The 115,343-nt window shown below is 47.7% G+C and carries 121 protein-coding genes (2 of these 121 cut by a window edge); 93 read left to right on the top strand and 28 right to left on the bottom strand.

What is annotated here, in order from left to right:
* A protein-coding gene (locus tag DFQ00_RS02765) for a LacI family DNA-binding transcriptional regulator (RefSeq protein ID WP_110893887.1) crosses the window boundary here: on the top strand, positions 1-726 show its 3' portion. It extends 291 nt beyond the left edge of the window; 726 of the gene's 1,017 nt are visible here — the last part of the coding sequence; the start codon falls outside the window, past its left edge; its stop codon occupies positions 724-726.
* 336 nt (positions 727-1,062) lie between these two features.
* On the opposite strand, the gene DFQ00_RS02760 is transcribed toward DFQ00_RS02765, so the two are convergent.
* Together DFQ00_RS02760 and DFQ00_RS02755 are read right to left on the bottom strand one after the other, a co-directional pair.
* Positions 1,063-2,127 carry a phosphodiester glycosidase family protein gene (locus DFQ00_RS02760; protein WP_110893885.1) on the bottom strand — a complete coding sequence of 355 codons (1,065 nt, stop codon included), beginning with the start codon at positions 2,125-2,127 and terminating at the stop codon, positions 1,063-1,065.
* Positions 2,124-2,534, bottom strand: coding sequence for a hypothetical protein (locus DFQ00_RS02755; RefSeq protein WP_110893883.1), 411 nt, complete (start codon positions 2,532-2,534; stop codon positions 2,124-2,126). The genes DFQ00_RS02760 and DFQ00_RS02755 overlap by 4 nt, the downstream gene beginning before the upstream one ends.
* 442 nt (positions 2,535-2,976) lie before the next feature.
* Between DFQ00_RS02755 and DFQ00_RS02750 the strand changes: the two genes are divergently transcribed.
* The 3 genes from DFQ00_RS02750 to DFQ00_RS02740 all read left to right on the top strand — a co-directional run bounded on the left by DFQ00_RS02750 (position 2,977) and on the right by DFQ00_RS02740 (position 5,787).
* Positions 2,977-3,633 carry a response regulator transcription factor gene (locus DFQ00_RS02750; protein ID WP_110893881.1) on the top strand — a complete coding sequence of 219 codons (657 nt, stop codon included), beginning with the start codon at positions 2,977-2,979 and terminating at the stop codon, positions 3,631-3,633.
* A 116-nt stretch (positions 3,634-3,749) separates the two neighbouring features.
* Positions 3,750-4,973: an aminotransferase-like domain-containing protein gene (locus tag DFQ00_RS02745; RefSeq protein ID WP_110893879.1), complete on the top strand. Its 1,224-nt coding sequence runs from the start codon at positions 3,750-3,752 to the stop codon at positions 4,971-4,973.
* 187 nt (positions 4,974-5,160) lie between these two features.
* Entirely contained in the window at positions 5,161-5,787 is a 627-nt protein-coding gene (locus tag DFQ00_RS02740; protein ID WP_110893877.1) for an FMN-dependent NADH-azoreductase, read from the top strand.
* A 145-nt stretch (positions 5,788-5,932) separates the two neighbouring features.
* Here DFQ00_RS02740 and DFQ00_RS02735 read toward each other — a convergent pair whose 3' ends face one another.
* Positions 5,933-6,808 (bottom strand): DUF2161 domain-containing phosphodiesterase, encoded by an 876-nt coding sequence (locus tag DFQ00_RS02735; RefSeq protein WP_110893876.1) that lies wholly within the window; start codon positions 6,806-6,808, stop codon positions 5,933-5,935.
* Positions 6,809-7,168: 360 nt separating this feature from the next.
* On the opposite strand from DFQ00_RS02735, the gene DFQ00_RS02730 reads away from it, so the two are divergent.
* The 5 genes from DFQ00_RS02730 (at position 7,169) to DFQ00_RS02710 (ending at position 17,898) form a co-directional block, all read left to right on the top strand.
* Positions 7,169-9,064 carry a PrkA family serine protein kinase gene (locus tag DFQ00_RS02730; protein WP_110893874.1) on the top strand — a complete coding sequence of 632 codons (1,896 nt, stop codon included), beginning with the start codon at positions 7,169-7,171 and terminating at the stop codon, positions 9,062-9,064.
* A 237-nt stretch (positions 9,065-9,301) separates the two neighbouring features.
* Positions 9,302-10,303, top strand: coding sequence for a globin-coupled sensor protein (locus DFQ00_RS02725; RefSeq protein ID WP_110893873.1), 1,002 nt, complete (start codon positions 9,302-9,304; stop codon positions 10,301-10,303).
* 142 nt (positions 10,304-10,445) lie between these two features.
* Complete coding sequence (locus DFQ00_RS02720) at positions 10,446-11,477, top strand: LacI family DNA-binding transcriptional regulator (RefSeq protein ID WP_110893871.1); 1,032 nt, start codon at positions 10,446-10,448, stop codon at positions 11,475-11,477.
* Positions 11,478-11,860: 383 nt separating this feature from the next.
* Positions 11,861-15,121 (top strand): endo-1,4-beta-xylanase, encoded by a 3,261-nt coding sequence (locus DFQ00_RS02715; protein WP_110893869.1) that lies wholly within the window; start codon positions 11,861-11,863, stop codon positions 15,119-15,121.
* A gap of 293 nt (positions 15,122-15,414) precedes the next feature.
* The gene (locus DFQ00_RS02710; protein ID WP_110893867.1) at positions 15,415-17,898 is read left to right on the top strand and encodes a bifunctional diguanylate cyclase/phosphodiesterase; all 2,484 of its coding nucleotides are present in this window, start codon (positions 15,415-15,417) and stop codon (positions 17,896-17,898) included.
* A gap of 98 nt (positions 17,899-17,996) precedes the next feature.
* Here the strand turns inward: DFQ00_RS02710 and DFQ00_RS02705 are convergent, their stop codons facing one another.
* Together DFQ00_RS02705 and yhbH are read right to left on the bottom strand one after the other, a co-directional pair.
* Positions 17,997-19,433: a SpoVR family protein gene (locus tag DFQ00_RS02705; RefSeq protein WP_110893865.1), complete on the bottom strand. Its 1,437-nt coding sequence runs from the start codon at positions 19,431-19,433 to the stop codon at positions 17,997-17,999.
* A complete protein-coding gene (gene yhbH / locus DFQ00_RS02700) occupies positions 19,430-20,596 on the bottom strand; it encodes a sporulation protein YhbH (protein ID WP_110893863.1) in 1,167 nt (388 codons plus the stop codon). The genes DFQ00_RS02705 and yhbH overlap by 4 nt, the downstream gene beginning before the upstream one ends.
* Positions 20,597-20,853: 257 nt before the next feature.
* Here yhbH and DFQ00_RS02695 point away from each other — a divergent pair, with 257 nt between their 5' ends.
* The 9 genes from DFQ00_RS02695 to DFQ00_RS02655 all read left to right on the top strand — a co-directional run bounded on the left by DFQ00_RS02695 (position 20,854) and on the right by DFQ00_RS02655 (position 30,766).
* A complete protein-coding gene (locus DFQ00_RS02695; protein ID WP_110893861.1) occupies positions 20,854-22,194 on the top strand; it encodes an MFS transporter in 1,341 nt (446 codons plus the stop codon).
* A gap of 309 nt (positions 22,195-22,503) precedes the next feature.
* Positions 22,504-23,772, top strand: coding sequence for a sulfotransferase family protein (locus tag DFQ00_RS02690; RefSeq protein WP_244213664.1), 1,269 nt, complete (start codon positions 22,504-22,506; stop codon positions 23,770-23,772).
* Positions 23,769-25,709: an asparagine synthase-related protein gene (locus DFQ00_RS02685; RefSeq protein WP_110893857.1), complete on the top strand. Its 1,941-nt coding sequence runs from the start codon at positions 23,769-23,771 to the stop codon at positions 25,707-25,709. The genes DFQ00_RS02690 and DFQ00_RS02685 overlap by 4 nt, the downstream gene beginning before the upstream one ends.
* A gap of 35 nt (positions 25,710-25,744) precedes the next feature.
* Entirely contained in the window at positions 25,745-25,885 is a 141-nt protein-coding gene (locus tag DFQ00_RS02680) for a paeninodin family lasso peptide (protein WP_110893854.1), read from the top strand.
* A 135-nt stretch (positions 25,886-26,020) separates the two neighbouring features.
* Entirely contained in the window at positions 26,021-26,965 is a 945-nt protein-coding gene (locus tag DFQ00_RS02675) for an HPr kinase/phosphorylase (protein ID WP_110893852.1), read from the top strand.
* Entirely contained in the window at positions 26,962-27,267 is a 306-nt protein-coding gene (locus DFQ00_RS02670; protein ID WP_110893851.1) for a lasso peptide biosynthesis PqqD family chaperone, read from the top strand. Before DFQ00_RS02675 ends, DFQ00_RS02670 begins: the two co-directional genes overlap by 4 nt.
* A gap of 4 nt (positions 27,268-27,271) precedes the next feature.
* The gene (locus DFQ00_RS02665; protein WP_110893849.1) at positions 27,272-27,754 is read left to right on the top strand and encodes a lasso peptide biosynthesis B2 protein; all 483 of its coding nucleotides are present in this window, start codon (positions 27,272-27,274) and stop codon (positions 27,752-27,754) included.
* Positions 27,744-28,940 (top strand): nucleotidyltransferase domain-containing protein, encoded by a 1,197-nt coding sequence (locus DFQ00_RS02660; RefSeq protein WP_110893847.1) that lies wholly within the window; start codon positions 27,744-27,746, stop codon positions 28,938-28,940. The genes DFQ00_RS02665 and DFQ00_RS02660 overlap by 11 nt, the downstream gene beginning before the upstream one ends.
* Positions 28,937-30,766, top strand: a complete 1,830-nt coding sequence (locus DFQ00_RS02655) for an ABC transporter ATP-binding protein (protein ID WP_110893846.1) — start codon at positions 28,937-28,939, stop codon at positions 30,764-30,766. The genes DFQ00_RS02660 and DFQ00_RS02655 overlap by 4 nt, the downstream gene beginning before the upstream one ends.
* 128 nt (positions 30,767-30,894) lie before the next feature.
* On the opposite strand, the gene cysC is transcribed toward DFQ00_RS02655, so the two are convergent.
* Positions 30,895-31,533: an adenylyl-sulfate kinase gene (gene cysC, locus DFQ00_RS02650; protein WP_110893844.1), complete on the bottom strand. Its 639-nt coding sequence runs from the start codon at positions 31,531-31,533 to the stop codon at positions 30,895-30,897.
* A 145-nt stretch (positions 31,534-31,678) separates the two neighbouring features.
* Between cysC and DFQ00_RS02645 the strand changes: the two genes are divergently transcribed.
* Positions 31,679-32,077: a hypothetical protein gene (locus DFQ00_RS02645; RefSeq protein WP_110893842.1), complete on the top strand. Its 399-nt coding sequence runs from the start codon at positions 31,679-31,681 to the stop codon at positions 32,075-32,077.
* A 109-nt stretch (positions 32,078-32,186) separates the two neighbouring features.
* Positions 32,187-32,966, top strand: coding sequence for a delta-lactam-biosynthetic de-N-acetylase (gene pdaA, locus DFQ00_RS02640; RefSeq protein ID WP_110893840.1), 780 nt, complete (start codon positions 32,187-32,189; stop codon positions 32,964-32,966).
* 155 nt (positions 32,967-33,121) lie between these two features.
* On the opposite strand, the gene DFQ00_RS02635 is transcribed toward pdaA, so the two are convergent.
* Positions 33,122-33,970, bottom strand: coding sequence for a DegV family protein (locus DFQ00_RS02635; protein WP_110893838.1), 849 nt, complete (start codon positions 33,968-33,970; stop codon positions 33,122-33,124).
* 126 nt (positions 33,971-34,096) lie between these two features.
* Complete coding sequence (locus DFQ00_RS02630) at positions 34,097-34,573, bottom strand: hypothetical protein (protein WP_110893836.1); 477 nt, start codon at positions 34,571-34,573, stop codon at positions 34,097-34,099.
* Between the two features lie 296 nt (positions 34,574-34,869).
* On the opposite strand from DFQ00_RS02630, the gene DFQ00_RS02625 reads away from it, so the two are divergent.
* On the top strand, positions 34,870-35,262 hold the full coding sequence (locus tag DFQ00_RS02625) for a DUF423 domain-containing protein (protein ID WP_110894080.1): 393 nt from the start codon (positions 34,870-34,872) through the stop codon (positions 35,260-35,262).
* 131 nt (positions 35,263-35,393) lie between these two features.
* On the opposite strand, the gene DFQ00_RS02620 is transcribed toward DFQ00_RS02625, so the two are convergent.
* Positions 35,394-35,987 carry a hypothetical protein gene (locus DFQ00_RS02620; RefSeq protein WP_110893833.1) on the bottom strand — a complete coding sequence of 198 codons (594 nt, stop codon included), beginning with the start codon at positions 35,985-35,987 and terminating at the stop codon, positions 35,394-35,396.
* A gap of 318 nt (positions 35,988-36,305) precedes the next feature.
* On the opposite strand from DFQ00_RS02620, the gene DFQ00_RS02615 reads away from it, so the two are divergent.
* On the top strand, positions 36,306-36,608 hold the full coding sequence (locus DFQ00_RS02615) for a YunC family protein (RefSeq protein WP_110893831.1): 303 nt from the start codon (positions 36,306-36,308) through the stop codon (positions 36,606-36,608).
* A gap of 257 nt (positions 36,609-36,865) precedes the next feature.
* On the opposite strand, the gene mtnA is transcribed toward DFQ00_RS02615, so the two are convergent.
* Positions 36,866-37,954, bottom strand: a complete 1,089-nt coding sequence (mtnA, locus tag DFQ00_RS02610) for an S-methyl-5-thioribose-1-phosphate isomerase (protein ID WP_110893829.1) — start codon at positions 37,952-37,954, stop codon at positions 36,866-36,868.
* 4 nt (positions 37,955-37,958) lie between these two features.
* Positions 37,959-39,176 (bottom strand): S-methyl-5-thioribose kinase, encoded by a 1,218-nt coding sequence (gene mtnK / locus DFQ00_RS02605; protein WP_110893827.1) that lies wholly within the window; start codon positions 39,174-39,176, stop codon positions 37,959-37,961.
* A gap of 343 nt (positions 39,177-39,519) precedes the next feature.
* On the opposite strand from mtnK, the gene DFQ00_RS02600 reads away from it, so the two are divergent.
* The 11 genes from DFQ00_RS02600 to DFQ00_RS02550 all read left to right on the top strand — a co-directional run bounded on the left by DFQ00_RS02600 (position 39,520) and on the right by DFQ00_RS02550 (position 48,618).
* The gene (locus DFQ00_RS02600; RefSeq protein ID WP_110893825.1) at positions 39,520-39,981 is read left to right on the top strand and encodes a Dps family protein; all 462 of its coding nucleotides are present in this window, start codon (positions 39,520-39,522) and stop codon (positions 39,979-39,981) included.
* A 65-nt stretch (positions 39,982-40,046) separates the two neighbouring features.
* On the top strand, positions 40,047-40,625 hold the full coding sequence (locus DFQ00_RS02595) for a DUF1802 family protein (protein ID WP_110893823.1): 579 nt from the start codon (positions 40,047-40,049) through the stop codon (positions 40,623-40,625).
* Between the two features lie 436 nt (positions 40,626-41,061).
* The gene (gene sufC, locus DFQ00_RS02590; RefSeq protein ID WP_110893821.1) at positions 41,062-41,844 is read left to right on the top strand and encodes a Fe-S cluster assembly ATPase SufC; all 783 of its coding nucleotides are present in this window, start codon (positions 41,062-41,064) and stop codon (positions 41,842-41,844) included.
* Between the two features lie 24 nt (positions 41,845-41,868).
* The gene (sufD, locus tag DFQ00_RS02585; protein WP_110893819.1) at positions 41,869-43,173 is read left to right on the top strand and encodes a Fe-S cluster assembly protein SufD; all 1,305 of its coding nucleotides are present in this window, start codon (positions 41,869-41,871) and stop codon (positions 43,171-43,173) included.
* The gene (locus DFQ00_RS02580; protein WP_110893816.1) at positions 43,170-44,390 is read left to right on the top strand and encodes a cysteine desulfurase; all 1,221 of its coding nucleotides are present in this window, start codon (positions 43,170-43,172) and stop codon (positions 44,388-44,390) included. The genes sufD and DFQ00_RS02580 overlap by 4 nt, the downstream gene beginning before the upstream one ends.
* Entirely contained in the window at positions 44,380-44,811 is a 432-nt protein-coding gene (gene sufU, locus DFQ00_RS02575) for a Fe-S cluster assembly sulfur transfer protein SufU (RefSeq protein WP_110893814.1), read from the top strand. Before DFQ00_RS02580 ends, sufU begins: the two co-directional genes overlap by 11 nt.
* Before the next feature lie 20 nt (positions 44,812-44,831).
* Complete coding sequence (gene sufB, locus DFQ00_RS02570; RefSeq protein WP_110893812.1) at positions 44,832-46,229, top strand: Fe-S cluster assembly protein SufB; 1,398 nt, start codon at positions 44,832-44,834, stop codon at positions 46,227-46,229.
* Positions 46,230-46,367: 138 nt separating this feature from the next.
* The gene (locus DFQ00_RS02565) at positions 46,368-46,937 is read left to right on the top strand and encodes a Crp/Fnr family transcriptional regulator (RefSeq protein WP_110893810.1); all 570 of its coding nucleotides are present in this window, start codon (positions 46,368-46,370) and stop codon (positions 46,935-46,937) included.
* A 124-nt stretch (positions 46,938-47,061) separates the two neighbouring features.
* The gene (locus DFQ00_RS02560) at positions 47,062-47,403 is read left to right on the top strand and encodes a darcynin family protein (RefSeq protein ID WP_110893808.1); all 342 of its coding nucleotides are present in this window, start codon (positions 47,062-47,064) and stop codon (positions 47,401-47,403) included.
* Between the two features lie 171 nt (positions 47,404-47,574).
* A complete protein-coding gene (locus DFQ00_RS02555; protein WP_208643740.1) occupies positions 47,575-48,285 on the top strand; it encodes a M23 family metallopeptidase in 711 nt (236 codons plus the stop codon).
* A gap of 198 nt (positions 48,286-48,483) precedes the next feature.
* A complete protein-coding gene (locus DFQ00_RS02550; protein ID WP_110893804.1) occupies positions 48,484-48,618 on the top strand; it encodes a YjcZ family sporulation protein in 135 nt (44 codons plus the stop codon).
* Positions 48,619-48,682: 64 nt separating this feature from the next.
* Here the strand turns inward: DFQ00_RS02550 and DFQ00_RS02545 are convergent, their stop codons facing one another.
* Positions 48,683-49,729: an HD-GYP domain-containing protein gene (locus DFQ00_RS02545; RefSeq protein ID WP_110893802.1), complete on the bottom strand. Its 1,047-nt coding sequence runs from the start codon at positions 49,727-49,729 to the stop codon at positions 48,683-48,685.
* A gap of 127 nt (positions 49,730-49,856) precedes the next feature.
* Positions 49,857-50,606 carry a molybdenum cofactor biosynthesis protein gene (locus DFQ00_RS02540; protein ID WP_110893800.1) on the bottom strand — a complete coding sequence of 250 codons (750 nt, stop codon included), beginning with the start codon at positions 50,604-50,606 and terminating at the stop codon, positions 49,857-49,859.
* Positions 50,607-50,726: 120 nt separating this feature from the next.
* Between DFQ00_RS02540 and DFQ00_RS02535 the strand changes: the two genes are divergently transcribed.
* The 7 genes from DFQ00_RS02535 (at position 50,727) to DFQ00_RS02505 (ending at position 57,415) form a co-directional block, all read left to right on the top strand.
* Complete coding sequence (locus tag DFQ00_RS02535) at positions 50,727-52,157, top strand: bifunctional metallophosphatase/5'-nucleotidase (protein ID WP_110893798.1); 1,431 nt, start codon at positions 50,727-50,729, stop codon at positions 52,155-52,157.
* A 107-nt stretch (positions 52,158-52,264) separates the two neighbouring features.
* Positions 52,265-53,350, top strand: a complete 1,086-nt coding sequence (locus tag DFQ00_RS02530) for an HD-GYP domain-containing protein (RefSeq protein WP_244213663.1) — start codon at positions 52,265-52,267, stop codon at positions 53,348-53,350.
* Between the two features lie 216 nt (positions 53,351-53,566).
* Positions 53,567-54,703: a radical SAM/CxCxxxxC motif protein YfkAB gene (gene yfkAB / locus DFQ00_RS02525; protein WP_110893794.1), complete on the top strand. Its 1,137-nt coding sequence runs from the start codon at positions 53,567-53,569 to the stop codon at positions 54,701-54,703.
* Positions 54,704-54,749: 46 nt separating this feature from the next.
* A complete protein-coding gene (locus DFQ00_RS02520) occupies positions 54,750-56,126 on the top strand; it encodes a hemolysin family protein (protein ID WP_110893792.1) in 1,377 nt (458 codons plus the stop codon).
* A 190-nt stretch (positions 56,127-56,316) separates the two neighbouring features.
* Positions 56,317-56,574 (top strand): spore coat associated protein CotJA, encoded by a 258-nt coding sequence (locus DFQ00_RS02515; protein WP_110893790.1) that lies wholly within the window; start codon positions 56,317-56,319, stop codon positions 56,572-56,574.
* Positions 56,546-56,821 carry a spore coat protein CotJB gene (locus DFQ00_RS02510; protein WP_110893788.1) on the top strand — a complete coding sequence of 92 codons (276 nt, stop codon included), beginning with the start codon at positions 56,546-56,548 and terminating at the stop codon, positions 56,819-56,821. Before DFQ00_RS02515 ends, DFQ00_RS02510 begins: the two co-directional genes overlap by 29 nt.
* A gap of 24 nt (positions 56,822-56,845) precedes the next feature.
* Positions 56,846-57,415 carry a manganese catalase family protein gene (locus tag DFQ00_RS02505; RefSeq protein ID WP_110893786.1) on the top strand — a complete coding sequence of 190 codons (570 nt, stop codon included), beginning with the start codon at positions 56,846-56,848 and terminating at the stop codon, positions 57,413-57,415.
* Positions 57,416-57,570: 155 nt separating this feature from the next.
* Here the strand turns inward: DFQ00_RS02505 and DFQ00_RS02500 are convergent, their stop codons facing one another.
* The 4 genes from DFQ00_RS02500 to DFQ00_RS02485 form a co-directional block, all read right to left on the bottom strand.
* A complete protein-coding gene (locus DFQ00_RS02500; protein WP_110893784.1) occupies positions 57,571-58,563 on the bottom strand; it encodes a 3-oxoacyl-[acyl-carrier-protein] synthase III C-terminal domain-containing protein in 993 nt (330 codons plus the stop codon).
* Positions 58,564-58,637: 74 nt separating this feature from the next.
* On the bottom strand, positions 58,638-58,979 hold the full coding sequence (locus DFQ00_RS02495) for a hypothetical protein (RefSeq protein ID WP_110893782.1): 342 nt from the start codon (positions 58,977-58,979) through the stop codon (positions 58,638-58,640).
* 264 nt (positions 58,980-59,243) lie between these two features.
* Entirely contained in the window at positions 59,244-59,612 is a 369-nt protein-coding gene (locus DFQ00_RS02490) for a carboxymuconolactone decarboxylase family protein (RefSeq protein ID WP_110893780.1), read from the bottom strand.
* Positions 59,613-59,624: 12 nt separating this feature from the next.
* Complete coding sequence (locus tag DFQ00_RS02485) at positions 59,625-61,262, bottom strand: thiamine pyrophosphate-binding protein (RefSeq protein WP_110893778.1); 1,638 nt, start codon at positions 61,260-61,262, stop codon at positions 59,625-59,627.
* 346 nt (positions 61,263-61,608) lie between these two features.
* Between DFQ00_RS02485 and DFQ00_RS02480 the strand changes: the two genes are divergently transcribed.
* From DFQ00_RS02480 to DFQ00_RS02440, 9 genes are all read left to right on the top strand, one after another.
* Entirely contained in the window at positions 61,609-62,589 is a 981-nt protein-coding gene (locus tag DFQ00_RS02480; RefSeq protein WP_110893776.1) for a Gfo/Idh/MocA family protein, read from the top strand.
* Positions 62,590-62,637: 48 nt separating this feature from the next.
* Positions 62,638-63,324 (top strand): HAD family hydrolase, encoded by a 687-nt coding sequence (locus tag DFQ00_RS02475; protein WP_110893774.1) that lies wholly within the window; start codon positions 62,638-62,640, stop codon positions 63,322-63,324.
* 185 nt (positions 63,325-63,509) lie between these two features.
* Positions 63,510-64,400: a carbohydrate ABC transporter permease gene (locus DFQ00_RS02470; RefSeq protein ID WP_110893772.1), complete on the top strand. Its 891-nt coding sequence runs from the start codon at positions 63,510-63,512 to the stop codon at positions 64,398-64,400.
* Positions 64,401-64,424: 24 nt separating this feature from the next.
* Positions 64,425-65,309: a carbohydrate ABC transporter permease gene (locus DFQ00_RS02465; RefSeq protein ID WP_110893768.1), complete on the top strand. Its 885-nt coding sequence runs from the start codon at positions 64,425-64,427 to the stop codon at positions 65,307-65,309.
* A 67-nt stretch (positions 65,310-65,376) separates the two neighbouring features.
* A complete protein-coding gene (locus DFQ00_RS02460; protein ID WP_244213662.1) occupies positions 65,377-67,173 on the top strand; it encodes a cache domain-containing sensor histidine kinase in 1,797 nt (598 codons plus the stop codon).
* A 14-nt stretch (positions 67,174-67,187) separates the two neighbouring features.
* Positions 67,188-68,795, top strand: coding sequence for a helix-turn-helix domain-containing protein (locus tag DFQ00_RS02455; RefSeq protein WP_110893764.1), 1,608 nt, complete (start codon positions 67,188-67,190; stop codon positions 68,793-68,795).
* A gap of 130 nt (positions 68,796-68,925) precedes the next feature.
* A complete protein-coding gene (locus tag DFQ00_RS02450; protein ID WP_110893762.1) occupies positions 68,926-70,326 on the top strand; it encodes an ABC transporter substrate-binding protein in 1,401 nt (466 codons plus the stop codon).
* 90 nt (positions 70,327-70,416) lie between these two features.
* A complete protein-coding gene (locus tag DFQ00_RS02445) occupies positions 70,417-70,752 on the top strand; it encodes a cupin domain-containing protein (protein ID WP_110893760.1) in 336 nt (111 codons plus the stop codon).
* Positions 70,749-72,659, top strand: coding sequence for an alginate lyase family protein (locus DFQ00_RS02440; protein WP_110893758.1), 1,911 nt, complete (start codon positions 70,749-70,751; stop codon positions 72,657-72,659). Before DFQ00_RS02445 ends, DFQ00_RS02440 begins: the two co-directional genes overlap by 4 nt.
* Positions 72,660-72,836: 177 nt before the next feature.
* On the opposite strand, the gene DFQ00_RS02435 is transcribed toward DFQ00_RS02440, so the two are convergent.
* From DFQ00_RS02435 to DFQ00_RS02415, 5 genes are read right to left on the bottom strand one after another with little or no spacing between them, the layout of a single operon-like run.
* Positions 72,837-74,012, bottom strand: a complete 1,176-nt coding sequence (locus DFQ00_RS02435; protein WP_110893755.1) for a YheC/YheD family endospore coat-associated protein — start codon at positions 74,010-74,012, stop codon at positions 72,837-72,839.
* A gap of 36 nt (positions 74,013-74,048) precedes the next feature.
* Complete coding sequence (locus tag DFQ00_RS02430) at positions 74,049-75,155, bottom strand: YheC/YheD family endospore coat-associated protein (protein WP_110893753.1); 1,107 nt, start codon at positions 75,153-75,155, stop codon at positions 74,049-74,051.
* Positions 75,155-76,528, bottom strand: a complete 1,374-nt coding sequence (locus DFQ00_RS02425; RefSeq protein WP_110893751.1) for a YheC/YheD family endospore coat-associated protein — start codon at positions 76,526-76,528, stop codon at positions 75,155-75,157. Before DFQ00_RS02425 ends, DFQ00_RS02430 begins: the two co-directional genes overlap by 1 nt.
* 52 nt (positions 76,529-76,580) lie before the next feature.
* Entirely contained in the window at positions 76,581-77,789 is a 1,209-nt protein-coding gene (locus DFQ00_RS02420; RefSeq protein ID WP_110893749.1) for a YheC/YheD family endospore coat-associated protein, read from the bottom strand.
* Positions 77,790-77,819: 30 nt separating this feature from the next.
* Positions 77,820-79,187: a YheC/YheD family endospore coat-associated protein gene (locus tag DFQ00_RS02415; protein ID WP_110893747.1), complete on the bottom strand. Its 1,368-nt coding sequence runs from the start codon at positions 79,185-79,187 to the stop codon at positions 77,820-77,822.
* Between the two features lie 230 nt (positions 79,188-79,417).
* On the opposite strand from DFQ00_RS02415, the gene DFQ00_RS02410 reads away from it, so the two are divergent.
* The 3 genes from DFQ00_RS02410 to DFQ00_RS02400 all read left to right on the top strand — a co-directional run bounded on the left by DFQ00_RS02410 (position 79,418) and on the right by DFQ00_RS02400 (position 81,728).
* Positions 79,418-79,765 (top strand): YlbF/YmcA family competence regulator, encoded by a 348-nt coding sequence (locus DFQ00_RS02410; protein WP_110893745.1) that lies wholly within the window; start codon positions 79,418-79,420, stop codon positions 79,763-79,765.
* 111 nt (positions 79,766-79,876) lie between these two features.
* Positions 79,877-80,164: a hypothetical protein gene (locus tag DFQ00_RS02405; RefSeq protein ID WP_425270999.1), complete on the top strand. Its 288-nt coding sequence runs from the start codon at positions 79,877-79,879 to the stop codon at positions 80,162-80,164.
* 229 nt (positions 80,165-80,393) lie between these two features.
* The gene (locus DFQ00_RS02400) at positions 80,394-81,728 is read left to right on the top strand and encodes a DRTGG domain-containing protein (protein ID WP_110893743.1); all 1,335 of its coding nucleotides are present in this window, start codon (positions 80,394-80,396) and stop codon (positions 81,726-81,728) included.
* A gap of 158 nt (positions 81,729-81,886) precedes the next feature.
* On the opposite strand, the gene DFQ00_RS02395 is transcribed toward DFQ00_RS02400, so the two are convergent.
* The 3 genes from DFQ00_RS02395 to DFQ00_RS02385 form a co-directional block, all read right to left on the bottom strand.
* Positions 81,887-82,207, bottom strand: a complete 321-nt coding sequence (locus DFQ00_RS02395; RefSeq protein WP_174812265.1) for a YtpI family protein — start codon at positions 82,205-82,207, stop codon at positions 81,887-81,889.
* 92 nt (positions 82,208-82,299) lie between these two features.
* Positions 82,300-82,788 (bottom strand): sporulation membrane protein YtrI, encoded by a 489-nt coding sequence (locus tag DFQ00_RS02390; protein WP_110893741.1) that lies wholly within the window; start codon positions 82,786-82,788, stop codon positions 82,300-82,302.
* 20 nt (positions 82,789-82,808) lie between these two features.
* Positions 82,809-83,138 carry a YtrH family sporulation protein gene (locus DFQ00_RS02385; protein ID WP_110894075.1) on the bottom strand — a complete coding sequence of 110 codons (330 nt, stop codon included), beginning with the start codon at positions 83,136-83,138 and terminating at the stop codon, positions 82,809-82,811.
* A gap of 286 nt (positions 83,139-83,424) precedes the next feature.
* Between DFQ00_RS02385 and DFQ00_RS29715 the strand changes: the two genes are divergently transcribed.
* From DFQ00_RS29715 to DFQ00_RS02345, 8 genes are all read left to right on the top strand, one after another.
* The gene (locus tag DFQ00_RS29715) at positions 83,425-87,648 is read left to right on the top strand and encodes a DNA polymerase III subunit alpha (protein WP_244213661.1); all 4,224 of its coding nucleotides are present in this window, start codon (positions 83,425-83,427) and stop codon (positions 87,646-87,648) included.
* A gap of 731 nt (positions 87,649-88,379) precedes the next feature.
* On the top strand, positions 88,380-88,871 hold the full coding sequence (locus DFQ00_RS02375; protein ID WP_110893739.1) for a phosphatidylglycerophosphatase A family protein: 492 nt from the start codon (positions 88,380-88,382) through the stop codon (positions 88,869-88,871).
* A gap of 283 nt (positions 88,872-89,154) precedes the next feature.
* Positions 89,155-89,343 (top strand): glutamate decarboxylase, encoded by a 189-nt coding sequence (locus DFQ00_RS02370; protein WP_090920220.1) that lies wholly within the window; start codon positions 89,155-89,157, stop codon positions 89,341-89,343.
* Positions 89,344-89,748: 405 nt separating this feature from the next.
* Positions 89,749-90,642 (top strand): acetyl-CoA carboxylase, carboxyltransferase subunit beta, encoded by an 894-nt coding sequence (gene accD / locus DFQ00_RS02365; RefSeq protein ID WP_110893738.1) that lies wholly within the window; start codon positions 89,749-89,751, stop codon positions 90,640-90,642.
* Positions 90,643-91,731, top strand: coding sequence for an acetyl-CoA carboxylase carboxyltransferase subunit alpha (locus DFQ00_RS02360; RefSeq protein WP_110893736.1), 1,089 nt, complete (start codon positions 90,643-90,645; stop codon positions 91,729-91,731).
* Positions 91,732-91,838: 107 nt separating this feature from the next.
* Complete coding sequence (gene pyk / locus DFQ00_RS02355) at positions 91,839-93,266, top strand: pyruvate kinase (RefSeq protein ID WP_110893735.1); 1,428 nt, start codon at positions 91,839-91,841, stop codon at positions 93,264-93,266.
* Positions 93,267-93,341: 75 nt separating this feature from the next.
* Complete coding sequence (locus DFQ00_RS02350; RefSeq protein ID WP_244213660.1) at positions 93,342-93,905, top strand: acyl-CoA thioesterase; 564 nt, start codon at positions 93,342-93,344, stop codon at positions 93,903-93,905.
* Positions 93,906-93,912: 7 nt separating this feature from the next.
* Positions 93,913-94,311: an FxsA family protein gene (locus DFQ00_RS02345; protein WP_110893733.1), complete on the top strand. Its 399-nt coding sequence runs from the start codon at positions 93,913-93,915 to the stop codon at positions 94,309-94,311.
* An 83-nt stretch (positions 94,312-94,394) separates the two neighbouring features.
* Here the strand turns inward: DFQ00_RS02345 and ytvI are convergent, their stop codons facing one another.
* From ytvI to DFQ00_RS02330, 3 genes are all read right to left on the bottom strand, one after another.
* Positions 94,395-95,513 (bottom strand): sporulation integral membrane protein YtvI, encoded by a 1,119-nt coding sequence (gene ytvI / locus DFQ00_RS02340; RefSeq protein WP_110893731.1) that lies wholly within the window; start codon positions 95,511-95,513, stop codon positions 94,395-94,397.
* 325 nt (positions 95,514-95,838) lie between these two features.
* A complete protein-coding gene (locus DFQ00_RS02335; RefSeq protein WP_110893729.1) occupies positions 95,839-97,026 on the bottom strand; it encodes a tyrosine-type recombinase/integrase in 1,188 nt (395 codons plus the stop codon).
* An 18-nt stretch (positions 97,027-97,044) separates the two neighbouring features.
* Positions 97,045-97,398: a helix-turn-helix transcriptional regulator gene (locus DFQ00_RS02330; protein ID WP_167433577.1), complete on the bottom strand. Its 354-nt coding sequence runs from the start codon at positions 97,396-97,398 to the stop codon at positions 97,045-97,047.
* A gap of 155 nt (positions 97,399-97,553) precedes the next feature.
* Here DFQ00_RS02330 and DFQ00_RS02325 point away from each other — a divergent pair, with 155 nt between their 5' ends.
* The 33 genes from DFQ00_RS02325 to DFQ00_RS02165 form a co-directional block, all read left to right on the top strand.
* The gene (locus DFQ00_RS02325) at positions 97,554-97,787 is read left to right on the top strand and encodes a helix-turn-helix transcriptional regulator (protein ID WP_110893725.1); all 234 of its coding nucleotides are present in this window, start codon (positions 97,554-97,556) and stop codon (positions 97,785-97,787) included.
* Between the two features lie 45 nt (positions 97,788-97,832).
* A complete protein-coding gene (locus DFQ00_RS30295) occupies positions 97,833-98,012 on the top strand; it encodes a helix-turn-helix domain-containing protein (protein ID WP_146236094.1) in 180 nt (59 codons plus the stop codon).
* Positions 97,996-98,715 (top strand): ORF6C domain-containing protein, encoded by a 720-nt coding sequence (locus DFQ00_RS02315; RefSeq protein ID WP_110893721.1) that lies wholly within the window; start codon positions 97,996-97,998, stop codon positions 98,713-98,715. The genes DFQ00_RS30295 and DFQ00_RS02315 overlap by 17 nt, the downstream gene beginning before the upstream one ends.
* A gap of 269 nt (positions 98,716-98,984) precedes the next feature.
* Complete coding sequence (locus DFQ00_RS28965; RefSeq protein WP_167433576.1) at positions 98,985-99,143, top strand: hypothetical protein; 159 nt, start codon at positions 98,985-98,987, stop codon at positions 99,141-99,143.
* Positions 99,140-99,562, top strand: coding sequence for a hypothetical protein (locus DFQ00_RS02305; RefSeq protein WP_110893717.1), 423 nt, complete (start codon positions 99,140-99,142; stop codon positions 99,560-99,562). Before DFQ00_RS28965 ends, DFQ00_RS02305 begins: the two co-directional genes overlap by 4 nt.
* A 15-nt stretch (positions 99,563-99,577) precedes the next feature.
* Complete coding sequence (locus DFQ00_RS02300) at positions 99,578-99,952, top strand: hypothetical protein (RefSeq protein WP_110893715.1); 375 nt, start codon at positions 99,578-99,580, stop codon at positions 99,950-99,952.
* Positions 99,945-100,898 carry a DnaD domain-containing protein gene (locus DFQ00_RS02295; RefSeq protein ID WP_110893713.1) on the top strand — a complete coding sequence of 318 codons (954 nt, stop codon included), beginning with the start codon at positions 99,945-99,947 and terminating at the stop codon, positions 100,896-100,898. Before DFQ00_RS02300 ends, DFQ00_RS02295 begins: the two co-directional genes overlap by 8 nt.
* Positions 100,895-101,419: a Holliday junction resolvase RecU gene (locus DFQ00_RS02290; RefSeq protein ID WP_244213658.1), complete on the top strand. Its 525-nt coding sequence runs from the start codon at positions 100,895-100,897 to the stop codon at positions 101,417-101,419. The genes DFQ00_RS02295 and DFQ00_RS02290 overlap by 4 nt, the downstream gene beginning before the upstream one ends.
* Positions 101,420-101,448: 29 nt before the next feature.
* Positions 101,449-101,814, top strand: coding sequence for a hypothetical protein (locus DFQ00_RS28960; protein ID WP_167433575.1), 366 nt, complete (start codon positions 101,449-101,451; stop codon positions 101,812-101,814).
* The gene (locus tag DFQ00_RS02285) at positions 101,811-102,209 is read left to right on the top strand and encodes a zinc-finger domain-containing protein (RefSeq protein ID WP_167433574.1); all 399 of its coding nucleotides are present in this window, start codon (positions 101,811-101,813) and stop codon (positions 102,207-102,209) included. Before DFQ00_RS28960 ends, DFQ00_RS02285 begins: the two co-directional genes overlap by 4 nt.
* Before the next feature lie 5 nt (positions 102,210-102,214).
* Positions 102,215-102,427: a hypothetical protein gene (locus DFQ00_RS02280; protein WP_110893707.1), complete on the top strand. Its 213-nt coding sequence runs from the start codon at positions 102,215-102,217 to the stop codon at positions 102,425-102,427.
* An 89-nt stretch (positions 102,428-102,516) separates the two neighbouring features.
* A complete protein-coding gene (locus DFQ00_RS02275) occupies positions 102,517-102,804 on the top strand; it encodes a hypothetical protein (RefSeq protein ID WP_244213657.1) in 288 nt (95 codons plus the stop codon).
* Positions 102,805-103,029: 225 nt separating this feature from the next.
* Complete coding sequence (locus DFQ00_RS02265) at positions 103,030-103,272, top strand: hypothetical protein (RefSeq protein WP_110893703.1); 243 nt, start codon at positions 103,030-103,032, stop codon at positions 103,270-103,272.
* The gene (locus DFQ00_RS02260) at positions 103,273-103,638 is read left to right on the top strand and encodes a hypothetical protein (protein ID WP_110893701.1); all 366 of its coding nucleotides are present in this window, start codon (positions 103,273-103,275) and stop codon (positions 103,636-103,638) included. It abuts the gene before it with no gap.
* 93 nt (positions 103,639-103,731) lie between these two features.
* Positions 103,732-104,127: a beta-sandwich lipoprotein gene (locus DFQ00_RS02255; RefSeq protein ID WP_110893699.1), complete on the top strand. Its 396-nt coding sequence runs from the start codon at positions 103,732-103,734 to the stop codon at positions 104,125-104,127.
* Between the two features lie 11 nt (positions 104,128-104,138).
* The gene (locus DFQ00_RS02250) at positions 104,139-104,378 is read left to right on the top strand and encodes a hypothetical protein (RefSeq protein WP_110893697.1); all 240 of its coding nucleotides are present in this window, start codon (positions 104,139-104,141) and stop codon (positions 104,376-104,378) included.
* Positions 104,375-104,605, top strand: a complete 231-nt coding sequence (locus tag DFQ00_RS02245) for a hypothetical protein (protein ID WP_110893695.1) — start codon at positions 104,375-104,377, stop codon at positions 104,603-104,605. The genes DFQ00_RS02250 and DFQ00_RS02245 overlap by 4 nt, the downstream gene beginning before the upstream one ends.
* The gene (locus tag DFQ00_RS02240) at positions 104,602-104,805 is read left to right on the top strand and encodes a hypothetical protein (protein ID WP_110893693.1); all 204 of its coding nucleotides are present in this window, start codon (positions 104,602-104,604) and stop codon (positions 104,803-104,805) included. The genes DFQ00_RS02245 and DFQ00_RS02240 overlap by 4 nt, the downstream gene beginning before the upstream one ends.
* Positions 104,806-104,840: 35 nt before the next feature.
* Positions 104,841-105,221 carry a hypothetical protein gene (locus DFQ00_RS02235; RefSeq protein ID WP_208643739.1) on the top strand — a complete coding sequence of 127 codons (381 nt, stop codon included), beginning with the start codon at positions 104,841-104,843 and terminating at the stop codon, positions 105,219-105,221.
* A 379-nt stretch (positions 105,222-105,600) separates the two neighbouring features.
* Complete coding sequence (locus DFQ00_RS02230) at positions 105,601-106,146, top strand: site-specific integrase (RefSeq protein ID WP_110893689.1); 546 nt, start codon at positions 105,601-105,603, stop codon at positions 106,144-106,146.
* A gap of 364 nt (positions 106,147-106,510) precedes the next feature.
* A complete protein-coding gene (locus tag DFQ00_RS28710) occupies positions 106,511-106,864 on the top strand; it encodes a hypothetical protein (protein ID WP_146236093.1) in 354 nt (117 codons plus the stop codon).
* Positions 106,865-106,867: 3 nt separating this feature from the next.
* Positions 106,868-107,224 carry an HNH endonuclease signature motif containing protein gene (locus DFQ00_RS02220; protein ID WP_110893685.1) on the top strand — a complete coding sequence of 119 codons (357 nt, stop codon included), beginning with the start codon at positions 106,868-106,870 and terminating at the stop codon, positions 107,222-107,224.
* 105 nt (positions 107,225-107,329) lie between these two features.
* Complete coding sequence (locus tag DFQ00_RS02215; RefSeq protein WP_110893683.1) at positions 107,330-107,917, top strand: P27 family phage terminase small subunit; 588 nt, start codon at positions 107,330-107,332, stop codon at positions 107,915-107,917.
* Complete coding sequence (locus tag DFQ00_RS02210) at positions 107,910-109,673, top strand: terminase large subunit (protein ID WP_110894070.1); 1,764 nt, start codon at positions 107,910-107,912, stop codon at positions 109,671-109,673. Before DFQ00_RS02215 ends, DFQ00_RS02210 begins: the two co-directional genes overlap by 8 nt.
* Before the next feature lie 111 nt (positions 109,674-109,784).
* Entirely contained in the window at positions 109,785-111,041 is a 1,257-nt protein-coding gene (locus DFQ00_RS02205; protein WP_279630384.1) for a phage portal protein, read from the top strand.
* Positions 110,971-111,591 carry an HK97 family phage prohead protease gene (locus DFQ00_RS02200; RefSeq protein WP_167433573.1) on the top strand — a complete coding sequence of 207 codons (621 nt, stop codon included), beginning with the start codon at positions 110,971-110,973 and terminating at the stop codon, positions 111,589-111,591. The genes DFQ00_RS02205 and DFQ00_RS02200 overlap by 71 nt, the downstream gene beginning before the upstream one ends.
* A gap of 14 nt (positions 111,592-111,605) precedes the next feature.
* A complete protein-coding gene (locus DFQ00_RS02195) occupies positions 111,606-112,835 on the top strand; it encodes a phage major capsid protein (protein ID WP_167433572.1) in 1,230 nt (409 codons plus the stop codon).
* Positions 112,836-112,888: 53 nt separating this feature from the next.
* Entirely contained in the window at positions 112,889-113,140 is a 252-nt protein-coding gene (locus DFQ00_RS02190) for a hypothetical protein (protein ID WP_110893674.1), read from the top strand.
* Positions 113,115-113,657, top strand: a complete 543-nt coding sequence (locus DFQ00_RS02185) for a phage head-tail connector protein (protein WP_110894068.1) — start codon at positions 113,115-113,117, stop codon at positions 113,655-113,657. The genes DFQ00_RS02190 and DFQ00_RS02185 overlap by 26 nt, the downstream gene beginning before the upstream one ends.
* 9 nt (positions 113,658-113,666) lie before the next feature.
* Positions 113,667-114,134: a phage virion morphogenesis protein gene (locus tag DFQ00_RS02180; protein WP_110893672.1), complete on the top strand. Its 468-nt coding sequence runs from the start codon at positions 113,667-113,669 to the stop codon at positions 114,132-114,134.
* 2 nt (positions 114,135-114,136) lie between these two features.
* Positions 114,137-114,484, top strand: coding sequence for a hypothetical protein (locus tag DFQ00_RS02175; protein ID WP_110893670.1), 348 nt, complete (start codon positions 114,137-114,139; stop codon positions 114,482-114,484).
* Positions 114,471-114,959, top strand: a complete 489-nt coding sequence (locus DFQ00_RS02170) for a phage neck terminator protein (RefSeq protein WP_110893668.1) — start codon at positions 114,471-114,473, stop codon at positions 114,957-114,959. Before DFQ00_RS02175 ends, DFQ00_RS02170 begins: the two co-directional genes overlap by 14 nt.
* On the top strand, positions 114,952-115,343 hold the 5' end (the start) of the coding sequence (locus DFQ00_RS02165; RefSeq protein WP_110893666.1) for a DUF3383 family protein. It continues 613 nt past the right edge of the window; 392 of the gene's 1,005 nt are visible here — the first part of the coding sequence; its start codon is at positions 114,952-114,954; its stop codon lies beyond the right edge, outside the window. Before DFQ00_RS02170 ends, DFQ00_RS02165 begins: the two co-directional genes overlap by 8 nt.

The following is a 115,343-nucleotide window of genomic DNA, read 5'->3' as shown; positions in this document are numbered from 1 at the left end:
AAGCAATCTCATCGGATGCTGCCCGAAAGAATGATTGATGGTGCGATCATTTTGGATCATACGTTTGCAAGTGAGGAGCTTATGCAATATGCCGATCGAGGGCATAAGATCGTTGTGCTTGACCGCGAGCTGGAGCATGCCAACATTAATCAGGTGCTGCTGGATAACAAGGCTGGAGCTACGCTGGCGATGGAATATTTGATAGAAAAGGGGCATACCAAGATCTATGTCGTGACTGGCCCTGAAGGTTCATTTGACTCGGTACAGCGCTTGAAGGCCGTCAGACAGGTGGCAGAGCGTGAAGCAGATGTAGAGTGGATCGAGATTGTTGGTGATTTCGAGAAAAGCGGAGGAGAACGAGCTGCGGATCAGATTGTGCAGACGTACACGGAACCGGCCGCTGTATTTTGTCTTAACGATGAGATGGCGATTGGCTTATGTGACCGTCTTGCCGAAAGTGAATTAGAGGTGGGCAGGCAGATTGATGTCATTGGCTTTGACCACATTGAGCTCAGCAATTACATTCAGCCTAGGCTTGCAAGCATTGATTATTCAAAACGCAAGTGGGGCGCGCTTGCGGCGGAGCAGTTAATTAAAATCATTGCTGGAGAGCCTGTAGATCACGAGCGAATCTATGTCACCTTGGTAGAAGGAGAGTCTGTAACGGGGCCGACAGAGGTCGATTCCCTGTTGTCTATGCCAGGTGAACGTGCAGTAATCTATTAAGATCATCAGATAAGGCGTACTACCTGGTACTGACTGTCAACATCAAAAGGATATAGCAAGAGACAAGCTTTGGAGGAATGACATTCTTCTTTTGAAACTTGTCTTTTGCTGTATGCGGAGACATGAAAAAAGCCTCTCCGGGGAGAGGCTTGGCCTTAGAGGCCTTTTGTTTTGTCTTGGTTGTAGGATGCAGTGAGAATGCCTGTGATAAATAGCGTTAGTACAACTGCAATAATCCAGAATGTCAGTGAAAACGACATACACTTTGCACCTCCTGCACAAGCTCATTTACTTCTATTATAACCATAATAGGTAGAAAAGGAATGCTTTACCCTATCATTTGTAAAATAAAAAGTGAGTAGGTACCGGTCTCAGATTGCCATCTGAAGGTTTGTTAATGACCTGGTCATTCAGAATCAGGGACGAGGAGCCACCCCCATCCAGATTGTAGGCGTCTATTACACCGAGCTTGGCCAATCTGCCCTGCATCTCTTCCAGTGTCGCACCCGAGCTTCCGTTTTCATTATATCCATCAACCACAATAATTAACAGCTGATCATCCTTGTAGTTGCCAATGACGGTTCGAGGTGCACGCTTGGGCGATACCTTCCATTTGTCTGGAATAATCGTTTTCTGCCCATTTTTCATAAGCACAGGGACAAAGGTTGCTCCGAATTGAGGCCGCAAGCGGTCCAGGGAGCTTTGATCAAAAAATTTGCCACCGACAAGCTTGCCGGCATCGTTAAGTCCTACGAAGAACAAGTCTTTAAAACTGGCTTGAAAACCGTTCACATACTTGCCGTTCTGTACAGTTGTACTTAGAGGGTAACGTTTGCCGCCACTGTCTGCGAATCCGCCAGCGTTAATACCCGCCACGGCTCCGCTTTGCTTCACGGCCTGCATCGTTGTTTCGGATCGTCCAGGCTCACTGTTCAAAGCCATCTGCATCGCGCTATGATCCTTCAGTTTGACCTTCATTGCATATCCGGTATAGGTGCCGGGATTCACTCGATACATCTCAATTGTAATCCGGTCGCTGTCTACTCGTTTAAATGGCACACCAAGTTTGGAGGTAATCCGCTTGTTGTAGATCATTTCCGGCCTAGATGCCTGAGCGGAAGCTTTTTGAACGATAGTGGACATGGTGCTGGTCGTTTGGTTATAAAGCTGTGTTGTTCTTTTAATAGAAGAAGAAGTTTGAATCGCAGCATCTTTTGCCCCTGCCAGCTCCTTGCTGATGGTTTGAGTTTGAGCAGTTACTTGCTCTTCAGGCAAGTTGGAAGGAAGCAAAGTGCCGGGATCAAGTTCAGGACGTAACAGCAACATACAGAGAATCAACCCGATGAAAGGAGCAAGTGCAAGCATAAAAAAACGATTAACCTGTTTGACGGGTGTAATCATTTGAGCAGGTCCATCTTTTTCTGGAGTGCCTCCAGTTGTTTTTTCACTTCGCTCAGTTGGGTATACAATTTGTTGCTGTTATCCGTTTTGCTGCTTGCATTATCCTTCGTAAATGTGAGCAACTCATTAAAAGATTGAACCTGCCCCTGCAAGGTGGCAACTTCGGAGGATAGGGTAGAGAGCTGCTTTTCATAATCGGCTTTTAATGTGTCGATCTGCTGCTGTGTATGGACCTGAAGCTTGCTGATCATCTGTTGCTGGAGGTGGTTGCTATAATAGTAGGTGCCTACAACTCCTAAAGCAATGAGAACGATCCACATGACCAGAAACAATCTGACGGATGATCCAGTCTTGCCTTTGGCGCTCCGGGTGTGATGGATGTCAGAAGACGGATCGGATAATTTCATAACATCACTCCTGGTTCTATTATTAAGGTTAAAAAATTTCCAATTCTCATTCTACCATGCGGCTATTCATTACGCAAAAATGAAATTCATTAATAATAGAATAAAAAAGAGATTGCATCGGAAGGAAGTCCTAGGATACAATTTCTTATAGATGCAATAAGTAGGAACTTTGGGCGGGGTTTTCGACTTTTTTAGATAGAAATGCAGGAAAATTATACTAGGTTTTGATCATTTCAGGCATGGAAGAGTATCTATCTGAGCGTTTTCGTAGTGAGATGCAGTCAGAAAACAGAGCTTTTGAGCGTCTGAAGCCTGTATTTTCTTATTATTCGACAAAATCCGACCCCTGCTTCATCTATACTCGGACTGTCGCATAAATTGCGAAAAGGATATGGATGGATAACAGAAGTCAATTGTCCAATACATAACAGGAGGAACCACAATGAAAAAAGTATGGCAGGTGGTCATCGTAGATATCCACCCCACCAGCATGCTGGGTACAAAATTAATTTTGGAAGAGCAACAGGATTTGAGCGTACGGGGTATGACTTCGACCGGAACAGAAGGTCTTGAACTGGTGAGTCTGCACAAGCCAGATCTTATTCTTATGGATTACCGTCTTCCAGAGGGGCAGGCAGATCAATACATCTCCCGGATCAAAGAGCTTTCAAAGGATACACATATCATCATTCTGACGGATGAAGACAATGTGAAGCTGTTTCGCCATCTGATGAGCCTTGGGGCCAGTGGCATGTTATCCAAACAGGCTTCACCGAGTCAACTTATTCATCTGATCTCCGGCCTCAGGGAAGGGTATGTTTCCATTCCTTTGTCATGGCTCGATAGTGCAGACTGGGGTCAGCCTTCCGAGCCTCCTTCGGAACAATACACCGTTGAGTTAACAGAAACGGAAACTTTTATCATGGAAAGGATTGTTCAAGGGGTAACCTATGATAAAATAGCGAGTGAAATCAATGTGAGCAGACGCTCGATTGATAATTATTTGCGTAAAATCTATGTGAAACTGGAAGTCAGCAGCAGAGCACAGGCTATCGAACGTTATGCCTTGCATGCAAGGCAGTCCAAGACGGTTTCCTGATGATCACCTGCAAGGTGATTCATCATGCATCGTTCGGTATATTTGGTGTCTGGCTGGAATAGGTTGTAGGGCGGCTGCGAGAACAGTTTCGGAATAGAATGAAGGGGGATCTATCCATGAAATATTTCTTTGCTTCCCGTACCAACAGGCTTTTGTCATCACCTCTGAGGGATATACGCGAAATGTCAGGCAAGGAGTATTTCATTTCACTCGCTGAAGAACTGCCCGCGGAGGAATTGTTTCCATTTAAGCTTCTGGAGCAAGCGGCATTGTCTGTATTCAGTTCAGGCCCTTCTGCTTTACAGTATGGAGAGCAGGCAGGTTATTCCCCACTAAGAGAATGGCTGAACAATGATTGGAATGTACGTAAAGGGATACGAACTGTATCGGATCAGATTCTGTTGACGACAGGCACGCAGCAAGCAATCGACCTGGTGATGCGTCTGTTACTTGAACCGGGAGACTCCGTGCTTGTAGAGCATCCGACATCCCCCGGCTGTCTTGAGGTATTGGAAATGCAAGGCGCAGCCATTGTGCCTGTCTTTGGCGATCAGGATGGCATACTGCCAGATGTATTGGAACAGCACATGCAGCGTGTTAGACCAAAGCTGCTTTTTGCTGCACCCAGCTTTTCCAATCCTACGGGCATTCTGTGGAGTATGGAGCGACGGGAAGCTGTACTTGATCTGTGCGCACGTTATGGTGTTCTGCTGGTTGAGGATGATTCTTATGGCGAGCTACATTTTGACGGCTTGGAGCCGGCTGCGTTCTATCACAAGTATCCTTCGCTCTTTGCGCTTGATACTGCCGATCAGGGTGGACATGTTCTTTACATTGGCTCCTTCAGCAAAACGGTGGCACCTGCACTCCGTACAGGATGGGCTGCCGGGCATCCGGCCTTGATTGAGGCTATGACATCCGTGAAACGAATTGCAGACGGACAATCCAGTCCTATGAATCAACGGCTGCTGTATGAGTTGCTTGCGCAATCTCCTTTTCGATGGGGGGATCACCTATCCATGCTGAACCGGGAATACAAAACAAGGCTTAAACTGATGCTTGAACTATTGAAGCGACCTGGATGGAAAGGGTGCAGTTATAACATACCTCAGGGTGGAATGTATCTATGGGTACAACTTCCAGAAGGGCTGAATAGTGAAGCGTTGCTCAAGGCGGCTTTGTTGAAGGGGGTTTCGTTTCTGCCTGGAACCTTATGCTCTACAGGCACGCTGGATCAACGGTATATCCGCTTGAATTTCAGCCGTCCTGGACGTGATGAGCTGTTACTTGGCATGAATCTAATTAGTGAAGCCATCTTGGAATTTACGGCTCGGAGCTAGCGATGTAGCCAGTATTACACACCCTAGTCCAATTTGTATCAACATTCATGAGATTACGTTATTGCATCCACTAACATTTTTATATATAATATTAATTAATGAGTTGTTAATTTCTTTATACTAGGCAGCAACGGTTGCAAGTTCAGAATACGCACTCATATATTTTAACTAACGGGGGAAAATCAAAATGTCTACTGTTCTTTTTATCAAAGCTAATGACCGTCCTGCAGATCAAGCAGTTAGTGTTCAATTGTACGATGCATTCCTGAATTCATACAAAGAGTCCCACCCAGGTGATACAATCACTGAGCTGGATCTTTACAATACAGATCTTCCTTACTACGGTAACACTGTAATCACTGGTGGTTACAAAGCGGCTAACGGTATCGAAGCAACTCCAGAAGAGCAAAAAGCGGCTGCACTGGCAGCACAACTGCAAGATCAATTCCTGGCAGCAGACAAAGTGGTATTTGCGTTCCCACTGTGGAACTTCACTGTTCCAGCACCACTGGTGAACTATATCTCTTACCTGAGCCAAGCAGGTAAAATGTTCAAATACACAGCTGAAGGCCCTGTAGGTCTGGTAGGCGACAAAAAAGTAGCTTTGCTGAACGCTCGTGGTAGCGTATATTCTACAGAGCCTATGGCATCTGCTGAGATGTCTGTTCGTTATGTAACGAACGTACTTGGCTTCTGGGGTATTCAAAACCCTGAGGTTGTTGTGGTTGAAGGTCACAATGCTGCTCCAGATCGTTCCCAAGAGATCGTTGAAGCTGGTTTGAAATTGGCTAAAGAAGTGGCAGCAAGCTTCTAATCCATTTTAATATCGGTTTAAAGAAAACGCCTGTTGTCTCCTAAAGAGATGACAGGCGTTTTTTTGTGTTGCTTGGCAGTGAAATGACAAGATAACCGACATACACGGGGATGCGCTTCTTATGTTAGTAGTACGGGCGCAGGTATCACTCCTTGGTGCGGGTCATGAGATAATGCTCGGAAACCTCGGCAATCCGGGCAAGCTCATCCAGCGAATGCTCCGCTGCAGCATCTGGCTCAGCATAGGTTATGTCGGTATGAACGTTCGATATACTTTCGTCTTCGGCCTGCTGTCCCTGATTGTGCAGCATCTGTGTATGCTCCGTCAATGCCTCTACGCCTTTGATCGTCAGTATGTATTTGCCGCGAGAAAGACGTTCGAACCAGCCATAATAATTTTTCTGCATAATGGCTGCCGCTGAGCCTACACCGGTCTGACGGGCAAGTGTCGCAGGTGAGGCTTCGCCACTGGATCGCAATGCGGCCGCGACACGTATCGCTTTTTCCCGATAAGCTGTCATCAGCTGCCGGCCTGAGCTGCCGCCTGTATTATAATCACCGCTCCGCTCATCAAATTCCTTGAGCAGCCGCTGGCGGCGTATGCCGCTTCTCCGAGCTGATGAAACAGTTCTGCCTGAGGCGGGTATAATCGCAGCCGCAGGTTCACATAAGACATCAATCAGCGGGGCTTTCGTTTTGTAGAAGGTAACTGTGATCAGCCCGAGGCCTAGCTGGCTACAGAGTGCTGTCAGCTCACCCCAGCGCTGATTGACCGCTCCGCGTTTGCTTCGGTTACGCTCTACTGCCAAATATACGAGCGGGCTCAGCTTGAGACGCTGCATGCCCTGTAGAAGCAAAGACAGGTTAAATGTTTTTTTCATCTCCACAATTAATGGTTCCGCCTGATCCGCTCTTACTCCGACCAGGTCGCAATGTTTAACCTCTGCCTTGACCTCGAATCCGCGCTGCTCAAAAAACGCTTTGACGGGGGAGTACAGCTCGGTTTCATATTGTACAGCCATTCGTTCTGCTCCTTCCCTGCAAGGATGTGTATGTCCTGATGACATTGTCCGCTTTCCTTCATTAGAACCTTTATTATAGCATATTGATGCTTTTTTTTCTGAGGTCACAAGATGTCTGATAGAACAGTGCATACATAAAATTCAAAGACGCGGTTTGAAAAAAAGAGGTCAACTTATCCAAGTTGCCGCATAGGTATGTAATACACTTTTCACATCCTTAAAAGACGTTTGGATCAAGAACAGCGGGACTAAGCCGGACCGCAGAAGGGTATTCAAGCAGGAGTTGCAACTCTATTGATTTCTTCATACCATTCGGAATGGTTGACAATCACACTAAAGGAGCCATGGGAGGTACCAAGCATGAATATTTTTGAACGCGTTGCGGAATATCGGGCAGAGAGTGACCGTTTAACATGGAACGGAACATTTGAAGATTATATTGCACTGCTGAAGGAGGACCCGACTCCGGCAATGACGGCTCACGCACGAGTGTATCAGATGATTGAATCGTATGGCGTAGAAGAGGTCGGGGGACATAAGCGCTACAAATTTTTCGAGCAGGAGATCTTTGGACTGGATCGTTCCATCGAGAAGCTGGTGGAGGAGTATTTTCATTCCGCTGCACGTCGTCTGGATGTAAGAAAACGGATTTTGCTTCTGATGGGGCCGGTAAGTGGAGGTAAGTCTACACTGGTAACGCTGTTGAAACGGGGACTGGAGCAATTTTCACGCACGGAAAAAGGAGCGGTCTACGCGATTGAAGGATGTCCAATGCACGAGGAGCCGCTGCACCTCATTCCGCTGGAGCTTCGCCCTGAGGTGGAGAAGGAGATTGGCGTACGCATTGAGGGTAATCTGTGCCCATCCTGCCAGATGAGATTACGGACTGAGTACGGCGGGGATATTAGCAAGGTGAGGGTGGAGCGTGTCCTTATTTCGGAGGATAACCGGGTAGGGATCGGTACCTTCAGTCCTTCAGATCCGAAATCACAGGATATCGCGGATCTTACAGGCAGTATCGACTTCTCCACGATTACTGAATTTGGATCAGAATCCGATCCGCGGGCGTACCGTTTTGACGGCGAGCTGAACAAGGCCAATCGGGGACTGATGGAGTTTCAGGAGATGCTGAAGTGTGATGAAAAGTTTCTCTGGAACCTGCTTTCCCTGACGCAGGAGGGTAACTTTAAAGCGGGCCGTTTTGCATTAATCAGCGCGGATGAGATGATCGTGGCACACACTAACGAGTCTGAGTATAAATCGTTTATTTCCAACAAGAAAAATGAGGCGTTGCAGTCCCGGATGATCGTTATGCCGATTCCGTACAATTTGAAGGTATCGGAAGAAGAGAAAATTTACGCAAAGCTGATTCAGCAAAGCGATATGAAACATGTGCATATTGCACCGCATGCGCTGCGCACGGCAGCTATTTTCTCCATACTTACCCGATTGAAGGAAACGAAAAAACAAGGCATGGACCTTGTCAAAAAAATGCGGATGTACGACGGTGAAGAAGTTGAAGGTTACAAGGAAGCTGATCTGCGAGAGATGCAAAACGAATATTTGGACGAGGGCATGTCCGGTATTGATCCACGTTACGTCATTAACCGGATATCCAGCGCTTTGATCAAGCAAAATCTTCAGTGCATTAACGCGCTGGATATCCTGCGTGCCATCAAGGACGGGCTGGACCAGCACGCTTCCATTACGAAGGAAGAGCGTGAGCGTTACTTGAACTTTATCGCCCTGGCGCGTAAAGAGTATGATGAGCTGGCGAAGAAGGAAGTGCAGAAGGCTTTTGTTTATTCATTTGAGGAATCTGCCAAAACATTATTCGAAAATTATCTGGATAACATTGAAGCTTTCTGCAACTGGTCGAAAATCCGTGATCCGCTGACGGACGAAGAGATGGACCCGGATGAGCGTCTGATGAGATCCATTGAGGAACAGATCGGCATTTCGGAGAATGCCAAAAAAGCGTTCCGCGAGGAAATTCTGATTCGTATCTCGGCGTATTCCCGTAAGGAGCGCAAGTTCGAATACAGCAGTCATGATCGTTTGCGGGAGGCCATCGAGAAGAAGCTGTTCGCTGATCTGAAGGACATTGTGAAGATTACAACGTCCACGAAGACACCGGATGCCACACAATTGAAACGTATGAATGAAGTGATCAAACGCCTTATTGAAGAGCATGGTTATACGGCTGCCAGCGCTAATGAACTATTACGATACGTGGGGAGTCTGCTGAACCGCTAAACCGCTGCACCATTCCGAACTAGGTCCTGTAAATTTGTTGCGAGGCTCCTTCGCATCAAATACAGGGCCTTTTTATATTAGAAATGGCTAAAAACAAATAACATTTAACAAAAAATATTTTAATTTCCAAGTGAATTAGTTCTTATGGTATATGAATGTTTAGGTATTTTAGTCTATAATCAATTAACATATTTACAATTTGGAATAAAAAACGATAAGGAGTTGATCTAATCAGATATGGGAAGCATTTCAGCAGATAGGCAGAAGCAATTGGATTATATGGGTTTAGGTGAGCGGGACTTGAAGCTGCTTGCGGATCATCGGCCAGTCTTTGAGAAGGTCGTTGAGGAAGTGGTGGATCATTTCTACAATCATGTAGGGGATTACCCTGAACTGATGCAACTGATTGCACGCTTCTCAAATATCGACCGGTTGAAGGAAACGCAGCGAATGTACTGGTTATCTATGACGGACGGCATTGTGGATGATGCATATATTGAACAACGCATTGCAATTGGATTGGTGCATTCCCGAATCGGCTTGTCTGAAGATTATTATCTAGGTACATATATGGTTTATTTGGACATTGCTACAAGTATATTTCAGCAGGTTATTCCCGATTCATGGCATCTGGTTATACAGGCATTAAGTAAAATGTTTAATCTGGATTCACAGCTCGTGCTGGAAGCATATGAGAAAAAAGAGAAAGAGAAGCTTCATCAGCTTGCTGCGGATCAGAGTAATACACTGCTGGCGATTACACAGATTACCCAACAGCTTACCGGCATGATCAGTGAATTAAACGAAAATGCAATGTCCATCTCCAGTGTAGCGAATGAAACGGCTGTATCTCAGGAGCAGGCACATGCGTTGCTGGAGGAATTGACCGGAGAGATTCATCAGATCGGCAAGATGGGTGAGCTGATTCGTGAGATTTCGGATCAAAGTCATCTTGTCGGCTTGAATGCTGCAATTGAAGCAGCGCGTGCAGGAGAGTTCGGCCGCGGCTTTGAAGTGGTCGCAAGTGAGGTACGCAAGCTGGCCGCCAGTTCCCGTGAGGCACAAGGTAAGATTCAGGCCAATCTGCAGGAAATTATGAGAAAGCTGAGCAGTGTGCAGCAGGAGTCTGATCGTACGTCCAAGGGCGCAAGAAGTCAGGCTTCACGTTCCTCCGAACTTGCGGTATTTGCAACAACGATGGAGAAGCTGGCGCTGGACTTGAAAAAACTGGAACAGTAGCATAGATCGGTAAGGATTCATTTTCATGGCGCATTCATTACCGTTTCGGCATGTAATAAGCTATAATGGGTAGACAAACCTGCCGATGTTATAGATACTATAGCCGGATACAGGCGATTTAAAAAGAGGTTGAGGTGATTAGATGGCTTCTATCCACGATGTGGCCAAAGAAGCGGGTGTGTCCGTTGCAACCGTTTCCAAAGTAATAAATGACTACCCGGATGTTAGCGAAAAAACACGTAAAAAAGTGAATTCAGCCATCGAATTATTAAAATATCAACCCAATGTGGTCGCACGTGGACTGGTTAAGCGCCGGTCCTGGACAGTGGGTGTGCTGCTTACCGTTCCATTTACGAATCCGTTTGTTGCCGAATTACTTGAAGGTATCAAAACAGCTTTGGAAAACAGCGGGTATGATCTCGTTCGCTTATCCACAAGATTTGATGATCCTACATATTCATTCATCAAGCACTGCCGTAGCCGAAACGTGGATGGTGTCGTTGTGTTCGGGGAAGGCCGAGAAAATACAAGCATTCAGGAACTGGTTACAGCCGAGATTCCGACCATGTTTATTGACACAGATTTGTTTGGCAAACGTGCAGGGTACATCACAACGGACAATGTTAACGGGGTTGCCATGGCGGTTAAACATCTCTATGAGCTGGGGCATCGTAAAATTGCTTACATTTCAGGCACGCTGGGACCTGCAGTAGCTAATCTGCGTCTGGATGGGTACAAGGAAGGGCTTCGTTTATGTGGCATTCCGTATGCGACAATTTATCTGGAGGTATGTGACTACTCCTTTGATGGCGGTGCGAAGGCAGCACGACGTTTATTGGCTCTTCGCGAACAGCCTACAGGTATCATCTGTGCGTCCGATATGTCTGCATTTGGAGCTATTCATGAGATCGAGAAGCATGGTTTCCGCGTGCCTGAGGATATTTCAGTCGTTGGCTTTGATAATACGTATTACGCAGAAGTGTTCAAACCAAGCTTGACCACGGTGAATCAGAACATTTATACGATTGGCATCCGGGCGATCGAATATCTGATTGCCATGATTGAAAATCCATCGTATACACCGCCGGTGGTTACGGAGCCTTCGAATTTGATTGTTCGTCAAACGACAGCACCTGTTAATGAAATGTATTCTGAAGTACCTGCACAGCCATAAGGGCTGTGCTTTTTTATGGTTTTTATATGAGGCAGGTCAGGTAATTTTTCGTTTAGAGACATAGGAAAGTAATCAGAAATATAAAAAGAGGGGGGTGGACATTAAATTTCCATATTTACAGTAAAAGGTACAATCGCATAAATTTGATTATGTAACCGCTTACTTTTGTTGAGGGGCAGGTTCCCCAGGGCGTTATCGGGCTCACTTGAGGAGGCTTAGGACCGTGCATTGAATGTTCCTGATACCCATCCGCGCAATCGTGTTACTGGTTGCCAGCGAACAGACCAGCAGAGGATGTGCATGCATGCAGAAGTGTGTCGTGAAAAGCCTGATGTTTGACCGCGTTACAGGATGGATGAAGAAATTCATAAGGAGGAATTTACGTGCGGGGAAAATGGTTGAGGTTATGCTTGGCAGCAGTTTTGATTGTTAGCTTGCTGCCAGGTCTCGGAGCAGGAGAATGGAAGGCAAGCGCAGCGAAGGCGGGGGATATTCTGTTATCTCATTCGTTTGAAGAGGGTACAACGCAGGGCTGGACAGCACGAGGTGGAGTAAAGGTCGATGTGACAGCTGAACAGGCGTATCAAGGCAAACAATCCCTTCAAACAACGGGACGCACGGAGGCTTGGAATGGCCCTTCGTTATCCCTGACCGATGTTGTTCATAAAAATGAAGTTGTGGAAATCTCGGGATACGTGAAGCTGGTTGCCGGCTCAGCTCCGGCTGATCTGAAATTCACTGTGGAGCGTCGAGATGGTAATGGGGATACGCAATATGATCAGGTTAACGCAGCCGAGCAAGTGACGGATCAGAAGTGGGTAAAGCTGCAGGGTCAGTACAGCTATGAGCAAGGCAGCAGCCTGCTTCTCTATCTGGAGAGCACAGATGCTAAGGCCGCTTACCTGTTAGATGAATTCCAGATTCGTCTCGTTAAAGCTGCGCCTGAGAATCCGGGTGAGCCGGGAGAAGCAGGACAAGCATTGTTTAAGGCCGATTTTGAAGATGGCAATATCGGAAATTGGCGTGCCCGGGGCACGGAGAAGCTGGAGGTTGTCAGTGGCATTGGACATAACAGCAACCGCAGCTTGAAAACCTCATCCCGTAGCGAGACCTATCACGGTCCGCTTGTAGAGGTGCTGCCTTATCTGCAAAAGGGAAGCACAGTTCATATCTCCTTTTGGGCAATGTATGATGAAGGACCTGCAACTCAGGTTATTAACGGCTCCTTGGAGAAGGAGTTTAATCGTGACACAGCGAACCTGGAGTATGCTATGTTTGCCTCCACAACGCTGAACAAAGGCCAGTGGAAGAAAATTGAGGCAGATATTATAGTCCCAGCCGAAAGTACAGGGATCAGCGGGTTGCGTATGTATGCCGAGACACCGTGGAAGCAGTCTTCCGAAGTGACGGAGACAGACACAATTCCGTTTTATGTTGATGATGTACAGATCACGGCAACCGAAGCGATTGCTATTGAAAAAAATATTCCGGACTTGGCCAAGAAGCTAGGTTCGTCGTATGCGCTTGGTGCGGCCATTGATCAGACGGCACTGGACCCTAAGGACCCGCACTCTGAACTGCTGACCAAACATTTTAACAGTATTACGGCAGGGAACTTTATGAAAATGGATGCCATGCAGCCTACAGAGGGCAAGTTTGTCTGGTCTGAGGCGGATAAGCTCGTTAACTTTGCTGCAGCGAACAACATGCAGGTGAGAGGTCATACGCTGCTCTGGCACAGCCAGGTGCCGGATTGGTTCTTTACCGATCCTAATGATCCATCGAAGCCAGCTACACGTGAACAACTGATGCAGCGCATGAAAACACATATTCAAACGATTGTGAGCCGTTACAAAGGCAAAGTGCACACATGGGATGTTGTAAATGAAGTCATCTCGGACGGAGGCGGTCTGCGTAATCAGGCGAGCGGTTCGAAGTGGCGTGATATCATTGGTGATGTGGACGGTGACGGAGATGACAGTGACTACATTGAACTGGCATTCCGCTATGCGCGTGAAGCTGATCCAGATGCGGTATTGGTCATCAATGATTATGGAATTGAAGGTAGTGTCAGCAAGATGAATGACATGGTTAAACTTGTGGAGAAGCTGCTGGCTAAAGGAACACCGATTGATGCCATTGGTTTCCAAATGCACGTATCCATGTATGGACCAGACATCAAGCAGATTCGCGAAGCGTTTAACCGTGCAGCGGCTCTGGGGGTTCACATTCAAGTAACGGAGCTGGATATGTCTATCTATTCCGGGAACTCCGAGCAGGAGAAGCCGGTCACAGACGAGATGATGCTGGAACAGGCGTATCGTTATCGTGCGCTGTTTGATCTGTTCAAGGAGTTTGATGATCGTGGTGTAATGGATAGTGTAACGTTATGGGGACTTGCCGACGACGGCACATGGCTGGATGATTTCCCTGTCAAAGGCAGAAAAGATGCACCATTACTGTTTGATCGCAAGCTGAAAGCCAAGCCGGCTTACTGGGCATTGGTTGATCCTTCAACGTTACCCGTATATCGAAATGAGTGGACGGCATCCCAAGCAAAGGTATCCTTGCCTGATCGTAAAGGACAGGAGGATATTATCTGGGGCGCGGTGAGAGCCCTGCCATTCTCGCATGTAATTGAAGGTGCAGTGGGCACGACAGGAGAAGTAAAGACGTTATGGGATGGAAAACAACTGAACCTGCGCATTGAAGTGAAGGATGCTACACGTCTTAAAGGTGATCAGGTGGAGGTTTTTGTAAGTCCGGAGGATATGACCGCCGGCAAGAAAAACAGCACACCGAAGGACGGACAATACATTTTTAACCGGGATGGCGGGAAAGGCAAGGATCAGAAGCTGTATCAAGTGAAGGAGAACAAATCGGGATATGTGGTCTATGCATCCCTGCCATTATCCTCTGCTGATCTGGCGGCAGGCAAGGTACTGTCTCTTGATTTCCGAATTACAGATAAACAGCCTAATGGCAAAACCTCGATCGTGGTGTGGAATGACGTGAACAATCAACAACCACAGAAAACAGAAAATCGGGGCAAGCTCAAACTGGGCTTTGACTTAAAGCATGCCAAGGTTATGTACGGAACACCAACAGTGGATGGGAAGGAAGACAAGCTGTGGAAAAAAGCAGTGACGATTACAACTGATGTTAAGGTTACAGGCAATTCCGGTGCCAAAGCCAAAGCGAAGCTGCTGTGGGATGAGAAGTATCTGTATGTACTCGCTGAGGTCAAAGATCCGCTGCTTAGCAAAAAAAGTGCAAATGCACATGAGCAGGATTCCATTGAGCTGTTTATTGATCTGAACAAAAATCAGACGAACAGTTATGAGGAGGATGATGCCCAGTACCGGGTTAATTTTGACAATGAAACTTCCTTTGGCGGCAGCCCGCGCAAAGAGCTGTTCAAATCAGCTACCCGCCTGACGAAGGAAGGGTATATCGTTGAAGCGGCAATTCCACTCGAAAATGTTCGTACCAAGGAAAGCAAATGGATTGGCTTTGATCTGCAGGTGAATGATGATGGTGCAGGAGACGGAAAACGCAGCAGTGTGTTCATGTGGAGTGACCCATCAGGCAATTCATACCGGGATACATCAGGCTTCGGTAGTTTGCTGCTGATGAAGAAATAAAATTGTGGTGTTCAAGCTCTGAACGGCCATGTTGAGACTACTTCAAGATACCGTAAATGAGGGATAAACAGGCTCATCTTCTGGAAATAAGTGTTGATTTTCAGAGCTGGGACGTTTAGACTATAGACATTCAACATATGCGGGTTTCAGATGTATGCGAACGGTTTATGACTAAGTCGATGGTCGCAAAGTCAAATGATGCGGAGGGAGTGCCTGTCATCCGGCAGCGCACTCGCTTCTTTTTTACATTGAACATACATATGAGGTATCGCCCGGCTGAAAGGACAGAGTGAGTGGAGCACATACATGGCACGTACAATCTACAACTTGTTGTTTTATCCTATATTATTGCGTCGTTAGCCTCTTATGCAGCACTTGATCTTGCAGGCCGTGTATCTCTGACGAGCGGAAAGGCACGTCACTGGTGGATTGCTTGTGGTGCCATCTCTATGGGATTGGGCATCTGGTCCATGCACTTTGTGGGCATGCTTGCGTTTGTTCTGCCTATGCACGTTTCGTATTCAATGGATAAAGTTATTTTATCGGTGCTGCTAGCTATTGCTGCATCGGGAGTCGCGCTGGATTTTGCAGGACGGAAGTCTAATAAAATCAGCAGGCTGGTGATAGCAGGGGTGCTCATGACCACGGGCATTACCTCTATGCATTATGTGGGGATGGCGGCGATGTCTGTTCCCGTGACGTACAAGCCGCTCCTTGTGGCTTTATCGGTTGTCATTGCAGCCGTGGCTTCCTTTGCTGCGCTATGGCTCATGTTTTATTTTAACCGGAGCGATTCGAAGCATGACTGGGTCTACAAAATTGGTAGTGGGCTCATTATGGGTCTGGGCATAACGGGGATGCATTACACCGGGATGGCAGCAGCTCATTTTCATCAAAGCACGATAGTTCCTGAAAACTTGACCAGACAGATCGAGTCGGAGGTTCTTGCATATCTGATTGCTGCGGGTACTATTGTTGCGATTGGGCTTACGTTGTTCGGTAACTTCATCAATCAACGGCTGTCTCAGAAGGATCAGCGTATTCGTGAGAATGAACAGTGGTATCAGGCTCTGTATCATAATCATTCAGATGCCATCATTTCAGTAGACAGGGAAGGTATCATTAAAGGCATTAATGCAGCGGTAAGCACAATCACAGGCTACCCTGAGAGAAAGGTGATTGATCGCCCGATTCATCAGATCGTAGAGCAAATCGAGGTAGAGTGTACGAGTAGTGATAACATGTACACATGGGATAGTCAGGGTATGGAACAGAAGCATTATACGGCAAAAATGAGAAATAGACAAAATGAACTGCTCGACTTGAGTATTGCCGTCATTCCAGTCATTATTGATGATACTCATGTGGGTAGCCACATTTTAATTAAAGATATTACGGAGGAAACGCAGGCCCAGGAGAATATTCGACATCAGGCTCTCCACGACCCGCTTACAGGGCTGCCCAACCGGCGCAAGCTGGATGAGGTACTGGCTAACACGATTAGCGTCTGCGGGGGGAAACAAGCCATATTCGCTGTTATGGTCATGGATATTGACCGCTTCAAGATGATTAACGATTCTCTGGGTCATTCCATCGGCGACGTATTTCTGAAGGAAGTCAGCAGCCGGATTGTAAGCACGATTGAAGCTTCTCATCCTCAAGCAATGTCCAATGTTACCCTCGCCCGCATGGGTGGAGATGAATTTACGATGGTGGTTACAGGGGAGCAGGCGAATGAGCAGCAGATTATACGGCTTGCAGAAGCGATTGTTGAGTCGATCCAGCAGCCATATCGTTTGAAGGAAAATGATTTTTATGTTACAGCCAGCATCGGAATTGCGATGTATCCTGAGCACGGGGCAGGAACGGATGCGCTAATTAAACATGCGGACTCCGCGATGTATGAAGTGAAGAAAAATGGCAAGAACGGTTATCAGTTCTACACGGCCCAGCTCGACTCGGAACTGTATGAGCGGATTGAGCTGGAAGGGTATCTGCGGAAAGCGCTGGAGCGAAACGAGATGGTGCTGTACTATCAACCCCAGATTCGTACCCGGGATAGCCAGATGATTGGGGTTGAGGCTCTGATTCGCTGGCAGCATCCGATAAAAGGTTTGCTTGCACCGAGTGTATTTATCCCGCTGGCCGAGGAGACAGGTATGATCTATGATATCGGCAACTGGACGCTTCGTGAAGCGTGCAGGCAGATGAAGCTGTGGCATGCCAGCGGTGGACCGCTCATTCCGGTGTCTGTGAACTTGTCCAGCCAGCAGTTTCACCAGTCCAATCTGGTGGAACAGGTGAAAAATGCTTTGAACGAGACAGGTTTGGAGGCCAGGTATCTGGAACTGGAGATTACGGAGAGCATGATGATGGACGCTGCCGTATCCACCGCGATTCTAAACGAGCTTAATGGATTAGGTGTGAAGATCAGTCTGGATGATTTTGGTACCGGGTACAGCTCCCTGAGCTATCTGAAGCATTTCCCGATCCACAAGCTCAAGATTGATCGCTCCTTTGTTACCGACATCACGGAAAGCCATAGCGATCAGGCCATTGTAGCCACAATTATTTCCATGGCTCAGAACCTCAAGATGGAGGTCATCGCCGAGGGCATTGAGACCAAAGGACAGCTGGACATCCTGATGCAAAATGACTGCAGAGAAATCCAGGGGTATTACTTCAGCCGCCCATTACCAGCAAGCGAAGTAGAAGACAGCTTCTTTGTACCGCTGCGAATGCTGGGAAATGGCAGTGAGGCACTTCATTCTGTATAACATCGAAAGCGGCAATTTCCCAATCTTCATGGGGAACTTGCCGCTTTTGGGTTACCGTGATATCTATATCAGTGTTCATAAAAGCTTAACTTCAGTGCTCACAAAAACTTGCGGTGGTGCTTTTTGCCGTCATAGGTGAACCAGATCGGCTTTTCCTCCACTCGGGTCTCGACATGCACTGTACGTCCCCAGAGGCGGTACAGATACGGAAGTGTTCGCTCCATGTATTTCAGGTCCAGCTCAATGCCCTCATACTGGTGTTTCAGCACCAGCTCGCCAGTGCGCAGGTAGTCTGCGTCCTGTACGACCAGATACGGCGAACCGCCGTTAATACGGGAGAATACAAGCTGGTCGCGGATGTTCTCCCAGGATTTGTCGGTGATCTTCCAATCCGGGCCTTTTTTCTCGAACACGTAGAGATCCAGGTCTTCCGTTAACTTCTTGGTCATGTAGTTGCGGATAAAGGAGGTGTCCGAGTCGAACTCGCGTACCTCGAACATTTTGGCTCGGCCCTGGCCTGGCTGTCGGCCCCAACGCTCCTGTTCCTCGCGTGTAGGATGGTCCCAGCGGTGCTCAATGTCCTCGAAGATCTTCAGTCCCAGATAGTATGGATTCAGACTCTGCTTGGAAGGCTGCACGACAGAAGAATTCAGCTTGGCAAATTCAATCGTATCCTCACTGCTCAGGTCGAGCTCGCGTATAATACGTTGATGCCAGTACGAAGCCCAGCCTTCGTTCATGATCTTGGTTTCCATCTGCGGCCAGAAATAGAGCATTTCCTCCCGCATCATACTCATAATATCCCGTTGCCAATCGGTAAGCACCTCGGAGAACTCCTGAATAAACCACATAATGTCCTTCTCCGGCTCGGGCGGGAAATGATGCACCTGCACGCTGTCTGCAGGCTTTTCTTCGACCTGCAGGTTGTCGAGTGACCATAGATCGTCATATTGTCCTTCCGGTTTCGGAGCTTTCTCACCCCGCTGCTCACGGATTTTCATCTCCATGTACCGCTGCTTATCCAAATGTCGCGGTTTGATGAGCTGTGGGTCTACATGCTCCTGAATGGCGATCACGGCATCAATAAAGGATTCAACGGCCTCTGTACCGTATTCCATCTCGTAGTTGCTGATCCGGTCGGCTGTGGCGGCCATGCTTTCGACCATGTTACGGTTGGACTTGGAGAAGCGCGCATTGTTCTTGAAAAAGTCGCAGTGGGCCAGCACATGGGCTACAATCAGCTTGTTCTGGATCAAGGAGTTGCCATCGAGCAAAAAGGCATAACAAGGGTTGGAGTTGATCACAAGCTCATAGATTTTACTGAGTCCAAAATCGTACTGCATCTTCATCTTGTGAAAGGTTTTGCCAAAGCTCCAGTGACTGAATCTTGTCGGCATGCCGTACGCACCAAAGGTGTAGATGATATCCGACGGGCAGATTTCGTAGCGCATCGGGTAATAGTCAAGGCCGAATCCATCGGCAATCTCCATAATTTCAGCAATGGCGTATTCCAGTTCACGGATTTCATCGGTCATCCCAGGCTGCCTCCTTCTCTTTTTTGAAAAAAGCTGCGCAACGCTTTGTATACTTCACCTTTTTCCTTGATGACGTAATACATAAATTGATCCATCTTGATATGACGGTAAGCGGACATCAGTGTGCTGCTGCGGTTATACTGGTTCACCTCGCCGTAACCGAACATGTTGCTGCGTTTCATCAGCTCTCCGATCAGCTTCACACAGCGTTCATTGTCCGAGGTCAGGTTGTCGCCATCCGAGAAATGGAACGGGTATATATTATAGCTGGAGGGCGGATAACGTCGATCAATAATATCCAGTGCCTTCATATAAACAGAGGAGCAGATCGTGCCGCCGCTTTCGCCGCGAGTGAAAAATTCTTCTTCGGTCACTTCCTTGGCTTCCGTATGGTGGGCCAGAAACACAATTTCAACTTTCTCGTACTGCCGGCGCAGGAACCGGGTCATCCAGAAGAAAAAGCTGCGCGCGCAATATTTCTCAAACGATCCCATCGACCCGGAGGTATCCATCATGGCGATAATGACCGCATTGGATTGAGGAATGATCTTGTCTTCCCACGTTTTGTAACGAAGATCGTCGGGACTAATATGGTGAATACCTGGATTGCCCGTGGTTGCGTTGCGGCGCAGGTTCTCCAGTATCGTACGTTTCTTGTCGATGTTGGACTGCATGCCCTTCTTGCGAATATCGTTGAAAACGACGGTATGTGTCTCGATCAGATCTTTATCTTTCTGTTTCAGGTCCGGCAGCTCCAGCTCGGCAAACAAAATGTCCTCCAATTCCTCGATGCTGACCTCGGCTTCCACAATGTCGTGGCCCGGTTGATCGCCAGCCTTTTCGCCCTTGCCTGGCTTCTGCGATGCAGGATCACGGCCAATGACATCGCCCACCTGGCTGTCTCCATCCCCTTGACCGACATGCTTTTGCTTCTGGTAGTTATACACAAAACGGTACTCATCCAGACTGCGGATTGGCACCTTGATGATTTGTTGTCCATCGGACATGATAATATTTTCCTCAGTAATCAGATCAGGCAGATTCTGCTTAATGACATCTTTCACCTTTTGCTGATGGCGCTGCTGGTCCTGGTACCCTTTGCGGTGAAGCGACCAATCTTCCCGGGATACGACGAACGAGTAAGGCTGGTGTGAATTTGACATGTAGGCACCCCCCATTGATTACGCGGCACAGTTTGGCCTGTCGGTAATTAAGTATATTCACGGGCGGGGACGATATGTGATGCGGACTCAACTAAAATGAATGAAATATGCCAGAATCGACTGACGACACGCTGAAGAGCGGTACATGCCGAATTTTTACAAAAATCTTGATCCAATGTGATGTCTTTCCTTTACAATAGAGAAAATAGACTGATTCTGAGCATCGAACTTTGATGCGTGTAAAGGAAGGATTATGTGTGGATAAACGTGCGGTAAAAGCCTGGATTATGTATGACTGGGCCAATTCAGCCTATGCAACGACGATACTGGCAGCAGTGCTGCCTGTATTCTATGCTTCTGTCGCAGCAGCGACAGTGGATAAGGACACGGCCGCTTCCTACCTTGCGTATACACATTCGATCGGAATGCTGTGTGTGGCGTTGTTAACGCCTCTATTAGGCACGCTGGCCGATTTGTCTGGACGAAAAGGAAATTTTCTGCGTGTTTTCACGGTTATAGGAGTTGTGGCGACATTAGGTTTCAGTGTCATCGGAGAAGGAGACTGGCTACTGGCCTCTGCATTGCTGGTGTTATCCACGATTGGTTTTGCCGGGGGCAATACGTTCTATGATGCCATGCTGCCTGATCTGGTTCCCGCAGAACGAAGGGACATGGTGTCTTCCCAAGGATACGCCTACGGATATATTGGCGGAGGACTATTGCTTGCCATCAATCTGCTGATGATTCAGCAGCCGGGCTGGTTCGGGTTGCCGGATACTCTGGCGGGCACGAGACTTGCATTTGTTTCAGTGGCGTTATGGTGGCTGCTATTTTCCATCCCCATTTTCCGCTATGCACCGACACGGCCAGCATCCCCGGAGCTGCCTGCATCGTGGACAGGGTATGCCAAGGTGGGGGTAAGACGTTTGCGTCAAACCTTTGGTCAGATCCGGCGTTTCCCGCAGCTGCTTCGCATGCTGGTGGCCTTCTGGTTTTTTAATGATGGCATTAACACGATTATTCTCATGGCCACCATCTACGGCACAAGCATTGGCATAGGGACAAGTGATCTGATGCTGGCGCTGATGTTGACACAGTTCATCGGTTTTCCATGTACGCTGCTGCTTGGTGCATGGGCGCAGCGGTGGGGAGCAAAGCGGGTGTTGATTGTGAGTTTAAGCGTATATATCTGTATTGTCATTCTGGGGTATTTTATGACCCAAGCGCTGCATTTCTATATTCTCGCCGGGCTCGTAGGAGTGGTGCAGGGGATAAGTCAATCGACCGCTCGTTCTCTGTTTAGCAATCTGATGCCGGCTGGTCGCACGGGAGAGTATTTCGGCTTTGTTAATATTACAGGCAAGTTCGCTTCGATCTTTGGCCCGTTTGTATTCGGTTACGTTGGACAGATAACAGGCTCCACGCGCTGGGGCATACTATCACTGATTTTCTTTTTTGCAGCAGGTATTGTCATATTGTTGATGGTGAATGTGCAGAAAGGGATACAGGATGCCGGGTTAGCTGATCAGGAGGAGCAAGAACGTATCCGGGGTTTGAATACGGTGAGAAAGGCGACAGAAATTCCATTTACTAGTTAAACATAGTCCGGTTTGCGCAAAGCAGTTGGTTCAAGGCTCCAGACACTGTTCCTCATAGAACAGAGGTCCGGGGCTCTTTTTGCCATGCGCAGATGTGCTGAATTCGATGAAGAACCTGTGTCCGTGAAGAAATTATGAAAAGGTGAAAATAAAAGATTGACATGATACATATTGTATCATAGAGTAATGGTATAAATACATATTGTATCAAAAAAAGTGTCGAAACGGCCTGTCATTAATAAACGTGATTACCCGGTCGATCCGATCCCCACGCCGCATATTTATTAATATACAGAGGAGAGGCTGCCATTGATAGATACGCAAGGAAACGGACTTGTCTTCTTGTTATGTGTTCCCCGAAGCGGCAGTTCGTTATCTACAGTGATGTTGCAGAATCACAGCCGTATATTTGCCACGCAGGAGATGTGGTTCCTGATGAATCTTGTTGATTTGTCCAGGGCTGACGCTCGCGCATACGGTGGAAGCTCCATTATTCGTCAATTTTATCAAGCGATGGTGTCCGAAGATCACTACGAAAAGGCATGTAGAAGCTTTGCTCTTGAAATATATAATGGGTTCCTGGAAGGGAGCGGAGCAGACTTCATCGTTGATAAATCTCCACGGTATTATTACATGCTGGAATGGCTGGATCGTTTGTTCCCGCAGTCCAGACGTATCCACTTGCAGCGTAATCCCCTTTCTGTAGCGGCATCCTTCAAAAAAGTAAACCGCCATATCGGCGCAGGCTTTAATGTAATGGATAGTTTCAACAGCTCGAAGCTTAATATGAATGCTATTGATCTGACATTAGGGCTAAGCCGATTAAATGATTATTTTATCGAACCTCATCCCTACGCGTACGAACTGAAATACGAGCAACTGGTCTTGGACCCGCAGGGAGAGCTTGAAAAATTATGTTCTTTTCTCGGCATTTCCTATGAACAGGGCATGGAGCAGTACGGGCAGTTTGTGAACAGCGCCAAAGCCGATATGTTTTACAGTATGGGTGTGGGGGACCCGTTCCTTTCTACTCATCGGGAGGCACATCAAGGTTCTGTTAACAACTGGAAAAGTATACTCGATAGACAAGAAGTTGAATTGTACTGCCGTGTATTGGGTGCGAGGCTGTTCCATCGGATGGGGTATAGTGAACAGCTCGCGGAAGCTGAGCGGTGGACAGGAGTCCGGGTAGACGATGAGCCGGATCAGGAAGTTATGGAGCGGTTATGGAAACAGCTGGAAGCGGCAACCGGATGTCGCTGGGAGCCAAGCTACCGCATGAGCGCACCTGACAATGATGCTGGAAGCCTGTCTTCCGTTCCAAGGGATAGTGAGAAAGAGTTGTCCGGGAGTCCCGACGCGACACGTGAGGCGATGATCACGATCAGACAGCTTCAGACCGCGCTTAGGGCAGCGGAGCATCGCCTGGAGCATGGTTATACGGAACAGCAGCGCTTGAAGAAGCAGCTTGCTTCTGCTCATCACAAATTACAGCGAATCAAATCATGGATACCCTTTGCACATCAAATCAGTGCATGGGCATCCCAGCGCAAAATGGTTCGGGGAGGGAAGTCATGAGTGCCATAGCGGGAATTGTACATATGCATGGTCAGCAGGCGCTGTGGGAGGATAGCTGGCGGTTATATGCCAGCCTTGGACATATCCCGGCAGACACGACAGGAGTATGGAAAGGGGATGAGGCTTTTTTCAGTTGTCATGCCCAGTGGATCACTCCAGAGTCGGTCAATGAGAAGTTGCCACTGCATGACGAAGAGAGCAGACTGACCATTACCGCTGATGTCATTCTGGATAACCGGGAACAACTAGCGGAGCAGCTGCAGATTTCAAGATCAGAACTGGCTACCATGGCGGACAGTGAGTTGATTCTGCGAGCGTATCAGCGTTGGGGTGAAGATTTGACCGGGCGTTTACTGGGTGATTTTGTGTTTGTGATCTGGGATGAACGCCGCCGCACATTGTTTGCCGGGAGAGACATTACGGGTATGCGTACCTTCTATTACCGTCATGATGGTTCTCGGTTTGCGTTCTGCACGTTAATGAAACCGTTACTTGAACTTGAAGGTGTGCATAAATTGCTCAATGAGACATGGTTGTCTGAATTTCTGGCGATTCCTGATGTTCATGACGCGGCAGATATTCATTCAACGGTATATCGTGGAGTCCTGCAGCTGCCCTCTGCGCATACGCTCACCTATCGAGATGGAAGGATTGAATTGAAGCAGTACCATCGCTGGGATAACGTCGAGCCACTTCGGTTTACATCGGATGATGAATATGTAGAGGCATTTCGTGATGTATTCAGTCAAGCTGTCGGATCACGGCTGCGGACGCATAGACATGTAGCTGCAGCATTAAGCGGTGGCTTGGATTCAGGCGCTGTAGTCGGTTTTGCATCTGGAACCCTTCGCAGTCAAGGAAAGCCACTCCACGCCTACAGCTACGTACCTGTTCCTGATTTTACGGATTATACGTCGAAAACGTTACTCGCTGATGAGCGCCCCTTCATTCGGTCCACCGTCAGCCACGTAGGCAATATATCGGAAAACTATCTGGATTTTGAAGGCCGAAGCCCACTCAGTGAAGTGGATACCTGGCTGAATATGATGGAGATGCCTTATAAATATTTCGAAAATTCATTCTGGATCCGTGGCTTCTATGAAAAAGCAAGTGAGCAGGATGCAGGTGTTTTACTGACAGGTGCACGTGGTAATTTTACGATCTCATGGGGGCCTGCATTAGACTATTATGCGAGTCTGCTGAAGGGTGGCCGATACTTTCGCTGGTTTCGGGAGCTGCAGCAGTACAGTGAACGGACAGGGATAGCGTTCTCTCGTATTGCCAGAATGACGGGCCGGAAAGCTTATCCCGACTGGTTCAACGCTAAGAACAAGGGAGCAACGCAGACCGCAGGTGCTGTAGATGCACCACTAATTCATCCCGATTTTGCCGCAAAAACGGGTGTGATGGACCGTCTCAAATCGTTCCTTGTATTGCAGGGCGGTGCACAGGCCGATGCGCTTCGGGTACGAGCCGACAAATTTAACAATCTTGCCATCGCTAATAAAAATGGAGCGGTTGCCACCAAATGTTCCCTCCGTTACCGGGCATGGGAACGTGATCCGACGAGTGATGTGAGAGTGATTCGATTTTGCCTCTCCGTACCGATCGAGCAGTATGTACGGCAAGGGGTGGATCGTTCCCTCATTCGCCGGGCTACTTCACCGGAATTGCCTGACAAGGTGAGACTTAACCAGCGTGTACGAGGGGTACAGCCTGCCGACTGGCTGCATCGTATTCTGCCTGATTGGGAGAGGTTTACATCGGAACTTCACGCCATGTGTTCTGACAGCCGGGTTGCCGGCATATTAAACACGGATCGAATTAAATTGGCTCTGGCTAATTTTCCGACTCCAAGACCCGAACTGGCACCTCATCCGGATCTGCGTTTAATGATGCAAAGCCTGATTGTGTATCGCTTTATTCAGCATTTTTGATCCATGACACAGACTACTGAAGGGAGGTGAATACGATGAAAAACGAAAAAAAGGAATGGCAAGCACCCGTGCTTGAAGTGCTGGACGTGAATGAAACGATGGCCGGCCTAGGTTACAGACAAATTGACTGGATTAGCCCTCACGATGCCGATCTGTACGATCCAGTAACGTCTTAATTCTGTTTTCCCATAGTAAAACCATACTTATAGGGCGGAATTGCAGCCAGTCTAGCTTTTTCGCCTCCGCCCTAATATTGAGCAGATGAATATCAGGGCTTTTTCTTATATGTATAAATGGAGGAGGCATCTTTATTGTTGCCTGTGCATTATGAAGCTTACGGGTTAATCTGGTCGAGCCAGATATTCATGCCCGAATTGCAGCTAGCGGCATCTGAAGCAGGGAGGGAAAGGCAAGTTGATGTGCATATCGAGACCCGCGATCTGACGGGCTTATGGACGCAATGGGATGTCGGGAGCGACAACTTTGTGGCGCGGGACGGCTGTCTTTTTTTCAAAATCGAAGATACGGGTTTGTTTTTTATGGAGCAGGGCAAACGAATTGTTGTATCTCCGGTACCCGGTGCGGACGAGAAAAAAATTCGGTTATTCATCCTTGGGACATGTATGGCCGTTACTATGATGCAGCGTAGCATTCTTCCACTCCATGGAAGTGCGGTTGTTGTGGATGGCTGGGCGTATGCATTTGTCGGGCATTCGGGTGCTGGGAAATCTACTTTGTCCGCTGCGCTGGCCTCACGCGGTTATCCGCTTCTCACGGATGATGTCGTGGCGTTGACCTGGGACGCTGGTGGAAGAGCGATCGTGTCACCGGGATATCCGCAGCAGAAGTTATGGCAGCCCAGTCTGGATGGCTTTGGCATGGAAAAGCAAAACTATGCAACCGTGCATGAAGAAATCACCAAGTATGCTATACCGGTACAGCATTATTTTTACGAAAGGTCCGTGCCGCTTGCAGCAATATATGAACTTGTTCCACAGCCCGATCTTGATCCGGGGCCCGTGAAGCTGGAGCAGGTTAGCGGTCTGGAGCGCCTTCATTTGCTTTGCTCGCATACGTTTCGCGGGGGACTGATTGCACGTCAGGGGATGGCCCAATGGCTGTTTGAAACAGCTTCCAGACTTTCGGCCAGTGTTGAGATTGGCAGATTAAGCCGGACAGGTTCGCAATTTACGGCTTTTGAGATGGTAGAACGAATCATTACCCATATACGCAAAGGGGTGCATACAGAAATATGACAGCCAGCACGCAAATCAATACGAATGATCGGGTCATTCGAAAAGAGGGAAATCTGGTTAGTGATATGGGCGGAGAGAAGGTTATGATGAGCATCACCTCCGGCAAATATTACAATCTGGGAAGCACAGGTGGACGGATCTGGGAACTGATTGCCGAAGAGCAAACACTGGACCAATTGATTCAGGTACTCGCGGCAGAATATGATATTGAGCCTGAACGATGCGGTGAGCAGGTGGTATCTTTTTTGGAGCATCTGCTGCGTGAAGATTTAATCGACATTACCGTATCCAGCGGAGTATGAAGAAATGTTTCGCAGGATAAAAGCCTTTTTCAAGCTCTCCGGTTCGATGCGACGTTTGGTGTGGGAAGCCTATGTTCTGCTTGCATGGGCACGAATACAGAAGTCCAAGCCGTTCGCTAAAGTTGCTCCAGGGCTCGGGGCTCCGATGGTCGAAACGCCGATGAACGGGTTGAGCCGCGACCAGATCGCTGTCATAAGAAGCATATCCAAGGCAATTATGCTTGCCGCCAAATACACCTTCTGGGAAAGCCGCTGCCTTGTTATGGCTGTAGCTGCAATGAAAATGCTGGAACGACGTCATATTGAAAGCACGTTGTATATGGGGACGGCGCGGAATGAAGAGGGGCAGCTGACGGCTCACGCCTGGCTTCGGAGCGGAAAACTGATTGTGACGGGAGCAGATACGATGGACCAATACACGGTCGTCGGCGTGTTTGGCAAACGATGTCCCGAGAAGGGAGCAGGGGAGATTGTCTATGACACATGAAAGTGAGCAGTATGTGGCAGAGTTCCCGAAGGAGCTCAGGCTGATCTTGAGCATGCTTGGAGGGGAAAGGACAGCTCTGACTTCCGAGGAGATGGAAAGCTGGCTGCAGGGAGTGGATTGGTCGCTTTTTTTACGTCTTGTCTATCATCATCGACTATATTCTGTAATCTATCTCTATTTAAAAAAGGAGACAGCACTGCCTGTTCCCAAGGCGGTGATGGAAAGCTTGAAACAGCAGTATACGCTGAATACGTTTCGTATGCTGCAATTAACGGCCGAGATGGAGCAGGTGTGCGGTGCTTTTCGCGAACAGGGTATTCGCAACATTACGCTGAAAGGCCCCGCACTGGCCCATGATCTGTATGGAGATGTGTCCATGCGAACCTCCAAAGATCTGGATATCTTGATCCCCGTTCAGGATGTGGAGGCTGCTGCGAGAGTTCTTCAGGAGCTTGGATACCAGAGTAAAGAGGGGGAACGAGCTCTGACCGTACGCAGCTGGAAGTGGCGAGAGCATCATATTTGTTATATTCATCCGGTCAAGCGAACACAGATTGAAATTCATTGGCGGCTCAATCCGGACTCCGGCCGCGAAAGCGACTTTGAAGTGTTGTGGCAACGAAGCCGGTTCAGCACGTATACCCAGACACCTGTGCGTATGCTGGAAACGGAGGACCTGTGGGTTTATCTGGTGACCCATGGTGCAAGGCATGGCTGGTTCAGGCTTCGCTGGTTGCTCGATATCGACCAGATGATACGTACAATGCCAATGGATAGGCAGAAGATCGAGCGGCGTTTAAGAGCCGAAGGGCGTCTATCCATCGGTTCGCAAACATTACACCTCGTTTCGAATCTTCTGCATACCCCGCTGGATGATGAGTATAGATCAATGATGTTGATGAATGTGCGTGCGGGAAAACGTTTGGCTAGAGAAGGTGTGATGTTTATGAAGGATATGCTGGACAGTCCTGCAGATTTAAACCATTACAGGTCATATTTATTTGCCCTGCGAAGCACCAGACAGAAATGGTTTTTCTTTGTGGAGCGTTTATATCCAAGCACATGGGATGTGCATCAGCTACCGCTCCCACGTTCATTGTACTTTTTGTATTTCCCGTTACGCCCGATTCTCTGGTTTTGGCGGCGCTTGAAAAGAAGCACGATGGCGGAGAGGGGCAAAGTATGAAGTCGGAATTACACTATTTTATGCGAAAGCTTCATCACACTACGGGTCCCGTATTATATTGGAATGTGCTAGGTATGGTCTGTATTGGCTTAATGGAGGGGATCGGTATTTATATGCTGGTTCCGATGCTGAGTCTGATCGGTATTTTTGATATGGGCTCTTCGGGAATACACCTTCCTTGGTTAAGCAACTTTCTCCATCAATTCTCGCAGCATAATCAATTAATGCTGGTTTTGTTCACCTTTGTACTGATCGTGTCAGGACAGGCGTGGATGCAGCGTCTTCAGACAATGCGCAATGTCCGCATTCAGCAGCAATTTATACGAACGCTGCGTATGGAAGCCTATAGCGCCATCCTTATGGCGAAGTGGTCCTTTTTTCTCCAAAAACGAAAATCCGATTTTAATCATATATTAACGACCGAGCTTGCGCGTGTCAGCCAGGGAACGAGCATTTTGCTGCAGATGGCCGCTTCGCTTGTTTTTACTGCAATTCAGATTGGGCTGGCTTTCTGGTTATCTGCCAGGTTAACGGCGCTTGTGCTTGTCTGTGGTTTAGTTTTGTTTTTCCTGCTCAGAACGTTTGTGAAGCGTGCGAAACGAATCGGGGATCAAACGACAGAATTTTCACAGGCGTATTATAACGGGATTACTGAGCATTTTAATGGAATCAAAGATATCAAAAGCAACATGCTTGAGCATTCACATATTCATTGGTTTGATCGCATGTGCAGACAAATTGAGCGAAATGTCGTGCAGTTCAGTCAGCTCAACACGGGTACACAACTGATTCACCGGGTGTCTGCGGCATTCATTATCGCAGCGTTTATTTACCTATCCCTCCGTGTAATGTCTGTGCCTCCAGCCAGTTTATTATTAATCATTTTGATTTTTTCGCGGTTATGGCCGAGATTTACAGCGATTCAGTCTAATCTGGAGTACATAAGTTCCATGCTGCCCGCTTTTCGAATCGTGAGAGAACTGCAGGTACAGACCGAGAACAGCCGTGAAATCAGTGAAGGAAACGCTGAAGAGCCCCAGTCTGCTGCTACCTCGGCTTATGCTGTCGAACCCATGGACTTCAAGGAATCCATCCGTTGTCAGGATATATATTACCGTTACGAGGGAAATGACAGCTATTCCTTGTTCAATGTGTGTGCATCCATTCCAGCCAAAAGCATGACGGCAATTGTCGGTAAGTCGGGTGCGGGCAAGAGCACATTCATCGACCTCATTATGGGGCTCATGCGTCCTGAGAGCGGGAGCATTCAGATTGACGGGAAACCTTTGACGGAGGAGCGGCTGCTTAGCTGGCGCAGCTCAATCGGTTATGTGTCCCAGGACCCTTTTTTGTTTCATACAAGCATTCGTGAAAATTTACGTCTGGTCGATCCCGATGCCAGTGAAGAGCAAATGTGGCGGGCACTCCAGTTTTCTGCCTCTGCCTTGTTTGTTCGCAGGCTTCCCCAAGGAATGGATACCATTATAGGTGATCGCGGGCTCCGTCTGTCAGGCGGTGAGCGTCAGCGACTTGTGCTTGCCCGCGCTATGCTGCGTAATCCTTCCGTACTGGTTCTGGATGAAGCGACAAGTGCGCTGGACAGTGAAAACGAACAGTATATTCATGAAGCGCTCGAGCGATTAAAAGGACATGTAACCATTATCGTTATTGCCCATCGTTTATCCACCATTCGTACGGCGGATCGTGTAATCGTTCTGGAGGAAGGACGTGTGATTCAGGAGGGGGGGTATCAGCAATTATCCGCAGACCCGGTGGGCACGTTCAGCAGATTGTTGAATATGCAGGCTGGTGCTGCCGGGCAGTAGCAGCTAGGTGCTGTGTATGAGGCAACATCATATTGTCTTCTCGAACGAGTCAAAGTTTGAGCGGATCAGAAAAGGCGTACCGTTCGCGGTACGCCTTAGGCACATCGTGCGCTGCTTGACAGTTGATTTTAACGGTTCAGGACCGAGCCGGTTTTCAAAGGCAGATGTAGTGCTCCGATCTGTTGCAGGTGCTGAACGATGCTGTGAACTGCCTCTTCAATGGTGCATTGTTCCGTATCTACGATCAAGGAAGGAGATTGGGGAACATCATAAGGTGCAGAGATGCCTGTAAAATGAGGAATTTCACCTCTGCGTGCTTTTTTGTATAGCCCTTTGGGGTCGCGTCGCTCACATTCTTCTATGGAACAACGTACATAGATTTCAATAAAATCCTCGGGCTCAAACAAATCTTGAACCATTCTCCGATCGGCTGCATGTGGAGATATAAAGGCGGAGAGCACAAGCAATCCCGCATCAACCATCAGCTTGCATACTTCTCCAATGCGTCTCAGATTCTCCTGCCGGTCAGCTGCAGTAAAGCCAAGGTCCTTGTTCAGTCCGTGTCTTACATTATCTCCGTCCAGTACATAACTGCGGACTCCTTGCTCGTGCAAATATTTCTCCAGTGCAAAAGCAATGGAGGATTTGCCCGAACCGGATAGACCTGTAAACCACAACGTACGGCTATGATGTCCGTTATAATGCTCGCGATCCTGCCGGTTCAGACTTGATGCTTGCCAGGTAATATTGCGCTCTTCGTTCGACATGTTATCCCGCCCCTCACACCTGTGATCTGTTAAATATTTTAACATATTTACTAGTTTATAGACTATGAATGTTTTCTGCAAAATAGCGTGAAGGGTCAGTATATCGGGTATAAATGTTATACATATAGAGCAGGAGGACAATAACATGCGTGAACACATTCAAAACATCCAAGTAGGTTTTAAATGCCCTGATTGCGGGCAGGACGTGAGCACGTATTTTATGCAGGAACAAGTATGCACTGTTCGCTGCGGTGGCTGTAATCGAGCATATACACTCATGAAGCCGACGATCGGAGATGAGATTTTGCTGGATTGGGAGCAGGAGGCACTATATCACAAGCTGCGTGCAGAGCGTTCCGAACAGGACAACCATAACATGTCAGCACTTATTATCAAAGTGATTGAACTGCTTACCTGGCGCGATCAGGGCGATGGTCAGACTCGTGCTATCCAAACCGTGAAGGAATGGCTGGCTGCCAGCGGCAAGCCGCAGACGTTGCTTGAACTGTTTCATCAATCTACATCTATTAAACGTGAAAATTAACGGGTAAAGCGTCAATGTTACATAATTTAGATGCTCCTGTGACATATTACCTGAAGATGGTTGGAGAGATGTATTTCAAACCGAATATTCAGGAACAGGAGCGGATAACATGAAGCGAATGGTTCGCTATCTGCTGCTCGGCTTGTTAACTGTTAGCATGCTGGCATCATATGCAGAGGCATCACCCATTAACGGAGCATATCACTTTGGTTTCAAGAAAAGTCAGAACGGTCAGCTGCCTTCAATTGATCAGGAAGGGTTCAAATCCATTTTGGAACATAATCATGCCATTTTCCTAGGGGATACCAAACAAAAAGAATTATATCTGACGTTTGATAACGGCTATGAAAATGGCTTCACCCCTGCCATATTGGATGTGCTGCGAGACAAGAAGGTACCGGCGGCTTTCTTTGTCACAGGCCACTATCTCAAGGATCAGCCTGAGTTGGTGAAGCGAATGGCGGCTGAAGGCCATATTGTTGGCAACCATTCCTGGAGCCATCCTGATATGACTCGAATCTCCAATGGTCAGATTAAGGAGGAGCTGGAGAAAGTAAAGTCCGAGGTTCAGCGGCTTACAGGGCAGCAGGGTACATTTTTACGCCCACCCCGCGGTATTTTCAACAACCGTACGCTTGCCGAGAGTTATGCGCAAGGATATATCAATGTGTTCTGGTCGGTAGCTTATAAAGATTGGGATACGAATGTTCAGCGGGGAGCACAGTACGCTCACCAGCAGGTGCTGAAGCAGCTTCATCCAGGGGCAGTGATTTTGCTGCACTCGGTGTCCAAGGACAATACCGAGGCACTTGGCTCCATTATTGATGAAGCACGCAAGCAGGGATACGCGTTCAAAAGTCTGAATGACTTGAAAACAAAAACGTATTAATCGCTGCGAGTGTAATTAGGCAAGAATAATAAACAAGGGCATGCCAGCGATTATGCTGAGCATGCCCTTTTATTAGGTTAGGATTATGCAATTGGTTATGCAGGTGCGCCATCAGGCATTACTATACATCGGGTATCCTCTGATACCAGATCTTCCTAGAATGTTGTGTTATAGATAATACCGATCGTTTTAGGACCACAATGACTGCAAATAACACAGCCGGCTGTTGTTAACTCTACACGCGCACCCGTCTCTTCCTGAAGCGTTTGCTTCAGTGCAAGGGCATCTTCCTCCGCCATGGTGTGAACGACAATCAACAGGTCTCGATCAATCCGCTCCTTGTTGCTTAGTGAATTTTGCAACATTTGCTCAAGCGCTTTTTCTCGTTTGCCACGCACTTTGTAGGCAGGGGTCATTTTACCATCGGTTACTCGAATGACAGGGCGAATTTTAAGCAGGCTGCCAATCAGGTTTTGCATACCAGAGCAGCGTCCGCCTTTGTGCAAATACTCCAGTGTATCAATTACAAATTCTGTGCGTACAGTTGGTTTCATTGCTTCGATCAGTTTTGTAATCTGTTCCAGATCCTGCCCTTGTTCCGCCGCATGAACAGCCTTCATCACCATCAGGCCAATGCCTGAGGAGAGGTTTAGCGAATCGACCACGGAAATACGTCCCTCCGGAAATTCGGAACTGGCGATGAGGGCATTCTGATATGTTGATGAGAGTTCAGAAGATAAGGAAATATATAAAATATCATCGCCTTGTTCTATGTAGGGTTGAAATGCTGCCATAAAATCCGCGGGAGAGGGAGCAGCAGTTTTAGGCAGAGCACCATCACGGCTGACACGTTCATAGAGTTGCTCTGGTTTGATCTCGGTTCCATCTTTCAGTGATTCCTCACCAAATACAACATACAAAGGAATGATCCCGATCTCATATTGTTGCACCCACTGTGGAGTCAGATCACTTGTGCTGTCCGCGAAAATTTTAATTCGTGCCATGTCAATCTCCTTTATCATTCAATATTTTTCTGTTAGTAATAAATGATCTTCATTGCAGGTGACCATTGCAGATCCTGCACGGCCGCTGAGCTTTATTATAAAGAACCTGCTCTCTCCTGCAAAGCATTACGTCATGTATATGCCCGCGACGACCAGCACTGCAAATAGCAGAATTAGCAGTCCATTCAGAACGGTGCCGATAATAGCAAATACTTTTCTGCGATTTTTAAGCACCAATCCAATAACACCTAGAATGATTCCGGCCAGGTTAAGGATCAGACAGGCCAGAAAGGCTAAAGAAGCCAAAACGATGGCCGGATGGAAGGCCAGCTCTTCCCGACCGATTGATGAATCCAGAAGCTCCAATGAACTATATAACGCAAGGGAAACCAGCACAAAGGTTATTATATGACCAATGAGTCCAACAAGCCCCACAATGAAACTGGCTATGCCCGGACCAGAATGCTTGAGGGGTACCGGAGGTTGACCTCCTGATTCAGACGAAAGCATGTAGTCGTTGTTACTGGAGCCGTAGGGATCTGAATAGCCTGAATGGGAGGAGGAAGAATTCCAGCCCGAATTTTGAGAGTTGTGGTCATCCATCAGTAAGAACTCCTTTTTTACATATCTTATAATTTAAACAGGATAATGAATACGTATTACCCCGTTTGCTGCGGAATGATTCGCATCTGCTCTGATTCCGGCATTCTTTTCTACTTTTCCACATTTATCGGGAAAAAGCAAGGTTTCATGTATGAGGTTTATGATATCTGTTGGAATAATTCGTGCCATAACGTTCTGGAGTTATGAGACGAGATATGTATAAGGTGGCTGGTAAAGAGGACATGAATTCGCTACAATATATGAAGTCAGAAACGAATCAAGGGAGAGAATGAATGATGCAGCGAAAATGGATGATGCTCGGAGCGATATTAACGATGCTGTCTGTTGGTATTGGTGCATTTGGGGCACATATGCTCAAAGACAAAATTGGTGCAAGTGCAATCGCCACTTATGAAACCGGAGTGCAGTACCATATGATACACGCACTGGGCCTGCTGATTATTGGATTGATTGCAGGACAACTTGGAGAATCTCTGAAGCTGAAATGGGCGGCTCGCTTGCTGTTTGCCGGCATTATTATTTTTTCAGGCAGTCTGTATGTGCTCAGCATCTCGGGTATTAAAATTCTGGGGGCAATTACACCCATTGGCGGGGTAGCTTTTATCGGTGGTTGGTTGCTGCTCGCCATTGATGTCTGGCAGCGAGGTCAGAGAAGCTCAGCGAACTAAAATTATGCTATTGATCAGATTTTGTCTTACTAGAATGTGAGTATAATAAAAGCAACCTGTGGTCGAATGTTTTGCATTTCGGCTCAGGTTGCTTTTTGGTGTTTTTTCAACAGGCGTTGCTTCATTCAGAGTTACAGCAAGAACTCATCAATTTCGTTTGTTCGGAATGTATAGACCTGTTTTTCATCCACATGGTAGATGCTTACCACATTATTATCCCGATCAAAATTAAGAATACGACAAGGGATGCTCTGATGTTTACCATTCTTGTTGTTCACTACAATTCGTGTGAGACGATTTTCTTTAATTAAGGATTCAATCCAGTTGTTGAACGAGTTGGCGTCAGCAACATGAGATGAGTCAGTAACTGTTTTTTTAGTAGTAGAATGGGTAGCTTTAGTTGTTGATTCCTGATGTGAACCGGACGGAACAGGATCAGTCTTATCCGGCTTGCTTGAAGTCCGCTGTCCATTGTGTGCTTGTGTTGTTTGTTGCAAATCCATCTGAATGGGTTCAGCGGAGTTAGTATGGGTCTGCTGAAGCATAGCTTCAATTATGTTACCGAGTTCTATTCCGGAATGAATCCGAAAGTCCGCAATTTGTTCCTGTTTGTTGATGAACTCTATGAGGGACTGCAGTGCCAGTGCATTCGATCGGCTTTTAATAAGTATATCGACATTAAATAAGTAGCCGATGTCATCTTGATTGGATAAGGTTTGTTTCATTCATCCCAGCCCCGTTAAATAGTGTGTCAGCACAAACGTGCTTCAACATACTATATCATTAATATGATGGAAATCATAGTGCCAAGGTTTTGGAAAATACAAGTGAAAGTATTGTGAAAATCTTTTTTGTTACGCGAATAGTCTTCTTTTTTCAGCCGCTAGATTAGGGGAACACGCAACAGCTCAGAGTGAATACCATGTAAACCCGTAATGGAATAATACACTTTTTCTTTATCTCACGGCAGGTGTCCACACGGCGATTGGCCAAAGGGCATACAAATATCGTGATCTGTTGAAGAGGAGGTGGATCGTTAGATTATGGTGACGATGGAGCCAATTGTTGTGGGTGAACACGTACTCGTTGGGGTAGAAGTGAAACTTCCCAAAACGACACTGTTATCCATTAATACGTCCAAGGGATATATCATGTGTGGTGCTCTTGATGTGGGGTTATTGAATGAGAAGCTCGGAGATCGCAAGATTGTAGCAGCACGGGCTGTTGGTGTACGAACACTGGAGCAACTGCTTCATGCACCAATGGAATCGGTAACGACTGAGGCAGAGGCCATGGGAATTAGAGTAGGCATGACAGGTGTAGAGGCATTGCTGAAAATGATGTAATGTAAAAAAATTCTGATCAGAAGCAGCCTAATGGAGGCTGTTTCTGGTATTGGTTCTCAATCCTACAGCCCATTTAATTACCTACGTATCGTTATTAATACAGTCATTTCCAGAAAAATAGCTGCCGAGATATTCTCGACAGCCTGAACAAAGTTCGGATCGCTCCTTCTTTTGTGCTTTCCAAGGTAGCAGACTTACTTAGGTGTCCATTGATCATTTTGCTCAATACTTTGCTGAGTTTGGACGAACCTTTCTTACTAATTATTTTCCGCAAACAAGGCAGCCAGGTTCTCCTGAAAAGGTGCACGAACGATACCTTTTTCCGTAATAATGGCTGTAACGTACTCGTTAGGCGTAACATCAAAGGCCGGATTGTACACTTTAACACCTTGCGGTGCAGTGCGCTTTCCGAATCCTTCGGTCACTTCCTCAGCGGCACGCTCCTCGATGGGAATCAGATCGCCAGATGCGGTGGACAAGTCTATGGTTGATAGTGGACTCGCGACATAGAACGGAATGTTGTGTGCTTTGGCGAGTACAGCCAGGCTGTACGTACCGATTTTGTTCGCCACATCTCCGTTTGCTGCTACGCGGTCTGTACCCACGATGACAGCTTGTACCCAGCCTTTAGACATGACCATCCCTGCCATATTGTCGCAGAGCAATGTAACATCTATGCCAGCTTGCTGAAGCTCAAATGCTGTCAGGCGAGCGCCTTGCAGAACGGGACGTGTCTCATCAGCAAATACCTTAAGATGAATGCCGCGTTCCTGAGCGAGATACATCGGAGCAGTTGCAGTACCGTATTTTGCCGTGGCCAATCCGCCTGCGTTACAGTGCGTCAGCACACCCATCCCGTCTTCAAACAGAGGCAAGGCATGCTCTCCGATCATCCGGCACACCTCCTCGTCTTCTTTCTGAATGAGCAGTGCCTCCACTTCAAGCGCATCTGTGCTATCTGCAAGACTCAGGCCTGCTTCTGATACTTGAGTTGCCTTCTGCAGCATGCGATCAAGCGCCCAAAACAGATTAACCGCTGTTGGACGGGATGTGGCCAGATGTGCACAGACGGATTTCACATGCTCGAGCCAACCCTCAATTTTGCTTCCTTCATAAGCTTTGGCTCCAAGCACGACGCCGAATGCTGCCGCGATGCCAATGGCAGGAGCGCCCCGCACTTTCATGGAATGTATGGATTCCCATACTTCCTCAGGGGTGTACAGTTTTAGCATCAGAATGGTTTCAGGCAGCAGACGCTGATCGAGCATTTCAAGCTTGTCCTTTTTCCAATTAAGAGAAGACAGAGGCTGATGTTCAAGGGTTGTCATAGATGTTCCTCCGTTCATAAAATTAGGCTTTGACCACAGTGAGAGCAGAAGATACCAGATCCAGCACCTCACCAATTGTGTTTATACGGCGATTGTTTTTGATAAGCGCTTTACCCACCGCCAAGGCTTTGCGCTGTGCATATTCACGTTCTGATGCGTCTGCAATGGTGTCAATGTCAGCGACATGGGCAAGTCCCACAATACGACGCACCATTTTGGCTCCGGTGAATCCAACGGCGTCCCGGAATAGCTGCTGTACATACAGCTGTTGATATCCGGGCGTTTTAGCCATCGGATCAACGAGGTCGGAAGCCCACAGCGCGCGGAAACGGGTATCGAACTCAGTCCAGACCTCACGCACCATGTTTAATATCTCTGCTTCACGCTGCTCTCTTGCTGATGGTTCCTGAATGCGGCCTGACAAGGAAACATAATGAAGCAGCAGGTTCGCAAGAACCGCGCCTACGTCAAAACCCATTGGGCCATAGAAAGCAAACTCGGGGTCAATCACTTTGGTTGATTCGGGTGTGACAAAAATACTGCCTGTGTGCAAGTCGCCGTGCAGCAGTGCTTGTCCATGGGTTAGAAACTTCTCACGCAGCAGGGCGATTTCCAGATGCAGCTCTTCATCGGTACGCAGCGCTTCGGCTTCATCTTCAATCGCAGGGTCATAGTTATTATTTTGTGCAATCCGATAAGGCTCATCGAAGATCAGGTCTTCCGTAATTTTACATTGATCAGGGTTAACGAATCTTCCCTGCTGTTCCTTCTTCTGCTGCTGATTCATACCAAGGTCTGACGTGAAAAACAGTGTTCTTGCCATAAACTCTCCAATATGCTCCGCAAAAAGCGGATAAGAGGCTCCGTCGATCAGCCCTTTACGCATAATTACATGATCACTCAGATCCTCCATAACCGTCAGGGCGAGATCGTCATCGTAATGATACACTTCAGGCACCATGCCTGGACACAGGCGGTATTCCTCTTGTAAAATTTCACGTTCAATCCGGGCACGTACGAGAGATAGCGGCCATGATTCTCCAACCACTTTCGCATAAGGAAGCGCCTGTTTGATAATGATACTTTTATCGGAGTTCTGGTCCGTGATGTGGAAAACGAGATTCAGATTGCCGTCACCAATCTCACGACATTCCAGATTTGTATCTGCCGTAAATGGACCCGGTAATGTTTTGGCCAGTTCGATCGCTTCATGGGGAGTTAAAGGATGATATTGAGTCAAAGGTGACACCTCCGTATATATGAAGAAAGAGTAAACGCCGCTCCAAGAAACAGGAACAGATGCTTCAAGAAACAGGAAAACCCACTTCTTTGCTTGGTTTATGACAGTATATCGGATATGGCCTCGTTTTTGAACTTTTTTTTGAGACAACTCAGGTATGCTGTGATTCGAAGATCAGGCCGACGGGTAAAAACAAATAGGCCGGGCAGTTAAGAATAACCGCACCGGAATGCATCTCCGCCAATCTGGCGGGTTACCACCATTAACTCTCTGTCACGCATGCAAATACCCTTGACGTGTAATGGGACAGACTAAAATTTATAATTAAAGGATGGGATTAGATATGGCTACAAAAAACAAAACAGATCAAGCGAAATCCGTTGAACAAGTACTTAATCGTCAGGTGGCAAACCTGAACGTGCTGTATGTCAAAATCCATAACTATCACTGGTATGTAAAAGGCCCGAACTTTTTCACTCTGCATGTGAAATTTGAAGAGTTTTATAATGAAATTACCGTTCAAATGGATGAAATCGCTGAACGCCTGCTCACACTGAAAGGCAGCCCGGCTGCAACAATGAAGGAATATCTGGAGATGGCTTCGATTCAGGAGGCCTCCGGCAAAGAAGATGCGAGTGTCATGGTGCAGAACCTGATTGAAGACTTCGCGACACTTTCCAGCGAATATCAGGAAGGCATTGATCTGGCTGATGCGGCTGAAGATCAGCCAACTGCCGATATGCTGACAGGCTTCAAGGCCGATCTGGAGAAACATATGTGGATGCTTCGCGCTTACCTTGGTTAACAGGTTGTCAGAAGCACATTAACCGTCTATACTGCTGTCAAGAGTGACAGGGGAGGGCGAGTTTGATGTTAGACACAGCAACGATACCGGCATTGAAGGAGTGGGCCTCAGCGATCAAAGCGCTGGAGGATGGGCGTCAGATTCTGGTGATGCGCAAAGGCGGTATTGTGGAGGAAACGAAGCATTTTGAGTTAAAAAGTCCAGCATTTTATCTGTATCCGACTTATGAGCATCAGCGTAAAGAACTGATCAAGTCCCCGGATCAATCCTATGTTGAGGACTCGCTGGCCGAATGGGAGCCTGAAGCCTCAACGATCCGCATTACGACCTTTGCTGAAGTAACGCAGGATTTGGAGATTCGGGATCAGAATATGCTGGATCGACTTCTGGAATATCATATGTGGACAGCGGATTTTGCCGAAGCCCGTTTGAAGTGGAAAAAGAAAGATCCGCTCCACGTCTTGATTTTACGTGTGTACCGTTTGCAGGAGCCGATGGAAATTGCTGTACTGCCTGAATATAACGGCTGCCGTTCATGGATTTTCATTCCGAATGGTCCGGTGCCGCGCGCGATGACGCCAGTGCTGGACGTTGCGGATTTTGACGAACAGGTGCGGAAGATAAACGAAACGCTCAAAATGTGATAGCTTGACTCATTATACTAGAAATGATGGAGCAGAAGAGACTTATCCAGAGATGGATAAGTCTTTTTTCATAAACAGCGTGCAAGCTGAACAAACTGTGAATTTTGTGATATATATCACTGTCTGACGGATTGAAATTTGTTTTCTTATTTGATTCAAACAGGCATTTATTATAGAATCAGAAGGAATGGAGTTTCCTGAGAAGGACAACAACTGATAGGAAATGACTTGATAATCATTGAGAATCAGTTTAGAATTATTCTAAAGTGATTGTTGCTTTGGAATTGCGTGAGGATTGCTCCAGAGCGCATGTAAGAATTGTTTTACCCAGATATAACGAAACAGAGAAAGTCAGGGGAAGCCCTGTTCAGATATAATAGGCGCTTTTTCGTTTTCGACAGCAAACATCAATTTTAAATGGAGGGAAACAATACACATGACTACGAATTTTGTCATTGAAGGTCTGAAAGCGACCATTGAAGGTAAAGAAATCCTGAAAGGCATTAACCTGGAGATGAAAGGTGGAGAAATCCACGCGATCATGGGACCGAACGGAACAGGTAAATCGACTTTGGCTTCTGCTCTGATGGGACATCCTAAATATGAAGTAACAGACGGTTCAGTAACACTCGACGGTGAGGATGTTCTGGATATGGCTGTAGATGAGCGCGCACGTGCAGGCTTGTTCCTGGCGATGCAATATCCAAGTGAAATTGCAGGCGTAACCAACTCCGACTTCCTGCGTAGTGCAATCAACGCTCGCCGCGGCGAAGGAAACGAGATCTCCCTGATCAAGTTCATTCGTCAAATGGAAGGTAAAATGAAAGAGCTGGATATGAACCCTGAGTTTGCACATCGTTATCTGAACGAAGGTTTCTCTGGCGGGGAGAAAAAACGGAACGAAATTCTGCAAATGATGCTGCTTGATCCGAAAATTGTAGTGCTTGACGAGATCGACTCCGGTCTGGACATCGACGCTTTGAAAATCGTGGCAAACGGCGTAAATGCAATGAAAAGCGAAGATCGCGGTTTCCTGATCATCACGCACTATCAGCGCCTGCTTAACTACATCACTCCAGACTATGTACACGTAATGATGCAAGGTCGTATCGTGAAATCGGGCGGTCCTGAGCTGGCTCATCGTCTGGAAGCAGAAGGCTATGACTGGGTTAAAGAAGAACTGGGTATTACAGACGAAACTGTAGGTCAAGAAGCGTAAAGACAAAACGGAGGAGGATAATAAATGACTACACAAACAATTCTTCCGGTTGAATCTGAAGCGCTTCGCGCCTTGTCGGAAAGTAATAACGAACCCGGCTGGTTGACTGAGCAGCGACTCGAAGCCTTGAAGCTTGCGAGCGAGCTGGCGCTTCCTAAACTGGAAAAGCAAAAAATTGAACGCTGGAATATCAGCGAGTACGGCACATACAAGGCAGGGGCAGCCATTTCTTCTCTGGAAGAAGTACCTGCATCCATCAAGGAACTGGTTCAGGATCAAGCGGAGGGCAGTCTGGTGATTCAGCGCAACTCTGGTGCGGTATACTCCAAATTGTCTGCTGATCTGGCAGCCCAAGGTGTAATCTTCACGGACCTCGCAACAGCTGTTCGTGAGCATGGCGACTTGGTTAAACCATATCTCAACACGGCAGTTAAAGCCGAGGAACACTCCATCGCTGCGTTGCATGCTGCATTGTGGAATGGCGGGGTATTCCTGTACGTTCCGAAAAATGTAAACATTGAAGTTCCGTTACAAGCGGTGCTGCTTACGGATGATGCTACTGCAACCTTTGCACCCCACGTGCTGGTTGTTGCTGAAGCGAACAGTTCGGTGACATACGTAGATAACTACGTGTCCGGCGAGCTTTCCGCACCGGTATTCCATAACGGGGTTGTGGAAGTGTTCGTTAAAGCAGGTGCGAAGGTACGTTTTGCAACGGTTCATCAGCTGAGTGTGAACGTTACAGATGTATCCTTCCGTCGTGCAGTTCTGGAAAACGACGGTTCCATCGAATGGATCGTTGGCGAAATGAACAACGGAGATACAGCAAGCAATACAATGAGTGTACTCAAAGGCAACGGATCAAGTTCCGACTCCAAAGTTATTGCTGTCGGTTCCGGTTCACAGAAGATTAACTATACAACCGAAGCACGTCACTTCGGTAAAAATACACCGAGCCAGATGATTACACGCGCAGTTATGCGTGAGGAGGCATCGGCGATCATCAATGGTATTACGAAGATTGAAAAAGGTGCTACAAGAGCCGATGGACAGCAAACAGAGAAAGTGCTGATGCTGAGCCCTAAAGCGCGTGGAGATGCCAACCCGATCCTTCTGATTGATGAGGATGATGTAACAGCAGGTCACGCAGCTTCCGTAGGCCAAGTGAATGCGGAGCAGATCCATTACTTGATGTCTCGCGGGATTAACCGTACGGATGCGGAACGCCTCATTATCTATGGCTTCCTCGCACCGGTGGTGGCGGATATTCCTTTGGAAGCACTGCGTACCCAATTGCAGTCTCTGATTGAGAAGAAGCTGGGACAATGAACCCGTCCATTCGCGAGCAGTTCCCGATCCTCCACCAGGAAATCAACGGACATCCGCTCGCATATCTAGACAGTGCCGCAACTTCGCAGAAGCCTCGAGCTGTAATTGATGCGGTTAAGCATTATTACGAATATGAGAACTCCAACGTGCATCGCGGTGTGCATACTCTTGGAAGCCGGGCAACGGATGCTTATGAAGGCGCTCGTGAGAAGGTGGCAAAGTTTATCAATGCACGCCGTACACAAGAGATTATCTTTACGCGTGGTACAACGACAGCACTGAATCTGGTCGCTTCGTCTTATGCTCGTGCCAACTGTAAAGAAGGCGATGAAATTGTGCTGACGCAGATGGAGCACCACAGCAACCTGATTCCTTGGCAGCAAGTTGCCAAGGAGACAGGGGCTACATTGAAATACATTCCGCTTCAGCCTGACGGTCACATTGAACTGGCTGATGTGGAGCAGACAATTACAAGCAGAACCAAAATTGTTGCAATTGCTTATGTATCCAATGTGATGGGGCTGGTTCATCCTGTTAAACAAATCGCTGAGATTGCTCACCGCAATGGTGCAGTAATCGTTGTAGATGGTGCACAAAGCACGCCACATATGAAGGTCGATGTGCAGGAGCTGGATTGTGATTTCTACGCGCTGTCTGGTCATAAAATGTGCGGCCCTACTGGAATCGGTGCACTCTACGGCAAAAAGGCGCTGCTGGAGTCGATGGAACCGATCGAGTTCGGCGGTGAAATGATCAATGATGTTGGACTGTACGATTCCAACTGGAAAGAGCTTCCTTGGAAATTCGAAGGCGGAACCCCGATTATTGCTGGAGCAGTAGGCTTGGGGGCTGCTATTGATTTCCTGGAGCAGATCGGCATGGATGAGATTGCTCATCATGAAGGTGTGCTTGCCGCTTATGCAACAGAACGTTTGTCGGAGATTGAAGGATTAACGATCTATGGTCCGGCGAAACGTCATGTTGGCGTAGTTACTTTTAATCTGGGAGAGGTTCATCCCCATGATGTAGCTACGGTGCTGGATGCGAGTGGTATAGCGATTCGTGCAGGACATCACTGCTGTCAGCCGCTTATGCGCTGGCTTGAAGTTAGCTCTACAGCTCGTGCGAGCTTTTATCTATACAACAACGAACAAGATGTAGATCGGCTTGTTAGCGCCTTAATTCAGACAAAGGAGTATTTTGGCGATGCAACTTGATGATCTGTACCGGCGTGTTATAATGGACCATTACAAAAACCCGCGTAACCGCGGAACGTTTGACAATGACGTCGTGACGGTGAATTTAAACAATCCAACGTGCGGCGACCGGATTTCACTGCAGCTGATGCTGAATGACGGAATCGTTCAGGAGGCCAAGTATACGGGGGAAGGCTGTTCGATCAGCATGTCCTCAGCATCAATGATGACTGAGGCTGTGAAGGGCAAAACGATAGAACAGGCACTCGATCTGGCTAACCGCTTCTCCTCATTGATGAAGGGGGAAGAAGTCGATTTCGACGATTATGAAGATCTCGAAGCCCTATCCGGTGTGAACAAGTTCCCTGCACGCATCAAATGTGCCACTCTGGCCTGGAATGCATTACGCAAAGGAATTGACGAAGAGGACAATGTACAATAACGATAGGGAGGTCGAGTAAGATGGCTAAAAAAGCACCAGAAATGGAAGAGTATAAGTATGGTTTTCGCGATGAGCATCAATCCATCTTTCAAACCGGTAAAGGTCTTACGGCAGAAGTCGTAACTGAAATTTCCCGGATTAAGAACGAACCGGAGTGGATGCTGGAATTCCGTCTGAAATCCTTGAAGCAATTTGAGAAAATGGCAATGCCTAATTGGGGCGGCAATCTCGATGATCTCGATTTCAACGACATTCAATACTATGTTCGCCCTTCGGAAAAGCAAGGGAAAACATGGGAAGAGGTTCCTTCCGAGATCAAAGAAACCTTTGATAAACTCGGTATTCCAGAAGCAGAGCAAAAATTCCTGGCAGGGGTATCCGCCCAGTATGAATCTGAGGTTGTATACCACAATATGCAGAAGGAACTGGAAGATCAAGGCGTCATTTTCATGGATACAGATACAGCGCTCAGAGAGCACCCTGAAATTCTGCGTGAATACTTCGCTACCGTTATTCCGCCAGCGGATAACAAATTTGCTGCTCTGAACAGTGCAGTATGGTCTGGAGGAAGCTTCATCTACGTACCGAAAGGTGTAAAATGTGAAGTGCCTCTGCAAGCGTACTTCCGAATTAACTCTGAAAACATGGGTCAGTTCGAGCGTACCTTGATCATTGCAGATGAAGACAGCTTTGTTCACTATGTAGAGGGCTGTACAGCTCCAATCTACAGCACGAACTCGCTGCACAGTGCGGTGGTTGAGATCATCTGTAAGAAAAATGCCCGCGTTCGTTACACAACGATCCAAAACTGGGCACCGAACATCTACAACCTCGTAACCAAACGTGCGGTTGCAGAAGAGAATGCAACGATGGAATGGGTCGATGGTAACATCGGTTCCAAACTGACGATGAAATATCCAGCGGTTGTACTGAAAGGCCGTGGAGCGAAGGGGTCCGTTCTGTCCATCGCTGTTGCAGGTAAAAACCAGCATCAGGATGCAGGTGCGAAAATGATTCACCTTGCTCCAGATACAACCTCTACGATTGTATCCAAATCCATCAGTAAGCATGGGGGTAAAGTAACGTACCGTGGTTTGGCTTCCTTCGGACGTCAGGCAGAGGGCGCGAAATCCAACATCAAATGTGACACACTCATTCTCGACAATGAGTCCACATCAGATACCATTCCTTACAACGAGATCATGAATGACAACATCATGCTGGAGCACGAAGCAACGGTATCGAAGGTATCCGAAGATCAGCTCTTCTACCTGATGAGCCGTGGTTTGACCGAAGCGGAAGCTACACAGATGATCATCATGGGCTTTATCGAGCCGTTCACGAAAGAACTGCCAATGGAATATGCCGTTGAGATGAATCGTCTCATCAAGTTCGAGATGGAAGGTTCCATCGGTTAAGCTGATATATGTAAAATTACCTCAAGAGAAGACGAACCGTTCTGGTTCGTCTTTTTCTTTGCCTTCCTTTTTAGTACAATACAGTACATATAATGCAAGAATTGAATTTGTGAATTTTAGTTAATCCAGGAGGTGTGCATGCAGATACATTACGAAGCCCTTCACAGGTCAGCCTTGGAGGCCGGGATTTCGGCAGAAGAATGGGACTGGTTTGTACAGGGAACCTCATTCAAAGAAATACCTCGGGGAACCGCGTTGATTCGTGCAGGCGAGAGCGTGCATCATGCGTACTTTTGCACCAAAGGCTGTTTTCGATTGTATTATACACTGCCCGATGGCAAGGATTTTAATGTGGCCTTTACGCTGGAGCAGGATTATGCCACATCGTATGCGGCGATGGTCTCAGGGGCCGAATCATCGTATACCATTGAAGCGCTGGAGGATTCCACTGTGATTGCCATACCTTACGATGCGCTGCTGCATTTCATGGAGGCCAGTCATCACTGGGAGCACTTTGTGCGTAAGGCGGTTGAGCGGCTGTATATACGTAAGGAGGAGCGTGAGCGAGAACTGTTATGCTTATCTGCGCTTGAGCGTTACGAGGCATTTTTACAGAAGTATCCTGGCCTTGAAAAACGAATCCCTCAGTATCATATCGCTGCCTATATTGGCATCTCTCCTGTTTCACTGAGCCGTTTACTCAGATAAACGAACGTTTATTTCATGTCATTAACCTATGTTAATGCTTGATCGCTCCAGTGTGCTTTAAGCTATACCTAGTTAAAGTAGTGGAAATCCACTCCCAGATTAGATGCACAAGGAGAGATTAGTTATGAGACATATGATGATTGTATTACTTGAATTTTATCCTTCCTGGCTGGCTTTGCCACGGGAGCAGCGTAGACAGCATGCGGCTGCTTTGCAGGCCACCATAGAGAAGTACAGTGGTCTGGTAAGCGTCAGATTTTTCGATGCTGAGGCTTTGCCGGGCAAGGAATACACCGATTTTGTCGTATGTGAGACAGAGGATCTCAAAGCCTATCATTATTTATGGGAGGAAATCCGCGATTCGGAGCCGTATACGAAGGGATATATGAAAATCAAAGATGTCATTATGGGATTGGAGAATGCATTCCAAGCCTACGAGCGGGAAGCATTAGATATGCCTGAGTAAGACGGACTCAAAGCGAAATAATATCATATTGACCTCACAACGCTGCACCGTGGATATGTCATCGGGGCGGCGTTTGTTTTTTGGTTGAAGTAATCCTCCTGCGCAGCAGGATACAAGCACAAGCCATTGCATAACGCTACGCATGTAATGATAGAAAAAGGATGTGAAGCTATGAATGCAAACCCTTTCGAAGGGTATCGGATTACTAGTTCCTTCGGTTATCGAATTCATCCTATACATGGAGGACAGACGTTTCATCGAGGTGTAGATCTGGTTACCGAGCCATGGAATGGCCCTGTGTATGCCTTTTTGGATGGGACTGTACGTTTTGCGGCTGAAGGACAAACAGGCTCCGGTTTTGGCGGATATGGACTTACGGTGGCATTGGAAGATCATCGGGGATATTTGCATTGTTATGGTCACCTTTCTCGAACTGCCGTAAGTGTAGGTCAGCGGGTGAGAAAAGGTCAATTGATTGGTTATCAAGGCAGCACGGGTCAGAGCACAGGTCCACATGTGCACTATGAGATTCGTAAAACCAGTTCTCCTTCCTATGGATACACACCTGGTGAAAAAGGTGTAGTTGAGCCTGGGGCTTATTTGTTAAAAGAGCATGGAACGACGGCGCAGGAGGAGGGGCAACCGATGACAAGTGAAGAGAAGCGAATGTTTACGCTGATGCAGAAGCAACTGGAGCTCCAAGGAAGCTGGATTCAAGAACAGAAGCGTTTGTCCAATATGAGCTGTCCTGAATGGGCACAGGAGGCGCTGACGTATTATAGACCTTATATCCAGAATAATACAGGCAGCTACGACTTCTGGAGAATGCTTGTGATTATGCACCGCAAGGAAACAGGGAGGCTGGTGCAGGAATCGGATTAACGTTGAAGCATATTACATCCTGTTGGAAGCAGATGAAGACAACGAATCCGGAAGCTCAAGAGGCTTAAACAGCAAGGTTAACGGTTCGCACCCGCTTCCGGGCTAAGAACTAAAAACGGAAGATTGCCGTTTCGCCCGGTGCATCCGGTGCATCAGTGTCATATGTTAGGGTATACCTTATAAAGAGGAGGCAATCACATGAGCGAAGTAGGTTACGGCTGTGGGGGCAATAACGTTGCTGGCGTAGGAATGTACAATCCATTCACATCGACAGGTGCAATCCTGGTACTGTTCATTCTGTTGGTTATCATCACCAAAGCATTCTGCGTGTAATTGTTCCAACAACCCTGAAAAGACAAAGGGAAGCCACTCAGGCTTCCCTTTTCGCTCTTTTCTATTACTGGACATAAATCTCAACAATCGCAATATCTCTTTCTTTCGCTAAATCAATAAAGGCTGTGGAGGTCTGAACGAGTGGTCGGAAATAGTCAGCTGGGTTATTCATGACGATGACACCCGTGTGTCCGCTGGTGAGCAACACTTTTTTTCCAATAAAATTCGGAAGCATATGTTTGATCAGTTCTTGTGTTGCTTCGGCACTCAATTGGCCAAAACTGAGGCTGTACAATTCGCATAGCACAGATATCAGCTCTTGCTTGGTCTGATAGACCCTGTTTGTTGTCATCGCGCTGTAAACATCGGCTACCGCCGTTATACGTGCATAGGGATGGATTTCGTCGCCACGTAATCCATACGGATATCCACTGCCATCCTCGCGTTCGTGATGCTGTAGGGCAACGAGTGCAACGATCTCGTCTTCTGTGGAGGCTTTAATAATATCGTAACCGTAAAAGGTATGCTTTTTCATTTCTGCGAATTCTTCAGTTGTTAGTTTACCTGGTTTATGTAAGATTTCAGCAGGAATCTTTGATTTGCCTATATCATGAAGATATCCAGCCTTGGCTACAGTAAGACATTCTTCCGGGTTGTATCCCATCCAGCCTGCGATATAAAAAGCAAGCATACCGACCTGCAAGGAATGGTTGTAGGTGTAGTCACTATCCCCGTCCAGCATAAGCAGCAGGGAGACGACGTCCTTTTGCTTTTCGAGTTGTCCCGTCAATGTGCCTACGATTTCGTCAACCTGTGATTCATCAACAAATCCTTGTTCAATAGCTTGCTCAAACAGGGAATGCGTACCTTTGATCGTGTCGTTAAACAGATTGGTTAACAGACGGGTTTGATCGGAAGGCAAGGTTTGTTCATCAGAGTGAAGGTTGGATGTAGGTTCTACATCTGCGAAATCAATTCCATGCTGCAGCAGTTTGGATATATCATCTTCGCTGAGAACGGAACCTTTCATCAGCATGTGGAGACCTGAATCATTGTAGATATCGTTTTTTAGCAGGTCGCCGGGTTTAAGATCTGTAACATGCACTCTCACGTATAAACCACCTTTTTCCTCGACTAATATCGACACATATCAATATAATAACAAGAAAAAAATGGACTGACAACGACTTGTTTACTATTCATAAATTTCTGTAAACCGCGTGCAGTCTCATTTTTTTCTAGTCCATAGGGTTCCAGGGTCCTAGTTGATGACCTTTCCATTCGGACCCATCTTCCCAGACTTCCTTTTTCCAAATGGGAACCGTTTGTTTAAGCTTTTCGATTGCATAACGACTTGCATCATAACAATCATTACGATGAGGAGAAGACACAGCAATGACCACACTGATCTCTTCTACATCTACTTTACCAATCCGATGACTGATTGCAGTTCGCACACCCGGCCAGCGTTCCGCAATCTCTGCTCCGATGGCGGACATTTGGGAGAGAGCCATAGGCACATAAGCCTCATATTCCAGAAAAACAGTGCGCTGATCGCCTGTCATTTCCCGGGTTGTACCTACAAAAGTCAGCGTAGCCCCATGATTGGCGGTAATCACCAGATTGGTGGTGGCCTCAACAGACAAGACAGCATCGGTGATGAGGAATAGGCCATCTTCGGTGCGATGCTCTTGGGTCCCAGGCTGACTTTGCTTGTTATCCCCGGAGCTTGAGGAGCCATCCCCTCCAGATACAGGAGGAATCAAAGCAAGCTCGTCTTGCGCTCTAATTATAGTATCGGCTGGAGCATAGTTTTGATTTACGGCCAGAAAAGATGAACGAATCAGGGTGGCTGCTTCAGGGTAAGCATTACTTAATTGTTCCTTGAGCAGGGAGGCGGTAGGTGTATCACCGTCGAATTCAAACAATAGCTGTGATGTATTTAAACGCTCTGCAATGCCTGCAAATAGTTGAATGGTCAATTTCATAGAATGAATCCCCTCTTTTTGATCTCTAAACCTCATAAATATATCATAACGACGTAGAAAATGTTATTCTTATCTATTAGAAGAATGTACGTTTTAATGAATGGCAGGGGAGGCACTTTGATGCACAGTAGTGAGAAGCAGACATTAACTATTTTACACACCAATGATCTTCACAGTCACTTCGGTTCTATGAGTGCAATTGCTGCTATGATTAGTCAGGAACGTGCACAGGGTGGACACCTGCTTGTGCTTGATATTGGTGATCATATGGATCGAATGGCTGTTGAAACGGAAGGCACACTCGGCATGGCGAATGTGGATGTAATGAACCTGACGGGGTATGATGCCATAACTATTGGAAATAACGAAGGGCTGACCTTTACGACGGAACAACTTGCCCAAGCCTATAATGCACTTCACTGTCCGATTGTATGTGGCAATGTAGTGGAGCAGAGTACGGGGCAGCCTCCAGTATGGATGCAGCCCTGCGCGATGATTGACAAGGGGCCATTCCGAATCGGTCTGCTGGGCGCCACGGCTCCCTTTAATACCTTTTACGAGCTGCTCGGATGGCAGGTGCTGGACCCGGTGGATACCTTAAAGGCTCAGGTTAAGCAGCTTCGGGGTCAAGTAGATGTAATCGTTGTGCTGTCACACCTTGGTCTGTCGACAGATAAAAGGCTGGCGGAAGAAACTGAAGGCATTGATGTGATTCTTGGCGGTCATACCCATCACATTCTGGAAGAACCGCTCGTTATAGGACAGACGGTGCTGGGGGCTGCGGGCAAATTCGGACAATGGCTTGGGAAGGTCGTGCTGGAACGAACGGGTGAAGCTGGGCCGCTGCATCTGGTAACTAGCGGCTGTGCTCCTGTACGGGAAGAACTGCTGGAGGAGCAGGTATCTCTGGCGATTTCAACCAATGGAACAGAAGCCGAGCGTGTGCTTAATCAGACAGCTGTTATTACGGATAGAGGGCTGCCGATAGATTATGAGCGGGAATCTGCTTTTGCCAGCCTGCTTGCACAGGCCGTTCGCCAATTTACAGGGGCAGAGCTTTCACTTGTGAATGCGGGTCAGCTGCTTGGCAATCTTCCACAAGGAGATATCACCAAGGGAATGTTACATTCCTTATGTCCATCTCCGATAAATGCTTGTACAATAGGCTTGAATGGAAGTCAGATTCGTGAAGCACTTGAGCAGTCACTGCTGCAGGAATATACTCGCAAACCAATCGTAGGGTTTGGCTTCCGCGGGAAGATTCTGGGTACGTTATGCATGGACGGAATGGAAGTAAGGTATGATCCGAATGCACCTGTATATCACCGAATTCAATCTATTGAGGTGAACGGTGCGCCTATGGAAGATCAGCGTGAATATGTTGTTGGGACACTTGACATGTTTACGTTTAATGTAGGTTATCCATCCTTGGCTCAAGGAAGAAACGTACAGTATCATCTTCCGGAGTTTATACGAGATTTGGTGGAAAAGGAATTAAAACGACCTGGGGCGCTGGAGGAGAGCATGCGGTCCCGCTGGTTTCAAAGCTAGAACGACAAGACTGCCTTCTGCTGAAGCGCGGCAAGTGTTCATTACATCTACGGAGCGGGAGAGGATAGGCTGTGCGTTTAGTACATATAAACTTATTGCAGCCTGGCATGAAGCTGGGAAAACGAATTTTTAGTGAGGAAGGTCTGGTCTTGCTCAGTGAGGATGTAGAACTGACGAGCCGTTTGATCGGTCGATTGAAGGATCTCGGGATTGGATATGTATATATTCAGGATGCAGCAACAGAAGATATTGTTGTACCCGACATGCTTCAGGAAGAAACGAAGCGAAGAGCGCTGGTGGAGATCAAGCAGCAGTTTCAACATATGTCCGGCTTCAAAAGCAAAAATCAGATTCCTCATTTTGGAAAAGCGCTTAGTGGTGTAATGAATAGTATATTGGAGGACATTGGAGGTCAAAAAGAAGCAATGATCATGTTAATGGACATGAACTCCAGTGACTTTGATCTATATAACCACTCGCTGAATGTATGTGTGTATACCCTTGTTCTGGGCGTAGCTTCAGGTTATTCACGCCAGCAGCTCATGGAGATTGGTCTGGGTGCTCTGCTACATGATATCGGAAAAACACAGATTGCCCCTGAAATTTTACATAAACCCTCACGTCTCAGTGACGAGGAATTTAAAATGATTCAACACCATACCACATACGGACATCGTATTCTCAAGGATGAACCGGGAATTCCATTGCTGTCTGCACACTGCGCTCTGCAGCACCATGAACGTATTGATGGCAGCGGGTATCCTTCCGGTTTGAAAGGCAATGAAATCCATGAATATGCCAAATGGATCGCTCTTGCCGATTCTTACGATGCGATGACGACCAATCGGGTGTATCGTAAAGCTCTGCTTCCTCATCAGGCTGTAGAAGTGTTATACACCGGTTCAGGTACGCTTTATGAGCAGAGGATGCTTGAAAAGTTCAGAGATTGTGTGGCGATCTACCCGATAGGTCTATCGGTTACACTGAGTACAGGAGAAGCCGGCGTGGTAGCAGCGATTCAACCGCGTGTGCCCCAGCGCCCACTTATACGTGTGCTCAAGGATGCAAGAGGTGAGATGCTCGCTTCACCATACGAGATCAATCTTGCTACAGAGCTTTCCGTCATGATTACAGGGGTAGAAGGTGTGGATGATGCTGTCGAGGTTCCGCTGGTCGAACCGTTGAATAGCTGATCGGGCAGGATATAGACAAGCGCTCAACTGTATACCGGGAGCAGAAGGATATTTCCCGAAGTTACATGAGCGTTTTTTGTCATGTAATGGACAGGGGTTGACTGTGCAGCAGGATTCATAATTGTGCTATGATAAAAGATAACTCCTAGACGAGTGATCTTGGATATGATGTAAAATAAACATTTCAGGTTAATAAAAGGAATAAGGTGAAGAACTATGACCATGCTAAACTCAGGATCGGTACAACCGATGCCTTTATCACCCACGAATGATCCGTGGGACCCGATCGGCTCTCTGCGCACCTATGGACGGCATGTGCTGACCAGTGTAGAAATGACTGTGACACATCTGTGTAATATGCGATGTGAGCACTGTGCCGTAGGGGATATGCTTACGATGCAGGAGGCACCTGCCCTCCCGCTCTCTTTGATGCTGAAGCGACTGGATGAGGTAGAGCATCTTCAGACCATCAGTTTGACAGGGGGAGAGCCCAGCTTCAGTCAGAGAACGGTGGATGAGATGATTATTCCACTGCTTAAATATGCCAAGGAGCGTGGAATCCGCTCCCAGATCAATTCGAATTTGACACTGGATATCAGCCGATATGAAAAGCTGCTTCCATACCTCGACGTCATGCATATTTCCTTCAACTATTTAAATGCCGATGATTTTCATCAGGTCGGATTTGCGAACAGCGGCAGACCGGTGAAGCGTGAAGTTGCGGTGAAGATGTATGAGAAAATGATAGAGAACTCTCGTAAACTGAGCGAAGCTGGCATGTTTATTTCTGCCGAGTCGATGATCAACTATCGCACATATGACAAGCTCGAAGGTATTCACCAGCTGATTCGGGAGATGGGCTGTGTGCGGCATGAGGTTCATCCAATGTATAATTCCAACTTTGCCTCGTCGCTGCCTGTGTTGTCGCTGGATCATATGAGAGCAGCTATTCACCGTTTGCTGGATGTACGTGATAAGGACATGTGGATGCTGTTCGGAACCTTGCCCTTCTTTGCATGCAGTGCCGCCGAGCAGGATCGTGCACTGATTCAGCGATTGTATAGTGAGCCTAATGTGACGGTTCGCAATGACCCCGACGGGCGTAACCGTGTTAATGTCAACATGTTTACAGGTAACGTGTATGTCACGGATTTTGCTGATATTCCAGCCTTCGGTAACATTCATGATCGTAAACTGGATGATGTGTTCCATGAATGGTCTGCGGAGCATCCGCTGAACCAGACAGTGAACTGTCATTGTGATGCAGCTTCCTGCTGCGGGCCGAATTTGCTGGTCGCTGACATGTATTACAAAGGTGTTGACTTTAAATCAAGAAAAGCAATTACACGTTGATATTCCAGGTGCATTCCTGAAATAGATAGAAAAGGGGAGTTTCAACTTGGAAGTGCATACCGAGTTTCATTTTGGACAGCTGGCACTTAATTTGTTCTTTGTCTTTTTGCTCGTCTTTTTGAATGGCGTATTTGTTGCTGCAGAGTTCTCTCTGGTCAAAGTAAGACAGACACGCCTGACGCAATTACAGAGTGAGGGGAATCGTCTAGCCGGGTATGCATTGAAGGTAAACAGTAAACTCGACGCTTATTTATCGGCAACGCAGTTCGGAATTACGCTGACGTCTCTTGGACTAGGGTGGTTGGGGGAGCCGGCCATCTCCAAATTGCTTGTGGAGCCACTCATGTTCAAACTGGGGGTTGCGGACACGGGGCTGATTGCTACAGTGTCGGTTATCATCGGTTTCTGTATCATTACGTTTCTGCATATCGTGCTTGGGGAGCTGGCACCCAAATCTCTGGCGATTCAGAAAACAGACGGGATCGCGCTGCTCTTGTCAGCGCCATTGCTGTTATTTTATAAAGTTTTCTTCCCGTTCATCTGGGTGCTGAACGCCTCGGCGAATGCTTTATTACGTCTGGCTGGTATTGAGCCGGCAGGCGAAAGTGAAGCACACTCTGAGGATGAGCTTCGTATCCTGATGAAACAGAGTGCCAAGAGCGGTGTCATTGATAAGGATGAGATCAAACTTATGGACAACATATTTGATTTCTCCGACATGCTGGCCCGGGAGGTAATGCTGCCACGTACGGATATGGACTGCTTATACACACATTTGTCTCTGGAAGAGAATCTGAAAATTATTAACGCCACAAAGCATTCACGTTATCCTGTCGCTGTAGAGGATAAGGATGAGATTATCGGTTTCATCCATATTACCGATCTGCTGCTGGCTGAACCGGAGCAGCAGCAGAATCTTGCTGCACTGGTGCGCCCGATTCTGAACGTACCCGAGTCGATGGAGATTAGTCATGTGCTGCGTCTGATGCAGAAGAAGCATTCCCAGATGACGCTTGTCGTGGACGAATACGGGGGAACTGCCGGGCTGCTAACAGCAGAAGAAATTCTGGAAGAGATTGTTGGAGATCTGTACGATGAGTTCGAAGATGAGCGTCCGCATATGGAACGAATCGGTGATGCTTTTTCAGTAGACGGTCGTTCGCTGATTGAGGATGTTCATGAATGGACTGGAGCAGTGATCGAGGACGATGAAGTAGATACGATAGGCGGCTGGTTGTTCAAAGAGCTGGAGGGCAGTCCGGCTAAAGGCAAAACCAGAGAACAAAACGGATATGTTTTCGAGGTGGAAGAATCTACACGCCTGCGAATCAATCGGGTGAAAGTGTACAAGCAGATGAAAGCTCTGGAAGAGAAAAACGGTGATCCACGGCTCTCTCAAGATGAAGATCATAACAACAAATAAAGTAAGGCCTTTGGAAGCGGCGTTCAGGCGCGTTTTCAAAGGTCTTTTTTTGTACAGATTTCATAAAAAAGGGATTATCCTGCTCCAGCCTGACATATGGTTATAAGGACGGGAAAGGTTGGGGCTGTACCATCGTTATTTTCAAGCATTGCCGGATGCATGCTATTGGATGATAAAGGAGGCTTTTGGAATGAAAGATCCGCAGGTCCGGGCATATGTACCTTTTGTAGGTCCATTTGATCCGTGTAAGCCCATAGGTATTCGTACGTACCTGGTTCCACCGCAGCTGTTTATTCCCTTTCAGCCGATGGGGTGGCCGCAATATAGCCCGGCTGAGGCGTTGAGAGTAGGAACACTGTGGCCCGCATTATTTAGTCCGTATACCTCAAAGAAAACCAAGGAAAGGGCGGTGGAGAGCGATGGAGAAGGAGCAGCCGAAGGCTTGTGACGCCAGGTATTATGAACTGCTGGAGGAGCTGCAGGCGCTGGATTTTGTGCTGGTCGAGCTGAATCTGTACCTGGATACACATCCGGGAGATTTTCAAAGCATTGAGCAGTATAACAAGTTCAGTCAGGAGCGTATGCGCGTAGCACATGAGTTTCAACAGCTGTATGGTCCGTTGACCAACTTTGGTCATGCCTTTTCCAAATATCCGTGGGAGTGGTCACAGACACCTTGGCCATGGCAAGTATAAAAATCGAAGGAGGCGTCCTGTACAATGTGGGTTTATGAAAAAAAATTGCAATATCCGGTGCGGGTGAGCAAATGTGATCCTCATATGGCAAAGCTGCTGATGGAGCAATACGGCGGTGCAGACGGAGAACTTGCGGCAGCTCTGAGATACCTGAATCAACGTTATACCATTCCTGACAAAATTATCGGTCTGCTGAACGATATTGCGACGGAGGAATTTTCTCACCTGGAGATGATTGCAACGATGATCTACAAACTCACCAAGGATGCCACCATGGAACAGCTGGAGCAGGCCGGGCTGGATGCTCACTATGCAGCGCATGACAAAGCACTCTTCTACAGCAACGCTGCCGGTGTCCCTTTTACGGCCACCTATATTCAAGCCAAGGGTGATCCCATCGCAGATTTGTATGAGGATATTGCAGCCGAAGAGAAGGCCCGGGCTACATATCAATGGTTAATTGATTTGACGGATGACGTGGATTTGCAGGACAGTCTGAAATTTTTGCGGGAACGGGAGATTGTGCACTCGCTGCGCTTCCGGGAAGCCGTTGAGATACTCAAGGACGATCGGGAGACGAAGAAAATTTTCTAGGTCGTGACTGAAAACGTTGAAGGCAGCAGAGATGATCGACAGTCCGTGCGGGCTGTCTTTTTTGTTTGAAGGGAAAGATAAAAAAGGACGAATCATCGGAAGTTGTATTCCCTGACCGCCCTACTGTTATAAATGATGTTGTATGCATAAATGCTTTAAAATTCAACGACCATGGCAACATTTTGCCACCCGGCGCCAACGGTCCAGAACAACACCTTGTCACCGCGCTGTACCTTACCCGAGGTAATGGCTCGATGCAGTGCTATAAACGGACTGCTGGTGGAGGTATAACCGAATTCGTCTCCAACGTATACGGCGATATCATCTGCGATGCCGATATTATCGGATACCGCACGGATATTCGCTATGGACAGCTGGGAGAAGCAAGCGGCTTTGATCTCGTCCGGCCTGATCTCGTTTCGCTGCAGCAAGGTCCGAATAGATTCAGAGGCGGCGTCAACACAGATGGAATCGTCAAACGGAGTGAACTTTACATGAAAGGCTCCTGCATCTACACCCTTGCTTCCCAGCTTGGCTAACCCTTCAGCGGGGAATAGAGAGTTTTGATACACACAGGTATCCGTCTGATAGATGGAATCAATAAAACCAACTGCATGCTCATCCCGTTCAACAATTACGGCTGCGGCTGCATCTCCGAAGTTGGCGAAGTAAACCGGATCATCCGGGCTGGCATGAGGGGCAATATAATCCGAGCCGATAATCAAAGCGCGTTTGATTCGCGGATTGCCGAGCATCTGACGACTGACCTGTTCAAAGGCCGCGGTCATGCCTGCGCAGTTGGCATTGCTGTCGATACAGATGGTGTGGGATGCTCCGCTGATCAGATGATGAATCATTAAGGAATTCGTAGGGAAAATGTATTCCGGTGTCTGGCTTGCGTACGCAATCAAGTCAATATCCTGACCGGTGAAGCCGGTTTTGGCGAGAAGCAGCTGCGTTGCCTCAAGGGCCATAGTCAGTGAATTTTCGTCATCGTGGTCAATCTTGTAACGCGAATCACGTCCGAGTGCTTTTAACAAACCGCGCACATCAACCCCTCTTGCATCAAAATGTTCAATATAAAAGTCATTGTGCACCTTGGTTTCAGGGTGATATATATCAATATCTACAATACGAATTCCAGCCATCGTCATCCTCCTCATAAGTGGAAAGGCAGAGCTGTAACGAAAACGCCAGGTGATGGTGATGCAGATGCAGATGGTTACACTGAAATAATCTCCAGATTGTCGAGCCCTACGGTCCGGCCTAGTCTGGCAAGCTGCATTTTCAGAATGGCATTGTTCTCCAGAGTTAACACGACTTTTTGAAATTCATCCTTTTTGAACATGGCTAGACATCCCTCCAGAAGAGGTACGATCTCGGGGGCGGTGACGTTAAGTTTTTTGCAGTCGATGTCCAGGCTATACTCCTTGGTGTTGATTGAAGCAATGGTATCCTGATACGCCGAGATGGAACGAAGGCCATCCTCTTGAGAGAAGGAACCCTCCAATTCAATGTACAGCACCTTGTTTGAAGCATCCGTCTTTAGATTGAAATTTCCCATTGCGCAGTATCTCTCCTTCGTAGTATGAATGAAAGTTATCCTCTATGGAATGAATCAGTCCAATAGCCCCTAAGACAAATGATACAGGTTGTTATAGGTCGGAAGGATAATTTACCCATATTATAAAGGTATTATTGTAAAAAGATCAATAAAAAGGTCGAATGGTGTATAAAAATGTAGAACGAAGAATTACTGGATTTCCCTCAACGAACATTTACCGGTTTTCCTTTAATCGAAATTTACTGGGTTCCCCTTAACGGAAATTTACTGAGTTTCTTCAATAGTAGCAAGCAGTACATTAAATGCGCTGATAATTCGCGGAGCACCTACACAAGGTGCGAGATGAAGCAGGATGCCTTTAAGTTCCTCGACAGTGATGCCCACATTTAGTGCCATGGCATAATGGACCCCAAGCTGCTCATACTGACCTTGAGTAATTAAGGAGGAGATAATAGCAACTTCCTTCCATTGCTCTGTAATGGTTGTGCGTTGAAAAATATCACCATACGCTGTCCCCATAATAAACTCGGACAGCTCTGGAAAATGTTCTTTGATCGGTGCAAGTGCCTTCGCACCATACTCACCGGAAAGCTTGGCAAAGCGGTCCAACCCTTGTGTTATCTGATCACTCATGTGTCATACCCCCTAATTTAAGTGCACTACGCGGTGAGCTGTCGGTGGAATTTCATCCCGATCGGTCAGCAGCTCGATGACAGTGACCTGTTTGAGCTTCAATGCGGTTTCCAGCGCGGAAGAGAACTGTGGCAGTGTTTCTGCTCGGAAGGCATTGGCTCCCAGAGCTTCAGCAAATTGAACAGCATCCATCGGGACTTCATACAATGTGCCATCAATGCGCCCTGTCGTTTTTTCCATGCCTTTCAGTGCCATATCCAGCTGCTTGTTGTTTACAACGATAAAAATGACAGGCAGATTCTTGCATACGGCTGTATGAATTTCCGTGCCCAGCATCATGAAACACCCGTCTCCGGTAATACAGACCACCGTCTCTTCTGGTGAAGCGGCCTTGGCTCCAATAGCCATACCGATGGCATTACCCATGCAGGCAAAATAGGCATCAAATATAAAACTGCCTGGTTTCTTCACTTTATACCGCTGTACGGCATGGAAGCCATGACTTCCATCATCAACAAACAGCTTGTGATCGTACGGCAGCATATCACTCATTCGATCCAGCACAGCCGCGAGAGACAGATGTGGCAGCTCGGGTAATCGGGACTGATACGGGACAGGTTGGCTGAAATCTTCGGAGACAGCAGCAGGCTTCGGAGGCAGGATGGTCAGCAGGTACTGCAGATTGTCTTTGATGTCGCCTGTAATATGTAAGGTCTGGGACTGCAGGATTTTGCCAACGAAGGTTGGATCAGTATCGAATTGAATCAGCTGTGCCGGATGATTGTGAGGCTTGAGATTACATAGCGTCATATCACTTAGCCTGGAGCCGAGCACAAGGTACAGATCGCTTTGATTCAGCAGCTCGTCCCCATGCGGGAAGCCGCCTACACCGCAAGGGCCGTGATATAGGGCATGATCCCATGCGATGGCTCCCTTGCCGCCGGGCGTTGTAATAACAGGAAGATTTAACCTTTCGGCGAGCTGCAGCAGTTCCTCATGGGCACCGGCACGGGTTACCCCTTTGCCTGCAATAATCAGAGGATGCTGTGCTTGCTCGATTAGCGGCAGAATTCGATTCAGATTCGAGATGCTAAGTAATGGTTCAGGTTCGGGAAGAACGATGTGGCAAGCCGGAAGCTGCTCGGTTTGAACGTCAAAAGGAAGACAGAGATGCACAGGACCTTTGTTCGGGCCAAGGGCAATAGAGATGGCATGGTTCAGAAGGGTGCCGAAGTGATCCCCGCGTTCTACGAGTTTACTGAATAGTGTAGCGGGTCTGAACATTTCGGCCAGATCGGCCAGATAAGAAGAGGAGTCTTGACACTGAGGAATGCCGAGCTCCTGAATGGATTGATGACCCGTAAGGAAAAGAACGGGTAGATTATTGGCTTTGGCATGCGCCGCTGCCGTAAGCAAGTTGGTTCCTCCTGGGCCAGATGTGGCGAAGGCTACTCCCAGACGGCCTGTCTGTAACGCGTATCCTGAGGCGGCAAAGCCTGAACTGGCCTCGTGGCGGCCGGGGATGAATTCCAGACCGTGATCGACCATTTTCAGAAGAGCGGGACAGATTGATTTTCCGATAATACCAAATACATGAGTGACGCCCAGATTGCGCAGTGTTTCTGCCAAGTAGTCCGCAACAGTTCTCACGCGTGAACACCTCGTTTCAAGTAATGGGTTTATAGAACCAGGCGGCGTATCCGATTGTACATGTTGGTATTTGTCTAAGGTTGTAAAAGGAAGAAATCCTTGTTATTAGAAATCGTATCTTTTTTTGTGTTTTCTTGTCAACATTTTTTGTGAATCTAATTTCCTGCTTCTAAAGTTGTGCATACCCCGGTTTTCATGAATACGATTACATAAATAGGATACGAAATCTGTAACTAAATACCTATATGCATTAACGTAATGACGCAATGGTGCGATAATGTAATGATTGAATAGCGTATCTACTACAGGATTTCTGCTATACTGAGAGGGAACTGGAGGTAATATGATGACTGCATTGAAAATGGCCGTAATCGGGCTGGGTAAAATGGGTTTACATATGATTGATCAAGCGGAAAATACACAGATGGAACAGTCCGTGGAAATTGCCGCGGTGTGTGATGCAAATGAGGAAGGTTTGAAGGCCTTTGCCGCATCCCATCCATCCGTGAAAACATATCTTGACTACGAGCAACTGCTGGATGAGCAGCAGATTGATCTGGTATACATTGCTGTTCCACCGAAATATCATTATCCGGTTGTTATGGAAGTGCTGAAGCGCAATATTCATGTGTTCTGTGAGAAACCGCTGGCGAACAGTCTGGAAGAAGCAGGCCGGATGCTGGAGGCTGCGGAGCAAGCGGCAGAGCGGGCTGGAGTAGTTCACGCCGTACATTTCTCCATGCCACATGAACCTGCGGTGCTCAAGCTACAGGACATGATCAGACAGCATGCTGCGGGACGCATTCGCAGAATTGATCTGATTCTGCAATTTCCGCAATGGCCGAGATCCTGGCAGCAGAACAACTGGGTTACGAGCCGTGAGCAGGGAGGATTCATCCTGGAAGTGGGCATTCACTGGATTCATATGATGCAGCAGGTGTTTGGGCCACTTCATATGCTGGAAGCTCGAGTGACTTATCCTGCAGACCAGCCGAATGCGTGTGAGCAGGAAGTTCAGGCTGTGCTTGCACTGTCTGATGGAACGTGTATTCATGTACAGGGCATCTCTCACTTTGCTGGCGAGGAACGGGTATCTATGGTGGTATACGGAACGGAAGGCACGATTGCACTGGAAAACTGGGAGGAGCTTATGAGCGGACCCATCGGACAGCCGCTGTCTGCGGTGGAAGTAGTGGAATCCACGAGTGAGCTGCCTGTTCTGAAACATGTGATTAGTCGTATACAGGGTAAGCCTGGGAAAATCTACACGTTCCAGGATGGATATGAGGCACAACAGGTGCTGGAAGCACTAAGGCAGCAGCGTTAAATTTACTTTAATGTTAATTTCTATCTCACGCCGAAAGGAACTATGGATATGACGAAAAAAACGGTACTGCGCAAACCGGAAGCGATGATTTTTGATATGGATGGCACGTTATTTCAGACAGAGACCTTGCTTTTGCCTGCCTACCATCAGTTATTTGATACGCTGCGTGCAGAAGGACATTTTGAGGGTGAAACGCCGCCGGAAGAGCGGATGCTTGGAAGTCTGGGTATGCTTCTTGAGGATATCTGGAAAATTGTTATGCCTGAGGCATCCGAAGCGGCTCATCGCCGGGCAGATGAGTTATTGCTGCAACTGGAGATTGAAGGATTGGATGGAGGCAGCTCCAAGCTGTATCCGGGTGTAAAAGAAACACTTGAAGCGCTGAAAGCTCAAGGAATTCGTCTGTTTGTTGCCAGCAACGGTCTGGAGGATTATGTCAAGGGGGTCGCTTTTGCTCATGATATTATGCCGTTGTTTGAAGGGGTATACAGTGCGGGACAGTACAAGACACCTTCCAAGATCAATCTCGTACAGATTCTGCTCCAGAAACACCGGATTCAGGATGCCTGGATGGTAGGAGATCGCTCCTCGGACGTTGAGGCGGGTAAAATGAATCATCAAACCGTCATCGGCTGTGCATATGCCGGATTCGGGAGAGACGAAGAGCTGGCTGGATCGGATGCACTGATCTCGGATTTTGCAGAGCTGCTTCAACTTTACGAGGAAGCGGAGTAAGCTGTTATACGAATTTCATAATGCTATCCCACAAACCTGCATTACGGCGTGATTAACGCCTATGCAGGTTTTTTGTTCTGATCACGCAGTCACATTCTCCCCTGTAGAAAGTTGATTTCCCTATCCCGCATCGGTTGTAAATCCCTCTATACTTTCATTCAAAAGCTATAGGGGGCCTGATTCTGATGAAACCATCCAAACTGAACGCCTACATCTTCATACTGCCAAGCCTTTTCCTCACATTGGTATTCGGAATCTATCCGCTGTTATGGGCTCTGCGTTATATGTTTTATGACTATCAGGGCATCGGCAAACCTGTATTTATCGGACTGGATAACTTTGGACGGATTATACGAGACGGACAGTTCTGGGAATCTGTCAAAAATACGGGGGTTTACGCACTCGGTAAACTCGTTGTTACGATCCCGCTCTCACTTATTCTTGCTATTATACTGAACCGCAAGTGGCGCGGGCGCTCACTGTTCAGAGCTGTTTTTTATCTTCCAACCATCTTCAGTGCCTCGGTTATGGCTATCGTATTCTTTATTATCTTCAATTCATATAACGGTATTCTGAATCAGCTGCTGCTCAAATATCACATTATTGGCGAGCCGATTAGCTGGCTGGGTGCGGATCATGCGATGCTGACGACCATCATCATTGCGATCTGGGGTGCAGTCGGCAACTACATGTTATTGTTTATCGCAGGTCTGCAGAGCATTCCAGAGGAGCTGTATGAAGCAGCCTCACTGGATGGGGCGAGTGAGTTCCAGAAGCTCCGCAATGTTACTATTCCACTGCTCGGGCCTGTGCTTCAGATGATCATTATGCTGGCGATCACAACCGCGCTTAAAGGTTACGAGAGCATTATGGTATTAACCGAGGGCGGACCGTACGGGAAAACAGAGGTCATGTACCTGTACCTGTTCAAATTGCTGTTCCCGGTATCCGCAGATACGCAATCCCTTCAACAGCTGGGATATGGCAGTGCAGTCGGCTTCACAACGGCTCTTATTGTAGGTGTGGTTACGCTTATTTACTTCCAGATTTCCAAAAAGCTTAATGATGTCTACTAAATGAATGAACAGGAGGAAACGATGATGACTCAAACCGTGCTTGCACCTTCAAGTTCAACTGCTACAGGCTCATTCCGGTGGGCGCGCTGGACCAAGCGAACGTTGCTCTTTATATTTCTGATCATTATTGCGCTACTGTCGTTGTTCCCGATTATTCTGGTATTGTTAGGCTCATTCAAATCCAATCAGGAGCTGACTGGCGGGGCAACCATTTGGCCGAAAATATGGCAATTTACGAACTATGCCCAAGCCTGGAAGACCGCGAATTTTTCCGGCTTCACAGTTAACAGCGTGTTTGTAAGCATTGCAACAACTGTGGGTACACTACTGGTATCCTCCATGGCAGCTTATGCCGTGGACCGGGTTAACTTTAAAGGCAAAAAAGCCTACACCCTGCTCATGGCATCCACCTTGTTCATATCCATTGGGGCAGTGGTGCTTCGTCCGCAATTTGATCTTATGGTCAAACTGGGATTAAACAATTCCTTATGGGGTGTCATTATCATTTTGATCAGTGCTCATGCGGCAACCTATTTTATTCTCGTCGGCTTCTTCAAAAGCATTCCTCGTGAGCTGGACGAGGCGGCCATGATTGACGGCTGTAATTTCTTCACAACCTATTGGCGTATTATTTTGCCGCTCCTGCGTCCCGGCTTGGCGGTTGCCGGTTTGGGTGTATTCCAGAACTCATGGAACGAGTATATTCTTCCTTTTGTATTTACGATGAGTAATCCCAAGCTGCAAACACTGCCTGTAGGTCTGGCGAATTTGCGCTACGGGATCGGTGCTGCGGCAGAGGTACAGTTGATGATGGCCGGCGCTTGTCTCTCCATTTTGCCATTGTTGGTCGTGTACATTTTTGCCAATAAGTCGTTTATGCAGGTTACGCTGGGGGCTGTCAAAGGCTAGGACGGCGAAGAGCAGGAATACAGATTCCGGGAACGGTATTGCGAGCAGATTCCGCTGTGCTATACTCTTGTTAAATTACAGCGGACAGGGCCAGTCCTTGTTCAAGGAGCGACCGCCGATGATGTCTTATTTCTACCAAATGTCTTTGAAAAAACGAATACAGATTATATATATATTTCTCGTTGTTTTATGCATCAGTGTAACGGGCATCTGCTCTTATCTCTTTGCTGCGCGGAGTATAGAGCGGAATGCCCTGCAACTCAAACAGAGCATCCTGAACAAGTCTGTGCAGGTGATGGACGAGCATCTGCGCCACATCGTAGTGTCGTCGTACTCATTCATGCTGAGTGATACGTTTACACAGGTGATGCAGGATGTTCGAAATCATAATGAAACGCGTTATTATCAGAATCTCTCCCTGCTTCAGACGACATTTGCCCAGCTGAAGCTGGTAGAGCCGCTGATTGATACGGCGTACCTAAAGACCCCCATCGGCAACTTCTTCTCTACAAAGGATTTTCCGAACCAGAGCACTGCCTTTGAGCAGGAATACGGGGAGGTTGTGAAGCAGCCAGGCTGGAATACGATGTGGTTCGGCTCACACCCGAGTCAGCTTTTCCAATCCAGGGGCAACGTGTTGTCCTTGCTGCTCAAGCCGATTGTGGTGGATAACCATACATTTACGGAAGTGTATATGGTGGTGAACATGAGAGAGGCCGCAATGCGGGATATTCTGAATCAGGATTTGATGAACAGTCAGGTACAATTGTTTTTGCTGCATAAAAATGGTGGGGAGATCATTCGTCCCGGATCGGGGTCATTTGATCTGATAACGGAGCCAGGTTTTGCACAACGATTAAATTCCGGCTCAGGCGATTTCACGTATACAAACGGGCAGGGAGAAGATATGCTGGTCAATTATTCCTCTCTCTCCATGAATGAGGAATGGGTGATGGTGAGCGTTCAGTCCAAGGCGGATTTGTTATCACCGCTCAGGAAAATTCGCTGGCTCGTGATCCTGATTATGCTATTCTGCATACTGCTTGCGCTCGGGTTATCGGATCTGTTATCCTCGGCCCTCTTGAAACCGCTCAACAAATTGCGTCGTCTGATGGTTGAGGTGGAATACAATGATCTGGATGTAAGGTTCCGCAGCAAATATGATGATGAGGTCAGTGCGGTGGGACACCGATTTAACAGGATGCTGGACCAGATTCAGATTTTGTTTGAAGAGGTGCGTGCCACAGAGCAGGACAAGCGGCGGCTTGAAGTGAAGGCGCTGCAGGCTCAGGTTGATCCTCATTTCCTGTACAACACCTTAAATACGATGTTCTGGAAAAGCGAGAGTGGAGAGAAAAAAGATGTGAGCGCCATGATTGTATCACTCTCCCTGCTCTTCAGGCTTGGCCTGAATGACGGGAGGGATATCACCACCGTTGAGCAGGAGATCAAACATGTTGAGCAATATATGCAGCTTCAGCAGAAGTGCTACGAGGACTTGTTTGAATACCGGATCGAGGTGCACGAGTCCTGCAGGAGCATAGAAATTGTGAAAATTTTGCTCCAGCCGCTCGTAGAAAATGCGATTCTGCATGGATTTAATGATAAGGAAGATCCGGGATTCATTCTTATCCGAATTGAACGTCAAGAAGACACCCTGCGACTGGAGGTGGCTGACAATGGATGCGGCATGGACGTGGCCAGAATGTCTGCTGAAGAGTCGCCAGCAGGAGAGCGTAAAGGGTATGCCATATCGAATCTGGTTGACCGATTAAACCTGCAATACGGCGAGCAGGCTTCGCTTGTATTTAATAGTGAAATCAATGTGGGAACCACGGTAGTGATCACTATTCCGATCAGCTAGGAGGGAGTGTACGTATGGAGCAATTGACGATGTGTGTTATGGATGATATTCAAGCTGTGGTTAAAGGGATAACGTCCACTATTCCGTGGCAGGAGCATGAGGTCAGGATCGTTGGCACAGCGAACAATGGAGAGCAAGGCTGGTCCCTACTCGTAGAACAGCAGCCGGATATCGTGATTACAGATATCAAAATGCCTCGGCTCAGCGGACTCGAACTCATGAAGCGAGCGATGGATGCCGGACTGCGGTCCAAATTTATTTTTATTAGTGGGTATTCCGATTTTCACTATGCTCAGGAAGCGATCAAGCTGGGAGCCTTTGATTATCTGCTTAAACCGTTTACCCCGGAGGACATCTTGGGTGCAGTGCTCAAGGTACGGCAGGTGATTGAGAATGAGCAGGCGAAGTCAAAGCAACTCCAGAAGCTGAAGCAGAAGGCGGTTAGCAGCAGTGAATATGAACGTCAAAGCTATCTTCTAGGCTTGTTGCGGCACGAGATTGGCGGCTTTCTGAATGAAAGTCGATGGGATGAGCTGCGCATCGAGCTGGAATCGTCGAATCTGAATGTGATGGTCATCGAGGTGGACGGGTATACACGCTACGGCTCTACGATGCATCTGGATGCCGAGATTGTTCCCTTTGCTGTGCAAAATATCGTGAACGAAACGCTGAGTCGGTATACACGGAGCGTTGTGCTTCGTGAGAATCGGTACCGGCTGGCCGCAATATTTAACACCTCCGATCAGATTGAGGTATCCGAGCTGATGGAGCAATGCCGCCACAATGTTGAACAGTACACCAAAAAGACGATCTCGATCGGACTGGGCACCATCGCCCGCAGACCTCAGGAAATCTGGATGTCCTACGCTAACGCGGATAAAGCGATATCGTATCGCTTTTATAGTGAGGGGAACTGCATTTTTCAGTATGCAGAGCTGGAGAATCAGGACGTGGTTGCCCCGGTGTACCCATTGGAAAAGGAAAAAGAGCTTTTCTATGCACTGAAATGTGGCAATGAGAGCACTTGTCATCGGATCATTGATGAGATTCTGGAGTCATGGCAGAATTCCAAGGGCTTTCCTGAGCCGCTGACGATGATTCGCCTGTTGTCTGGACTGGCCTTTGCAATCTACCGGGCCTTCTGTGACGAAATTACAGAGGAGGAGCGTCTTCGTCTGGAGGCTGATCTGACCGTACTTGAAGCGATGCGCTCGTTAACCTTTGATGGCTGGGGAGCTTACATCAAACATTTCAGCAGCATGGGCTGTGAAATTATGGACAAAAAGAGACTCACAGATGTGAAGCAGGCCATCAGCAAATCCCAGGAGTTTATCAGCATGAATCTGTCTGAAAACCTGACATTGCAGACTTGTGCCCAATCGGTTCATTTAAGTCCGAGTTACTTTGCCAATGCCTTCAAAAAGGAGACAGGCATGACCCTGATCCAGTATATAACGAAGCTAAGAATGGAAAAGGCCAAGGAGCTGCTCGTTGCAGGTGTGCAGGTACAGGAAATATGCCAGATGCTGGGGTACGAGGACAGGCCTTATTTCAGCGGTCTTTTCAAAAAGTATTGTGGTATGACCCCTACCCACTTCAGACAGATGTATGAGAATGGATAGGACATAGATCGTCATTTTTCCCACCATGCATAGTCAGAATGTCCCTCACTTCGACATCAGCACAGCGTTTATCATTACGTTAACGGGGAGCCAAACAAGGTTGTCCATACAAGCATAAGGGGGCATTTCAATGGTTAAAAAGTGGATGATGACTACACTAAGTGCTGTGCTTGCATTAACAGTAGCTGGTTGTTCTGCGGATAGTGGAACGAAAACAGACGGGGGTACAGCGGCTGGTGGCGGAGATCAGAACAGCAGCAAAACGAAAGTGGTCTACTGGACTCCGGACCGTCATGATGCTGATTTTATGAAATCCAAAATTGATCAATTCAACCAGACAAACAAAGATAACATTGAAGTAGAAATGACCGTTATGGGCGACAATTATCCGCAGGCTGTTGATATTGCTTTTGCGAGTAAACAGGCTCCGGACGTATTCCAGATTGATGATTTCCAAACGTATTACCAAAAGGGGTATCTTGCTCCAATTGACGGCTACATGAGCGAAGAGATGAAAACGACGTTCAAGAACAGCCTGATCGAAAACAAAAACACCATTGATGGTAAAGTCTATACCCTTCCAAATACAGGCCAGATCTGGAGACTGGTGTACAATAAAGATATTTTCAAAAAGGCAGGCATTGCGTCTCCGCCTAAAACCATCGCCGAGATGGTAGCGGATGCCAAGAAAATTACGGAGGTCGGCAAAAGTGAAGGCATCTACGGCTTTGCCAGCCCGTTCAAGAGCGGTAGCGGTTTCTGGAGAGCGGCAAACACCATCGCTGGTGCAAGCACTAACGTAGGTATCGACGGCTTCAACTACAAAACAGGTCAATTCGACTTCAGCATGTACAAGTCGATCGCCGAGGCACTCCGTCAAATGAATCAGGACGGCAGCATGCTGCCAGGGGTGGAAAGTCTGGATATTGATCCGCTGAGAGCGCAATTCGCACAAGGCAAAATCGGGATGTACATCAATCACTCTGGTGAGCCTGGCGTTTACAAGGATCAGTTCCCGACCAAAGAGAACTGGGGTGCTGCGCCTGTGCCAACCGATGATGGTACGATTAAAGGAGCTTCACAAGTTATTGGTGGTTCTTACATCGGCATCAATGCGGATTCAAAAAACAAAGAAGCGGCGTGGAAGTTCATGGAGTATGTCTACAGCACAGATCTTCAAAGCGAATACTATGAAAAAGGTTATGGTATTTCACTGATTCCTGCCGTGCTCAGCTCTGATAAAAAACCAAGCATTCCTGGCATTGAAGGTTTCTTGCCGAAAAAGATTGACGCCATTTTCCCTGCAAATCCAGGTGTAATTACGGAAAGCTCGCTGGAAGGTATGAAATGGGCAGAAGCCTTCTCCGCTTACGTATTCACCGGTGGTGATCTGGATGCTGTCATCAAGGATCTGGACACACGTTATAATGCTGCACTTGAGAAAAGCAAAGCGGCTGGCCTGACCAAGGTGACGGCTGATCCATCCTTTGATTCCTCAAAACTTCAAGGTAAACTGTCTACACAAGAGTAAGCATTACACATGGCGGCCGTCGTCTAAACACTTCGGCCGCTTCTATTTAATAGAGGAGCATATTTTTTTATGGGGAGAGGAGAAAAACAAATGATCATTAACCAGCAATCCGTACAACCACACATCATTAACGAGACAAGTTCGCGTAAAATTTTAGGTATGGGCGGCACACTGATGATGGTAGAGGTTACGTTCAGCAAAGGGGGAATCGGTGAAGTCCACTCCCACGATGCGCATGAGCAGGTCAGCTATATTGTAAAGGGCAGCTTCGAGGTTCAAGTGGGTGAAGAAACGCGTATTCTCAAAGCGGGAGACAGCTTTTATGCTGGCTTGAATGTGCCTCATGGTGTGAAGGCATTGGAGGATGCGATCATACTGGATGTGTTTACACCGTTTCGTCAGGACTTTCTTGAGGCAGACCAATGAACGACTTTTATCTTTCAGCTGACGAACTGCAGCAGGCAGCACGTTATTACCAGCAGCATTTCCCGGAGGAAGCCAGAAATTCGGTGACGATTGCAAATCGTGCTGTGCTGAATGAATTCATCGTCCCGTATACCAATGATCTGACGAACTGGATTCCGCTCGGAACGCCCGTCGATTGGCTACACAATCCGACGAACGACCTGGAATTCACCTGGGGCATCAACAGACACTGGCATATGCTGGATCTGGGTAAAGCATATCTGATGAAAGGCAATCCCTTGTACGTGACGACATTTATAGATCACTTCCGTACCTGGAGAGAGCAGAATCCGGTACCCGTTGATCTGATCTATGATGAAGCTGTTTATTTTCAGAAGCCGGGACCTTGGCGGCTGCTTGAAACAGGTCTGCGTGTGCAATCCTGGATTGCAGCATACAAATATATGCAAGACAGTCCGCAGCTGGACGACGCCTTTCGCAGTGAATTTTTACAGGGGCTCGAGGAGCATGCAGAATTCCTGACTCATTATCTCGGCAGTACAGAGATCAATCACGCTATTATGCATATGCAGGGTTTGTTTATGATTGCCGCATTTCACAAGGAGCACCCGCGTAGTCCTTTCTGGCGTCAGGTTGCTACAGAACGACTCGAGCTATGTCTGCTGCATCAGTTAAATGAAGAAGGCATTCAGGTGGAGCTGAACACTCACTACCATAATGCGAGTATTGAAATGTTTGGCACACCGTATCTGCTGGCAGGCATTTCGGGACACCCGTTTTCGGCATGGTACGGAGAGTGTCTGCGCAATATGGCTGCGTTTACCGAAGCGATGATCAGACCGGATCATCAATCGACAGGCATCGGCGATTCGGACTGGCTGAGCGATGGTCGTCAGCGGCTGACGCTGCTGGGTGCTATTTTGAACGATGAGGATTTGATGGCAAGAGGTACGGACAGCTCGGAGTGTCTCTGGTTAGTCGGCGCAGCCAAATATGAGAAGTGTGTCAGGCTGCAGTCGGAGGCCGGGCGTGTGCTGCCAAGTCGTTCCTTTACGCAGACCGGATACTATGTCATGAGAGACGAGCATCACTATTTGTTCTTTGATGCGGCTCCGATGGGTGGCGCGCACGGTCATGCGGATGCACTTAATATCGAGTGGATGTGGAATAAGCGCCTGGTCTTCACGGATACCGGACGTTACACGTACGAGGAAGGACAGTGGCGGCATTATTTCAAAAGCACACGGGCGCATAATACGGTGACCATAGACGGAGCCGATCAGACACCTTATATATCTACGCAGCAATGGGGTGAGCCTGAGGCTGAGGCAATAACCCATCGTTATGAAAGTCAGGATAATTATCACTTCATGGATGCTTCCCAGGATGGATACACACATCTGCCTGATCCGGTGACACATCGTCGCTGGGTGCTTGCAGGCAAGAAGGTGCCTCTGCTGCTGGTTATAGACTGGCTTGCCGCAGAGAATACGCATACGCTGGAGCAGCGGTTCCATCTGCATCCTGAAGCACGGCTTGTGCTGGTCAAGGACGAGCATGGCAAGCAGCGTGCAGGCATTCGATTTGACCATACCTCTGAGAAGGTGTGCATCAAATTTGCAATGGAGGGGAAGGGCAGGGAAACGTTTAATATCACTGAACAAGAAGGATGGGTATCCGAAATATATGGCTCGAAGTCCGAAACGGTCGTTATTCAGGGTAAAGCGCAATTTTCGGGTAAAGTGGGAGTCGCCGCGATATGCCTGCCGTCAGATGAGATAGAAGAAGCAATTCAAGTGACGGACTATATCCTTGAACCAGAGCAGATGCGAATGACGCTGTCTTATACGCATCAAGGTCAGGAAGGCCAGATTGTAATGGACGAGCATACGGTAAACTGGACCTAGATGCAAGCATGCAACATGGCACAAGATAGTTAATAAAGGGGAAAACAGGATTGGAGGTCAGATGCATGAACCTTCGATCCTGTTTTCATTCTCCACTTGTTCTTAAATCCATGAGCATCGCCATAATCGTACATATAGATACACCTATACATCATAAATATAACCAAGTAACGCTTCCTATCTCGACTTGCGGCTTCGCTTCACCCGTGTAGCTTTGTGCGTAACGGGCCTGGGAGAAGGTTTTCTTGTCGTTCCTGCTGGTCGGTTACGATATACCCACAAAGCATATTCAAGAGGCTGTGTAATCGCTTTGGAATAGGTGCTGCGTTCGCCAATGCGGGCAAAGACTTCACGAGCAGGCTTGGGATTGACCTCCAGCAGATAGATGTGTCCGTTTTTGTCTATCGCTAAATCCAGGGCAAGCTCACAAAGGTTCCCATACGTATCCTCCAGAAATGTGGCCACATCAATGCCGAACTTCTCGGCAGTTGCTGTTACTTCCCAGCGCAGCTCCTCTTCAGGAATCCACTGCTTCAACAGCCGTTCCATGGCAACGGCCTGACCACCGCCATGCAGGTTGGAGGTGACACTTTTCTCTGCACCCATCCGTCCGGCGCACCCTGTCAGCTCCCATTGGCCTTCTCCATTTTTCTGAACCAGCATACGGTAGTCATGCACTCTTCCATTGGGAAGCTGAAGCTGAATTCCTTTTTGCACCAGATATTTATCCTTCATGTTCCAGTGCTGGAGAAGCGGGCCGAGTCTTGATAGGTGCACTCTGCGTGGTGTAATGATACGCCGCTTCTGATCCCGGCCCTGAACAAGCACCGTGCTGGGCTCCTTGGTGCTGCGCTCTACGCGCAGAATTCCACGTCCGCCCGTGCCGTTGATCGGTTTCAGATAGATCAGTGAGGAAACCTTCAGCATACGATTGACATCGGACATATCTTGAAACAGCACCGTCTCTGGCAAATGCTGCCGGAAGGACGGTCTCTCGGAAAGGGTTTGATGAATCGTCCACTTGTTGCGGAGTGGACGATTCAGAAAGAGCATATGCCCATACTTTTCACGAAAGGCAAGCAGCTGCTGGAAACGGTGGTTACGCTGAATGCGGCACCGGTCAAAGATCAGATCCGGGAAGGCACGCCATTCCCTGGACCATCCGTTTTTTTCATCATATACCATCGCTTCGATCTGCCTGCCGCCGGAATGCACATCCGCAGGAGTGAAAACGTAAATATCCAGTCCCCGTTTGCGCCCTTCAAGAATCATCCGGCGATAGATGCTTCGTTCTTCAAGAGCGCGGTGTTCATTCAAGTACAACGTCATAATGCCCAGAACAGGTGAGGACACAAACAATCACCTTCTTTGTATACAGATTTCTGTCCGTCATCTTGCGGACTGGCGGGCTAGATAAGCGCTGTACTGGAAAATGCGTTCCAAGGAACGTCGTCTGATCTGTGGTTCGTCGAATTTCATCGGCTTGGCGTTGGCTTCAAAGAACCAGATTTCACCCAGATCATCCACACCCAGGTCCATTGACATTTCACCCAGCTTATAACCTGAGCCACGTTCAACTTGTCTGGCAATCATCAGGGAAGTGGACTTCACCCGTTTCATCATGGCTGCGGTCATCTCTTCCCCGAACAGATCGGTGAGCAGCTTCTCCGGGTCTTCTACCGTCCCCCCGCGAGGCACATGTGTTGTGATGCTGCGAGAGCCGGCCAGTCGTGCCCCGATGCCGGTTACACTCCATTGTCCCTTGCCGTTCTTCTGCACTAGCACACGGAGATCAAAAGGACGTTTATGAGAGGAGGCCAGCTCGATGCCTTGTTGCATGATATAAGGCGTATGTCCGGTTTCCTTGCGAATACGTGCCCAGAGCCTGGATAACGTCGCTGCCTTGTAGGTCATGCTTTTTCGGGTGTTTTGTATTTTAAGCCGGTAAGGCAGCTTTTCTTTTTCCTGAAATTTCAGCATCATAATTCCTTTGCCCGCTTTGCCACTCTCCGGCTTGAGATACAGATAAGGGTAGGTTCGCAGCACGGTGCCAAGTGAAGCTGCACTTCGCATCCGCCGAGTATGTGGAATCAGCCGCTGGGTGGACTTGGATTTTTTGAGCCATTCAAACAGATTCCATTTGTTGAAAAAGAACGGGTTATACAGCTCGATGCCAGATTGCAGACATTCATCAATTTTGCGTTGAACGGAAGGTTTGCGCTCGTCTTCCCGGTTAGGAATGCGGTTATATAACACGTGAGGGATTGGGAACGGCTGTGAAATCCATTTGCCGCTCCCCTTGTTGTACGTATATCCCTTCACAGTAGGCCCATTCACATTGAGGTCACGGACCGTCACAATATAAACGACATATCCCATGCTCTCGCCCGTCTCCAGAATATCCTGAAAATTTTGATGATTCCCTCTGAACATTCGCTGTTGATCATGCATGGTGAGCACGGCGATTACAGGCTTGAAATCATCGTGAAGGCTCATCAAATGCCTTCCCTCTTCCGAAATTTGCTCAGATAGAGGCAGTGCTCCAAAATGTGTTCCACCGACGATTTTCCCTCCAGCCGGAGTGAAGGGTGACGGAAGATGGAGCGCCCGGGTTTGGCGTTCGCTTCGAACATCCATACATGTTCCTCCTGATCAATGCCCAGGTCAAAGCCAATCTCACCAATCAAATGCTGGTGCTGGGATTCAATCGCCTGGGCCAGTGTAATAGCGACGGCTTTCGCCTGCTGCAGAACCTCGCCCGCACGTTCTCCAAAATTGCGGCTAAGCGCCTGTTCAGGCGTCATCAGAGATCCACCATTTTTAATGTGAGTAGTTACACTTCCGCGTCCTGCTTTTTTGGCACCGATGCCGACAACAACCCACTGGTTGTTTCCGTTTTTGTGCATGTGAAAGCGAAAATCAATCGGACACTCGTCAATCTCGATCAGGCGTATTCCCTGTTGAACAACGTATCCGCGCAGGTGCTTTCCATGTCTGCCTTGCAGCATGCGCATCAGACTGTTAAAAGAGCCAAAGCGCAGCAGGGCATTGCCGCCCTTTTTACGATACCGTGCAAAATACCCGCGTTTAGGTGAATAAGTTAAGCGATATATTCCGTTGCCGAGACTGCCCGCCGTCGGTTTATAATAGACAAACTGATGCCGCTCCAGCATTTCCTTCATTTGTTCCACTGTAGGATTGGTGATGGATTCCGGGATATAACGTCCTGCGGTCGGCTCGTTCTCCAGCAGGTTGTATATATCCGATTTGTTGAAGAAGCTCCAGTTGAAAAAAGGAATTTTGCGGCGAATAAATCGTTCCCGCAGCTGATTGATCGCTGGTGAAAAGTCGGAGCGGCGGCTCGGCAAACGGTTGTAAACGACATCAGGCAACGGCACGGTTCTGCGGATAAAGCCGCCGCTTTCGTTCAGAAAGTAACCGGAAACCGTCTCGTTCTGCCAGTTGATGTCCCGTGGAGTGAAGGCATAAATATAAGATTTACGGCTTCCTTCCCGGAGCAGCTGCTTAATGAACCCTGTACGCGAGCCAAACGGATTCGAGCTTGAGGCTGAGCCGTCGGACAGCACGCCGATGAGCGGACCTAACTGAACCTCATCATTCTGGAGATTGCGGAGATAGATGCTGCCACGTTTGGGTACATTCATTAGATTACGGATGCCGGATGCCAGATACAGATGTTTCCCGGCTTTCCGAATCGGTTTGATGGTAGCAGGCACGCGATCACGGCCAAAGCGAAGATGAATTGTTTTTTTGCCGGACAGGTTGAGGCTTTTCATTAAAGCATTGGATACATAGACTACTTTTTCGGGTTTTTGGGTGAAATGCAGATTACAAAAGGTCAAACTCATGATTTATCCTCCTATCCTGAAAAAGATCCTTGTGCTCCATGGCAAGCAGGCATTACAGGCCTTGGCCGCCTGGAATCAGGATGCGTTTCAGGCCAGCTTTGCTGGATGAATTCGGCATTTTCATTGGACGCGAGACGTCCGTGAGAACAAATTGCTGCAGCAGATAACGGGCATAAGCAAGCGGCCGTGAATACGTCAGGGCGTGAATATGTTCATCCTTTGCTTTTGCGAATGAGGTGCGGCCTGGCTTGGAATTCACTTCAATCATCCACAATCTCCCACCCGTATCCGTTCCAAAATCCAGACCTAGTTCTGCAAGTCTGCCGAAACGGCTCTCCAGCAGCGGAGGGATAAGAGCAGCAGAATGCCTGATTTGCTGCAGCAGTAATGCAGCCTGGTCTGTGCCGTATCGTTCAGTAAGGTATTCATCAGCAGGATACGCGGTGCCCCCGCCGTGAAGATTCGAGGTGAGAGAGCCTTCGGGACCTTCGCGTACCATGCAGCCTGTGAGCGTCCAGCGGCCATGCCCGTTTTTTTGTACCAGCGCCCGGATATCAAATACTCTTCCAAGATGGCTAAGCTCCAGATAAGGCTGCACAATCATCTTTTGTACAGCCTGATGTGATTCCAGCCAGGAAGATACGTCCGATGCTTGCTGAAATGTCAGATGAAAGTGTTCGTTTCCTGTGTTTCGGCCCTCCACGATCCAGGTGGATGGCGTCTCTCCGATGGATAGACGAAAGGTATTTTTGCCATGAGTTCCTGAAACGGGCTTGAAAAATAAACCTTTGGGCCAGCGTGCAAGCCATATTTCCCAGGGAATAGACGACCTCACCATGGAGGTAGGCACCAGCAGTCTGCGAAGCTGGCTCTGCCCCGACAAGGCTTGATAAATGTCCCATTTGCCTGGCAGAGCGGCTGACCATGAGCGCTTCCGCAGACTGCATGCAGGAGGTAGATAGACTTCAATCTGCTGCCTTGCAATTCGAGTTAGAGGCCGCAGGCAGCGGTTCATGACCAGATCAATGACTGGAATGTGAGCGCTCTGCCACTGCTTCTGATGTTTCCAATCGTAGATGTAGCCTTTGCGAAGGCAACGCTCATTCAAGCTGTCTGGAATGGGAATGACAACAATTCGCAGCCCGTGCCGGGCGCTTTCCACACTGAGCCGGCGGCAGAAGTATTCATCTGCGAAGGGAGGTGCACCTGCTGCTTCACGGACAAGTATAGCCATCGTATAGCGCTGTGTGGATGTAAGCATAATGCTGCACCTCCTTTATTAAGATGAGCTTCAGAATCCGGCCAGATATGTGGAGTATTCGAGCATAGCTTTGACCGAAGGGCGAATTTTGCTTTCGCTCAGCGGTGTATTATCATTTTTGGATGGTTTGGAATTGACCTCAAGCAACCAGACGCGTCCGTTTGTATCCAGAGCCAGATCAATGCCAAGCTCGCCGAAATGGGCAGGAATAGCACTCTCGATGCCTTTAGCAATATCGAGGGCGGCTGTATGCAATCCTGCATATGCCGAAGCCTTGGCACCACTGGACAGCTGTGTTTTGGATACAGCCTCCTTCACCGTGCTGAGGCTTCCGCCTCGCGCCAGATTGGATACGTAATGACTTCCACCTGCAATGCGGGCAACGATGGAGGTTACACTCCATTTGCCCGTCTTGTTCTTCTGCACAAGCGCGCGGAAATCAACGGGTCTGCCACTGTTATCAATCAGGGTCAGCCCTTGCTGGATCTGGTAACGCGTTGTTTTCATTTTTCCGGACATACTGGCATACAGTTTATCCAGTGAAGCATACGTTTGCTTGCGGGTACCTCCGACACTTGTCGCCAGAGTTAAGTAACTTCCGTCAGTCTGGCGGGATACCCGGATGATGCCTTTGCCCAGTGAGCCGCGTACCGGCTTCAGAAAGATGACCGGATAACGCTGACACATCGTCTTGAGCATGCTGGATGCTTTGAGTAAATGGGACTCAGGCAGAACCCGTTTAAGTGTCGGGATGGACTTGAGTGCGTCAAACACTTCGTTTTTGTCCAGAAACTTTTCATTAAAGGTGTGTGTGCCGTACAGTGATTTTACTTCTTTCATAAAATGCTGTACGCTAGGTTTGTTCTCGAGTTTGCGGGACGTCAGCCGGTTATTGACTACATCTGCGATCGGCAGAACGGTCTTTTTCCAGCCCTCATCATACACCCAGCCTTTCATATAGCCGGTTACTGCTCCGATGTCCTCTGGTGTGAAAAAGGATACATAGGCGCCCTGCTTTCGGCAGGCATGCACTAATTCCTGGCAGAACATCGTAATAGAGCCAAAGGGCCGATCAGGCTGATCGGGGTAATCCTGGCTGACCATGACGCTGATGTAGGGTCCCAGGCGAAGCGTATGGCTGGAAGCACGGTAAGATACCCTCAGGACCGAACGTGGCACAAGGCCGGTTTTGCTGGCTACCGTCTGATTCAGTCTCAACCCGTCATACCGGGGAACGGGAATGACGGTAACTTCACGGCGGTAAGAGCCGAATTGCAACTGAAGAGGCCTTCCTGAAGGAATCTTGAGTGCCTTGAGGACCCCTTCGCCCAGCATGATGACGTCGTCCTGCAGGATGCCCGAGCCGGTAACCTGTATCGTTACTTTTTTAGTGGACATCACGGATCTCCTTCCGGGCGGCAGCTTGATGTCTGATCTTGAAGTTGAACGGCATCTGAACATGGCATGTGCTTCATCATATGAGGACATATACCCCTTGGTGATTGACCCATCCGGAATAAATGTGTTTGATTTGGCACTTTTCGGGCGGCCTGCTCCAGAGCTTTGGTCTGAGAGCTTAGCAATACGAATCAATATGCGTAAAACAACCAATTCGAGGAGGAATCATAATGAATATTTATGACAAGGCCAATGATCTGGCAAAAGCATTGAGAGAAAGCACGGAGGTAGAGGAGATTACCTCTGCGATGAAATTGATTGAAGCTGATCCGGAAGCGAAAGCGATGCTGGATAACTTCCGCAACCAGCAGATGGAACTACAACAGCGTATGATGAGCGGAGACATGCCTGCACCGGATGAGATGGAGAAAATGGAGAAATTATTTGAGGTATTGAGCCTGAACCTGAACATCCGCCGACTGTTTGATGCAGAGCGTCGTCTGAGCGTAATTATCGAGGATGTTAACAAAATTATTGCAGACAGCCTTGCTCACCTGTATGGCGGAGCGGAAGCCTAACATAAACACGTACTTGTCCGTTTTTTTCTCTAAACCTCTCATATTCCCTCCGAATCGTTCATAGACTAGCAATATAGAGTTGAATTCGAACAACGAACGAAGGAGCTGTGAATGGTGAAAAGGTTGAAAAAAACAAAGCATGTCATCTATCTGCTGATTGCATTGTCGATGCTGGTCATTGCACTTCCGCGTATTTCCTTTGCCGGTGGAATGGACTGGGTTAATATTTTTGGCATCGTTTGGGTGCTGTTTTCCCTGTTGATTGTAGGGGCTCACCTGCATTTCATTCTTGGCGTGGATGAGGAGAAGAAGCGTGCGCTGGAGGCGGTACGTCGGGCGAAGCTGCGGCAGTGGGAGATGAAGCTGCTGGACAAGCAGGAACAAAGAAAGTCTGTATAAAGATTGCACGGGTCCTGCCCGTGTACCTGAATAAGACCGGAATCCTTGATTGTTATAGGGTTTCGGTCTTTATTTGTATGCAGACGTGGTGAAGGCACTTTGGAATAGAATGCACAGTAAAGCGCTGTATATCATTCTCCAAGGTCTACAGCCCGTATGGGGTTATTTTCCTTCAATCATGTTATAATAGATACAGTATGGTACAGATGCAACTTCGGGGGTGGTACAGATGGACGGGCAAGAGGAAAATGTGACGAAGCATGAGCAGCTTCTTCAGCATATTGAGCAGTTGAAGGTCGGAAGTAAAATTTCCGTGCGTGGATTGGCGCGTGAGCTGGGAGTAAGTGAAGGTACGGCGTATCGTGCGGTCAAGGAGGCAGAAAACTTCGGACTGGTCGTAACCAAAGAGAGAATCGGAACCGTTCGGATTGAGAAAAGACCACGAGGAATGTCGGAGCAGCTGACCTTTGCTGATGTCGTTACGATTGTTGAGGGACATGTGCTGGGTGGAAATGATGGACTGACAAAACCACTGCACAAGTACGTGATTGGAGCGATGAAGGAACAGGCGATGGCACGTTACATTGACGCGGGCAGCCTGCTGATTGTGGGTAACAGGGAGGATGCACATTCCCTTGCACTGGAGCAGGGTGCCGGTGTGCTGATTACCGGCGGGTTTGGCACGAGCAGGGACGTGAGAGTGATGGCAGACGAGCTGGGGTTGCCTATCATCTCCTCCAGGCATGATACATTTACGGTGGCTTCCATGATTAACCGTGCAATATTTGACCGACTGATCAAGAAAAAGATTATGCTGGTCGAGGACATTATCGGTCAGAAGCCCCGCCTGCAGGTGCTTAAAGTGACCAGCTCTGCCGCAGATTTTCATATGCTGGTATCAGAGACCGGAGAGCATCGTTTTCCCGTTGTAGATGAATGGAATCGCGTAATCGGCATTGTCAGTCTGAAGGATGTCAGTGAGCTGCAGGCAGACCAGAGCATTGAAAAGTGTGTGATTCGCCGCCCGATTACAGCATCCTTGCAAACTTCGCTTGCGTCGGCCGCGCAGATTATGACCTGGGAGGGCATTGATTTCCTGCCAATCGTAGACCGCAACCGTAAACTGATTGCTTCCGTTACGCGCAAGGAAGTGTTACAGGCTATGCGGGATGCCCAGAAGCAGCCACAGCTTGGCGAGACGTTTGATCATCTGATCTGGAACGGATTCGCGGAGGAGCGCGGGGAGCATAATGAGCTGTTGTTCCACGGATTTATTATTCCCCAGATGGCAACGGATCTTGGTACGATCTCGGAAGGTGTACTGCTGAATATTATGACACAAGCTGGACGAAGGGCGGCCTGGGATGTCACCGGAAACGATCATGTGGTGGACAATGTTACAACTTATTTTGTACGTCCGGTGCAGATCGAGGATCAGGTTATTGTACGTCCGATGATTCTGGAGACAAGTCGTCGCACATGTAAAATGGACATTGTCATCACCCGAGAGGGTAGTGTGGTCTGTAAGGCAGTGATGACCCTGCAATCCATAGATCATGCGTAGGACGAGGAGTTCGTAAATCGAATTGGATTGAATTAATACAGACATATTGTTACGAGCAAAATGATGATATCACCACAAAGAGAGCATCCCCGTTCGTCGGGCAAGCTCTCTTTGTGGTGATATCAGTATACGAAAAACAAACACAAGTGGTTTGCACTTTAGGCTGATGCGTCACTGGAACGCTGTTTAATTCTGGCGTAATAACTGCGGTTGCGTATGCCGGCAAACACGTTATAGGCACCCATGACCAGGAAAAGCGCTTCCACTATAACAGATAGGGTGGAGCCGCTATAGACAAACATCAGGATCAACGCAAGAAGTATAAGCATGCTGCCCATCCAGATATTGGTCCAGGAACGATACAAGCCTGCAAGATGAGGATCTGGAGTCCGGCGTGAACGAATGCTGTTCAGTGCGGAACAGATCATAACGATGGTGAACAGGGCGATGAGCACATATTTAAATACTTCAATCAACACGCAGAAGCAACTCCTTTTCTGAAAAACCTATACTGCCCTTATTGTATCATGTGCTGATGCAGCCAAGGGCAGTTTTTTGAAGTTTTTCCGAGTTACGCGGGTACGTGTATTCGAATCTGTACCCAGACCTGCAGCACACCTTCCATAACAAGCATCGTTTTGACCTGAACGGAATATTCTTTTTCTCTGACCCTATAAACCTTCTGATTGAGCATAATCCGGGTCATCTTGCTGTACTCATCAATGTTAAATACATCTCTTCCACGCAGCACTTCCAGCTCATCCCCCAGCTTTTGCAGCATCACTTTCAGGGATGCCTCATCCGGCCCTTTATCCGATTCCTCTGCGCGAACCTTGATTTCCTTGATCACCGTTTGGCGTTTGCTGTATTTTTTCAGCGTTTTGATGTCCTCCTCGTTCTGATGCAGCTGGAGCTGCAGCTCCTGATTGTTCAGCCACAGCTGGTTGTAGCTTACATGAAAAACACCGTTATACACGACACATCCAGCGATCATTCCCAGCACAAAAACAGCAGTCATACGCATCAGCGGGCGGTAACGGGAGAAGGGAGGAAGTCTCATGTATCGTTATCAGGGGTCATTTAACCCCGGCCTCCACCGCACACCCACTTGACGAGCTCGGTTCCCATATGCGCACCCATAAAGGCGGAGATCAGATACAAAATTTGTTTGACCGCCGGTGACAGGTTGCCATCCAGAAAATTGCTCTCAATTACACGCATCGGATCAATCGTACCGCCTACAGCTGCAGCGAGTGCCCATATTTTGATTTTGCCGGAAATGTCGAGCATCGTCTGTGTAGGGGGCTGGAGAGAGATGACCGCACCAACGCCCCCGATCATCGCGCCGCCCAGCACGATTCCAAATGCAATAAAAAAATCAAGAATGGCTTTGGACAAAAAAGTGCTCACTGGCAACACCCCTTTCAGACCCAGCAGCATACCTCCTGTCTTTGGTCTGCAACAGGGGAGCGGCTTGTACTTCTATTGTATGGGCGATCCCCCTGCCGTTATGATAAAATAGAATAATAAACTCCTATTAAATAGGGAGTATTTCAATATTGTTAAAATGATTGATATTTGTGCATGTCTGCACGAATTCGTAGAATTCGAAGCATGCGTATCAGAGATACACTAGGGCAGCCCGCAGCTCAGCGCTGAGAGCTGTCACTGTAAGCGGTGAAAGGAAGAAAAAAACATGAGTTCTTTTGTGCATTTGCATGTTCACAGCGAATATAGTTTGCTGGATGGCGCTGCGCGTATTCCGGATCTCGTGGATAAAGCCGCAGATCTGGGAATGACCACACTGGCGCTGACCGATCATGGAGTAATGTATGGTGCGATACCATTTTATAAAGCTTGTCTGGAACGGGGAATCAAGCCGATTATTGGCTGTGAGGCATACATGACCGCAGGCTCTCGCAAAGAGCGTGGCAGCCGCAAGGATCAGCCAATCTACCATTTGATTTTGCTGGCGAAAAATATGACCGGATACCGAAACCTGATGAAGCTGTGCTCCATCGGACACTTGGAAGGGTTCCATTATAAGCCGCGTATTGATATGGAGAGTCTGGCTGCGCATCATGAGGGGATTATCTGTCTAAGTGCCTGTCTTGGCGGCGAAGTGCCGCAGCACCTGCTTCAAGGACGTGAGGAAGAGGCTCGCCGGGCCGCGATGCGTTACAAACATATTTTCGGGCCTGACTATTATCTGGAGCTACAGGATCACGGGCTGTCGGAGCAAAAGAGGGTCAATCCACAGCTGATCAAGCTGGCGACTGAACTGGATATTCCGCTTGTGGCAACGAATGATGCCCACTATCTGTCAGAGGAGGATGCAGAGCTGCAGGATGTGCTGATCTGTATCGGTACAGGCAAAACGGTAGAGGACGAGACTCGTTTGCGGATCGGATCGAATCAGTTGTATTTGAAAAGCGGAGAGCAAATGTCTCGCCTGTTTCCTCATGTGCCGGAGGCTATTGCCAATACGGTGCGCATTGCAGATGCCTGTGAGCTGAAACTGGAATTTGGCAAATCCATTTTGCCGGAATATCGTCCGCTGCCCGAGGGGCTTAGTCCATCGGCATACTTGCGTCAGCTGTGTGAAGAAGGCATGCAATCCCGTTATGCTGGTTCCGGGCGCTGGAACGATGCGATGCTCAAGGCAGAGCTTGAACAACGGCTGGACTATGAGCTGCGTGTCATCGACAGCATGGGGTTTTCGGATTATTTCCTGATTGTATGGGACTTTATCGCGTATGCACACCAGCAGGGGATTGTGACTGGACCGGGACGGGGGTCCTCCGCAGGCAGCTTGGTCGCTTATACGCTCCGGATTACGGATGTAGATCCGATGAAATACAATCTGCTCTTTGAACGGTTTCTGAATCCTGAACGGATCTCCATGCCTGATATTGATATTGATTTCAGTGATGAACGACGTGACGAGGTCATTGATTATGTGGCACAGAAATACGGCAAAGCGCACGTTGCCCAGATTATTACGTTTGGAACGATGGCAGCCCGGGCTGCCGTGCGTGATGTTGGGCGGGCGCTTAATGTGCCCTATGGCGAAGTGGACAAGGCTGCGAAGCTGATTCCTGCACAGCTCGGCATTAACATAGAACGAGCAATGGAAGCCACACCCGAGCTGAAGATGCTCTATGAAACAAAACCGAAGACACGCGAGCTGCTGGATATGGCGATGAAGGTCGAGGGCATGCCGCGTCATGCCTCTACTCACGCCGCGGGTGTGGTCATCTCTCGTGATCCGTTGACCGATGCGGTGCCGCTTCAGGAGGGCAGCGAGGGAACGGCATTAACCCAATATGCCATGGAGAGTCTGGAATCCATCGGGCTGCTCAAAATGGACTTTCTGGGTCTGCGGACACTATCTATTATAGAACGGTGCCTGCGCTGGATTGGGGAGCGTGCAGAGGTGCCGGATTTCACGCACATCGCGGATGATGACCCGCTCACCTATGAGATGCTTGGACGCGGAGACACCATGGGCATATTCCAGCTCGAATCTGCCGGAGTGCGCCGTGTGTTGAAGGAAATGAAGCCAAGCGTGTTCGAAGATATTATTTCGGTGCTGGCCCTGTATCGTCCAGGTCCGATGGAGTTTATCTCCAAATATATTCAAGGAAAGCACGGGCAGATTGAAGTGGATTACCCTCACGGAGATCTGGAGCCCATTCTGAAGGATACGTATGGCATCATTGTGTATCAGGAGCAAATTATGCAGATTGCTTCGCGGATGGCGGGCTTCTCACTGGGAGAAGCCGACCTGCTTCGCAGAGCGGTGTCGAAGAAAAAGCGGGAAGTGCTCGATGAGGAACGCGGACACTTTGTTCAGGGCAGTCTGAAACAAGGTTACAGTGAGGCTGAAGCCGATCTGGTTTACGATATGATCGTCAAGTTTGCGAACTATGGCTTTCCTCGTGCTCATGCCGCTGCATACGGGGTGCTTGCTTTTCAAACCGCCTATCTGAAGGCGCATTACCCTGTGCATTTTATGGCCTCCATGCTGACGGCTGTGATGGGCAGTCATCGGAAGGTTGCAGAATATGTTGTCGAATGCAGGCACATGCAGATAGATGTGCTTCCGCCTGACGTCAATGAGAGTGGTGTTTTATTTACACCGGTGTTTGCATCTGCGGGTGACAAGAGCAGTGACCTCTCATCAAATATGCAAGAGACCATTGCTGAAGGTAAACAGGAAAATGCAGCTTCTGAAGGCAATTTGGAAAATACCAATAATGGATATTTAAAGGAACTTCAGGCTGATGAAGCTCACGGAATTGGTGAAGTCCATGTAATTCGTGATGATAATTCGCCTGCTCACTACGGCGAGCAGGCGGACTACGGGGATGCACCGTTACCGGATGATCCGGGACCGATGCCGGAAGAGGATGGAAGTGGCGGATGGCAGGCTGTGTCCGCTATGTCTGCAGATGATATGTCCGCAGGACGGTCTGATCCGGGCTTGGTCAACGTATCGGCATTACAAGCGAAGCAGACACAGCTGCAGGCTCGGGAGCATGATCAGCAACACGATCAGAAGAATGCACAGCTTGAAGGCAATCAGGCTGCACATTCATCTCAATCTGTACAGCAGAGTTCGTCAATCGAGGTGAGAACAGAGCTGTCACATGATGGAGAAACTGTGGACATGATGAATTCTCTGTCAGGGGCGATACGATTTGGTCTGGCCGCAGTAAAAAATGTAGGGACACAGGCGATGGAAAGCATTATGGCGGTAAGACAGGAAAAGCCGTTTGACAGCCTGCTTGATTTTTGCCGTCGTGTCGATCTGCGGGTGTGCAACAAACGTGTCATTGAATCACTCATTCAGGCCGGTGCATTTGACAGCTTGCCTGGACACCGTGCTCAACTGCTGGCGATGCTGGACGAGACGGTGGAGGCGGCACTCAAGTGGCGTAAGGAACGTGAGGACTTGCAGATTCAGCTGTTTGATTTTGTGGAGACGCCAAACTGGGAGATCGAATATCCCGAAATTCCACCGTTCTCTGTCAGTCAGCAGCTGGAGCTGGAGCGTGAGCTGCTCGGCTTGTATCTGTCCGGTCATCCTCTGGATGATTACGAGGCTGTGCTGGCATCCAGCGGAGCTGATCGCATTATGGAATTAACGGAGGCGACTGACGATACGATGGCTGTCGCCGCAGGTATGGTCGTGTCTGTGAAGTCGATTACGACGAAACAGGGCAAGGCGATGGCGTTCATGGAGCTGGAAGACCAGGTCGAACGCTGTGAAGTGGTTCTCTTTCCCGAGGTATGGCGGCGCAGCCAGCAGCATGTCGGGAAAGGTGAACTGCTCGTCGTGCGTGCCAGAGTGCAGCAGCAGGACGAGGGGTTCAAGCTGCTGGCCGAGGAAGTGTCGCCGCTGACACCGGCGGCACTGGAACAGCAGCTGCGCAGCCGCGAGCGCCGCGGCAAGCCCGGCAGCGGCAGCGCTTCGCGCCCGGCGCAGGCGGCTTCGCCGCAGCGTCCGGCGGGCGCGGGAGCCGCAGCGCAGCGCAGCAGCGCAGGCGGTAACGCTTCCGCTGCGCGTGGCAGCGGAAGCCCTGCCTCGACGCGCAGCGAGGCAGGCACAGGCGCCGCAGCTGGCGCGCGCGCAGGCAGTGCGGCGCCTGCGGGCAACGCGGGGCCGGGTCGTGCCCCGCGGGGGGCCGAGCAGCGGGTGTTCGTGAAGCTCACCCCGCAGGCCGAGCAACCCGAGCTGCTGGTGCGACTCAAAGAGCTGCTGCAGCAGCACCCAGGCCCGGTGGCGACGGTGCTCTTCTACGAGCAGCATCAGAAGCTGCTCGCCCTGAGCGACGCCTACCGGATCAAACCTTCACCGGCCCTATTCTCCGACATGGAGAAAATGCTTGGTGAAGGTACAGTCAAAATCAAATAATAGCTGAAGCAGGTGATTATCTGCTTCAGCCAGCATGTCCGCCGTGGGATTAATCAAACGGCGGACATTTTTTTCAGCTAGCCCCCTTCTATCTGGACTGCATCATGCATCGTCGTCTGTCATTGAACTCTAACGATCCGCACAAACCTTATTTTGGGAAAATAGAGGCTGTATTTTTTTTGACGATCACCAGAAACGTTATTTTACTGGGGAATGGAGGAAAACGCCGAAAAGTCGCATATTTTGATGGAATAACGTCCCTGTGGATCATTAGAATTTGAGAAGGTCGATTTGCAGGTGAATAGCGTCATCTGGGATCGTTAGCGATGTTTTCGGCCATTACATTCGTTTAGTGTGCGATATCGGATCAGAGCGCCGTGCCATCAACGGTATGCAAGCAACTCTTCCGTATCCCATGTCATCAACGACACGCAAGCGACTCTCCCGTGCCCCATGCACTTAACGACACGCAAGCAACTTCCCGCCTCCAGTACCATTAATGTTACTTTTGCAACTTAACCCCCTTCACGTATACATATGTCCAGCAGTCCATCTATAAAAACGGTGGTTATTCTTCGTCCACTGCAGATGCGACCAATTTCATTTACTACAGCAGCGGTGTTTACCCTCACTTTCGCATATTTTATGAACATTTTGCGAGTTCGCTGCATACACTTGAGAACACCGAAGGACCTTGAGGACTTCGGGGGATTGATGCGGGAGGTCGAAATATGTCATATGAAATCGTGGAAGCTATGCTGGCCCGGCGAGGTGTACAGATTGATGCGATCGCAGAAATTGTATATCGTTTGCAAAAAGGGTACCACCCGGAATTGACCATGGACGACTGTGTAACCAGCGTAAAATCCGTTTTACAGAAAAGAGAGGTGCAGTATACGCTGTACACCGGCATTGCGCTGGATGAGCTGGCTGAGAAGAAGCTTCTGCCTCAGCCGCTACAAGCCATTATGGAAGCAGATGAGTCCCTGTATGGAGTGGACGAGACTCTGGCTTTAGGTATAACGCATGTGTATGGCATGATCGGTTTAACGAGCTTTGGTTATCTGGACAAAGAGAAAATTGGCGTCATTCATGATCTGAACGAACAACGCTCGGCTGTTCATGTGTTTCTGGACGATCTCGTTGCAGGTCTAGCGGCAGCAGCCTCTGCCAGAATTGCACACAAAAATATTAAAGCCAAAAAGTACCCTTCGGACCTGTAACACCCTGAATTACCATGTGTCATACTGCAGACATTCCGTTGAGGTGTGCGGGAGGAACAAGGGCGGCTATAGCTGCCCTGTCAGGCTTTTTCCTGTTTTGAAAAGGCTAGGAATTTGATCACACTCCTATGACCATCCTGCTCGCCAAGCTGGGGCCAATGTCCCGAATAATCCGATTTTCTCGTCAAAGGTCCCGAACCCTTCCTTGCAGAAAAAAACGGAGGTATGGTATCATTAGTCCAATATACGGGCTCTGAACATTAGCTTAGGGGGCGGACATGGCATGTGGACGGTGATTTACATTGCGCCGACAGCAAAGGTTGCGGACAAGATCAAGACCAAGCTTTCGGAAGAAGGTTTTCTGGTACAGACCCGTCCCATCAGTTTATCCAAGCAGCAATATGAGATTCGCGTCCCTTCTGGGGAATTGGAAGAGGTTCAGGAAGTGTTGAATTCCATTCTGCATTCCTGATTCACTCGATATTGAAGTGCCTTGGCAGATGACAAAGTACCATGGGTACATAAGGGGCTGACCGCGAAAGCGGAGAGAGGAATCGACTTGCATGTATGTACTGCTGTCCTTCCTTCTTTTTTTGTTAAGATTTGAACCAGATGTGATGCTCCCCAAGGTCTTGCCAAGCGGATTCGAACAAAGGTCTAGCAATCTTTCGGTTATTGTAGGTAACATCAATTGTGCGGAGAGAAGCCGCTGATTTTTGCCTTGTACCGGCGGATTTTTTTGTTGTGGATGCTGGACAAGGTCTAAGGCATCATATGAATAATAAGCGTAAGCGGTTCACCGCGGCATGCAGATGAAGCTGGTTTTGCAGTGAGCTGCAGATGCGGTCATCAAATCAATGGCTGGAGAGGTGTAGTTGTGTTCAAAGATATATTCCAAAAGAAACGGAAGTACGCTACCATACCTTCCGAGCGTGCAGTTCCAGGCGAACGTCAGGAAGCCATCGAGCGCCCGAAACGTGAAATACCTGAAGGGCTCATGAACAAGTGCAGCAAGTGCGGCACAATTCAATATAGCAAGGAACTGGAGAAGAACCTGAAAGTGTGTCCTTCCTGTGGTTACCATATGCGTCTTAACGCCATGGAGCGTATTGCGATGGTGCTGGATGAAGAAGGCTTTGTGGAGTATGACGCTGATATGGTATCGGTTGATCCACTCGGGTTTCCGGGATACAGCAACAAGCTGGAACAGCAGCGTCTGAAATCCGGTCTGAAAGAAGCTGTTATTACGGGAGAAGGCACGATTGAAGGTCTTCCTGTTGTCGTTGCGGTAATGAGCTTTGATTTCTTCACAGGCAGCATGGGCTCTGTTGTAGGAGAGAAGATTACCCGCGCTGTTGAGCAGGCTATTGAGAAAAAGCTTCCGCTGATTATTTTCTCCACTTCGGGCGGAGCGCGGATGCAGGAGAGTATCCTAAGTCTGATGCAAATGGCTAAAACAAGTGCGGCCTTGGCTCGTTTGGACGAGCAGGGAGGTTTGTATATTTCCGTGATTACTGACCCGACGACAGGCGGAGTTTCAGCTAGTTTTGCTAGTCTGGGCGATATCAATATTGCTGAGCCGGGCGCTGTATTCGGTTTTGCAGGCAGGATTGTAATTGAGCAGACGATTCGTCAAAAGCTGCCTGATGATTTCCAAACGGCAGAATTTAATCTCCAGCATGGTCAGCTGGACATGGTTGTTCATCGGAAAGAACTTCGTGCAACCCTCGGTAAGCTTCTCGATATGCACAGTGAAAAGGGAGGGGTCTAAATGGCGGGTGGTTTGCCATATGAAGCGCCTCTGATTGAGATGCGCAAAAAGATTGAAGAACTTGTTCAGTTTGGACAGGAAAAAGGGATTGATTTCACCGAAGAGATTGCCCGCCTGGAAGAACGCTATCATAGATTGGAAGAAGAGATTTACACAGGGATTACGGCAGCTCAGAAAATGCATCTGGCTCGCCATCAGCAGCGCCCGACAGCTCTGGACCTGATCCAGCTTATTTTTACCGACTTCATGGAGCTGCATGGGGACCGCATGTTTGGTGACGATCTGGCTGTTGTTGGCGGACTGGCCAAGCTGAACGGACAGACGGTGACGGTTATTGGACAACAGCGTGGTAAGGATACGAAGGATAACATTGCCCGTTTTTTCGGGAGTGCTCATCCAGAGGGCTTCCGCAAAGGATTGCGTTTGATGAAACAGGCTGACAAATTTGGCCGCCCGATTATTACCTTTGTTGATACTAAAGGAGCGTATCCGGGTAATACTGCAGAAGAGAGAGGTCAATCGGAGGCGATTGCCCGCAACCTGATGGAGATGGCCAAGCTGTCCGTTCCTGTCATTGTGGTTGTGATTGGTGAAGGTGGAAGCGGGGGCGCTTTGGCTATGGCTGTAGGCAACCGTGTGCTGATGCTCGAGCATGCGATCTATTCGGCTATTTCTCCTAATGGCGCAGCTTCAATTCTGTGGAAAGATGCATCCAAGGCAGATCAGGCAGCGGAAGCAATGAAAATTACCGCTAAAGACCTGCTGGAGATGGACGTCATCGAAGAGATCATTCCTGAACCACGCGGCGGGGCTCATCGGGATTATGATGGAGCTGCAGCAGCCATCTCCGAAGCGCTTGTTCGTCATCTGCAAGAGATGAAGGGGTGGAGCGCGGAACAGCTGAAGCAGGACCGTTATGAGAAATTCCGCAAAATCGGATCTGTGACCTTTGAAGCAGCAGCACCTGAGCCAGAAATGGTTGAAGAGGAAGCTTCTTCGGAAGCAGAAGCGGAATCCGTTGAGGTTCAAGCATCGGAACAGCCGCTACAAGCGGAGCCTGTGAGAAATTTGTCGGGAAATGCAGAATAATATGACGAATTTCCTATACAAATAGGAAAAAGTATAGTAAATTTAATAGTTGGAAAAAGAAAAATAGAGATATAAAGAAAGACCTTTAAAATCGGAGGAAACCCAAAATGCGCAAAACGAAAATTGTATGTACGATTGGTCCATCCAGTGAATCCCTGGAGAATACCAAGAAACTGATTATGGCTGGCATGAACGTAGCCCGTCTAAACTTCTCCCACGGTGATTTCGATGAGCACGGCGGACGGATCAAAGCGATTCGCCAAGCATGTGAAGAGCTGAACAAAACTGTAGCAATCCTGCTGGACACCAAAGGACCGGAAATTCGTACAGGTAAACTCGAGGTTGAGCCGATTGAACTGGTTCAGGACGAGTACATCACTTTGACCACAGAAGAAATTCTGGGAACCAAAGATCGTCTTTCCATTACGTATGCAGATCTTCCTAATGATGTTGAAGCAGGATCTACGATTCTGATCGACGACGGTCTGATCGGACTGACTGTGGTGGAAGTACAAGGCACAGAGATCAAATGCCGTATTGTTAACGGTGGTACAATCAAAAGCAAAAAAGGTGTTAACGTACCAGGCGTAGCTATCTCCCTGCCGGGTATCACTGAAAAAGACGCTAACGATATCGTGTTTGGTATTGAGCAAGGTATTGATTTCATCGCGGCTTCTTTCGTACGTAAAGCAAGTGACGTACTGGAAATTCGTGAGTTGCTTGAAAAGCATAATGCAGGTCATATTCAAATCATCTCCAAAATCGAAAACCAGCAAGGTGTGGACAACCTGGATGAAATCCTTGAAGTGTCTGACGGCCTGATGGTTGCTCGTGGAGATCTTGGTGTAGAGATCCCTGCTGAAGAAGTACCTTTGGTACAAAAACGCATGATCGAAAAGTGTAACGTTGCAGGTAAACCGGTTATTACAGCTACACAAATGCTGGATTCCATGCAGCGCAACCCGCGTCCAACTCGTGCAGAGGCGAGTGACGTAGCGAATGCAATCTTTGACGGTACAGACGCAATCATGCTGTCTGGTGAGACGGCTGCAGGTAAATATCCGGTAGAATCCGTTCTGACGATGTCACGCATTGCTGAAAAAGCAGAATCCGCTCTGCCTTATCAAGAGCTGTATCTGAAACAACGTGTTGCTCAACAAACAACCGTTACTGAAGCAATCAGCCAATCCGTTGCGCTGTCCGCTCAGGATTTGAATGCAAAAGCGATCATCACTTCGACTGAATCTGGTCATACAGCACGTATGATCTCCAAATACCGTCCTGAAGCACCAATTATTGCGGTAACTACAGAGGACAGAACTTCCCGTCGTCTGGCACTGGCTTGGGGTGTAACTCCCGTTAAAGGCAGACTGGTGGATTCTACCGATGCTTTGTTCGAAAATGCAATTGAAGGTGGCGTGAAATCCGGACTGGTTAAAGAAGGAGACCTCGTTGTTATCACAGCAGGTGTACCTCTCGGCCGTTCAGGATCTACGAACCTGATCAAAGTAAGCCAAATTCCAAACAACGCTTAAAACGGCGTACGCTTGGAATAGGAATAAGGAAAGAAGCAATGGGGCGCTGGTGCTCCGTTGCTTTTTTCAATATTAATGACACGATTCTGCGTTGAAGTGCGTATGAATGGTAGAGCCAAGGAGGCTGGAACCGTGCAAAAAGAGAGCAATGGCAGCTGGTATTCTGCACAGCTCCGTGTGCGTTATCAGGAAAGCGACCAGATGGGTGTTGTGTACCACGCGAACTACTTGAACTGGTTTGAGATCGGACGTACCGAGATGATTCGCCAAATGGGGTATACATATCGTAAAATGGAAGAGCAGGGGCTGCTGCTTCCTGTAACCGCGCTGGATGTGAAATATCACAAACCGGCACGCTACGATGACGAAATCATCATCTTTACTCGAATCACTGCCTTTAGCGGTCTGCGTTTAACATATGAATATGATGTTAGGCGTATATCTGAAGCACCTGAGCATCCACAAGTGACTGCAGAGCGTGTGTGGTCACAAGATGAATCACTCCCTGGCGAGAGACTGGTGACAGGCTCCACCCAGCATGTATGGGTTAATGGAGACTGGAAGCCGGTTCGGCTGGATAAGGCAGCTTCTAAGCTATACAGTGCACTTGAGAAGGTATGGCTTTCAGGAAAGGAGTAATACGTTAATGCGAAAATGGATGTGGGCACTGCTTTTAATCATTCCGGTGGTTGAGCTGTATGGTTTTATTCTGATGAGTGACTGGATCGGAGCCGGAAAAACGCTGCTTCTAATGATTCTCACGTCCTTGATTGGTATAGCCATGCTGCAGTTTGAAGGGCGGAAGGTGCTGCTTGACGCCAGAAACGAGATGGAGCGAGGGCAGGTGCCCGGCCGCAAGATGGTGGACGGATTATTTATTTTTGTCGGTGGCTTCCTGCTGATGATTCCTGGATTTGTAACGGACATTATCGGCTTTACGCTCGTATTTCCGTTAACTCGCCCGATCTACCGGCTGTTCTTCTTGGGCTGGCTGGAGAAAAAAATGAGAAACGGCAGTATTACCTTTTATCGCCGTCCCAAATAAAGCGGTGCAGACCGCTATGCCAAAGGCTCCGTTCCGCAGACTTAACGGTCTGGGACGGAGCCTTTTTTCGGATCGTATCCGATTCATCGGACCCTGCCATTAATGATATAAGTCCTCAGGTCACGCAGCACATTGGCGCGATTAAAGGCATCAAGGATAACGATACTGACCGGACCGATGATCAGGCCGAGCACACCGAACAGCTTCAAACCGACGAACATGCCTACCAAGGTTGCCAGAGGGTCCAGTCCTACACTGCTGGCAAGCACTTTCGGTTCGATAATTTGCCGGGCAATAAGCAGGATGAGATAGATGACGCTAATACCGATACCAAGGTATAGATCTCCGTTCATGAACAGATACGCGGCCCATGGCACCATAACCAGACCTACACCGAGGTAAGGCAGCAAATCAACAAGACCAATCAGCAGTGCGATGGTGAAGGCTGACTTCACTTGAAGAATCAGCAGTCCAATCATAACGAACAGTGCGGTAATCGAGATCATGATGAGCTGAGCACGTACATAACCGAAGAGTGCCTTCTTGAGATCATTCCAGATGTCGGAGATCGGCTTGCGAATAGAGGACGGGACCCAGCCTGAAACGGTGATGCTGTGGCGTGTCCAGCTGTTGCTGATAAAGAAGGTAGACAACAGAACAACGATCAGAACAGCGCCCATATTAGGCAGAGAGGTCAGCAGACTCAGGATCATATTGAAAAATCCGGTTACGAGATCCGTAACTGCGGTGCCTACGGTCTCGGTTGTTTTGCTAATATTACTGTTAATGGTCTCCTGATAGTTGGGGTTTTCCTTGTAAAATTCATTGATTTGTCCAATCAGGCTCTGAATTGTATCGTTCTGTGTCCAGCGGACAAACGTTGCCTTGATCTCATCCACATGCAGATCAAAGCTGGTAGTCAATGAGATCACCTCTTTGACCATTCGGGTAACAGCTGCAGACAGTATAACAACAATTGCACCAAAATACAGGATCAGTGACAGTGTAACCGCAAGCCAGCGCGGCAGCCTCAGCCTGTTCTGGAGCAGCTTGACGAGCGGATTCATGGCATAAGCAATAATCCAGGCAATGACAAAAGGATATAACAGCGGGAGCAGCAAATATATTGCAACGGCAATCAGCAGGGTGGCAATCAGGACCCATAGACCGCGAAGCAGACGTTTGACGAGGATTCGGTCCAAATATCAACTCTCCTTTATTCTAATCAAAGCACTCATCTAATTAATATAGAGCAATCACAAGCTTTTGAAACGTCAAAAGATGTGTTTGCCTCTGCGTGTCCAGTTACTCACTTACACATCATCTGCCTAGAGTATGCCTGATTTTTACAAAATATAGCAATACTTTTTTTGCATAGGTAGGAATGTTTAATACACATTAAATGTCAACCTTGCTTGTGTAAAGGTTTTCAAAAATGCTTTATCGCACCGATAAAGAAGTTTGGCCTTGAAACCATTATGTATCAAGGCTTTCTATGCTCCATCACCCACGATCCACCCACAAAGCCTAAAATATGTCCCCAATTAGAGCGTCTAACTTATCCGCAGCATCAAGTTTTCTAGCTTGCGTCACATGTAGGTAGACTCTTTCTGTCACTCTGTCATCTTCGTGACCCAACATATCTTGAATGGTCGGCAGATCCACTTTAGCTTCGGCCATTAATGATGTGAATGTATGTCTCAATAGATGGGGCGTTATGCTTTCGGGCAAATTAGCTTTTTCCAAAATATCAGACATAATCCCTCTTATCGTACTCATCGGCATTGGGTATCCAAGATATTGGTGTTCGTTAAAAAAAATGAAGTTGTGGTCATCAAACCATTTCCCATGCTGGCGCATTAATGATTGCTTATAATCCAATTGTTCTTTTAGGATATTCACAACACTTTGGCTAATCGTTATTTTCCTTACGGATGACGGTGTTTTCGGTGGTCCTATCTCATAGTTTTTAAGGGAGTTAGGGATGTACAAAGTCTTGGTTATTGAAAGTGTTTTGTTGAATTCTGAAAAATCGCTCAATTTCAAAGCGCAAAGCTCTCCAATTCGGACACCAGTGTAGGCCAAGACGAAAAAAATACGAAATGCTTGTTCGCTCGAAGCGTTTAAAGAGGTTTTTAAAAAATGAATCAACTCATCTTTTTCTAAATAGCGTGGGATGTCATTGTCCAGTTCAACTTCTTCGACAGTTTTTTTATATTTAGGCACTTTCACATGGAGGACAACATTTTTTCTTACAAGATCATGCTTCATAGCTCTCTCGAAGATCATCTTTAAAGTAACATACAAGCTAACAAGAGAACTCCTTGCGTACCCATCTTCTTTTAGATTGTCAAAAACGTCTTGGAGATAAAATGCGGTGAACTCTTGGATATACATTGATCCAAACATGTCATCTGCTAAATTGATCATGCTTTTACGAGTAGCAACAGTACTTTTCCCAACACCGCTTTTTGAATACTCTTCAATCCATTCCGCAGCCCAGTATCTGAATGTTATTTTTGATTTATCTATAAGCATGCCGTACATTAGTTCAGCGTCAATTCGGATCGATTCATTAAATGCATCATCATACGAATCAAATGCAGGTGTTTCTTTCTGTATCCTTTTCCCAGTGATGGGGTCCTTCATGTCATAACGATAGGTGAATTTGCCTGATTTTGTTTCTCGGATGTTAACCTTTTTCTTTTTTGCCATGTTGATCACCTCAAAAAATCAGTTGTCTTCTTTGTCCAATGAACGTTCCATCAATATATTGAACATTTTTACTTCCTCTGGAGGCAGGGATAAAATTAGTTCGATTGCTCTTTTTTGATCTTCTGTAATTTCTTTATTATGTATTTCTAATTCGGCACCAAACATAGGAAGATCAAACAATAAGTCGTCGATTGTTATATCCAACACCCTGGCTATCAGATCGACTTTCCCCATTCTAGGTTCATTTCTGCCTGATTCCCAATATCCAATCGTCACGCCTGAAACTCCGATTCGTTCACCTAATTCCTCTTTGGTGAGCCCTCTTTTTTCGCGGTACCTCTTAAGATTCTCTGCAAAAGATATTTTCTTCACGTCGATTCTCCTCTTTTGAAATTATGTATTCATCCTATCATTAAAATTCTAATATTTCCACAATAAATCTAACTTATACTTAAAAAAAACAAAATTATGCTTGAAGTCTAACTTTAAGTTTGGTATATTGATATCACCGGAGGGGGTGACCAACCATGGTGAGGCGAACACTCAGGGAATGGAGAGCCTACAGAAAGTATACAAAGTCAGCAATGGCGGCGAAATTAGGCATTCATAACAGCACTTATAAACGAATCGAAGACTATCCTGAGAAAACCACGTTCGAGGAAGCGGTTAAACTTGCTGAGGCTCTCGAATGTCAAATTAGTGAGATCATTTTTTTTGAGGGAAATCCTAACTTTATGTTAGGTGAAGTTCTCCTGGTCTAACATAACTTGTAATTGAAAGGGGTGAGTTCATTGTCATCCGAACTAATGACGATCAAAGATTGCATGTCTCACTTTAAAGCAAGCAGATCTACTGTAATGCGTCGTCTTTCCTCCGGAGAACTGAAAAGCTTTAAATTCGGGGGGAAACGATTGATTAAACGTGAGTGGGTAGCTCAGTTCGAAGAAATGAATAGAGAGGTGGGTTTCGATGTATCAACAAGATAGAAAAGACTTGATGACCGTAAGTGGTGTTCGAGGATTCATTGATGAAAAGGGAATCGCGCAGCTTAATCTCGAAGATGCCGCAAGAGGGCTTGGTTTTACGGACACGTCAAAAGGAGTTGAATACGTAAAGTGGGATCGCGTTCGCCAATACCTGAACGACTTGAGGTTTTCGACAGAAGTGTCGAAGGAATCGTTCATACCTGAAAATATTTTCTATCGATTAGCTATGAAAGCCAAGAACACTGCAGCGGAAGACTTTCAAACGAAAGTGGCTGATGAAATTCTGCCAGAAATCCGGAGAACAGGCAGTTATAACGCCAACAAATACCCAGCAATAAGCCAAGAGCTTCAATCAATTATTATGTTGGATATAAGAACACAGGAATTCGATCAACGACTTCATCGTATCGAAAAAAACACAACGATTGAACACGGACAGCTTCTTTCTCTTCAATCAACGTCTCATAAAGTCGTAACTGAATTGCTCGGGGGAAGAAATTCGGAGGCTTACCGAAACAAGGGATTACGCAGCAGGGTATACAAGGCGCTATGGAGGGATTACAAAGGCTACTTCAACATTAACTCTTATCACAACACTCTAATAAAGAGTTTTGACAGAGCGTTAGAACATATCGAATCTTGGAAGCTTCCAGGTCAATTGCAGCGCGAAATTGAAGAAGCTAATCGACAAATGTCATTTTAAGAAAGGGTGAACAGAATGTACGAGCTAATCACAGGAAACGCGGTTTCGTGGGTCTTTCCAGGGTCAGTGCCGCTCCAAATTCTCCAACGCTTTCGTGAGGTTGTCGGCGACTCGTTTGTAAGTATCTCTACGGAAGAGGGTTGCTTGGAGTTCTACGGAGCGCAAGCTCACACGATTATGTGCACTGATTGGGCGAACGAAAACAAATTTCAGTATATTCAAGTGTTGGACGATGTGTACAAAAATTTCAAGGACAAGGCGGGATGGGCATGACGGAAGCTAGATTGAAAGAACGCGTACTGTTGAATAGACGACTCAATGCACTGAGACGTCTACGGGCAGCGGCATTCCCTGGAACTGAAACATGGTTCGATACAGACATTGAATATCTGGAAGGTAAATTACGTAATCGGGAGGGACAAGCATGAACCAGAATACAAAGGATCGGCAGCGTCGGGCGCTACGTGCTCAACTGCTTAAAACGTATCACCAGTTAGCTGATGCAGAGGATGTATACAAACAGGCTGATTACCGGTTGAAAATACTACGTCTTGAGAAGCTGTTAAAGCGAGTAGACAATCCGGTAGACAATCGGGAGTACACAACTCAAGGGATGACAGTGGGGCATTGCATGAACTGTGAAATTTCAGTATCGAGGTACAGCATTTTGAAGGTAGAGGACAATGGTTCGATGTTCTGCTGTGAAGGATGCCGTGTTCATTACGATGAGTCATGCGGACATAGAAAAGCGGCTGCGTCTCGAGAACGCAACCGCCAGTCAGACAATTTCTTTAATTCATTTAGATCGATTATACCAACTACACAGCGGCAAATCAAGTTGGGGTAAGGGAGGCGTAGTGTAATGACAGATTTCAGACCATACCCTAAATCGCAACAGTTAAAGAGTAAGCGAATCAAACTGACCCAGAAGCAGAAGGGTGACATTATCGACGCAGTGGACAAGCAAGTAAAGGAACGTTCACGGGGCATATGTGAATCCTGCGGAGATAAGCGGGCGATTGACCGCGCTCATCTTACGGGGCGTACCCATATAGATCATCGGACTCAGGTTTACGATCTGGCCCACCTTTGCAAAGAGTGTCACGTGATGTTTGATGGAACGATAGAAGGCATACGGATGCGGCGGTTACTCGCTGCAATAATCAATCACGCTTTGGAACTTCCGGGAAATTCCCGGAACTCCAAGGAAACGAACGGAAGTGTTTTCGATGGCTGACAGAAGGATGATTGCAAAAATAATATCGGTTAGCGACAAAGTGAATGATTTGCCCGATATTTTCGATATGCTTCTTTTCACATGGATGATCCCACACACAGACGACTTCGGTCGTCTCCCTGGATCACCATCAAAAGTAAAAGGGCTGATAGTGCCCAATCTTGAAAGAGTCGGCAAAGCGGATGTTAAGACGGCGCTTGAGCATTTGCAGGCCGCAGGCTTGATTCAATGGTATGAAGTTGATGGCGATTCCGTCATTCAAATAGTGAATTTTGAGAAGCATCAGACGGGATTGCACAAGCGAACACGCTCGAAATTCCCTGATCCACCCTCTGATAATTCCAGACAATTCCCGGAAGTTCCCGGAAGTTCCGATCAGTTCCCAAAAATTCCTCCTGAACTGAAGAGAACTGAAGAGAAGAGAACTGAAGAGAACAGAAGTGAAGAGAAAGGAAAACAACAAGATAGAGCGGGCATCCTTCCGGATGACGATCCTCTCTTTCAACCTCTCGGAACTGATAGTAGTAGTTGTAGTAAACCTGATATTAATCTTTTCGATATCTTTCAAAGAGAAGGATTTGGAACAATAAGCCCGTTTACTTCTGACGAGATTCAGACATTAGAAAAGGACTATGGGGCACGCTGGGTGCAAGAAGCTATGAAAGTAGCTGTTTTGAACGGAATACGAAAGCTTTCTTACGTTGACGGCATCTTAGTCAGATGGAAAGCCAACGGAATAGATGAGCCTTGGACAAAAGAAGCTCCACCAGGAAATAACAAAGGTAACGGAAACAAAGGCAATAAATACAACAATCGTTCAGGTAAGCCAGATATCGAAATCGTCAAAAATAGCACCGAATCTGAATTATCTGATGAAGAATACGAAGAAATGTTGCGGTTTGCTGCCGAACAGCAAGCGAGTAAAGAACAGGGGGTGCCACATTGACTCGACTAGGTGGTAGAGGAATGGGCTTCGAAGAAATCATAACTTTCTCCAATGAACGATATGACACGCTGGGACTGGCTGTAGTGAACAAGCGACCTACTCCAGTAAAAGTAACGAAATCAGCAGGCAACACGGTTCTGGAAGGGTTTTATGAGTCTCCTTCAACAGTAGACTATGACGGAATTATTCCAGGAGGCAGAGGGATTGCCTTTGAAGCGAAATCGATAGCTGGTGATCGGTTCCCGCTGAGCAATCTCAAAGGCCATCAATTCGAATATCTGCTGAAATGTCACAAGATGGGCGGCATTGCATTCTTGCTGGTGGAATTTCGGAAGCAACGCGAGACATTCTTACTCCCGTACACGGCCCTGAGACACTACTGGGCGGCTTATCAGCAAAAGAAGGGTTCTAGTATCCATATCTCTGATTTCGAGATACACGCCTATCTGGTGCCCGAGAAACGCGTACCTGTGGACTACCTCGGAGTAGTGGACAAGCTTTGGAAGGCGTCAGGGTCATGATTATCACCTGTTATAAGTGCACATCGGACATGAAGGAGATTCGGACGGATTTGTTCCGGTGCCCGTTCTGTGGGTTCGAAGCACGTCAGTTATCAATGACTCGGGAAATTACCCAGGAAGACGTTAAAGCAGCAGCCAAGAACGATATCAGCAAAGGGCACTTAATCGAACGAGTGAGACGGTATAACTGGCCTATCGAAGAGGCGGTAACCGATCCGGTACGGAAACATGAGAAACACGGAAAATGGCCGGAGATAGCCGGACAGAACGACATTCCAAAGGCGACATATTACGCCAGGGTAAAAAGCGGATGGGGTCACGAAAGAGCGGCTACCGAAAAAGTGGATCGCAAAAAGGCATCAAGAACACGGCGGAAGAGTGGTGTTACTACATGAGCGGAACGGGACGGAAGCAATACAGAGATATAGCAACATCTAACAATGTTGGATATAAAGTATTTCAGCATAGAGTGTACTCTGGTATGTCACCGATAAAAGCCGCTACACTGCCAACGGAACCTAAAACAAAACGGGTTGACTTATCGCACTTGGAAGGTCGGGTGGAAAAAGTTGATGGACCTATGAGCAGAGTTGAGGCGTTGGAACAAATCGATATTCAAACCTTCAAGCACTGCGACTCGTGTGACGTTAGAATCCAGATGAATAAGCGTAACGGCACCAACTCATCGAAATTAGAGAAAATTTGCATAAGCGAATGTCCGGTAGGAAAACAAATCCAAAACCTTAGCCAGTACCTGACAGTTGGTCCTAGAAAATCAATCAAGGGGTGACGGATATGAGTTACGAACATCGCGTGATCACACCCAAGCAATATGCGGATGCGGCAGCTAATGGAATTCGAAATCGAGTTTTAGAAGATAGAGTCAGAAAACTTGGATGGTCTATGAAAGACGCAATTAGCAAACGACCAGGGAAAAATGTTAAACACGGAGATTGGCCGGATCGTGCGGAGGCAAATGGAGTCAACTCAGGCGAGTGTCAGAGATAAGGCAGTCACGGTATTTGCTAAAGAACTATTTATGAACGGATATGACGTAAGCACTTATCGCCAAATGGATTAGGGGAGGAAGAACGGTCATGAAAACTATCTTGGATGTTAAACGGAGGCTGGCTGCGGCAAGATGTCCGTATCCGGTGTCACTGATGGATGACTTGGAAGAGGCGTATGAGGAAAACGAACGTCTCCGCAAGGAGCTTGAAGAGGCACGCGATGCCCTGCATAAGATTGCAGATGGTGAATGGGAAGAAAGTATGGACAGCCAGTTTAACGATGTGTTTACAACACGGACGATCAATCCAACTCAAATCGCTAATGAAGCACTGGCGGCTTTGGGTCAGGAAGGAGAGGGGAACCAATGCAGATAGGATTCTCATCTTCGAGCGAAAGCAAGAATTGTGTAATTTGCGGCAAGAAGACATCGCACTACAAACGATATGAGCAATCAAACATGGTTATCACGATCCCAGCCCATGCAGGAGACTGTTACGACCAAGTGGATGTAAAACGGTTGGCTACCCGGGCGTTGACGGATATAAAGCAAAACATCAAGGGTTGAGGCGTGGGCCTCTCCCTACTAAGGAGGATATAACATGCGACTTAAATTCGAAATGTGGAAGGCTACTCAGCCGTATTCGGGCGGATACGTATCAATGTTTACTGATGGTAAGGGACGAACATCAACATCATGGCGGGCTAAGCCTATGATGTCCATCGATCATGCGGGGCCAGAATACTTGCCAGGTCGCCACAATAACGTTCGTACAGCCAGGCATGACCAGTTCATTAAAAAGCGCTACAAAGAAGAAATGATCCGCCTGAGAGGTGATATATAGATGACACAAACAGCACAAGTAATGATTGAAAAGGCTCTGCAAGTCTTTCCGAAATCATACGTCCATCGCAACGAAGAAATCATTTTGGAGCCACGGAACAATGTCTATTTTCGCTTGGTAGATGTAGAAACGGAAATAGACTTCAAATGCAAAATGTTCGCTTGGGTGTCCCGGCCTATCGCTAAGAGTTTGAATAAATATTGGGCACCACGAGTTTTGAAAAGATTTAACGAGTTGTTGGGCACGAACTTCACCAAAGACGAAATGTACTTGATATACGATCGGCTAGGCAATGACGTAAACCGTGCACTGACCGTGCGGTTCATTGAATCCAACTACGATATGGAGCTGCTGAAACGAGATTAGATCATTGGCCGAAGGCGTCCGATTCGACCGAAATACTAAGCGAAGCGAGGCCGGATCAGGTCTGGTCTCCCCAAATAGGAGGATATACAAACCATGAAAAAAATTAAACTCATACCCGCATTACTAAGCCTCATGTTATTTTTGCCAGCATGCACAGACGCGGACGTTGCATCATCCAATCTATCCAAGGCGGCCGACAACTTCGAGATCAACCGCAGGATCATCTTTTACAACGGCATCACAGACGCTTACATGCTAACAGTAGAGGGCCGTTGCTCACTCGGTAACGCAGATGACCGTAATGCCCAGCTCACAGTAACGTGCAAGGTAGGCGAGGATCAATACAAGAAGCATTTTTTAGGGCTATCCGATAATGTGACGTACTTTGCGGAGCAGTTAGAGCCAGCCGACGTAAGCGCCTATCACTACCGGGTCACATTCAAACCACAGGCGATCTTGCCGGACATTGATCTCAAAACTAAAAAATAGGAGGAAGCAGCATGAGACAATTCGGATTAACTTATGACGATGCCATTGCAATTCAATCATCATTATTTGAGGGGCTAAGAGCACAGAACAGGCTATATCAATCCTTCAGCCATGATCTATCATCTATGGAAAAACGTATCGCCAAGGAAGAAATGAGACGTTCTATGAAAAAGATCGCATATCTCAACAGCTTTACAAAGGCTAAGAGTAAGCCGGAGCTTCGAGATATAGGGAAGTTGGTGGTGGAATGAACAACCGTGTAGCACTTCACTTAAATGGATTGGAAGGTGCGTCTACTTCAGACCTGATTGAATTAATTAGGGAGAAAGACCAAGCATTACAGGCGGTCACTGAAGTTAACTGGCAGCTAACGTTTGAACGGGATCAGGCGCGGCGTGAAGCAGATGCTTATAAAGCGAGATGCATTAAATTTCAGGTGGATGAAAAGCGGCGCCAGAAAGTAGGTGGTCAGGCGTGAGCAAGATGGTTGTAGCTAAAACAGCATGGGTCTGGACAGCGGAAGCGGTGGAACAGAATAAATATCAAAAGCTTGAAGAGGGAACGCATGTTTGGGATAATTATAAGAAGGAAGCGCCAGCTCGGTGGCTTGAAGAAGGCTTGATCAGAGAGGCTACAGAGAAAGACGTTCCTGTGGGACAAGTAGCATTTGATATTTAGGAAAGGGGCCAAATATGGGGCTTGCGGTGGTACAAATGGAGATTTTCGAACGAGTGACGAAGGTTGAACGTGTCCAGGTCAAAAAGCTTTTGATGGGCTATCCAAAAATGGCCTTGCAAGTCAAAGACTTACGGCGGAGAGATCCGGCAACACTCACTCCTAATCAACTGAACAAATTAAGAGAAGATGGTCCGAAAGTAGATGAAATTAATGTTGCTGTCGGCTTGATTATAGATGAAGACGTTAAGAGAATATTTGAACATAGATACATTAAAGGCGTGAAGTATACCGGAACCATTGACGCTTTCTGGGAAGAGAGAGGGCGAAGTGAGAAGACCATAGACCGCCGCATAGCAGTGGGCGTTGACACCATCGCCGAACATCTGAAGCTATGCGGAATCATTGGCAAAAAGTGACGGTAAACTGACGCTAGATTGACGGTGATATGACGGCAAAGTGACGGTCGATCAGTTATACACTAGGCACATAAGAAGGGAATTGCTTCCTTCCGGTGTGCCTGGGTGTACCGTTATTCCACCCGGACTCGATCATGCTAGGTGACCCAGTCAAGCTTCATAACTGGCGAAGGGCGGTGTGATGCGGGGAAGGTGGGTAAGATCACCCCAAGCCGCTCCATCCGGGCGGTTATATAAATACGGATTATTTTATGGCCTTTCAGGAAACGGTGGGTTCGAGTCCCAGCAAGGCCGGATAAAATTTTCTTGATATTCTTTTGGAGTCATTCGGAGGGTTGCCGGATGACTCTTTTCTTTTTTAACAGGGAGGTGATGGCTGGTGAACATTGTTCAGCCGATCCGTGACCCAGCCATGATCGAGGAAATAAAGGAGTTCTTTGGAGCCAAGAGCAAGCGAAACCGGATGATGTTCGTGTTTGGGATCAATACCGGATACCGAATACAGGACATGTTGAAGGTTCGCAAACGCGATGTGATGGGTGAGCATATAGTCATGATCGAAATGAAGACAGGCAAGAAGCGGTGGTTACAAGTCAACCCGGTATTAAGACGGGAACTGAAAGAGTATACCGCTAACCTAAATGATGATGATTATCTGTTTCCGTCCAGGCAAGGGAAGAACAAGCCGATCAAACGGGACATGGCATACAAGATCATGAATGAAGCTGCCGAAGAATTTAAGCTGAAGGATATCGGCACCCACACCATGAGGAAGACATTCGGCTATCACATGTATCAGAAGACCAAGGACATTACATTGGTACGTAAGTTGCTAAATCATGCGTCAGAGGCTATCACGTTCCGGTATATCGGAATGGATCAGGACATGATGGATTCGGCCATGAATCGCTTTGGTGGCCTATGAGTTATTCATAAAAACATAGTGTATAACTCATTTTCAGAAAGCAGTCCAAACCCTTGATAAACCTAAGAAATTTAATGGTGTTCCAGTTATGCAAAATATATAGATATGAATAACTCATTGAGGAAGAAAAGGAGGGATTGAGTTGTTTAAAAAGCTGAAGGAGTTTCTATTTCCTGAAGAACAGATAATGAGAGACGTTTTCCACTGCGGGAATTGCAACATGAGATCAAGAGGTCAATGGTGTCTGGTGTGTACAGACAAACATTCTAAAGGAACCTATTGGGATGAGCGCGGATATCCATGGAAGCCTACGGCTAGGATACGCCCAACAATAAGCGGACCACGACCAAGAGGAGGAAGTAGCGTGGACAAGAAACAAACGCCAAACATCAAAGGCCTCGAAGTTAACGTTGAAGTGGACTCGAAACAAATGGATGTAGCGATTACGAAAGCGGAAAAACTTGTGGAGCTATTGGAACAAGCGAACCAGCTGTCTGGGGACAGCGCAAGACCGAAGCTGTACTCAAAAGAAGTAAAGTCAAAAGGAGACCTTCGAGAGGTCATGACTGCTCTGGATATTCTCGACAAGTGCTACACGATAACTAAATCGAAGCAACAAGGAAACATCATGAAGAACATTCCTTATGAAGTGTGGAGAGTGGAAGAAATCAGTGAGGAATATGCGACTACTGCCCTTACTGAAACAGCCGAGGAATAACGAATGCCACTTAAACGCTTCTGTAGTAAGCAAGGATGCAAGGAGTACACAACAGAAGGCAGATACTGTGAAGACCATCAAGACCAGGCACATAGCTATGACCAACAAAGAGGGACAGCAGCTGAGCGTGGATATGACAGCCAATGGCGTAAGGCCAGAACTGGATTCCTGAAGAAACATCCGCTGTGTGTGACGCACTGGAAGGATGGCTATGTCCAAGCGGCTACGGTAGTCGATCACATACAGCCACACAAGGGAGACAAGGCGCTGTTCTGGGACCGAAACAACTGGCAAGCGCTATGTAAGCAGTGTCATGACATCAAGACAGCCAAGGAAGATGGTGGTTTCGGCAATGGGTAGGGGGGTCAAATCTCTGGAAACCTTTTGGACGATAGACCGCGTCGGACTTATTTCGCGTAAAAACTCGTTTTATTAATTTTTCAGTGACTCAGGCAGGTGAACCCAATGGGAAGGAACGCAAAACCAGTTTCCCTGCACCTCGCTGCGGGGAATCCGAATCGATTGACGAGAGAACAAATTAAGGCACGACAGGAAGGGGAAATCAAACTTGGAAAAGCTGAACTCGACAAGCTGAAACCTCCGGCATTCGTGAAGAATGATCCAATTGCCTTTACTCATTGGAAGCAATGCATGAAAGAATATAAAGCGGCAGCTGCACAAGATATTGAACTGATAAGCAGTTCAGATGTGGGGCTTTTAGCCATGTATTGTAAGACGTATTCGGAGTATGAAAGGCTTCAAAAATCATATCAAACGATTGATAAAGTCGCCTATGATTCTGAAGATTTGGACGAATATATTGAAGAATCCGAAGATTTTAACATGAAAGTTAAGAAACAATTACGAAGCATGATTGCGGTTGATGGATTGCTTCGGATAGAGACAGCGATAAACAAGAAAATGGACATGCTGCTGAAAATGCAGGATCGTTTGTTCCTTAATCCGCTGTCCAAAGTGAAGAACGTACCAAAACCGAAGGCCAAGGAAGAGAAGCCGAGCAGGTTTGGAAAGTTTGGAAACCGAAGTGGCTAATCCTCAGATTTACCCGTACAACACGGTTGGTGAGACAGACAGGGTAACAGCCTATGCACTTGAAGTTACGTCTGGACGAATAACTGCGGGGCAGGCTCAGCGGCAAGCATGTGAACGGCACCTTCGGGATCTGGATCGACAGGGTACGGAAGACTTCCCTTACGTATTTGATCCAGAGAAGGCCCATGAAATCATAGAGTTTGCCGAATCTCTTACACTGGCCGAGGGCGAGGAACCACTTCCACTAGATTTGTGGGGTTTTCAAGACTTCATCTTTGGTTCTTGGAACGGTTGGCTCAAGCTGGACGGACATCGCCGCTTTCGAACATCGTACATCCAGGTAGCCCGGCAAAATGGTAAGTCGTTGGGCAACGCGGTGCCTGCACTATTTTACGGAAACTTTGACGGATACAGTTATCCGCAGGTGTATGTAACAGCGACAAAAGAAGCACAGGCGCGCATCGTGCTAAAAGAGTGCATCAAGTTTATTGATGCAGATCCAGAGCTGGCCGGAGATGAATACGAATCCGGTCTTTTTGACGTAAAGGATTACAAAAGTACGATCCTATGTACCCTATCGAAAGGCGAAATCAGGGCGCTTGGCCGTGATACCAAATCCATAGACGGGTTCCGGCCGTACTTTGCATCCGTCGATGAATATCACTTGCACAAGGATAACCAGATGTACAAGCTGCTGGCAGACGGAACGAAGAAGCTGAAGCAGTGTCTTATTTCCGTTATCACAACGGCCGGGTTTAACATCAACGGTCCATGCTACGAACTGTATAAATATTGCAAGATGGTTCTGGCCGGTGCTCATGCGGATGACACGCAGTTCATATTCATTTGTGAGCTGGATAAGGAAGACGATGTCTGGGACGAATCGAACTGGCCGAAAGCAAATCCTCTCTGGACTCCAGAAACATTGGATAGCTTACGAGCTGAAGCGATCAAAGCCAAGGTTCAGCAAGGGGAAGAGCTTCGTAACTTCCTGACCAAGTCCCTGAACAGATGGGTTCAGTTCTCGGACACTCAGTATATGAACATGGAACACTGGGTTAATTGCGAATCCGATACAACCATCGAGGACATGGAAGGCAAAGAATGTTACTTGGGTCTGGACTTGTCTTCAGGCGGAGACCTTACGAGTGGTGCATTGGAATTCCCGTTAGATATTGATGGGCAACGAAAGTATTACATTCATTCACACAGCTGGATTCCTTCGGCCCGTGTCGATGAGCATGTGAAGAGTGACTTTGCGCCATATGACATGTGGATTATGGAAGGGCTACTGACTCCGACAGAGACGATGGGCGGCGTTAAGACGGATTACAAGTACATCCTGTCTTATTATCGGGACCTGATCAAAAAACATAACCTCAAGCTACTGGGCATTGCGTATGATCCACATAACGCAGATGCCTTTTTGTCTGATTTGGAAGAGTTCGGGGTGGATCTGGTTGAGATTGTTCAGAGTGCCAAGAGCTTGAATGACGCTACGGTGGATTTTAAGTTGGAAGCAGAGGCCAGGAACGTCATTTACGACCGAAGAAACAAGCTGCTGACATGGAGCATGGCGAATGCCAAGACGGTGAGTAACAGTTTCGGAGAAATTAAGATCGATAAGGACCCGTCATCCAAAACGAAGCGGATCGACCCAGTTGACGCTGTGATTGATGCCCACAAGCTGACGCTTTCCAATTCAGCTAAACCGAAAAGATCCGTTTACGAAGATCGGGGCGTGAGAGCGATTTAATGAAAGGGGGTGTACACACTGCGGATACCATTTGTTTCAAAATTGTTGGAGAAGCGAAGCCAACCAAGTGAGTCAAGCGATACAAGTGATTTGGAAAACCCGAAACGGTGGATGTATAAAGCGTTCGGCGCTCTCACAGGCCGGGGGGCTACTGTCACAGAATCAACGGCCATGCGTTCAACGGCCGTCCTTACATGTGTCAGGATACTCGCAGAGTCGGTAGCGTCTCTTCCGTTGCCAGTATACAAAAGGTTAAATCCTAGAGGGAAATCCAGAACAACACATAGGGTTGGTTATCTTCTTCAAAATCAGCCCAATCCAAGGATGACGGCATTCACCTTCCGGGAAACGATGATGGCTCACATATTGTTGTGGGGTAACTGTTATGCGGAAATTGAATATGACTTAGCAGGGGAAATAGTTGCTCTTTGGCCGATCCCACCTCACAGGGTTGAACACATGGAGACAGCTGATGGAGATCCGTTTTTCAGAGTCACAACCAAAGATGGTAAACAACATAATGTACCGTTTTATGCCATGTTCCATATACCGGGGCTTGGATTTGATGGTACCAAAGGCGTGTCCGTCATTCATTGGGCGCGGCAGGCTGTTGAATTGGCTCTGGCGACGGAACAATTCGGCGCGGATTTCTTTGAGAATGGAACAAACGTTGGTGCAGTCGCAACGCTACCCGGTACATTGTCCGATGCAGCTTTTGAACGGCTCCAAAAATCACTTCGAGAAAAATACGAAGGGCTTGGTAAAGCTCATCGCCTGATGCTCTTGGAAGAAGGCATGACCTTTTCAAAGAACACAATTCCACCGAACGATGCTCAGTTTTTGGAAACAAGGAAATTCCAGATTCTTGAGATTGCACGGGTATTTCGTGTGCCTCCACACATGATGGCAGACCTTGAACGCGCTTCGTTTTCTAACATAGAGCAACAGTCGATTGATTTTGTCATTCATTCACTCCGACCTTGGCTTATTAGGTGGGAACAGACGATCAGCTGGAAGTTGTTTTCAGAGAGCGAACGAAAGAAGTTCTTTGCTGAACATCTCATTGAAGGATTGCTTCGAGGTGATTCATCTGCGCGTGCAGCGTTCTATAAGGAAATGTTCAACATGGGTGCTTATTCTCAAAATGATATCTTGGAGAAAGAAAATGAGAACCCGATTGAGGGCGGAGATAGGTATTGGGTGCCTTTAAATATGTTGCCGCTGGATATGGTCGATGAGTATTACAAAAATCAGAACAAAGCTAATCCGATTCCACCGGGGGGAGGTGATAACAAAGATGGGAAACAAGACGAAGGAACAAAGGGAACTGATCTTACCGGAGAGTCGGCCGGAGGTTCGGAAAGTTGATGGAGAACCGACAAAAATCATTGGTTACGCCGTGAGGTGGGACCAGTTATCACATCCGATTTTTGGCATGTTCCAGGAGAGATTCAAGCGCGGGGCATTTGCGGCCAGTTTGGTTAACCCTGATGTTTATGCCTCCTGGCAGCATGACGCACGTGAGATATTAGGACGCACACCGGGAACGTTGCTTGTTACTGAGGATGACATTGGTCTGAGATATGAAATCACGCCTCCAAGTTGGGCGGAAAAATATGTGGAGACGATCGAGCGCGGAGACGTGCGGGGGTCGTCTTTTATTTTTCGCCCAACCAAGGAAGAGTGGGACGAAACAAACGCAGATATGCCGATTCGGTCGGTTATTGAAGCGGAACTATTCGAAGTTAGCCCGGTAACGACTCCAGCCTATCCTCAGTCGACGGTAGGTATTCGATCAGCTGAAGAAGTGTTTCAAGAAAGAACCGGTGACGATGACGAATTGCTGGGCTACACCGTCGAAGAGTTAGACATGATCATGCTTGAACATGACATGAGAATGAGAAAATTGAACCTATAAGGGAGATGGATTGTTTGAAAAATCTTATCGAATTGAGAAAAAAACTTGCTGCAAAGAAAGAGGAAATGCGATCACTGATCGTGCTGGCACAGACGGAAAAACGTGGCTTTACGGATGACGAAGAAACCAATTTTACAACCATGGAAGCAGAGTCCCGTTCCTTAGAAGATGAAATCAAACTCGAAGAACGTGCCCAACAGTTTGCCATGGGTGGCAGCGGCGCAAAACATACACCTGATGATCCAGCGCATGAAAGTGAATTCCGTAGCTTGGGTGAGCTGATTTCGTGCTACCGATCCGATCCGTATGATCCACGTTTGAAAGAATACCGTGAAATGGCTGCGGGAACAAAAGCTTCTGGCGGCGTTTTCGTGCCTCCTAAGTTTTCGGCGCAATTATTTGAAATCACGCCGGAAGAAGCGGTTGTTCGTCCGCGTGCCTTGGTCATCCCTGCTGACGAAAACGCTCCGGATTCCAGTACTACATTCCCTGCGCTAGACCAGGGAGCTGGTTCCAATATGTACGGTGGTGTAGAGGTTAACTGGATCGGTGAAGGCGATGAAAAACCGGAAACAAGCGCCAAGTTCAGAGATCTAACTTTGACGCCTCATGAGGTTGCTGCTCATATCGTTGTCACAGACAAGCTTTTGCGGAATGCTCCAGCTGTGAACACCATCATTACAAAATTATTCAGAGGTGCGATTGCTGCAGCTGAGGATGATGCTTTCCTGTACGGTAATGGAGTCGGTAAACCAAGCGGTGCCATGGTATCTCCAGCATCCATTACAGTGCCGCGTAAAACGGCGAACCTGATCACTTATCCTGATGTTGTTGCCTTGATTGCTCAAGCTAAACTTGGTGGTGCTTTGATCTGGGCAGCATCTCAATCCATTTTGCCGCAACTTTTGACTATGAAGGATGAGGCTGGTAATTTGATCTTCCAACCAAATGTTGCTGACAAGATGACAGGGACGCTTCTTGGATACCCAATCCGATTTAAGGAGAACGCTCCAATCCTCGGCGCAACGGGTGACCTGGTACTTGGAGATATGGGTTACTACCTCATCAAAGACGGTTCCGGTATCTTTATCCAAGCTTCCGAACATCCATTGTTCAAACAAAACAAAACAATCATCAAAGCCTTTTGGAACGTTGATGGCAAGCCGTGGGTTAACGGTCCTTTCGAAATGGAAAACGGTTATCAGGTGTCTCCGTTTATTAAACTAGGCGTTCCAACACCTTAATCAAATTATTTATGCGGCCCGGGTTTCCGGGCCTAATAGGAGGATGGAGAAAAATGGCCAAAAGTGAAACATTGAATTATACGGTAATCTCTGCTTTTAACGATAAAGAAACGGACACTTTGATTGAACCTGGTTCTTTATATCCTGCGGATCAGAAGCGTGCAAGCGTTTTGAGGGCTGCGGGTGTCATTTCTGAGGATGACGAAGGTCAAGCTTTGTCAAAGCAAACTAAATCAACTGACTCGGACAAGGATAAGGATGCTCCTGGCGGTGATCCTGATGCTGACGACACTCCAAAGAGCTAAAGGGATGTTGTCCATTCCGCTGGATGACACTTCACAGGATCTGTATTTGCTGTCGGCTCTGGCCGCGGCATCGGAATGGATCGAACGGGAATGCAATCGGAGTTTTGAATACAAGACATACCAACAGACGTTGGACGGTCCTGGAACCCAGTTCCTCCGGCTTCGAAACTTCCCTATCCATTCAGTGTCAAAGCTGAGCATTTACGATAAGGAGCAGCAAACCGACTCTATCAAGATTGAGTCCGAAAACGGGATGTTATTTAAACGCTCTGGTTGGCCCTGTGAGGCGCGCATTATCGATGTGGAATATTTAGCCGGATACATTCTGCCAAGCGACGAGGAAGGCGCTCCGGCTTCGACATTGCCACAGAAATACGAATTGGCCTGTGTATTGCTTGCTCAAACGCTGATGAGGGAACAAGGCGTTACCAGTGAGAAGGTTGGAAACATATCCGTAACATACAAGGATGAGGGCCGAAGCCTGCCAGGAGCAGTCAAGGCTCTTATTCAGTTGTGAGGTGGATGGATGGCTAGGAGAAGTGTGAGGCGTGCTAATGTGCAGTATACCGGAGATATGGACTTGTCTGTGTTGGTGGATCGGGTCCGGCCATTGATGGATCAAGAAGTGGTTATCGGGGTTCAGGGTAATGCGGAGTTGGCTATGATTGCAGCGGTTCACGAATTTGGTTCGGCCAAAATGAATATTCCGGCCCGTTCCTTTATCGGCACCGGGAAGAAAAAGGCGCAGGCTGCTATAGGCAAACTTGTTCGCGCTGGGGTCAATGAAATCGCGCTTGGGAACAAGACGGTTGAATCTCTCTTGCAGGAGATCGGAGAAGTTGGGCAACAACGAGTGGTCAAGAACTTTGACCGGATCAAGCAGCCGGGAATATCTGCAATCTATGCCCGTTATAAAAAAGGAAAACGGTTGTTGCAGTCAGACATGGATTTACGAGATTCTATCGTCTTCCGTGTCCGGGCTAAAGGAGGTTAGCCATGAGATTCAACCAAGCGCGTATCCTGCGCAAGTATGAGCGTCCATACACCCTTATCCGAGAAGATGATGGGGACTGGAACTCTGTTGGAGTCTATCGACCTCCTGAGACGCAGAGAATTGACCTGAGAGGGTCGATACAGCCGTTAGGGGATAAGTTAACCCAGACGGATGGAGGACGTTACACAGTGGACGACAGGCTGTTACTGACAACGTTCCAGCATGATGCGGGTGACGTGGTGGAGCATCAAGGCAAACAGTACACCGTGGAAACGGACTCGGATTGGAATCAGTACAGCAATGTGAACGAATATCGGTTAAAGCGGGTGAGCACTCATGATCCAGTTTGAAGCGATCCGGAAAAGCATGATTGAGGGCTTGTCTGGGGCGTTGGGTGTGCGAGTCATTGAAATTGATGGCGTTAACAAGGTTCCGCCTGTCCCGTTCATGACGTATAACTTTTCGGATGAAGGCAGTGTTCGCGGTCACATGGCCGTGACACTTGAAGGCGACAAAATGGTTCATTCAGGAGACGTGCCGCTTAGCGTAACGTTTCAAAGCTATGCCCATGATCGTCTGGGCGCTGTCGTTCTGGCGAACCGGGCAAGAGACTGGTTCCTAACAGCTGGGCACCGGCTCCTGAAAGACGAAGTGAACACCGTTGTCGTTACGGTTGGCGAGTCTATCAACAATGATGTTCAGCTGGGGAACGAATGGGAGCGCCGGAACGGTTTTGAAATCGAGTTGCGGACCAAAAACGTAATCGAAGAAAACTACATACCGATTGAATCGGTAAATGTGGAAGGAGTTGAGCCACTTGGCTAAAGACGTAAATGTAATCATTGAGATTGAAACACCCACGCCACGATTGGGATTTGGCAAGCCGTTGATTCTGGGTTCAGCCACAGCGGGAAAGCCGTATAAAACATACACCGAATTATCAAGTGTCAAGCTGGATTATGCGGAAACGACTGAGGAATACAAGGCGGCATACGCTTTGCTGAATCAAGGTGATGATTCACCTGCAGAAATTGCTATCGCCTGTCAAAAGACTGGTACTGAACCGGAGAGCATTGATGATGTTCTGGGTCGTTTGTGGAAGGAAGATTGGTATTTCCTGATCACCACAACCACGCTTCAAGCAGATGTGGATGAATTTGCGGCAGCGATTGAACAGAACAACTCAAGAGAGTATTTCACACGTTCTTC

Source organism: Paenibacillus barcinonensis, from assembly GCF_003217495.1.
Taxonomy (GTDB): Bacteria; Bacillota; Bacilli; order Paenibacillales; family Paenibacillaceae; genus Paenibacillus; species Paenibacillus barcinonensis.
Note: the sequence above shows the minus strand (reverse complement) of the source record. Positions and strands in the feature narration are given on the sequence as shown.

Bases quoted from the DNA above. Each gene is read 5' to 3' on its own strand.
- DFQ00_RS02295 (WP_110893713.1), top strand. From the start codon at position 99,945: ATGGCTGACAGAAGGATGATTGCAAAAATAATATCGGTTAGCGACAAA.
- DFQ00_RS02540 (WP_110893800.1), bottom strand. From the start codon at position 50,606: ATGAAATTGACCATTCAACTATTTGCAGGCATTGCAGAGCGTTTAAAT.
- DFQ00_RS02730 (WP_110893874.1), top strand. From the start codon at position 7,169: ATGAATATTTTTGAACGCGTTGCGGAATATCGGGCAGAGAGTGACCGT.
- yfkAB (WP_110893794.1), top strand. From the start codon at position 53,567: ATGACCATGCTAAACTCAGGATCGGTACAACCGATGCCTTTATCACCC.
- DFQ00_RS02440 (WP_110893758.1), top strand. From the start codon at position 70,749: ATGAACGACTTTTATCTTTCAGCTGACGAACTGCAGCAGGCAGCACGT.
- DFQ00_RS02235 (WP_208643739.1), top strand. From the start codon at position 104,841: ATGGAGATTTTCGAACGAGTGACGAAGGTTGAACGTGTCCAGGTCAAA.
- sufU (WP_110893814.1), top strand. From the start codon at position 44,380: ATGCAACTTGATGATCTGTACCGGCGTGTTATAATGGACCATTACAAA.
- DFQ00_RS28965 (WP_167433576.1), top strand. From the start codon at position 98,985: ATGACGGAAGCTAGATTGAAAGAACGCGTACTGTTGAATAGACGACTC.
- DFQ00_RS02285 (WP_167433574.1), top strand. From the start codon at position 101,811: ATGAGCGGAACGGGACGGAAGCAATACAGAGATATAGCAACATCTAAC.
- DFQ00_RS02760 (WP_110893885.1), bottom strand. From the start codon at position 2,127: ATGATTACACCCGTCAAACAGGTTAATCGTTTTTTTATGCTTGCACTT.
- DFQ00_RS02705 (WP_110893865.1), bottom strand. From the start codon at position 19,433: ATGACCGATGAAATCCGTGAACTGGAATACGCCATTGCTGAAATTATG.
- DFQ00_RS02335 (WP_110893729.1), bottom strand. From the start codon at position 97,026: ATGGCAAAAAAGAAAAAGGTTAACATCCGAGAAACAAAATCAGGCAAA.
- DFQ00_RS02315 (WP_110893721.1), top strand. From the start codon at position 97,996: ATGTATCAACAAGATAGAAAAGACTTGATGACCGTAAGTGGTGTTCGA.
- DFQ00_RS02660 (WP_110893847.1), top strand. From the start codon at position 27,744: ATGACACATGAAAGTGAGCAGTATGTGGCAGAGTTCCCGAAGGAGCTC.
- DFQ00_RS02250 (WP_110893697.1), top strand. From the start codon at position 104,139: ATGAGACAATTCGGATTAACTTATGACGATGCCATTGCAATTCAATCA.
- DFQ00_RS02350 (WP_244213660.1), top strand. From the start codon at position 93,342: ATGACACGATTCTGCGTTGAAGTGCGTATGAATGGTAGAGCCAAGGAG.
- DFQ00_RS02745 (WP_110893879.1), top strand. From the start codon at position 3,750: ATGAAATATTTCTTTGCTTCCCGTACCAACAGGCTTTTGTCATCACCT.
- DFQ00_RS02535 (WP_110893798.1), top strand. From the start codon at position 50,727: ATGCACAGTAGTGAGAAGCAGACATTAACTATTTTACACACCAATGAT.
- DFQ00_RS02275 (WP_244213657.1), top strand. From the start codon at position 102,517: ATGAAAACTATCTTGGATGTTAAACGGAGGCTGGCTGCGGCAAGATGT.
- DFQ00_RS02620 (WP_110893833.1), bottom strand. From the start codon at position 35,987: ATGAAACAAACCTTATCCAATCAAGATGACATCGGCTACTTATTTAAT.
- DFQ00_RS02680 (WP_110893854.1), top strand. From the start codon at position 25,745: ATGAAAAACGAAAAAAAGGAATGGCAAGCACCCGTGCTTGAAGTGCTG.
- yhbH (WP_110893863.1), bottom strand. From the start codon at position 20,596: ATGTCAAATTCACACCAGCCTTACTCGTTCGTCGTATCCCGGGAAGAT.
- DFQ00_RS02670 (WP_110893851.1), top strand. From the start codon at position 26,962: ATGACAGCCAGCACGCAAATCAATACGAATGATCGGGTCATTCGAAAA.
- DFQ00_RS02450 (WP_110893762.1), top strand. From the start codon at position 68,926: ATGGTTAAAAAGTGGATGATGACTACACTAAGTGCTGTGCTTGCATTA.
- DFQ00_RS02185 (WP_110894068.1), top strand. From the start codon at position 113,115: ATGCTGACGACACTCCAAAGAGCTAAAGGGATGTTGTCCATTCCGCTG.
- DFQ00_RS02430 (WP_110893753.1), bottom strand. From the start codon at position 75,155: ATGAGCCTTCACGATGATTTCAAGCCTGTAATCGCCGTGCTCACCATG.
- DFQ00_RS02655 (WP_110893846.1), top strand. From the start codon at position 28,937: ATGAAGTCGGAATTACACTATTTTATGCGAAAGCTTCATCACACTACG.
- DFQ00_RS02415 (WP_110893747.1), bottom strand. From the start codon at position 79,187: ATGTCCACTAAAAAAGTAACGATACAGGTTACCGGCTCGGGCATCCTG.
- DFQ00_RS02645 (WP_110893842.1), top strand. From the start codon at position 31,679: ATGCGTGAACACATTCAAAACATCCAAGTAGGTTTTAAATGCCCTGAT.
- DFQ00_RS02175 (WP_110893670.1), top strand. From the start codon at position 114,137: ATGAGATTCAACCAAGCGCGTATCCTGCGCAAGTATGAGCGTCCATAC.
- DFQ00_RS02560 (WP_110893808.1), top strand. From the start codon at position 47,062: ATGAGACATATGATGATTGTATTACTTGAATTTTATCCTTCCTGGCTG.
- DFQ00_RS02735 (WP_110893876.1), bottom strand. From the start codon at position 6,808: ATGGCTGTACAATATGAAACCGAGCTGTACTCCCCCGTCAAAGCGTTT.
- DFQ00_RS02500 (WP_110893784.1), bottom strand. From the start codon at position 58,563: ATGGCTGGAATTCGTATTGTAGATATTGATATATATCACCCTGAAACC.
- DFQ00_RS02390 (WP_110893741.1), bottom strand. From the start codon at position 82,788: ATGAGACTTCCTCCCTTCTCCCGTTACCGCCCGCTGATGCGTATGACT.
- DFQ00_RS02370 (WP_090920220.1), top strand. From the start codon at position 89,155: ATGTGGACGGTGATTTACATTGCGCCGACAGCAAAGGTTGCGGACAAG.
- DFQ00_RS30295 (WP_146236094.1), top strand. From the start codon at position 97,833: ATGACGATCAAAGATTGCATGTCTCACTTTAAAGCAAGCAGATCTACT.
- sufC (WP_110893821.1), top strand. From the start codon at position 41,062: ATGACTACGAATTTTGTCATTGAAGGTCTGAAAGCGACCATTGAAGGT.
- DFQ00_RS02530 (WP_244213663.1), top strand. From the start codon at position 52,265: ATGAAGCTGGGAAAACGAATTTTTAGTGAGGAAGGTCTGGTCTTGCTC.
- sufB (WP_110893812.1), top strand. From the start codon at position 44,832: ATGGCTAAAAAAGCACCAGAAATGGAAGAGTATAAGTATGGTTTTCGC.
- DFQ00_RS02755 (WP_110893883.1), bottom strand. From the start codon at position 2,534: ATGAAATTATCCGATCCGTCTTCTGACATCCATCACACCCGGAGCGCC.
- DFQ00_RS02490 (WP_110893780.1), bottom strand. From the start codon at position 59,612: ATGAGTGATCAGATAACACAAGGGTTGGACCGCTTTGCCAAGCTTTCC.
- DFQ00_RS02260 (WP_110893701.1), top strand. From the start codon at position 103,273: ATGACACAAACAGCACAAGTAATGATTGAAAAGGCTCTGCAAGTCTTT.
- DFQ00_RS02595 (WP_110893823.1), top strand. From the start codon at position 40,047: ATGTTAGACACAGCAACGATACCGGCATTGAAGGAGTGGGCCTCAGCG.
- DFQ00_RS02725 (WP_110893873.1), top strand. From the start codon at position 9,302: ATGGGAAGCATTTCAGCAGATAGGCAGAAGCAATTGGATTATATGGGT.
- DFQ00_RS02515 (WP_110893790.1), top strand. From the start codon at position 56,317: ATGAAAGATCCGCAGGTCCGGGCATATGTACCTTTTGTAGGTCCATTT.
- DFQ00_RS02170 (WP_110893668.1), top strand. From the start codon at position 114,471: ATGATCCAGTTTGAAGCGATCCGGAAAAGCATGATTGAGGGCTTGTCT.
- pyk (WP_110893735.1), top strand. From the start codon at position 91,839: ATGCGCAAAACGAAAATTGTATGTACGATTGGTCCATCCAGTGAATCC.
- DFQ00_RS02470 (WP_110893772.1), top strand. From the start codon at position 63,510: ATGAAACCATCCAAACTGAACGCCTACATCTTCATACTGCCAAGCCTT.
- DFQ00_RS02630 (WP_110893836.1), bottom strand. From the start codon at position 34,573: ATGGATGACCACAACTCTCAAAATTCGGGCTGGAATTCTTCCTCCTCC.
- DFQ00_RS02665 (WP_110893849.1), top strand. From the start codon at position 27,272: ATGTTTCGCAGGATAAAAGCCTTTTTCAAGCTCTCCGGTTCGATGCGA.
- DFQ00_RS02455 (WP_110893764.1), top strand. From the start codon at position 67,188: ATGGAGCAATTGACGATGTGTGTTATGGATGATATTCAAGCTGTGGTT.
- DFQ00_RS02420 (WP_110893749.1), bottom strand. From the start codon at position 77,789: ATGCTTACATCCACACAGCGCTATACGATGGCTATACTTGTCCGTGAA.
- DFQ00_RS02555 (WP_208643740.1), top strand. From the start codon at position 47,575: ATGAATGCAAACCCTTTCGAAGGGTATCGGATTACTAGTTCCTTCGGT.
- DFQ00_RS02255 (WP_110893699.1), top strand. From the start codon at position 103,732: ATGAAAAAAATTAAACTCATACCCGCATTACTAAGCCTCATGTTATTT.
- DFQ00_RS02215 (WP_110893683.1), top strand. From the start codon at position 107,330: ATGGGAAGGAACGCAAAACCAGTTTCCCTGCACCTCGCTGCGGGGAAT.
- DFQ00_RS02360 (WP_110893736.1), top strand. From the start codon at position 90,643: ATGGCGGGTGGTTTGCCATATGAAGCGCCTCTGATTGAGATGCGCAAA.
- DFQ00_RS02480 (WP_110893776.1), top strand. From the start codon at position 61,609: ATGACTGCATTGAAAATGGCCGTAATCGGGCTGGGTAAAATGGGTTTA.
- DFQ00_RS02300 (WP_110893715.1), top strand. From the start codon at position 99,578: ATGACAGATTTCAGACCATACCCTAAATCGCAACAGTTAAAGAGTAAG.
- DFQ00_RS02280 (WP_110893707.1), top strand. From the start codon at position 102,215: ATGAGTTACGAACATCGCGTGATCACACCCAAGCAATATGCGGATGCG.
- DFQ00_RS02750 (WP_110893881.1), top strand. From the start codon at position 2,977: ATGAAAAAAGTATGGCAGGTGGTCATCGTAGATATCCACCCCACCAGC.
- DFQ00_RS02615 (WP_110893831.1), top strand. From the start codon at position 36,306: ATGGTGACGATGGAGCCAATTGTTGTGGGTGAACACGTACTCGTTGGG.
- DFQ00_RS02190 (WP_110893674.1), top strand. From the start codon at position 112,889: ATGGCCAAAAGTGAAACATTGAATTATACGGTAATCTCTGCTTTTAAC.
- DFQ00_RS29715 (WP_244213661.1), top strand. From the start codon at position 83,425: ATGAGTTCTTTTGTGCATTTGCATGTTCACAGCGAATATAGTTTGCTG.
- DFQ00_RS02625 (WP_110894080.1), top strand. From the start codon at position 34,870: ATGCAGCGAAAATGGATGATGCTCGGAGCGATATTAACGATGCTGTCT.
- DFQ00_RS02635 (WP_110893838.1), bottom strand. From the start codon at position 33,970: ATGGCACGAATTAAAATTTTCGCGGACAGCACAAGTGATCTGACTCCA.
- DFQ00_RS02465 (WP_110893768.1), top strand. From the start codon at position 64,425: ATGACTCAAACCGTGCTTGCACCTTCAAGTTCAACTGCTACAGGCTCA.
- DFQ00_RS02405 (WP_425270999.1), top strand. From the start codon at position 79,877: ATGGTGAAAAGGTTGAAAAAAACAAAGCATGTCATCTATCTGCTGATT.
- pdaA (WP_110893840.1), top strand. From the start codon at position 32,187: ATGAAGCGAATGGTTCGCTATCTGCTGCTCGGCTTGTTAACTGTTAGC.
- sufD (WP_110893819.1), top strand. From the start codon at position 41,869: ATGACTACACAAACAATTCTTCCGGTTGAATCTGAAGCGCTTCGCGCC.
- DFQ00_RS02475 (WP_110893774.1), top strand. From the start codon at position 62,638: ATGACGAAAAAAACGGTACTGCGCAAACCGGAAGCGATGATTTTTGAT.
- DFQ00_RS02510 (WP_110893788.1), top strand. From the start codon at position 56,546: ATGGAGAAGGAGCAGCCGAAGGCTTGTGACGCCAGGTATTATGAACTG.
- DFQ00_RS02325 (WP_110893725.1), top strand. From the start codon at position 97,554: ATGGTGAGGCGAACACTCAGGGAATGGAGAGCCTACAGAAAGTATACA.
- DFQ00_RS02265 (WP_110893703.1), top strand. From the start codon at position 103,030: ATGCGACTTAAATTCGAAATGTGGAAGGCTACTCAGCCGTATTCGGGC.
- DFQ00_RS02445 (WP_110893760.1), top strand. From the start codon at position 70,417: ATGATCATTAACCAGCAATCCGTACAACCACACATCATTAACGAGACA.
- DFQ00_RS02400 (WP_110893743.1), top strand. From the start codon at position 80,394: ATGGACGGGCAAGAGGAAAATGTGACGAAGCATGAGCAGCTTCTTCAG.
- DFQ00_RS02425 (WP_110893751.1), bottom strand. From the start codon at position 76,528: ATGAGTTTGACCTTTTGTAATCTGCATTTCACCCAAAAACCCGAAAAA.
- DFQ00_RS02580 (WP_110893816.1), top strand. From the start codon at position 43,170: ATGAACCCGTCCATTCGCGAGCAGTTCCCGATCCTCCACCAGGAAATC.
- DFQ00_RS02720 (WP_110893871.1), top strand. From the start codon at position 10,446: ATGGCTTCTATCCACGATGTGGCCAAAGAAGCGGGTGTGTCCGTTGCA.
- DFQ00_RS02345 (WP_110893733.1), top strand. From the start codon at position 93,913: ATGCGAAAATGGATGTGGGCACTGCTTTTAATCATTCCGGTGGTTGAG.
- DFQ00_RS02305 (WP_110893717.1), top strand. From the start codon at position 99,140: ATGAACCAGAATACAAAGGATCGGCAGCGTCGGGCGCTACGTGCTCAA.
- DFQ00_RS02375 (WP_110893739.1), top strand. From the start codon at position 88,380: ATGTCATATGAAATCGTGGAAGCTATGCTGGCCCGGCGAGGTGTACAG.
- DFQ00_RS02685 (WP_110893857.1), top strand. From the start codon at position 23,769: ATGAGTGCCATAGCGGGAATTGTACATATGCATGGTCAGCAGGCGCTG.
- DFQ00_RS02245 (WP_110893695.1), top strand. From the start codon at position 104,375: ATGAACAACCGTGTAGCACTTCACTTAAATGGATTGGAAGGTGCGTCT.
- DFQ00_RS02565 (WP_110893810.1), top strand. From the start codon at position 46,368: ATGCAGATACATTACGAAGCCCTTCACAGGTCAGCCTTGGAGGCCGGG.
- DFQ00_RS02740 (WP_110893877.1), top strand. From the start codon at position 5,161: ATGTCTACTGTTCTTTTTATCAAAGCTAATGACCGTCCTGCAGATCAA.
- DFQ00_RS02180 (WP_110893672.1), top strand. From the start codon at position 113,667: ATGGCTAGGAGAAGTGTGAGGCGTGCTAATGTGCAGTATACCGGAGAT.
- DFQ00_RS02205 (WP_279630384.1), top strand. From the start codon at position 109,785: ATGTATAAAGCGTTCGGCGCTCTCACAGGCCGGGGGGCTACTGTCACA.
- DFQ00_RS02550 (WP_110893804.1), top strand. From the start codon at position 48,484: ATGAGCGAAGTAGGTTACGGCTGTGGGGGCAATAACGTTGCTGGCGTA.
- DFQ00_RS02410 (WP_110893745.1), top strand. From the start codon at position 79,418: ATGAATATTTATGACAAGGCCAATGATCTGGCAAAAGCATTGAGAGAA.
- cysC (WP_110893844.1), bottom strand. From the start codon at position 31,533: ATGTCGAACGAAGAGCGCAATATTACCTGGCAAGCATCAAGTCTGAAC.
- DFQ00_RS02200 (WP_167433573.1), top strand. From the start codon at position 110,971: ATGGGAAACAAGACGAAGGAACAAAGGGAACTGATCTTACCGGAGAGT.
- DFQ00_RS02495 (WP_110893782.1), bottom strand. From the start codon at position 58,979: ATGGGAAATTTCAATCTAAAGACGGATGCTTCAAACAAGGTGCTGTAC.
- DFQ00_RS02220 (WP_110893685.1), top strand. From the start codon at position 106,868: ATGCCACTTAAACGCTTCTGTAGTAAGCAAGGATGCAAGGAGTACACA.
- mtnA (WP_110893829.1), bottom strand. From the start codon at position 37,954: ATGAACGGAGGAACATCTATGACAACCCTTGAACATCAGCCTCTGTCT.
- DFQ00_RS02600 (WP_110893825.1), top strand. From the start codon at position 39,520: ATGGCTACAAAAAACAAAACAGATCAAGCGAAATCCGTTGAACAAGTA.
- DFQ00_RS02505 (WP_110893786.1), top strand. From the start codon at position 56,846: ATGTGGGTTTATGAAAAAAAATTGCAATATCCGGTGCGGGTGAGCAAA.
- DFQ00_RS28960 (WP_167433575.1), top strand. From the start codon at position 101,449: ATGAAGGAGATTCGGACGGATTTGTTCCGGTGCCCGTTCTGTGGGTTC.